This window comes from Micromonospora sp. NPDC051543, from assembly GCF_044454415.1.
Classification (GTDB): Bacteria; Actinomycetota; Actinomycetes; order Mycobacteriales; family Micromonosporaceae; genus Micromonospora.
Window position 1 is genome coordinate 1 of the sequence record NZ_JBITDT010000019.1, and the last position, 112,478, is coordinate 112,478.

Consider the following 112,478-nt stretch of genomic DNA (forward strand, 5'->3'; position numbering starts at 1 on the left):
AACGTGCGGCTCGCCGACGGCAGCCTCGCCGCGGTCTTCGACGTCCTGGACGACTGCACCCGAACCCTCGTCGGCTGTCACGCGGCGTCCGCTGAGACCGCCGACGGTGCCCTCACCGCGCTCAGGCAGGCCTTCGACGAGTACGGCGTCCCCGCGATCGTGTTGTCCGACAACGGCACCGCGTTCACCAGCCGGCGGACCCGACCCGGATCAATCTCCACATTCGTCCAGTGCCTCCTGGAGCACAACGTCCGGCCGATCAACTCCAGCCCCTACCACCCACAAACCTGCGGCAAGGTCGAACGCCACCACCAAACCCTCAAAAAATGGCTGAGCACCCAACCCGCCCCCGGCACCCGCACCGAACTGCAGAACCTACTGAACGTCTACCGCCGCTACTACAACACCCAACGACGCCACAGCGCCCTACCACGACGCGCCACCCCCGCCCAGGCATGGACAAACGCACCCAGCCTCGGCGGACCAACCAGCCCGCCCATACAGACCGACGCCACCCTGCACCACTGCCTCGTGAGCAGCACCGGCAGCATCCGCGTCGCCGGACACCGCACCAGCGTCGGCACCACCCACGCCGGCACCACCGTCACCGTCATCCGCGACCAAACCCAGATCACCGTCTACCACCGCGACGGCCAACCCCTCGGCCACTTCCACCTCACCCCCGACCAGACCTACACCACCCTCACCCGAACAGCTTGATCACCAACCCATGACACATCTATCGGGACTTCCCCTTGACACATGTCTCGGGACACCACAGTTAGCGCAGAACGGAAAGTGTCCAAGATCTGCTCATGTCCTGGGCGGAAACGCCGAAAGGGCCGGGCCCCGTGTTCGGGGTCCGGCCCTTTCGGTGTGGTGGTCAGCTGGTGGCGTAGCCGCGGGTGGCGATCCAGTCGGCGAGGTGCTCGACGGTGATGTCGTAGGCGGCGGTGTTCGCATCGGCGGAGTCGGCGATCCGCACGGTGTTGCCGTCATCGCGGTAGCCCACGACGCTGATGTAGTGCCCGCCCTCGAAGGAGTGGGTGGTGCCGTCGGTGTCGACGCTGGTGCCGGCGATGTTCGCGACCACGGCCCGACCGTCATCAACAGTGCGGACGATGTCGGCGCGCAACCGGTCGGTCTGGGTGGCGTCGGCGTCGGGCTTGCTGATCTCCACGCTGTGGTACGCGTCGGGCTTACCGGTCTCCTTGTTCAACACCGGGGTGATGTCATTGATGCTGTTGGTGCCGGCCTCGGTGGTGCCCATCTCCTTGGCCATCGCGTCCACGCTGATGTCCTTGCCCTGCACACTCAACGCGTTACGGGTAGCGGCCGGACCGCAGTAGTAGAAGTTCGGCTGCGCCTCGTAACGCACACCCAACTGCCGCTCACCATGACCCTTACGATCCGACTGCGACTGGCTGGTCGGCTTGGCGGTGCTCTCAGCGGCGAACGCGGTCGTCACCGGACCGGCGATGGCGCCACCGGTGAACGCGAGACCAGCAACGGTCAGAGCGGTCTTACGAATCAGATCGGTACGCATGATGGCGTGCTCCTCTGCTTCATCGGGGGAAAAAACGCGGCTCGGCACACGGGGGCGTGCCGGGCGGGAGAAAGTCTTGGGGGGACCGGACCCGGCGACCCAGCGGGGCCTGCACGGGGGGTGTCCCGGAGGGTGATGCAACGGTCCGTGCCAGCGGATCATTCCCGCCGGGGACCGGGGGCGGCCGGCTGGTGCTCGGCCATGCGGGGGATGTAACGACCCTGACCCGGCGGGTGTTCCCGGGCCTAGCCAGCATGGTGCTCGGCCGTGCGGGGGTGTAACCACGCCGGCCTAGAGGGTGTTCCCGGCGGCCGCTCGGCGACCCGGGGGTCGCGGCGGCGTGCCAGGTATAACGACCCCGACCGGCCGCGGATTCCGCCGCCCGGGTGCGAGCCGTCACGGGACGCGGCCCGTGAACGTGACGACGTCACCCAGCCGAAACGGACATCGGGGCCGTTCTGGGATGACCAACTCGGATTCCTTGATACCGCGGTATCCGAACGCGCGGGACAGCCCGATATTCAGGAACCCGAGTCGATCAGGTCTGGGGCGATTGAGAGTCCGCTGCCTCATTGGCCTGGGCGTGACGTTCCCGCAGTCGCTCCCGGATCTCCTCCGGGGTGTACGCGCGTCGGCGCCGCTCCGCCCGGGCAATGACCACACCGGACGCTGCCACCCCGGCGAGGCCGGCCAGGCCGAGGACCTTCCACCACCGCACTCGTTGCCGCATCGGCCTAGGCTAGTCCCTCATGAGCATCAGCCTGGATGAGGCCGTCGAGTTGACCCGCACCGGCGACGTGTGGGTGTTCCGGGGTCGTAGCGTGCCGGACCGGGCGATCCAGTTCACCACGAACAGTCCGGTCAACCACGTCGGAATGGCCGTCGTGCTTGACGACATGCCGCCGCTGATGTGGCACGCGGAGTTGGGCAAGTCCCTGCCGGACCTGTGGTCGGGCACGCACCAGCGCGGTGTTCAGTTGCACGACCTGCGGGACGCGGTCTGCGTGTGGGCCAACCGGTACGGTCAGCGGGCCTGGCTGCGGCAGCTCGACCCGCCGGCCGAGGGCGAGATGGAACGCTCGGTGCTGCGGACCGTCGCCCGCCTGGACGGTACGCCGTTCCCGTCGACCGCCCAGTTGGCGTGGCGGTGGGTGCGTGGCCGGGTGCCGTCGTTGCCGGGTCCTGGCCGGGCGGCACTCCGAGCCGTGTCGCGGGCCGCCCAAGCGGCCAACCGGGAAACAACTGCCGCTCCGACCAGCGCGGCCGCGCGGGAGCGGGCGTTGGAGACGGCGTACTGCGCCGAGGTGGTGGCCGTGACGTACGAGGCGATGGGCCTGCTGCCCGCCGGCAGGCGTCCGAACTGGTACGACCCGGGCCGGTTCTGGAGTGGTGACGACCTGGGACTGGCCGGGGGCGCCCGCCTGGGTACGGAGATCGAGGTGCGGGTCCCGCCCCGCTGAGGTTCGACCCGAGGTTTGGTCCACCCGGTACGGGGCAATTGCTGTCGCCGTGAACGCCTCCACGGATCTCGACACGCTGACCGGGTTCTTCGACCGGTACGGCGCCGCGTTGACCTCGGGCGACCTGCCGTCCCTCGGTGGTTGTTACGCCCTGCCCGGGCTGGTGGTGGCGGACACGTACAGCTTCTCGTTCACCTCGCTGGCGGCGGTCGCGCTGTCCTTCGTGGGCGCCGCGCCCGACTATCAGGACCGGGAGCTGATCGCCGCGCACGCCCGGATCGAGGACGTGCAGCCGGTGTCCGCGCTGCTGACCCTGGTGTCGGTCGAGTGGGAGTTCCTGGACAGCCAGGGGCGTGCGGTGCCGGGGGAGCGGTACCGCTACCTGCTGCGAACCTCGGGTGAGGGGCCGCTGATCTGCACGGTCGTCCGGACGGGCTGACCGCCAGCGGAGCGTCGACGCGTCCGAGCCGTTTTCCGGACGGAGGGGGCCGGTCGGTCCGATCCGTACCCGCCGGGTTTCCGGTCCGCCCGGCGCTGGCTACGCTGTCGCGTCGGTGGGACGAGGGGAGACCTGATGGCGGTGGGGCCGGACGGCGCGGGAGGTCCGCGGACGGCGCGAGTGGTGCTGTCGCTGCCGTGGATCGTGGTGCTGGTGGGCATCTGCGCGCTGGCGGTGCTGTTGGTGGTCGCGCTGTTGTCGTTCCGTACCCGGGAGGGCGAAGGCACGCCGCAGGCCGCGCCGCCGGTGTTCCTGCCGACGACGCCGGCTGCCGCGTCCTCGGCGCCGACGCCGGGTGGGCTGGAGCGGCGGTCGGCGTCGCCGCGCGCCTCGCGCAGCAGCCGGACGCCGTCGCCGCGCGCCACCACGAAGTCGCCGTCGCCGGGCGCGACGAGCGCCGCGGCCCTGGCGACGAAGGACCCGGCGGTGTCGGCGCAGTACAAGGTCGGTACGGATGGCTGGAACGCGACCGAGGCCACGCTGTCGGTGACCAACGGGTCGGACCGGTCGGTGGACTGGCGGGTGGAGTTGGCCTTCGCGGACGACACGCGGGGATTGCGCGTCAGCGGCGCGGCGGGGATCTCGGTGGCGGCGCAGGGTGACGGCGCGTTCGTGCTCAGCGGCGGAGAGTCGTTGGGTGCCGGTGACACGCAGACCCTGCGGTTGCGGGTCAGTTGGGATGGATCGGCGCAGCGTCCGGTGCGGTGCGTGATCAACGGGGTGGAGTGCCGGCTCAGCTGACCGGGCTTCGGGCTGCGCGGCGCGCGACGCCGACGCTTTCCGGGGCGGGCCGTCGATCGCTAGGCTGCCCGGACGGCCCGCTGAGGGAGGTACATGTCCGGCATGCGTCGTGCCCCGCGACCGTCGCACGGTCCGGCGGCCATCGCGTCGTCGCCGTGGATCGTGGTGGGCGCCGGTGTCGTCGTGATGGTGGTCCTGCTGTTCGTGGCTCTGGGCGCGTACCGGGGGCGTAGTCCGGCGCGGGACGGCGGGCCGCCACCGGCGGGTCTGCCGCTGCCGCAGGCGCCGGTGTCGCCGTCCGGGCTGTCGCCGACGCCGTTGCCGGAGAACTCGGCGCTGCTGCCCGGGTTGTCGCCGCGGGCCAGCGGGCTGCCGCCGAGCGCGCCGGTCACGCCGGTGACGTCGCGGCCGTCGACGGTCGGCCCGGCGGTGGCGTCGACGTCGGCGCGACCGCCGGTCCGGCCGTCGCAGCAGCCGTCGGCGGTGAGCGGACGCTACCGGGTGGTGCAGAGCTTCGACGGTGGTTTCATCGGCGAGGTGCTGATCGTCAACGCGTCCGGTGTGGACCGTGGGTGGACGGTGCGGTTCGAGTTCGCCGGTGGTCGACTGGTGACCACCTGGGTCGAGGGCGTACCCCAGGGGACGCTGCGGCAGTTCGACGGCGGCTTCACGTACGTCAGCGGGGTGGACGTGCCGGCCGGTGGATCGGTGGCGCTGCGGTTCCACCTGGAGCGGGCGTCCTCGACGCCGCGTGGGTGCACTGTCGACGGGGCCCGTTGTAGCGGGTTCTGAGCGAGCCTTCCGCAAGTTTGCTGCTCTGTTACGACTTTGTTTGCAAGGTATTGCAGATCGTTACGGCAAGGGTTAGCGTGCGGCCAATCACGACCAGAGGAAGGCCGTCGATGAAACCCCCGCCGATACGCCGTACCGCCCTGCTCGCGCTCGTCAGCCTGCTCACCGTCACCCTCGTCGGCACGCCGGTATCCGCCCGTCCCCTCGGCGCCGACGCCGATCCCCGGCCGTCCAGCGCCGATCCCCTGACCGCAACCGGCGCGGTGCAGTGGCGCAACGAGCCCAGCGCCGACGCGTTACTGGCCGCGGGCGCCGACACCGCGCGTGCCGAACAGTTCTACTTCGTCCTGCCGGACCGGTTCGCCAACGGCGACCGCCGCAACGACTCCGGCGGGCTCACCGGTGACCGGCTGCGCACCGGTCTCGACCCGGCCGACAAGGGCTTCTACCACGGCGGTGACCTCAAGGGCGTCATCGACAAGCTGTCCTACATCCAGGGCCTGGGCACCACCGCCATCTGGCTCGCCCCGATCTTCAAGAACCGCCCGGTGCAGGGCGAGGGGAACGACATCTCCGCCGGCTACCACGGCTACTGGATCACCGACTTCACCCAGGTCGACCCGCACTTCGGCACGAACGCCCAGCTCAAGGAGCTGGTCTCGCTGGCACACCGGCGAGGCATCAAGGTCTATCTCGACGTGGTGGTCAACCACACCGCCGACGTCATCAGGTACGCCGAGGACCGCTACGCCTACGTGGACAAGGCGACCTCGCCGTACACGGACGCGCGGGGGCGGGCCTTCGAGGACCGTAACTACGCCGACGGCAGCCGGGACTTCCCGACCGTCGACGCGAACGCCGGGCCGTACACGCCGGTCTTTCCCGAGCCGGCTGACGCGACGGTGAAGGTGCCGGCCTGGCTCAACGACGCCACCATGTACCACAACCGGGGCGACTCCACGTTCGCCGGCGAGAACAGCGAGTACGGCGACTTCTTCGGTCTGGACGACCTGTGGACCGAACGGCCCGAGGTGGTCCAGGGCATGACCAAGGCGTACGGGGACTGGATCGGCGCGACCGGCGTCGACGGGTTCCGGCTGGACACCGTCAAGCACGTCAACATGGACTTCTGGCCGCAGTTCACCCGGGGCGTCGAGCGGGCCGCCGAGAAGGCCGGCAGACGGGACTTCTTCGTCTTCGGCGAGGTGTACAGCGCCGATCCGGAGGTCACGTCGACGTACGTGCGCCGCGGCGGTCTGCCGGCCACCCTCGACTTCGCGTTCCAGGAGGCCGCGCGGGGCTACACGGCGGGCGGCGGCTCGGCGAAGGCCCTCGCCGACGTGTACGCCCGGGACGACCTCTACGCCGCTCGGGACACCGACGCCGGCCGGCTGACGACCTTCCTCGGCAACCACGACATGGGCCGGATCGGGTCGTTCATCGCCGGCGGCGGCACCGACCCGGCCAGTCACCTGCGCCGCGACCAGCTCGCCCACCAGCTCATGTTCCTCACCCGCGGCCAGCCGGTGATCTACTCCGGTGACGAGCAGGGCTTCACCGGCCCCGGTGGGGACAAGGACGCCCGGCAGGACATGTTCGCCTCGAAGGTGCCCGACTACCTCGACGACGACCTGCTCGGCACCGACAGCACCCACGCCAGCGACCAGTTCGACACCGCCCACCCGCTGTACCGGACGATCGCCGAGCTGGGCCGGCTGCGCCAGGCGCACCCCGCGCTGCGCGACGGCATCCAGGTCACCCGGTACGCCGCCGACGGTCCCGGCGTGTTCGCCGCCTCCCGCGTCGCGCCCGCAGACCGGACCGAGTACCTCGTGGCGGTGAACAACGCCGCGACCGCGCAGACTGTCAGCGTGGACACCTGGTCGGCCGGCGCCACCTTCACCGGCATCTACGGCGCTTCCGCCGGCGCGAAGGCCGGTGGCGACGGGAAGGTCACGCTGACCGTGCCGCCGCTGTCGGCGGCCGTGTACCGCGCGGGCAGCCCCATCGCCCGGGCGAGCGGCACGCCGACAATCGCCATCACCAGCCCCGCGCCGGACGCGTCGGTGGCGACCCGCGCGGCGGTCACCGCGCAGGTGACCGGCGACCCGCTGTCGACCGTCACCGTGGCGGCCCGGGTCGGCGGCGGCCGGTGGACGCTGCTGGGCAGCGCCGACCACGCGCCGTACACGGTGCACCACGACCTGGACGGGCTGGCCGGCGGCACCCGCGTCGAGTACCGCGCGGTCGTCCGGGACGGCCGGGGCCGCACCGCCACTGCCCGGTCCGTCGCCGTCGTCGGCACGCCCGAGCTGGGTGGATCCCGGGAGTGGGCGGTGGTGCACTACCAGCGTCCGGCCGGGGGGTACGACGACTGGGGCCTGTACGCCTGGGGCGACATCGACCCGGCGTACGTCACCGAGTGGCCGAAGGGGCAACCGTTCGCCGGGCAGGACTCCTACGGCCGGTTCGCCTGGGTGAAGCTCAAGCCGGGCGCGAAGTCCGTGGGTTTCGTGGTGGTGGACTCCGATGGCACCAAGGACGTCGCCCAGGACCGCACGATGGACGTCAGCCAGACCGGCGAGATCTGGCTCAAGCAGGGCGACGCGACCGTCTATCCGAGCAGGCAGGCGGCCACCGGGCAACCGGACCCGGCGGTCGAGGAGGGCACCGCGGTGATCCACTATCGGCGGGCCGACGGCAACTACGACGGGTGGGGTCTGCACCTGTGGGACGGCGCGGCCAACCCGACGGACTGGGCCAGCCCGCTCGCGCCCACCTCGACCGACGCGTTCGGCGCGGTGTTCCGGGTGCCGCTGGCGGCCGGGGCCACGGGGCTGAACTACATCCTGCACAAGGGTGACACCAAGGACCTGCCCGACGATCAGCGGCTCGACTTCGCCAGCGCCGGCCGGGAGGTGTGGCTGCTCGCCGCCACCCCGGGGCGGCTGCTGCCGTCGACCGCGACCAGCGCCGGCGGGGACACCGACATCGCCAAGCAGAAGGCGCACTGGATCGACCGGTCCACCATCGCCTGGCAGACCCCGCCGACCGACGGCCGAGCGTACGCCCTGGTGACCGCCCCGGCCGGCGGGGTGAGCGTCGTCGACGGGGAGCTGTCCGGGGCGTACACCAGTCTGCCGTTGCGCGCGCAGCGCAACGGGCTCACCGAGGCCCAGCGCGCGGCGTTCGGGCACCTGTGGTCCCACCGGGCCTTCACGCTCGACCGGGGTGACCTGGCGAAGGTGCCGGCGGCGCTGCGCGGGCAGCTGCTGGTCACCGAGCGCGACGCCCAGGGCAAGCTGCTCGCCGCCACCGGCGTGCAGATCCCCGGCGTGCTCGACGACGTGTACTCCCGGGCCACCCAGGTCACGCTCGGCCCGACCTTCGCCGGCCGGACGCCGAGCCTCGCGCTCTGGGCGCCCACCGCCCGGACGGTGGAGCTGGAACTGTTCGACTCGCCCACGGCCGCGCCGAAGACGGTGGCGATGCGCCGCGACGACCGCACCGGCGTCTGGTCGGTACGCGGTAGCCACGCCTGGACGGGCCGGTACTACCGCTACCGGGTGCAGGCGTGGCAGCCGGCCGCGCAGCGGATGGTGACGGCGTCGGTCACCGACCCGTACTCGGTGTCCCTCGCGGCGGACTCCACGCACAGCCAGCTCGTCGATCTCAACGACCCGGCGCTGGCCCCGCCCGGGTGGCGCACACTGCGCAAGCCGGCCGGGGTGCCCTCGTCCAAGGCGCAGATCTCCGAGCTGTCGGTGCGCGACTTCTCCATCGCCGACGAGACCGTGCCGGCGCAGCGGCGGGGGACGTTCCTGGCGTTCACCGACCCGGGGACCGCCGGCATGACGCACCTGCGGGCGCTCGGCGACGCCGGGGTCACCCACCTGCACCTGCTGCCGGCCTTCGACTTCGCCACCATCCCCGAGAAGCGGGCCGACCAGCGCCAGCCGGCCTGTGACCTGGCGGCGCTGCCGCCGGACTCGGACCAGCAGCAGAAATGCGTCGCGGCCGTCGCCGACACCGACGGCTACAACTGGGGGTACGACCCGCTGCACTACACCGTTCCGGAGGGCGGCTACGCCCTCGACCCGAGCGGGGCGGCCCGGACCACCGAGTTCCGTCGCATGGTGGCCGGAGTGAACGACGCCGGCCTGCGGGTGGTCATGGACGTGGTCTACAACCACACGGCGGCGGCCGGCGTCGACCCCAGGTCGGTGCTCGACCAGGTGGTGCCCGGCTACTACCACCGGCTGCTCGACGACGGCACCGTCGCCAACTCCACGTGCTGCGCCAACACCGCGCCCGAGCACGCGATGATGGGCAAGCTGGTGGTCGACTCGCTGGTCACCTGGGCCAAGCAGTACAAGGTGGACGGTTTCCGGTTCGACCTGATGGGCCACCACCCGAAGGCGAACATCCTGGCCGTGCGCACGGCCCTGGACCGGCTGACCGTCGCCCGGGACGGCGTGGACGGCAAGGCGATCATGCTCTATGGCGAGGGCTGGAACTTCGGCGAGGTCGCCAACGACGCCCGGTTCGAGCAGGCCACCCAGGCCAACATGGCCGGCACGGGCATCGGCACGTTCAACGACCGGCTGCGCGACGCCGTGCGCGGCGGCGGACCGTTCGACGCCAACCCGCGCGTGCAGGGCTTCGCCTCCGGGCTCTACACCGACCCCAACGGCGATGAGGTGAACGGGTCGGCGGCCACCCAGAAGGCCCGCCTGCTGCACGCCCACGACCTGATCAAGGTGGGCCTCACCGGCAACCTGCGGGACTACCGGTTCACCGACACCTCCGGGCGTACGGTCACCGGAGCCCAGGTGGACTACAACGGCTCGCCCGCCGGGTACACCGCCGCGCCGGGGGAGGCCGTCACCTACGTCGACGCGCACGACAACGAGATCCTGTACGACGCGTTGGCGTACAAGCTGCCGCAGGGCACGAGCGCGGCGGACCGTTCCCGGATGCAGGTGCTGGCGCTGAGCACGGTGGTGTTGGGGCAGGGCGCCGGGTTCGTCACCGCCGGCACCGAACGGCTGCGGTCGAAGTCGCTGGACCGCAACTCGTTCAACTCCGGTGACTGGTTCAACCAGATCCGCTGGGACTGCGCCAACGGCAACGGGTTCGGCGTCGGCCTGCCACCGGCGCAGGACAACCAGGACAAGTGGCCGTACGCGAAGCCGCTGCTCGCGGACCCGGCCCTGGTGCCCGACTGTTCGGCGATCGACACCACCGACGCCCGGTACGCCGAGCTGCTGCGCGTCCGGGCGTCGTCGCCGGTGTTCGGGCTGGACAGCGCCGAGCAGGTGCAGCGGCGGGTGGCGTTCCCCCTGTCCGGCGAGTCGGAGACCCCGGGCGTGCTGACCATGACGCTTGACGCGCGTGGTCTGGGCGGGGCCTGGACCGCGCTGACCGTCGTCTTCAACGGCACTCCGGAGACGGCGACGCAGACGGTGACCGGTCTGCGGGGCGCGGACGTGTCGCTGCACCCGGTGCTGGTCGACTCGGCCGACCCGACGCTGCGGACGGCGTCGTTCGACCGGGCGGCCGGCACCTTCACGGTGCCGGCGCGCAGCGTGGCGGTGTTCGTTCAGAAGTGAGCGGGGACCGGCCCCCTCCCGCGTCGCGCGGAAGGGGGCCGGCCCGTGTGGTGCGTCGTGCTGCGTGCTCTTGATCAGGCGAAGCAGTTCTCGATGGCGCCGCCCGGGATGGCCAGGCAGTTCGTCGGGCGGTTCGCGGTGATGGCGGACTTGTCGTCCACGTTCACCGCCCCGAAGAAGGTGAACACACCGCCCGGCGCGAAGGTCGAGAAGTTGTTGGCGACCTTCGTCTTCGACAGGTTGACCTCGCCGAAGATGTTGAAGATGCCGCCGCCGACCCCGATCGGGCCGATGGCCCGGTTGCCGACGACCTCGCTGTTGCGCAGCGTGAGGATGCTGCCGGCGTTGAAGACCCCGCCGCCGAAGAAGCCGGCGGTGTTCTCCTTGATCCAGCTGTCCTCGACGGTCACCGCGCTGTCGAAGGCGATGGCGAGACCGCCACCGACCCCGGCGGTGCTGTTCTTCGCGACCGTCACCTTGTGCAGGTTCAGCTGGCTGTCCGCCGCCGCCAGACCACCACCGGCGAGGACCGCCGTGTTCGAGGTGATCTCGGTGTCGTACGCGGTGGTGTTGCCCTCGATGTCGAGGTAGCCGCCGCCGAAGCCCAGCGTCTCGTTGTCGCTGATCACGGCCTTCTTGAGCTCGACCGTGCCGCCGTCGACGTCCTCGGTGAAGATCTCCGCGGCGCCGTTGGAGATGCCGCCACCGCCGATGATCGCGGTGTTGTCCTTGATCTTCGACTCCTCGACCTTGAGCAGGCCGGCGTTGAAGACACCGCCACCGAAGAAGAAGGCGGTGTTGCCCGCGACGGTGCTGTGCCAGATCTTCGTGGTGCCGAAGTTGGCCACACCGCCGCCGTTGCCGCCGGACTGGTTGAGGACGACCTCGGACTCGATGATCTCGGCGGAGCCGCCCGGCTGCACCAGGATGCCCGCGCCGTCGTTGTCGTCCGGGTACTCGACGAGCGGCGTGACGGCGCCCGGCGCCGCCTTCGTGGCGGCCTTCGGGGTCGCCTTGGGCGCGGCCTTCAGGCCCGCCTTCGGGTTGGCCTGCCGGGCGGTGAGGGCCTGGTCCAGCGGAACGCCGGCCTTCACCTGCGCCGCGATCGCCTCGGAGTCCGAGTAGGACGCCCAGACGGCCGCCGGCTCGACGGCGCTCAACAGTTCGAGGGTCTGACCACCCTTGACGGTCAGGCCCTTGATGGTGAGGTGGCCGCCCGGACCGACGTTGAGGATCCGGAAGTAGTCGGCCGTGGCCTCACGGGCGATCGTGGTGTGCTCGCCCTTCAGGGTGATGTTCTCGGTGATGACCGGCAGACCGTTGCCCTGGTAGTCGTTGCGGCTCAGGTTGTAGGTGCAGCCCTTGGCCAGTTCCAGCACACCGCCGTGCTTGTTGTTGGCGAACACGATCGCCTGGATCAGCTTGTCGGTGTCGCAGGGCACCTCCTTCCCACGCTCGTGGTCCTTGTCCCGGTCCTTGCCCTTGTCCTTGTCCCGGTCGATGTCCCAGTCGCGCCCCTCGTCACCGTGCTGGTCGCCGTCCTTGCTCACCTGCGCGGTGTTCCAGTTCAGGCCGACCGCCCCGGCGCTGCCCGCGACGCCTACCGCCGCGAGACTGATCACGCCCGTCAGACCGGCCACGCCGCTGGCGAGCCAGAGCTTGCGGCGGCTCTTGGCCGTCGCCCGCCCGGAGGCTTCGTTGTTCGTTAGGTAGTTGGACATCGGAGCTCTCTGCCCTCTCCTCGTACCAGACAGGGTCGCCGCCCTCAGACGGTCGTCCCCTGCTACAAATCGGTTGTAGCTCCCAAAAACACCGTATGAGAATGTTCCTCGCCTCGCGGCCGTATCCGAAACAACCCCACATTAGGTTCATGTTGCCCCGGGACGGCCTGGTCGGGACGCGCCGGGCCGCAAGCCCCTGACCAGCCCAAATGGGTACGCCCCTCCGTGCCGCAACGGGCTCGGAGGGGCGCTCCCTCTATGTGGATCAGCCATCCGTTCCCGGTCAGAAGCAGCCGGGGACGTTCAGGCAGTTGGTGGGGCGGTTGGCGGACACGGCGGAGTCGTCGTCCAGCCGTACGAAGCTGCCGAGGCCGTTGGAGATCCCGCCGGGCGGCAGGGTGGCCACGTTGTACGTCACCTTCGTCCGCTGGACGCTGATCTCGCCACCTTCCGTGTTGTAGATGCCGCCGCCGCTGCCCAGCGGACCGATGGCCCGGTTGCCCGAGACCTCGCTGTTGCGCAGCGTGACGACGCTGTCCTCGTTGTAGAGTCCGGCGCCGAAGAACCCGGCGGTGTTCTCCTTGATCGCGGTGTCCTCGATCGTCGCGGTGCTGTCGAAGGCGACGGCCACGCCGCCACCCACACCGGCCGTGCTGTTCCTGGCCACCGTGGCCTGCTTCAGGGTGAGCTGGCTGTCGGCCACGGCCACGCCGCCACCCGCCAGGACCGCCGTGTTGTCGGTGACCCTCGTGTCGTGCAGGGTCGTGGTGCCCTCGACGTCCAGGACGCCGCCACCGAAGCCGAGCGTCTCGTTCTCGGTGATCTCGCTCTTGTAGACCCAGACCGCGCCGCCGTCGACGCCCTCGGTGAGGATGTCGGCCGCGCCGTTGGCGATGCCACCGCCGCCGACGATGCCGGTGTTGTCCGTCACCTTCGACTCGTCGACCTGGAGCACTCCGGCGTTGAAGATGCCGCCGCCGTAGAGGAAGGCGGTGTTGTGCGCCACGGTGCTCTTGCTGAGCCGCGCCGAACCGAAGTTCGCCAAGCCGCCGCCGTTGCCGCCGGACTGGTTGTAGAACAGCTCGCTGTCCAGGATCTCGGCCCGACCCCCGGGCTGTACGAGCACCCCGGCGCCGTCGTTGAAGCCGGGCTCCTCCACCAGCGGCACCACCGCCGTGCCAGCCGCCGTCACCGGCGTGGCCGTGGTGGAAGGCTTCGCGGTGGTCGCCGCCTTGGCCGTTGCCGTCTTAACCGCTGCCGTTGCCGTCTTGGCCGTTGCCGTCTTGGCCGTCGCTGCCGATGGCTTCGCTGCCGGCGTGGCTGCCGCGGTCGGCTGGACCGCTGCCGCTGCCGCCGGCTTGGCTACCGCAGTGGCCGGCTTGGCTGCCGGCTTGGCTTTCGCCGTGGCCGGCTTGGCTGCCGTGGTCGCCGGCTTGGCTGCCGCTGTGGCCGACTTGGCTGCCGCTGTGGCCGGCTTGGCGGTGGTCGCTGGCTTTGCCGCAGCCGGTTGGCCGGCGGTGGCCGTCGTGGTCCGGATGGAGGTCGAGTACGAGCCCCAGACCGTCGCCGGCTCCACGCTCGCCGCCTGTTGGATGGTCTGCCCACCCCTGATGCTCAGGCCCTTGAGGGTGAGGTTTCCGCCCGGCCCCACGTTCAGGATGCGGAAGTAGTCGGCGGTGGCCGCGCGGCCGATGACCGTGTGCTCGCCCTTGAGGGTGATGGGCTCGGTGATCACCGGTAGGCCGTTTCCGTCCTGGTTGCGGGTCAGGGTGTAGGTGCAGCCCTTCGCCAGTTCCAGGACACCGCCGTCGTCGCTGTTGGCGAACGTGATCGCCTGGATCAGCTTGTCCGAGTCACAGGGCACCTGCTTGGTGCGGTCCTTGTCGTGGCGCTTGTCGGCGCCGCCGCGATCGTCGAAACCGCTCCAGTCGTCGCCGCTGGACTCCTCGTCGCCGTTGCCCTTGCTCTCGTCGGCGTTCCCGCCGTCGTCGCTGACGTTCTGCCGGTTCGTCGACGGCTGTGCGTCGGACACCCGGTCTGAGGTGGGCTTGTCGTCCCGCGCGGCGATGCCGCCGAGGGCGGCCAGGCCCACCACCCCGGTCAGGCCGGCCACGCCGGCGACCCAGAGTGCCCGTCGTCGTCGTGTTGGCGGCGCCGTGGAGGCCCCGCCCTCGGTACTCGTTATGTCATCGGACATCAGAGCCTTCCGCCCTTCCTACTACCAGACGGGGTCGCACCGCCCGCAGCGCCACGACCAGCTACAAATGGCTTGTAGCCTCTGATGCCCACCGTATGAGAACTATCTTCGCGAGGCGGACGTATCCGAGAAAACCCCACATATAGCGCCCGCTAAGGGATCAGGGTGACAGGAAGGGCGTGATCCACTCGGGTTCTCGGAAAGCGCGGTGTCCGAGCGCCCACGACGCCCCGGCATCACGGAAGTCGAGTCGATCATGCGCGAGCCGGCCGCAAGCGCCGGGCGGGCGGGGCCGGCCGGGCGGAAGGGCGGACGTGAAGGGGCCGGGGGGGGGGGGGGGGGCGGCGCCGGGGGCCGGGCGGCGGGGGGGGGGGGGGGGGGCGCGGGGGTCGGGCCGCCTGGGGGGGGGCCCCCCGCCCCCGGGGCCCCCCCCCCCCCCCCCCCGGGGCCGTACGGGCGGGTCAGCCGGGCAGGCGGGGCCCGGCCTCGCGCTGCTCGGCCAGCCAGGTCTCCACCTCGTCGGAGGTGCGCGGCAGGCCAGCCGACAGGTTCACCGCGCCGGTCGCGGTCACCAGGACGTCGTCCTCGATGCGGATGCCGATGCCGCGCAGCTCGGCGGGGACCAGCTCGTCCTCGGGCTGGAAGTAGAGACCCGGCTCCACGGTGAGCACGTAGCCCTCGCCCAGGGCGCCGTCGCGGTACGTCTCCTTGCGGGCGTTCGAGCAGTCGTGCACGTCGATGCCGAGCATGTGACCGAAGCCGTGCAGCGTCCAGCGCCGGTAGACCGAGGACTTCTCGTCCATGGCCTCGTCCACGCTCACCGGCAGCAGGCCCAGGTCGGACAGGCCCTCGGCGAGCACCCGCATGCAGGTCAGGTGGACGTCCTTGAACTTCACGCCGGGGCGGATGGCGTCCATGCCGGCCTGCTGCGAGGCGTACACGATGTCGTAGACCTGGCGTTGCAGGGCGGTGAACCGACCGTCGACCGGCAGCACCCGGGTCACATCGGCGGTGTAGAGGTTGCGCCCCTCGACCCCCATGTCCATGAGCAGCAGGTCACCCGGGCGGGTAGCGCCGTGGTTGTGCACCCAGTGCAGGATCGTGGCGTGCTCGCCCGCGCCGACGATCGAGCCGTACCCGACGTCGTTGCCGTCGTGCCGCGCACGCAGCGCGAAGATGCCCTCCAGCAGCCGCTCGGAGACGGCCCGGTCGGCCGGCAGGACGCGGGCGACGTCCTCGAAGCCCCGGACGGTGGCGTCGATCGCGTCCTGGAGCTGGCCGATCTCCCACTCGTCCTTGACGAGCTTCAGCTCCGAGATGGCGATGGCCAACTCCCGGTCGCGGGCCGGCTGCCCCTCGGCGCGCGGCCCGTCGTAGGGGCGCACGGCCGCGTCCACCTGGGCGTCGAAACCGCGCAACACCCGGGTACGCCCCGGAGCGAGGTCGGCCAGCGCCGCCTCCAGCCCGGTCAGGTCGGCGGTGGGCAGGTCCAGTTCGGTGGACTTCTCGCCGAGGGTGTGCCGCCGGCCCACCCACAGCTCGCCGTGCCGGCTGCGGAAGAACTCGTCGGTCTCCCGGGACGAGCGGGGCCGCATGTACAGCGTCGCGTCGTGGCCCGAGCCGTTCGGGCGCAGCACCAGCACGCTGTCCGGGTCGTGGTCACCGGTCAGGTAGGCGAAGTCGCTGCCCGGCCGGAACGGGTAGGTGGTGTCGTTGGCGCGGACCTTCTCGCCGCCGGTCGGGATGACCAGCGTCTCGCCCGGGAAGGCCGCGGAGAGCGCGGCCCGCCGCTTGGCGTAGTTGGGGACCTCCGGACGCGGCGTGACCGGGAGTTCGGTGTCGCGCCAGCCCTGCCGCATGAACGACAGGAACGCCTCCGGAAAGTCCGGATCGTGCGATTCCGTGCCGTCTGTCGGCGTACCCTCGGTGCTTTTGCGTTCCTCGGTCATTGCGCCGCTCCCCTCCGCTCGTGGCTGGTCCCGACGGTACCGCGCGCCCGGTTCGCGGTGGTGACGGCCGGGAGCGCCCGGAACGACGGACGGCTGCGACGGGCCGACGGAGCGCGTGGAAAGATGACGACCATGTGCGGACTCCTGGCCTTCTTCAGCGCGAACGGCAACGCCGCCGCGCACCGCGACCACATCGCCGGAGCATTGGAATGCCTGCACCACCGCGGCCCGGACGAGACAGGGGTCGAGGTGGTCGGCGACGCGTCCGGCCGGTACGCGGACGGAGTGTTCGCCCACAAGCGGCTCGCCATCATCGACGTCGCGTCGAGTCACGAGCCGCTGCCCTACGCGAACGGCCGTTACCTGCTGACCTTCAACGGTGAGATCTACAACTACATCGAGCTGCGTGACGAGCTGATCCGGGACTTCGGCGCGCAGTTCGCCACCGCCGGTGACGGCGAGGTGATCGTCGCCGGCTACCACTACTGGGGCGAGCAGGTGCTCACCCGGTTGCGCGGCATGTTCGCCTTCGTCATCTGGGACCGGCAGGAGCGGCGCGCGTTCGGCGCCCGCGACTACTTCGGCATCAAGCCGCTGCACTACCTGGAGACCGCCGACGGCCTCTACCTGGCGTCGGAGAAGAAGGCGCTGCTGCCGTTCGCGCACAGCAACTACCAGGGCGACGCGGGCGTGGACGCGGCGAACCTGAGTCACTACCTGACCCTGCAGTACGTGCCGGAGCCCGGCACGCTGCACAAGGGCATCAGCCGGATCGGCTCGGGGGAGTACCTGACCTGGACCCCGGGCGGGCGGATCGACGTACGGCGGTGGTACCGGCCGGTGTTCCGGCCGGCGCCGGTCGACGACGAGCAGAAGCTGTACCACGAGATCCGCGAGACGCTGCGCGAGAGCGTGCGCATGCACATGCGCTCGGACGTGCCGGTCGGCTCGTTCCTGTCCAGTGGCATCGACTCGACCGCCGTGGTCGCGCTGGCCCGCGAGTTCAACCCGAACATCCTGACCTTCACCGTCGGCTACGACGTCCCGGGTTACTCCGAGATCGACGTCGCCCAGGAGTCGGCGCGGCACCTGGACGTCACCACCATCCCCACCAAGATCGGTCCGCAGGACATGATCGACGCGCTGCCGAAGATCGTCTGGCACCTGGACGACCCGGTGGCGGACCCGGCGCTGGTGCCGCTGTACTTCGTGGCGAAGAAGGCCGCCGAGCACGTCACGGTGGTGCTCTCCGGTGAGGGGGCCGACGAGTTCTTCGGTGGTTACACGATCTACCGGGAGCCGCTGTCGCTGGGCACCGTCAACGGTCTGCCCGGCGGGGTGCAGAAGGGGCTGCGGGCGGTTTCCAAGGCCATCCCGCAGGGTGTCAAGGGCAAGAGCTTCCTGGAGCGGGGCACCACCCCGATCGAGGAGCGCTACTACGGCAACGCGCGGATGTTCACCGAGGAGGAGAAGCAGCACCTGCTGCGCCGCTACGACCCCTCGGTGCGCTACACCGACGTGACCGCCCCGATCTACGCCGAGTGCACCGAGCTGGACGACGTCACCAAGATGCAGTACGTCGACCTCTACACCTGGCTGCGCGGCGACATCCTGGTCAAGGCCGACCGGATCTCGATGTCGCACTCGCTGGAGGTGCGGGTGCCGTTCCTCGACCGCGAGGTGTTCGACGTCGCGGCGAAGATCCCGGTGGACCTGAAGCTGCCGCCGCGCTCCGACGCCACCAAGTACGCGATGCGCCAGGCGTTGCAGGGCGTCGTCCCGCCGGCGATCGTCAACCGCAAGAAGCTGGGCTTCCCGACCCCGACCCGGGTGTGGCTGCGCGGCGAGATGTACGAGTGGGCCCGCCACGTGCTGAGCACCTCGGGCGCGGGCGACCTGCTCGACCTGTCGTACGCGCTGCGGCTGCTCGACGAGCACAAGCGGGAGGAGTTCGACCACTCCCGCAAGGTGTGGACGGTGCTGATCTTCTGCATCTGGCACGCCATCTTCGTGGCCAAGACGCTCGACCCGGGCATCCAGCGCAACCAGTCGGCCCTGCTGACGAAGCCGGTGGTCGGTTCCATGGTCCGCTGACCCGCGACTCGACCCTGTCGATCAAGAGGTTTGCGTCACCGGAAGCGCTCCGGATGACGCAAACCTCTTGATCATTTCAGGGGACCTCAGCGACGGGCGCAGGTGACTGTTGGGAGGGCGTTGGTTCCTGTGCTACTCGCCAGGAAGCCGAACGATGTCGTGCCCTCGGGCGCGACCGTGCCGTTGTACTGGACGTTCGTCGCGGTCACCGAGGCGCCGGACGTCGTCTGGGTGGCATTCCAGACCTGGTTGATCACTTGTCCGCTGGGCCAGGTCCAGCTCGCGGTCCAGCCGGAGAACGGCGTGCTGCCGTGGTTCATGATCGTGACTTGTCCCTGGAATCCGCCCTGCCAGGTGCTGGTCACCGAGTAGACGGCCATGCAGTCACCGGTCGGTGCCGGCGTGGTCGGCGCCGGGGTGGTCGGCGGGGGAGTGGTGGGCGGGGGAGTGGTGGGCGGCGGGGTCGTCGGCGGCGGCGTGGTGGGCGGCGGCGTCGTGGGCGGCGGGGTGGTCGGGTTCGACCCGCCCGGACCCACACCGGTCACCTGCCCGCTACCACCGTCGAACGTCACGTCGGAGCAGCCGAAGAAGTTCTCCTGCGAATCCGAACGCACCCAGCGGGAGTAGATGATGTGCCGACCGCTCTTGCCCGACGGCAGGTTGCCGCTGAAGTAGTAGTGACCGTCGTTGGTGCCGACCGCGCCGCGCTGCGGCGGGTTGGTCACCGTCAGGAACGGCTCCTCCAGGTCGCTCCAGGCCAGCGCGCGGGTGGGGCTCCAGCTGTCCTTCGTCACGTAGAAGTAGAAGGTGCCCGGGTGGTGCGCCCAGTTGCTGTACTTGAAGTCCAGCCGCGCGCCGGACGTCAGGTGGGTCAGCGGCCAGTCGGTGCGGGCCAGGTCGTAGCCCCGGTAGCCGGTGTTGCCACCGCTGCACAGCTGCCCGTCCGGGATGAAGCCGGTGGTACGGCCACCGGCGTCGGAGCGCAGCACGCTGAACCAGTTGTAGAGCGAGTTCGTGCCGCTCTGCGCCACGGCGGCGGCACACGCCGGGTTGTTCGGCCTGATCTCGCCGGTCTGGCTCATGCCGTCCTGCCAGCAGAGGTAGGTGCGGCTGCCCGGCGTCATCGCCGCGCCGTGCGCGGCCGCCGGTTGTGGACTGGACGCCAGGGCGACGGCGCCCAGCGCAAAGGTCAGGGCCGCGGTGAGCACTGCGGCCGTACGGGAACGGTTCACGGGTTCTCCTGACTCGCGAGGCGTGCCGCCCGAGGCCGCCCCGCCGCAAGCGGATACGACGATCACCCTGGCGCGCCCCGGCAGAAGATCGGCCGGCGGACACGCGCCATCGACGGTCCTGTCCTGGACCGGTGCCCTCGCGTCCATCAACCCGGCAACCGGCGGCGCGACAGCCCTCGCACCACCCGGTACGGGCCATCCCAACACGTCGTCCGCCGCCGGCGCAATAGTCGTTCCTCGATGTGTTAAACACGGCGGGCCGGCGTCGGAGCCTCGGACTTCTGTCCGCACCGGCGGGATCCTTCCTATAGTGATGGTCTGCCTTCCTACGGCGACGACTGCCGTCCGGGCGGATCGCCCCGCCTCGGGTCGCCTTACGTCGCCCGTGGCGTCGCGCAGACGAAGGAGGCGGCAGCGCGTGCCCGACGTGTTCGACGAACTGCACCGCCGCTGCCGGGCCGGCGAGCCGGTCGCCCTGGCCACCGTGGTCGCCACCTGGCGGTCCGCGCCGCAACCGCCCGGCGCCGCCATGCTCGTCGCCGCCGACGGCACGGTCACCGGCAGCGTCTCCGGCGGCTGCGTCGAGGCGGACCTGTACGAGCGGGCCCGCCACGTGCTCGACACCGGCGTACCGGAGCTGGTGCACTACGGCGTCAGCGACGACGAGGCGTACGCCGTCGGGCTCACTTGCGGCGGCCTGCTGGACGTGTTCGTCGAGCGGTTCGACGGCGGTGCGCTGGCGCAGCTCGACGTGGTCGCCGCCGCGCGACAGGCCGGCGAACCGGCCGCGGTCGTCACGTGCGTGGCCGCCGATGCCGGTGACACGTCCGACCCGGCGGGGCGGCTGGGTCGCCGGCTGGTGCTGACCGGGCGGCGGGTGGCGGGCTCACTCGGCGACGACCGGCTGGACGACGCCGCGGCCGACGACGCGCTCGGGCTGCTCGCCGCCGGGCACAGCGGCGTCCTGGGGTACGGCTACCAGGGCCAGCGCCGGGGCAGCGGCCTCAGTCTCTTCGTGGCCGCGTACGCCACCGCGCCCCGGATGATCGTCTTCGGGGCGATCGACTTCGCGGCGGCGGTGGCGCACATCGGCGCGTTCCTCGGCTACCGGGTGACCGTCTGCGACGCTCGGCCCGTCTTCGCCACCGGCCGGCGCTTCCCCGACGCGCACGAGGTGGTGGTGCGGTGGCCGCACCGCTACCTGCGGGACGAGATCGACGCCGGCCGGGTCGACCGGCGCACGGTCGTCTGCGTGCTCACCCACGACCCGAGGTTCGACGTGCCGCTGCTGGCGTTGGCCCTGCGCCAACCCCTGGCGTACGTCGGCGCGATGGGGTCGCGACGTACCCACGACGAACGGCACAAACTGCTACGCGAGGCGGGGCTCAGCACCGCACAGCTCGACCGGCTGGCCTCACCGATCGGGCTGGACCTCGGCGGTCGTACCCCCGAGGAGACCGCGGTCAGCGTGGCCGCGCAGATCGTCGCGGCCCGCTGGGGCGGCAGTGGCCGCCCCCTGGCCGCGACCGACGGGCCGATCCACCACGCGGACTGATCCCGCTGTGCCAGCCTGGGGCGAGGCGGCCGTCGCGGCCGCCGACGGCGAGGGGGCTCTGATGGGGTACGCGGTGGTGCTCGGCGAGGCGCTCGTCGACCTGCTCGACGGCGACGTCGACGGGGAGCGGGTCTACCGGCAGGCCATCGGTGGCGGCCCGCTCAACGTCGCCGTCGGGGTGACCAGGCTCGGCGGGGCGGCGGAGTTCGTCGGCTCGCTCGGTGACGACGTGCTGGGTCAGCGGATCCGCGACTTCCTGAGTGGGGTCGGCGTCGGACTGGCCGGTGCGGTCACGGTGTCCGCGCCGACCACGCTGGCGGTGGTGACGTACGCCGGCCCGGAACCGGATTTCCACTTCTACGGCGAGCCGCGCTCGTACGGCCTGCTCGGCCCGGACGACGTGGACCTGGCGCTGACCGAGGGCGCGGACGTGCTCTACTGCGGCTCGATCGTGCTGCTCGAGCCGGGCACGCTGGCCGCCGCCCGCCGGGCCTGGTCGCTCGCCACCGGCCTGCGGGTCCTCGATCCGAACGTCCGCCCGCGACTGCTCGACGGGCCGGTCGCGCTGGACGGGTTGCGGCAGGTGGTGGCGGAGTTCGCCGCGGGCGCGCACCTGGTCAAGTTGAGCAGCGCCGACGCCGGGCTGCTGTACCCGGGTGAGCCGGTCGAGGGGGTCGCCGCGTACCTGCGGGAGCTGGGCGCGTCCACCGTGGTGGTGACGCTCGGCGCGGCCGGCGCGGTGCTCGCCGCCGCCGAGGCCGACCCGGTGCGGGTGCCGGCGCCGAAGGTGGACGCCGTCGACGCCACCGGCGCCGGTGACTCGGTCATGGCCGCGCTCATCGCCGACCTGCTGCGCGACGGCGAGCCGGCCGATCCGACGGGCTGGGTCGATTCGGTGGCGTTCGCGCTGCGGGTCGCCGGTCTGGTCTGTGAGTCGCCGGGCGGGGCCACCGCCATGCCCACCCGCGCCGAGGTCGAACGCCGCTTCGGCGGTTGAGGGCGGGTGACGGTTGGTTGACGTCCCTGTTATGTGAACGTTAACATCGGCGTCTGCCTATTTCCTGCGTGTTATCCGGGAGACTCCGATGAGACTCGTCCTGGTACCACCGTCATTCCGCCGCCTCGCCGCCGTGCTGGTCGTCGCCCTGGTTGCCGTCGGCGGCGTCGCCGTCAGTGCTCCGGAGCCGGCGCGCGCCTGGGACAACGCGGTGGCCAGCACCCCGCCGATGGGGTGGAACAGCTACGACTCGTTCAACTGGAGCGTCACCGAGGCCGACGTACGGGCAAACGCCGACTACATGGCCACCAACCTGCGGCAGTCCGGCTGGCAGTACATCGTCATCGACTGGGGGTGGTACTACCCCGGACGACACAACAACAGCCCCAACCAGGACTCCAACCTGCAACCCCGGCTCCGGATGGATGCCAACGGTCGGCTGCTGCCCGACACCACCCGGTTCCCCTCCGCCGCCGGTGACAACGGGTTCAAACCCCTGGCCGACTACATCCACGCCCAGGGCCTGAAGGTCGGGGTCCACCTGATGCGGGGCATCCCCCGCCAGGCGGTGGCCGACAACGTCCCGATCTCGGGCACCAGTTGCCGCGCCAACCAGATCAACAACAGCACCACCGCGGCCTGGCTCAACCTCATGTGGGGCCTGAACATGTCCAACCCCTGCGCGCAGAGCTACCTGGACTCGGTGTTCCAACTGCTCGCGTCCTGGGGGATCGACTTCGTGAAGGTGGACGACATCGCCGCGCCGACCTACCGGCAGGCGGAGATCGAGGGCTACAAGCTGGCGATCCAGCGCAGTGGCCGTCCGATGGTGCTGAGCCTGTCGCCCGGCGCGACCCCGCTGGCCAGCGGAAGCCACGTCCAGGCCAACGCGCACATGTGGCGGATCGTCAACGACCTCTGGGACAACTGGTCGTCCGTCGACGCCCTCTTCGACCAACTCCGCAACTGGACCCCGTACCGCGCCACCGGCGCCTGGCCCGACCCGGACATGATCCCCATCGGCCGGCTCTCCAAGTACGGGCCCGTCGGCTCACCGCGCTACTCCAACCTCACCTCGGACGAGCAGCGCACCCTGATGACGCTCTGGGCGATCAACCGCGCGCCGCTGATGTGGGGTGGCAACCTGGTCGAGAACCGCGCCTCGGAGCTGGCGTTGATGACCAACACCGCGGTGCTGGCCGTCGACCAGAACAGCGCCAACAACCGTCAGCTCACCGGCGGCACCCGGCAGGCGTGGACCGCCGACGTGCCCGGCAGCGCCGACCGCTACCTCGCCCTGTTCAACCGCGAGAGCGGCGCGGCGGACGTCTCGGTCAACCTGGCCGACCTCGGAATCGGCTCGGCCACCGTGACCGACCTGTGGTCCGGCGCGGCCCTCGGCACCGTGACCGGGACCCTCACCCGTTCGCTCCCGGCCCACGGCGCCGGGCTCTACCGGCTGACCCCGGGAAGCACCGTGCCCGTCCCGACCACCTACACCCTCGCCGCTCAGCACAGCGGGAAGCTGCTGGACGTCTCCAACAACGCCACGACCGACGGCGCCGACATCGTGCAGTGGAGTGCGAACGGGCAGGCCAACCAGCGGTGGCGGTTCCAGGACGCCGGTGGCGGTTACCAGACGGTGGTCAGCGCGCACAGCGGTAAGTGCCTGGACGTGTACGGCGGCGCGAGCGCCACCGGCGACGGCGTCCGGGTCACCCAGTGGACCTGCAACGGAGGCACCAACCAGCAGTGGCGCGTCCAGGACCAAGGCACCGGCGCAGCACAACTGGTAGCGAGGCACAGCAACAAGTGCCTGACCATCCTCAACGCCGCCACCACCGACGGCGCCCGCGCCGTGCAATCCACCTGCACCACTGCCCTGAACCAACAGTGGCGCCGCACGGGGGTCTAACCCGCCCCCCCCTTTTCCGCGCCGATCTTGCACTTTCTGCGCCGACATTGCCCCAGATGAGGGACTTATCGGCAACCCAAAGTGCAAGATCGGCGCGGCAGGGCGGACAGGGCGGGCACGGCGGCGCGGGTTCTCGGGGTCAGGCTTCGCCGTTCAGCTCGCGGTAGCCGCGGCGGGCCGCGAGCAGAGCCGCGCGTGCCCCGAAGGGCGCCTCGGCGGCCACCCGCTCCGGCGGCGCGCCGCCGGTGTGCGCGGCCCGGATCAGCCAGGCCAGCCGTACCAGCTCGGCGTGCTGGGCCCGGACGAAGTCGACGTCCACCACGTCGCCGTGGCCCGGGACCACCACCGTGCCCGGCGTCGTCAGCCGCAGCAGGTCCGCGACGGCGTCCGGCCACTGCAGGGGGTACGAGTCCTCGAAGGCGGGCGGACCGCTCTGCTCCACCAGGTCGCCGGCGACGAGCACGTCCGCGTCGGGCACGTGCGCCACCAGGTCGGCGTCGGTGTGCCCGCGCCCCGGGTGCCGCAGCAGCACCCGCCGGCCGCCCAGGTCGAGCGTCGTCTCCGTGTGCACCGCGTGCGTCGGGGCCAGCAGCGGGGTGTCCGCCAGGTCGACGGCCAGCTCCGGGTGCTCCGCGCGCACCTCCTCGTACGCCTCCCGGCGCAGCCCCTCCGGGTCGTCGCGCAGAGCGGCGGCGGCCCGCTCGTGCGCGTACACCGGTCGAGGTGGTTCGCCGGCCAGGACGGCGTTGCCGAAGCAGTGGTCGTAGTGGTGGTGCGTGTTGACCAGGGTCAGCGGACGGTCGGTGACCCCCCGGACGGCGGCGACCAGCTCGGTCGCCTGCCCCGCCGAGGAGAGCGTGTCCACCAGCAGCGCCCCGTCGTCGCCGACGACGAGGGTGACGTTGACCCGCAGCAGGGGCTCGACCCGCACGTACACCCGGTCGGCGACCTCGACGAACCCGCCGCTCACGACGCCCGCCCGGCCCGGTCGACGAAGCGTTGCCGGTCCACCAGGAGCCGGTCCACCCGGCCCCGGGCCACCGTCTGGTCGCCGTCGGAGACGCTGACCTCGAACGACAACCGCCGACCGTCGACCGTCGTCAGCAGCGCCTGCGCCCGTACCGTACGGCCCACCACCGTCGGCGCGAGGTGCTCCAGCTCGACCCGCGTGCCGACCGTCGTCGAACCGGGCGGCATCGCCGTCGCCGTGGCCGCGACGGTGGCCGCCTCCGCGAGCGCGAGCGCCCGGGGCGTGCCCAGCACCGGTACGTCCCCCGAACCCACCGCCTGGGCGGTGTCCGCGTCGGTGACGGTCAGCTCGACCTGGGCGGTCAGACCCGGCGCGAGGGCCGGCTCGGGCTGCTCCTGCATGGTCGTCAGCCTAGGTGTTCGCAGACCCCGTCGAGCACGCGCCCGGCGATCCCGGCGCCGCCCGCCCTCCCACCTGTGCGCCGCCCCTCCGGGTGGTACCCGTCGGTCGATGCCGTAGCCGTCGTTAACCTTGACCGCGATGGCCGTCGTGACTGACCCCCAGCCCCCCGCCCGGACCGACCCACCCACGTCCCCGGACGCGGGTCGTCGGCGCGTCGTCGCCATGACGATCTGGGCGGTCGCCTTCGTCGCCGCGTGGCTCGGCATCGGGCTGCCCACCGACCCGGCGTACGCCTTCGTGTGGATCTGGCTCGGGACCATCGCCTGGAACAGCGACCGCCCGTGGCGCAGCCACCTGCGCTTCGCCCGGGACTGGGTGCCGGTGGTGCTGCTCCTGGCCGCGTACAACCTCTCGCGCGGGTTCGCCGACAACGGCGCCACCCCGCACGCCATGGAGCTGATCGTCGCCGACCGGTTCATGTTCGGCTGGGCCACCGGTGGGGAGGTGCCCACCGTCTGGTTGCAGGAGCACCTCTACCGCCCACAGGTGCACTGGTGGGACATCGCGGCGAGCTGGGTGTACTTCTCGCACTTCGTGGTGGCGCTGGCCGCCGCCGCCGTGCTCTGGATGCGGGACCGGCACCGCTGGGCCGCCTACATGCGGCGGTGGGGCTTCCTGTGTGCCGCCGGCCTGGTCACGTACTTCGTCTACCCGGCCGCGCCGCCCTGGTGGGCCGCGCAGAACGGCCTGCTCACCGAGGTGGCGCGGATCTCCACCCGGGGCTGGAAGGCGTTCGGCATGCACGGCGCCGGCAACGTGCTCAACGCCGGCCAGATCGCCTCCAACCCGGTCGCCGCCATGCCGTCGCTGCACACCGCGTGGGCGCTGTTCGTGGTGCTGTTCTTCCTGCACACCACCCGCCGCCGCTGGTGGCCGCTGCTGCTCGCGTACCCCCTGGCGATGACCTTCACCCTGGTCTACTCCGGCGAGCACTACGTGATCGACGTGCTGGTGGGCTGGACGTACGTCGGGCTGACCTACCTGGTCGTCGGTCTGGCCGAGCGGGCGTGGCGGGCCTACCGCGCCCGCCACCCGAAGGCCGGAACGCAACCTCCCCCCAACCAGCCCGACCCCCCGCCCCTCCGCGAACCAGACAGCACCACCACCCACCCCTCGGTCCCCGCCGACCACTGACCCCCCCCGGCTCCGGCCCCCGGTCCGTCCCGGTGATCATGAAGTTATTGCCCTGCGCGTCGGCGTGTCGGGGCAATAACTTCATGATCACCGCGCTGGGGCGCTGGGGCGCTGGGGCGCTGGGGCGCTGGGGCGGTGGGGTGGGAGGTGGGAGGTGGGTGGGGTTTGGGGTTTGGGTTTAGGGGGTTTGGTGGCGGGCTTGGTGGGCTCTGCGGGTCAGGTCGGCTGCCAGGGACCAGGCTTCGGCTAGGTCGCGGTCCTGGGCCGCCGCGCCCGAGCCGCCGGCCGTGTCCGCGTACACGGTCGCCAGCCGCAGCCGGCGCTGCACCGGCCCCTGCACGACGCGCACGCTCTGGATCCGGGCGTACGGCACGATCGCCAACTGCCGGGTGAGCAGCCCGGACCGGGTGGCGAAGACCCGGTCGAACAGTCCCGCGCCGAGCGCGCCGCGTCCGAGCGGGTGCAGCCAGCGCGTCCGGGGCGGTGGCGGGCTCAGCGTCAGCGCGTCCAGGCGTACGCCGGGCAGCACCTCGCCGACGATCATCGTGGCGGTCGGCAGGTCACCCACCGGCAGCAGCCGGTCCGGTCGGTTGCGGTCGTCGGCCTCCGCGAGCGAGTAGCCGGCCACCTCCAACCGCAGTCGCAGCCAGTCGTTGACCCGCCACAGCAGCGGCCAGGTGGCCCGTACGGTCTGGACCCGGTCCAGCGGCACGGTCTGCGCGCGGGTCTCCAGTAGGCCGTTGTGCACCCGCAGGGTGCCACCGTCGCGGGCCAGCCGGAAGTTCCAGTCGTCGAGGACCCGGCGGATCGGTTGCAGGAGCACACCGGCCATCGCGGTCAGCGTGCTCGCCACCGCGATGAACGACCACGACCCGGCCGTGACGAACTGCACCACGACGAAGGCGACGCCGAACGGGAGCAGGAACGCCTGCGGGGTGAGCAACTGGCTGACCAGGAGGTTCCGGTTGCGTACCGCGTGCAGTGGCCGAGCCCGCACGGCCGTCGGCGTCTCGACCTGCGTCGCGGGCGCGGTGTCGCCGGGCGGCACCACGCGTCCGGCGAGCGCCAGCAGCCGCTCCCGCAGGCGGATGGCGTCGGCCACCCCGAGGTACGCCAGCGGCGCTTCGGTCTTGCCTCCTCCGACGACCTCCAGGCGCAGCTCGGCCAGGCCGGTGAGCTGGGCGAGCAGGGGCCGGACCACCTCCACGGCCTGCAACCGCTCCAACGGGATCGCCCGGGTACGCCTCCAGAGCAGCCCCTCGTGCACCCGCAGTTCGCGGCCCACCACGTGGTAGCCGGTGTTGTACCAGCTGATCACCGACAGCACGGTCGCGCCGAGCGCCAGCACCACCACCATGGCGGCGAACCAACCGAAACCGACCCGCGACAGTGTCGACCAGGACAGGCCGGCGATCACCACGACCAGTGACTTGGCACCGTGCAGCAGCGGGCTGAGCGGGTGTAGCCGCTGTCGAGGCTCCCCGCCACCATCGCTCACCGGGGCGGGCCACGGCTGGTCCGCCCCGGGCGGCCCGGCCGAATACGGCGGCCCGGCCGAGTACGGTGGCCCGGCGGGATATGACGGCCCGACCGGACGCGGCGCGGCGGCGTGCAGCGGCGCAGCTGGGTACTGCGTCCCGCCAGCATCCGAAAACCCGCCAGGATGCGGCGGGCCGCCGGTGTGCGACGTGCCGGCAGGGGAATCGCCTTCGGGAGATGGCGGCACGGTGCCGGGGTCGACGGGGCTCTCGCTCATCGGGCCAGCGCCCGGTGGTGTCGGCGGTCGCCTGCGCGGGGTGGTCACAGCCCCTCCGCCCGGTCCTCACCGAGCGCGGTGAGCCGGTCGCGCAGTCGGGATGCCTCCGCCGGACGCAGGCCGGGCACCCGCGCGTCACTGGCGGCCGCCGCCGTGTGCAACTGCACGGTGGCCAGGTCGAAGGCGCGTTCCAGCGGCCCGGCGCTGACGTCGACGAACTGCATGCGGGAGTACGGGACGATGGACAACCGTCGGACCAGCAGTCCGTGCCGCACGAGCAGGTCGTCGTCGCGCTCGGCGTAGCCCCAGGCGCGTACCGCCCGGACGATGGCCGTGGCCCGCCACCCGCCGAGCACCAGCACGATGGCGAGGGCGAGTCCGAACAGCCAGTGACCGCTCAGTGCCCAGCCGACCGCCGTCACGGCCAGGCCGATGGCCACCACGATCGCGAGTCGGATCAACTCCACCCAGATCAGGTCGGTCGAGATCGGCTGCCACCGTACGGTGTCGGGCCACGGCTCCAACGGGCCACGGTCCGCCGTCGCGGAGGCGTGCCCCACCGTCGAAACGGGACCGGGAGCCGAAACGGGACCGGGAGCCCCCGAAAGGCCGGGAGCCGCCGAAAGGCCGTGAGCCGGCGCGGGGCCGGGAGGTGGCAGGAGGCCAGGGGCCGGCAGGTCGGGCGGGGGCGAGAGGGCGGGGTGACCGGGCGACGGCGGTACGGCGTTCGGCGGCAGCGGGGCCGGCGACGAGGCGTCCGGCGGGGACGGGTCCGGGCCGAGCGTGCCGGGCGCCGGGAACGCGCCGGGGGGCGGCGCGATGCCGGGCGGTGCCGCCGCCGGGGAGGTCGGTGGGGACGGGGCGGTGGGGCCGGGGGAGGCCGGTGGGTCGGCGCGGTCCTCCGGGCTCATCGACCAGATCCGTTCCACGTGCCCCGCACCGCCGCGCTGCTGTGCCTCATCGCTCGCTCACACGTCGAGGGTAGGCGATCCGGACACCGGAGTGACGGTACGGAGAAAGCCACGGGCGTCCAGGAACGCTCCGAGAGTGTCCCGGTGCTCGGCGCAGGCCAGCCAGGTCTTGCGCCGGTCGGCGGTGTGCAGGCGGGGATTGTTCCACTCCAGCGCCCAGACGGCGGGGGCGCGGCAGCCTCGTGCCGAACAGACCAGGGCGTCGTCGGCGGGGGTGGGGACGTTCATCCCGGCCAGTCTAGGGCGGCCGGGGAGGAAGTTTGAGCGCCGGGCGGCCACGGGGGGAGCCGCCCGGCGACGGGATGAATCGTACACGCGGCGGCCCGGTCCCTGTCCACCCGTGACGCGCGATTCGATGCTCGGGACCGCGTGGCGAAAATCGGCTTCTCCCCACCTCGACACTCAGGAAGGCATGCGAGTCTTGAGACCGCACCAGCCGCGACGACCGACCAACGCTGTGGAGGACCGGTGGCCCAGCCGACCACGCCCGACGCCCCGACGCCCAACGGGGCGGCACCCCAGGCGCCCGCCCCGGTGACCACGCCCGCACAGGACGCCACCCTGTTGGAGAAGGCGTTGTTCGAGATCAAACGGGTGATCGTCGGCCAGGACCGGATGGTCGAGCGGATGTTCGTCGCGCTGCTCGCGCGCGGCCACTGCCTGATCGAGGGTGTGCCCGGCGTGGCCAAGACCCTGGCCGTGGAGACTCTCGCCAAGGTCGTCGGCGGGTCCTTCGCCCGGGTGCAGTTCACCCCTGACCTGGTGCCGGCCGACATCATGGGCACCCGGATCTACCGGCAGTCGAGCGAGAAGTTCGACGTGGAGTTGGGCCCGGTCTTCGTCAACTTTCTGCTCGCCGACGAGATCAACCGTGCTCCCGCCAAGGTGCAGTCGGCGCTGCTGGAGGTGATGAGCGAGCGGCAGGTGTCCATCGGCGGCGAGAGCCACCGGGTGCCCGACCCGTTCCTCGTGATGGCCACCCAGAACCCGATCGAGCAGGAGGGTGTCTACCCGCTGCCCGAGGCCCAGCGGGACCGCTTCCTCATGAAGATCGTCGTGGGCTATCCGACCGATGCCGAGGAGCGCGAGATCGTCTACCGGATGGGCGTGGCCGCGCCGGAACCGACGGCGGTCTTCGACACCCCCGAGTTGATCGCTCTGCAGCGCAAGGCCGACCAGGTCTTCGTGCACAACGCGCTCGTCGACTACGCGGTTCGCCTGGTGCTGGCCACCCGTACGCCCGCCGAGCACGGCATGCCGGACGTCGCCCAACTGATCCAGTACGGGGCCAGCCCGCGCGCCTCGCTCGGTCTGGTCCGGGCCACCCGCGCGTTGGCGCTGCTGCGCGGACGGGACTACGCCCTGCCGCAGGACGTGCAGGACATCGCTCCGGACATCCTGCGGCACCGGCTGGTGCTCAGCTACGACGCGCTCGCCGACGACGTGCCGGCCGATCACATCGTGCAGCGGGTGATGTCGACGATTCCTCTTCCGTCGGTCGCGCCCCGGCAGCAGGCCACCCCGCCGTCGAGCGCCCCACCACCCGGCGCGGGCTGGCCCGGGCAGCGGCCGTGACCTCACCCACCCCTCGTCCCGCCCCTCTGGGTGACCGCAGCGAGGCCGTGCTCTCCCGACTCCAGTTGCTGGTCACTCGCAAGCTCGACGGTCTGCTCCAGGGCGACTACGCCGGTCTGCTCCCCGGGCCGGGCAGCGAGGCGGGGGAGTCGCGGGAGTACCGCCCCGGTGACGACGTACGCCGGATGGACTGGCCGGTGACCGCGCGGACCACGACCGCGCACGTGCGGCGTACGGTCGCGGACCGGGAGTTGGAGACCTGGTTGGCGCTGGACCTCTCGGCCAGCCTGGACTTCGGCACCGGGCAGTGGCTCAAGCGGGAGGTGGTGGTGGCCGCGGCCGCCGCCATCACCCATCTGACCGTGCGCGGCGGCAACCGGATCGGCGCGGTGATCGGTACCGGTGGCGGCACGTCCACACCCGCGCGGCGCTGGCGGGGCGGCCCACCTCCGGCCGGTCCGGGCGTGCTGACCCGCCTGCCGGCCCGCTCCGGCCGCAAGGAGGCGCAGGGTCTGCTGCGCGCCGTCGCCGGCACGGCGATCCAGCCGGGCCGGGGTGACCTGGGCGCGCTGATCGACATGCTCAACCGCCCACCCCGGCGGCGCGGGGTGGCCGTGGTGGTCTCGGACTTCCTGGCGCCGGCCGAGCAGTGGGCCCGGCCGATGCGCAAGCTCCGCGTCCGGCACGACGTGCTGGCCATCGAGGTGGTCGACCCACGCGAACTGGAGCTGCCCGACGTGGGGGTGCTTCCGGTGGTCGACCCGGAGAGCGGTGAGTTGCACGAGGTGCAGACCGCCGACCCCCGGCTGCGGCAGCGCTATGCGGAGGTCGCCGCCGCTCAACGGGCCACGATCGCCGCCGCGCTGCGCGGCGCCGGCGCGGCCCACCTGCGTCTGCGTACGGACCGAGACTGGCTGCTGGACATGGTGCGTTTCGTGGCCGCGCAGCGGCACGCGCGTACCCGGGGGACGACACGATGATCCGTTTTCTGCAACCGTGGTGGTTGCTGGCCGTGCTGCCGGTGCTCGCGCTCGCCGCGTTCTACGTCTGGCGGCAACTGCACCGCCGGGCGTACGCTGTGCGGTTCACCAACGTGGACCTGCTGCGTACGGTCGCGCCCAAGGGCCTGGGTTGGCGGCGGCACGTGCCGGCGACCGCGTTCCTGCTCTGTCTGCTGGTGCTCGCCACGGCCCTGGCCCGCCCCGCGATCGACACGAAGGAGCCGTTGGAGCGGGCCACCGTGATGCTCGCCATCGACGTGTCGCTGTCGATGCAGGCCGACGACGTGGCGCCGAACCGGTTGGAGGCCGCGCAGGAGGCGGCCAAGCAGTTCGTGGCCGAGTTGCCGGCGAGCTACAACCTGGGCCTCGTCTCGTTCGCCAAGGCGGCGAACGTGCTGGTGCCGCCGGGCAAGGACCGGGACGCGGTGACCGCCGGGATCGACGGACTGGTGCTGGCCGAGGCGACCGCCACGGGTGAGGCGGTGTTCACCTGCCTGGAGGCGATCCGGTCGGTGCCGGCCGATGGCGCGGCGGGTATCCCGCCGGCGCGCATCGTGCTGCTGTCGGACGGGTTCCGCACCTCGGGTCGGTCGGTGGAGGAGGCGGCGGCCGCCGCGCAGGCGGCCAACGTGCCGGTGTCCACCATCGCGTTCGGCACCGACACGGGTCAGGTCGACATCGGCGGGCAGCTCCAACGGGTGCCGGTGGACCGGCTGGCCCTCGCCGAGCTGGCCGAGACGACCGAGGGTTACTTCTACGAGGCGGCCTCGGTGAGCGAGCTGAAGCAGGTCTACCAGGACATGGGCAGTTCGATCGGTTTCCGGACCGAGCCGCGCGAGGTGACCCAGTGGTACGCCGGGCTGGCGCTGCTGCTGGCGCTCTGCGCCGGCGCGCTCAGCCTGCTCTGGTCGTCACGGATGATCTGACCGCCGGCCGGGACAGCGAGGCGAACGGCCGGTGGTGGTCAGTGACCGCCGCCGGCCAGGACGAAGACGACGGCCACCCAGACGGCGGCGAGGGTGAAGCCCAGCGGGGCGACGTAGCGGCTCATGGACGGCTCCGAGTGGCGGCTGGACGGTCCGCGAGCGGGGGCGGACCGCAGGGGGTTGGGACGCGCACACGAAGTCGTGACCGGGCGGCTCCCGGCGACCGTCCGGAGACCGGACGGCGCGGCACGCACAACGGCGTTGACCGAGGTGGTGCGGGAGCGGAGCGGGGTCAGCTCGCCAGACTGAGTCGTGGCTCAGCGGGGCTGACCATCGGCCCGGCCACGACTAGGAGGATCGCTATCTCGCACAGCGATCACCTCCTGGAGGTCGGCCCGGTCCGAACGTCGATGATCGTACACCTGAGCCGCTCTCGGCACGCACTCGGCCGACCGGTCCGCGAGCGCTCCACCGCGCGGCCGGCCCGGCCCGGCCGGACGCGGCGTCGAGCCGCTCCCGCGCCCGCCGCGTACCACCGTGACCAGCACCGTGGCGAGCAGCGGCAACCAGCAGAACCGGGCCAGCACCCAGCCCGGGCCGTCCGGCGTCGTGTGCAGTCCGGGCAGCGTCAGGCCACCCCGGGCGGTGAGCGCGGTCACCGCGACCAGCACCGGCTGGTGCCACAGGTAGATCCGCACGGCGTCGCTGTTCACCGCGGCCACCGCGCGGCCCGCAAGAGGCCGGTCCACCAGCCGTTCCCAGCCGGCGCGGGCCAGCAGACCCAGCCCGACCTGGGTGCGCGCCAGCGCCACGGCCAGCAGCGACGGAGGGTTCAGGTTGGACACGCCGGCACCCGGCACGCCGACCGCGCTGAGCGGATAGCCCACCGCCACCAGCACGGCCAGCGCCACGGCCCCGCCAACGGCCAGCAGTCCCGCCGCCCGCCGGCCGGCCAGCCGTCCGTCGGCGTACGCGACGCCGAGCAGGTACGGCACCGACCAGGCCGCCAGCACGCTGACCGGCGGCACGGTGACGCCGTCGGGCAGCAGGCGGACCGCGAGGTCGCTCGCCGCCACCACGGCCACCGCCGGCAGCGCGCAGCGCAAGACTCCCCATCGGCGTACGGCCGCGCGCAGCGGGCCACTCAAGGCGACCAGGAGCAGCAGCGGCGCCAGGAACCAGAGCGGACTGGTCGCGAGGTGGAGCCCGACGGCGAGCGTGTCGTCCGGCGCGCCCGCCACGGTGGCGGCCAGCAGCACGGCGGCCCCGGTGCCCAGCAGCGCCACCGTGGGCAGCAGCAACCGACGTGAACGGCGGGCCAGCCAGCCGGCTGAGGTGCCCCGGTGACGGGCCAACGACCGGGCCGAACCGAAGCCGGCGGCGAAGAAGAACAGGCCGAGCGTCTGCAACACCCAGGTGACCGGCGCCAGGGCGGGCAGCGCGGTCAGCGGACTGGCCTGACGCAGCCCGCCGTCGCCGGTCAGCACCAGCCCGGTGACCAGCCAGTGCCCGAGCACCACCCCGCCGATCGCGTACGCCCGCAGCGCGTCGACCGTGCGGTCGCGGCTCATCGGGCGTCCTCGACCGGACCGGCGCCCCGCACGACCGCCGCGACCGCGATCAGGGTGGTGGTGCCCGTGGCCAGGTAGTCGTCGTGCCCGGAGACCCCATCCACCGGCAGCGGGCGGGCTCCGAACGCCGGGTCGCCGGGGCGACGCCCGTGCCCGAGGCCGGCGAGCCGCACGGGCGGCACCCGGCGGATCCAGTCGGACGGCGCCTCGGCCGCCCAGAACCGCAGTCCGGCGCGCAGATCGTCGGCGCGCCGCACACCTGCGCCGACGCCACCCAGGCTGACCAGGTCGGTGACCTGCGCCGGGGCGTGCGCCACCGCCAGCGCCGCCACCAGGGCCCCGTAGCTGTGTCCGATCACCGTGATCGTCGCGGCCGGACGGCGCGCGACCAGCTCCCGTAGCAGCCGTACCAGTCCGGTCGCCCCACGTCGGGCGTCGGCGTCGCTGGCCGCGCCCACCAACCCGTCGGGCGGGTCGTAGCCGAGCCAGGCCAGCACGGCCACCCGCGCCGTCGGGTCGCTCGACCGGACCTGCCCGTACAGCTGCCCGGCCTGCACCGACGGCGCGCGTCGCGGCACCCCGCCCAGTCCGCGGTCGAAGTCGGCGAGCGTGCTGCCCACCCCCGGCACGAGCACCGCGATCCGGTCCGCGTCCGCCAGGTCGCCGAGGACCTCCACCGCCCGCCCGTCGCCGCGCGGGTCGAAGGCCAGGAAACGGCGTCCGTCCGCCGCCCAGTCCGCGTACGGGGGGCCGGCCGCGCGCATCGCCGCCGCGGTGCCGGGGTACGCCTCGACGAACCCCACCTCCGTGACCGGCTCCGGTGTGCCGGGCAGGACCAGGCTCGCCCCGAGCACCGCGCTCACAGCGACACGTGTGACACCTCGTCGTCGCACCACGTTCTCCCCTTTCGAATGACGTCCGGAAGGGGAGAGTGCGGGGGCGAACGGGTCGCGGTCGTCGTACCGGGGAGCTGTCTCCCGGGTGGTCCCGAGGCGTTACTCGCCGGCGGCGACCAGACCCGTCTCGTACGCCAGCACCACGGCCTGGGCCCGGTCGCGCAGGCCGAGCTTGGCCAGGATGCGTCCGACGTGCGTCTTGACGGTCTGCTCCGCCACCACCAGGTCAGCGGCGATCTCCGCGTTGTTGCGGCCCCGGGCGATCAACCGCAGCACCTCGGTCTCGCGCGGGGTCAGCCCGGTCAGGTCGGTGGGGCGGGGCCGGCGACGGTCCGGGCGGGCCGCGAACTCGGCGATCAGTCGACGGGTCACCGCCGGGGCGAGCAGCGCGTCCCCGGCGGCCACCACCCGCACCGCCTGCACGAGGTCGGCCGCGGGCGCGTCCTTGAGCAGGAAGCCGCTCGCGCCGGCGCGCAGCGCCTCGTACACGTAGTCGTCCAGGTCGAACGTCGTGAGGATGAGCACCCGGGGGCGCTGCGCCGAGCGGTCGCCCAACAGTTGACGGGTGGCGGCCAGCCCGTCCAGGACCGGCATCCGCACGTCCATCAGCACCACGTCCGGGTCGAGCCGACGGGCCGCGGCGACGCCCTGTGCGCCATCGGCGGCGTCGCCCACCACCAGCAGGTCGGGCTGGGCGGCGAGCAGCGCGCCGAAGCCCTGCCGGACCATCGCCTGGTCATCGACGACCAGCACCTTGATCATGTGTCCAGGCTCCCCACCTCGTACGGCAGTTCGGCCGCCACCGCGTACCCGCCGTCGGGTAGCGGCCCGGCGGTGAACGTACCGCCGAGCGAGGTGGCGCGCTCCCGCATGCCGGTCAACCCGTGCCCCGCCCCGCCGTCGGCGGTCGGTGGGGCACCGCGCCAGAAGGCGGTCGGCGGGGCGTCGGGCGGGGAGTTGTCGACGCGTACTCCCAGAGCGGACGGACCGGAGCGGACGGTGACGCGCACCGCGGCGCCGGGCGCGTGCCGGGCCGCGTTCGCCAGGCCCTCCTGGACGATGCGGTACGCGGCCAGCCCGACCGGGGCGGGCACCGGACCCGCCGGGTCGGCGTCCAGGGTCACGGCCAGCCCGGCGCGACGGGCCGCGTCCACCATCGCGCCCAGGTCGGCAAGGTCGGGCTGCGGAGCGGTCTGCGGCCCGCTGGCCTCGCTGCGCAGCACCCCCAACAGCCGCCGCATGTCGGTCAGCGCGTCGCGGGCCGAGCCGGCGATGGCGACGAACTCGGCGGCGGCCGGGGAGGGCACGTCGTCGAGGCGGTACGGCGCGGTCTCGGCCTGCACGGCGATCAGTGACATGTGGTGGGCGACCACGTCGTGCAGCTCACGGGCGATCCGGGTGCGTTCCTCCAGCACCGCGCGGCGCTCCTGCTCCCGCTCGCTCAGTTCGGTCTGCGCCGCCAGGGCGCGCCGCGACAGCCGGTTGTGGCGGAACAGGTCGCCGGCGATCGCCAGCGCACCGAGCAGCAGCAGGACAGGCACCCGGTTGTTGGGGTGGACCAGAGTGAACACCGGCACCGTGCTGATCGTCACCACCCAGGCCAGCACCGGTCGGTCGACCCGCGCGACGACCACCGCCAGCACCGCGATCGACCCGAGCGCCAGCGGTGGGGTCCACGGCCAGGACTGGTCGGCCGGGGCGTTGAACGTGCAGATCAGCAGGGCCAACACCGTCAGCCGCCACGCCAGCAGCGGACGCCGAGGCAGCACCAGCAGCGGCGTCACGGTCATCGCCGCGAACAGCAGCGCGACCGGCAGCGGCAGGCCCCACTCGCTCTCCACGGTCAGCGTGATCAGGAAGAGGCCGAGCGCGGCGAGCAGCCCCACCGGGGTGACGTAGCGGGCCAGCCGGGGCCAACGGGCCAGCAACGACCGTTCGGGCGGGGCGTCCAGGCCCCACAGCGCCTGCCGCAGGGCGCCGAGGGCCACGGCGATCGGTTGCCGGTTCACCACCCGGAGGCTACGGGCCGGGAGTGCCACCAGGCGTGCCCCCGCAGGTTGATCCCCACGTCGTACCTGGGTGGGACGCCACACCCGTTAGCGCTTACTTGCGGGTAACGCCTAGGCTCCGACGCGTCCATGCTGAGCAGTCCCAAGGAGGAACCGTGGCCCGTACCGTGCTGGTGACCGGCGGCAACCGGGGAATCGGCCTGGCCATCGCGCAGGCCTTCGCCAAGCAGGGTGACCGGGTGGCGGTCACCCACCGCAGTGGCGAGGCTCCCGAGGGGCTGTTCGGCGTACGCGCCGACGTCACCGACGCGGCCTCGATCGACGCCGCGTTCACCGCTGTCGAGGCCGAGCTGGGCCCGGTCGAGGTGGTGGTCGCCAACGCTGGCATGACCGACGACACGCTGCTGCTGCGGATGTCCGAGGAGCAGTTCACCAATGTGGTGGACACCAACCTCACCGGCGCTTTCCGGGTCGCCAAGCGCGCCTCGGGCAAGATGCTGCGGGCCAAGTGGGGCCGCATGATCTTCATCTCCTCGGTGGTGGGCCTCTCCGGTGGCGCCGGGCAGGTCAACTACGCCGCCAGCAAGGCCGGCCTGGTCGGCGTCGCCCGCTCGGTCACCCGCGAGTTGGGCAGCCGCAACATCACCGCGAACGTGGTGGCGCCCGGCTTCATCGACACCGACATGACCGCCGGCCTGTCCGACGACCGCAAGGCGGAGATCCGCAAGTCCATCCCGGCCGGCCGGATGGCCAGCCCGGACGAGGTGGCCGCCGTGGTCACCTGGCTGGCCTCGGACGGTGCCGGGTACGTCTCCGGGGCCGTGATCCCGGTCGACGGCGGCCTCGGCATGGGCCACTGACCTTCTCTGACTACGGAGGAAACCCTGCATGTCCGGACTGCTCGCCGGTAAGCGGCTGCTCGTCACCGGTGTCATCACCGACGCCTCGATCGCCTTCTCGGTGGCGAAGCTCGCCCAGGAGAACGGCGCTCAGGTCGTGCTCACCGGCTTCGGCCGGCTCTCCCTGGTCGAGCGGATCGCCAAGCGGCTGCCCGAGCCCGCGCCGGTGATCGAGGTCGACGTGACCAACGCCGAGCACCTGGCCAGCCTCGCCGACCGCGTGCGCGAGCACGTCGACGGGCTCGACGGCGTGGTGCACTCGATCGGCTTCGCCCCGCAGAGCTGCCTCGGCGGTGGCTTCCTCGACGCGCCGTGGGAGGACGTGGCGACCGCCCTGCACGTGTCGACCTACTCGTACAAGTCCCTCGCGATGGCGGCGCTGCCGCTGATGTCGTCCGGCGGCGCGGTGGTCGGTCTGACCTTCGACGCCACCAAGGCGTGGCCGGTCTACGACTGGATGGGCGTCGCCAAGGCCGGCCTGGAGTCCGCCTCCCGCTACCTGGCCCTGCACCTGGGCAAGCAGGGCATCCGCAGCAACCTGGTCGCCGCCGGGCCGCTGCGCACCATCGCTGCCAAGTCGATCCCCGGCTTCGACCAGTTCGAGACCGCCTGGAGCGAGCGCGCCCCGCTCGGCTGGAACCTCACCGACCAGGAGCCCGCCGCGCGGGCCTGCCTGGCGCTGCTGTCCGACTGGTTCCCGGCCACCACCGGCGAGATCGTGCACGTCGACGGCGGCTACCACGCCATCGGCGCCTGACGCTCTCATCGGCGACGCCCCCGAGGGGCCGCGCGCGTGATCTGCGCGTCCGGACCAGGGGGCGTCGCCGGGCCGTCGTGGGCGAGGTACCAGAATGACCCCCATGGCGTACGACGCGGTGGTGCTGGTGTCCTTCGGCGGGCCCGAACGGCCCGAGGACGTGATGCCGTTCCTGCAGAACGTGACCCGTGGCCGGGGGGTGCCACCCGAGCGGCTCGCCGAGGTCGCCGAGCACTACCAGCACTTCGGCGGGGTGTCCCCGATCAACCAGCAGTGCCGTGACCTGCTCGCCGCCGTGCGCGCCGACTTCGCCGCGCACGGTGTCGACCTGCCCGTCTACTGGGGCAACCGCAACTGGGACCCGATGCTCGCCGACACCGTCAGTCAGATGCGCGACGACGGCGTGACCCGCGCGCTGGCCTTCGTCACCAGCGCGTACGGCGGCTACTCGTCCTGCCGGCAGTACCAGGAGGACATCGCCGCTGCCCGCGCCGCCGTCGGGCCCGACGCGCCGGTGATCGAGAAGCTGCGGCAGTTCTGGGACCACCCCGGGTTCGTCGAGCCCCACGTCGACGCGGTCCGGGCCGCCCTCGCCCAGCTCGACCCCGCGAAGCGGGCCACCACCCGACTGGTGTTCACCGCCCACTCCATCCCCACCTCGATGGCGGCCAACGCCGGCCCGCACGGCGGCCGCTACGAGGCGCAGCTACGCGAGACCGCCCGCCTGGTGGCCGAGGCCGCCGCCCCCGACCTGGCGTACGACCTGGTGTGGCAGAGCCGGTCCGGCCCGCCGCACGTGCCGTGGCTGGAACCCGACATCAACGACCACCTCAACGCGCTCGCCGAGGACGGCGTCACCGGCGTGGTGGTCAGCCCGATCGGGTTCGTCTCGGACCACCTGGAAGTCGTGTGGGACCTGGACACCGAGGCCCTGGAGACCGCCAAGCAGCTCGGCCTCGACTTCGTCCGGGCCGGCACCCCGGGCACCGACCCGCGCTTCGTGACCATGGTCCGGGAGTTGGTCACCGAGCGCACCGATCCGGACGGCGCGCAGCTGCGCCGGCACCTCGGGGACCTGCCCAGGTGGGACACCTGTCCCACCGTCTGCTGTGTACCGACCCGCCGACCGACGCCTGCTGGGGGCACCGATGCATGACCGCAAGCCCGTGCAGAGCTGGCTCACCGACATGGACGGCGTACTGGTGCACGAGGGCCAGCCGGTGCCTGGAGCGCCGGAGTTCGTCAACCGGCTGCGCGCCTCCGGCAAGCCGTTCCTGGTGCTGACCAACAACTCGATCTACACGCCGCGCGACCTGACGGCCCGGTTGAGCCGCATGGGGCTGGACGTGCCGGAGGAGTCGATCTGGTCCTCGGCGCTGGCCACCGGTCAGTTCCTCGCCGACCAGCGGCCGGGCGGCACCGCGTACGTCATCGGCGAGGCCGGGTTGACCACCGCGCTGCATGCCGTCGGGTACGTGCTCACCGACTTCGCCCCGGACTACGTGGTGCTTGGCGAGACCCGCACCTACAGCTTCGAGGCGATCACCAAGGCGATCCGGCTGATCAACGACGGGGCCCGGTTCATCTGCACCAACCCGGACGTCACCGGCCCGTCCGTCGAGGGGGCGTTGCCGGCCGCCGGCTCGGTCGCCGCCATGATCTCCAAGGCGACCGGGGTGGAGCCGTACTTCGTCGGCAAGCCCAACCCGATGATGATGCGGTCGGCGCTGAACACGATCAACGCGCACTCGGAGACCACCGCGATGATCGGCGACCGGATGGACACCGACGTCCTGTGCGGTCTGGAGGCGGGGCTGGAGACCATCCTGGTGCTCACCGGCATCAGCAGCCGTACCGAGGCCGAGCGCTACCCGTACCGCCCGTCCCGCATCGTCAACTCCGTCGCCGACCTGATCGACGAGGTGTAACCCCGCCCGCCCGGCCTGCTCTCGTCGATCTTGCACTTACTGTCGCCGTTCTGGGGCGTTACGCCCTTTAGGTCGCAGCAGAAAGTGCAAGATCGGCGCGGTGTCGGGGGTGTGGCGTCCCGGCGCGGGGGTGTGGGGTTTTTAGGGGCGTAGGGGGGCGTTGCAGGCGGCTACCAGGGCCTGGCGGCAGGCTGCGGTGAGCGGGCGGAGCGCGGCGTCGCGCTGCTGGGCCTCGTAGTTGTTGATGGCGCCGCCCGGGGCGGCGTGCCCGGCCAATGCCAGCACCCGGTCGAGCACCGCAGCCCGGGCGAACAGCCGGCGGGCCCGCGGGTCGAATCCCGGTGGCAGGTCGGTGGTGCCGTCGGGGCGGCGCAGCGCGGCCAGCGCACCGGCCAGCTCGGGCCGCCACTGGGCCACGTCGAGCCGGGTCAGCACGGCGGTCGTCTCGGCCAGCGCGGCGGCCAACTCGGCCTCCGCCTCGGCGGCCCCGGGCAGCGACAGCGAGGCAGTCGGCGCGTCCGCCGGCAGCGGGTAGACCCGCCACAACACCGTCTCGAAACAGTCCCCGGAGCCGGAGGTGTGGCTGCGTACCTGCGGGATCAGGCCCAGCCCACCGGCCACCACCGCCTCGCCCGCCACCAGCGCCGCTCCGGCGAAGTCCCCGGGACCGGGCAGACCCCGTGGGTCACCCGGCGCGGGCAGCACCAGCCGGATCTCGTCGGGCGACAGCTTGGCCAGGGTGGGCAGCGCGGCGCCCAGCGGGACGTCGGTCCAGGTGCCCGGGGCGTCCGCGACGAGATGTTCCTCGTCGCCGGCGATGGCGTCGGCGACCTCGTCGTACGGCACCAACCCGGCGCGCCACGCGCGCACCCAGGCAACGAACCGGCTCGACCGGCGCGGCGCAAGCGTGGCCGCGCCCGTTGCGGGGGTGGACATGCCGAAAGGGTACGTGGTGATCGGTGGCCCTGTCTCGGCTGCCGCTCCGGCCGCCCTCCCTGCCCCGAACTGCCCCCTTCGCCCCGTCCCATCCCGCCCTGCCCCACCCCACCCCCGGTCCCGCCCCCGGTCCCGCGCCCGCCCCGCGCCCGCCCGCCCCCGATCGCCTCGATCATGGAGTTGCGGTGCCTGATTGCTGACGGTTGGCAGTGCTTCGTGCACCACCACAACTCCATGATCGACGCGGCGGGCCGGGGCGTGGCGCGGCGGGTGGGAGCGGGGGTGGCGGTGTGTCGGGGGATGGGGTTGGGGCGGGCGGGTTAGCGTGATCTACATGGCGGGGCGATACGGCGAGGACGTGCTGGCGGGGGACTGGCGGCGGCGGAAGGTCACCCCCGAGGTGGACGCCGAACCGGATCTCGTGGTGGAGGACGCCGACTCCGGCTTCTGCGGAGCGGTGGTGGGTTTCGAGGCCGGCGCGGTGGTGTTGGAGGACCGGCACGGTAAACGGCGCAACTTCCCGCTGCTGCCGGCGGCGTTCCTGCTCGACGGTCGCCCGGTGACGTTGCGCCGCCCGACCCGCGCCCCGGTGCCGGCGGCCCGTCGGCGGACCGCGTCCGGTTCGGTGGCGGTGGACAACGTCCGCGCCCAGGTCGCCAAGGCCAGCCGGATCTGGGTCGAGGGCATCCACGACGCCGCGCTGGTCGAGCGCATCTGGGGTGACGACCTGCGGATCGAGGGTGTGGTCGTGGAGCCACTGGACGGCATCGACGACCTGGACGCGGCGGTGCGGAACTTCGCCCCCGGTCCGACCCGACGACTGGGCGTGCTCGTCGACCACCTGGTGCCGGGCAGCAAGGAGAGCCGCATCGTGGCCCGGGTGAACTCGCCGTACGTGCTGGTGACCGGGCATCCGTACGTCGATGTGTGGCAGGCGGTGAAGCCGGCGGCGCTGGGCATCGCGGCCTGGCCGGTGGTGCCCCCGGGGCGGCCGTGGAAGGAGGGCGTCTGCGCGGCTCTCGGGGTGGCGGAGCCGGCCGACATGTGGCGGCACATCCTGTCCCGGGTGAACAGCTTCGCCGACGTCGAGACTCCGTTGATCAACGCGATGGAGCGTCTGATCGACTTCGTCACCGAGCCGGCCTGACCGCCTGGTCCGCCGTGACCGCCGACCGGGCGCCCAGGGCCGGGCGCCCAAGGCCGGGCGGCGGGTCAGGGAGCCTCGTCCGGGCTGCGTGTGAAGACGAACGTGGCGATGTCGATCGCCGTCACCCGTCCGTCGTCGTCGCGCAGCACCGACAGGATCTCGCCGTCCTCCGGACCGGAGCGGCCCCGCCAACGGTCCGTCCCCTCGGGGGTGAACCGGCTCACCCGCTCACCGCGTACGTGAGCCACCAGCTCGCCCGCGTCCCAGCTCAGGTCCAGCGAGGTGCCCATCCACCACCAGCGACCGGTCAGCTCGGCCACGTCGGCGGCGGGCGCGGCGGTGGTCGGCCGCCACGGCTGGCCGAACGCCGGCTCGGCGTCCAGCACGCTGGTCAACAGCCGGCGGCCGAGTGCGGTGATCGGGAAGCCGTACGAGTTGGCGAAGCCGACCACGGCGGTACGGCTGGGCCGGTGCACCACGAGGGCGGCCACGTACCCGGGCATCGAGCCGCCGTGCCCGACGTACACGCGTTCGCCGTCGCGGTAGAGCTCCAGCCCCAGGCCGTGCCCGCCGGTCCACGAGTCGAGGTCGCTGATCACCACGGGGGCGCACATCTCGGTCAGCGTCTCGGCGACCAGCACCGATGGGTCGGGGTCGGCCAGGAACGCGGCCCAGCGGCCCAGGTCCTCGATCGTCGACCAGAGCTGCCCGGCCGGGGCCATCGCGCCGGTGTCGGTGCGCGGCTCCTCGCGCAACGTGTGGTGCCAGGGGTGGACGACGTAGCCCCGGGCGTACGGCTCGGTGGCCGCGTAGGTGGTGCGGCGCAGGCCCAGCGGCGTGAGGATGCGTTGCTGGAGCAGGTCTGCCCACGGCGTCCCGGTGAGTCGTTCGAGCACCCCGCCGAGCAGCCCGTACGCCAGGTTGGAGTAGTGGTACGTGGTGTGCGGGGAGTAAGCGATCTTGTGGGCGGTGACCCCGGCGAGCAGGGTCGGCAGGTCGACGCCGTCGTTCCGCTCCCACCAGTCGCCCTCGGGTTCGCGCTGGATCCCGCTGGCGTGCCCGAGGAGTTGGCGCAGGGTGAGCGCGCCGAGGTCGGTGCCCGGCAGGTGCTGCTCCAGCCGGTCGTCGAGGGCCAGTCGGCCGGCGTCGCGCAACTGCATGATCAGGGTGGCGGTCATCGTCTTGCTGATCGAGCCCACCCGGTACTGCAGGTCGACGTCCGGGGGCGGTTGTTCGCCGGCGACGGCCAGGTGCGCCAGCGCGCCGTCGCGGACCACGCCCAGCACCAGCGACGGGACGTGGCCGTCGGCCTGTGCCTGGGCGACCCGCGCGTCGATCTGTCGGGCGGTCTCGGGTAGCAGGGTCAACGGGTCTCCTCGGGTCGGGCCGCCGCCGGATGGGCCTCGCCGAGCCTACTGATCTTCGCGGGGAAGCCGCGCGAGCATTTGCGTGTCACGATCGTGGTGTGGACGCGGTGGTGTGGATCGTTCTGGGTGTGGTGCTGGCGGTCGCCGAGATCTTCACGACGACCCTGTTTCTGATCATGTTCGGGGCCGGCGCGTTCGCCGCCGCGGGTGCTGCGGCCCTGGGTGCGCCGGTCGCCGTGCAGGCGCTGGTCTTCGCGGTGGTGTCCGCGCTGAGCCTGGTCGTGGTTCGACCGGTGATCAAGCGGCACGGCCGGTCCGCGCTGGAGAGCGGCGAGCAGCCGTTCGGCGTGGAGGCCATCGAGGGCTCCGCGGCGCTGGTGCTGGAGCGGGTGGACGCCGACCACGGGCTCGTCAAGATCGACGGTGAGTTGTGGACGGCCCGGCCGTACGACGCGACGCAGACTTTCGAGCCCGGTCAACGGGTTCGGGTGATAAAGGTCCGGGGCGCGACCGCCCTGGTGTGGCAGGACGACGTTTCTTCCGCCGGCGAGCTGCCGGAAGCGAGAGGGTGAACGGGATGACGATACTCGGGGTGCTGGTGATCGCGGTGGCGCTGATCGCCGTGATAACGCTGGCCAAGGCGGTACGGATCGTGCCGCAGCAGCGCCATGACGTGGTGGAACGGCTCGGCAAGTACAAGCGCACCCTCAGCCCCGGTCTCAACCTGTTGGTGCCGTTCATCGACGCGGTCCGGACCAAGGTCGACATGCGCGAGCAGGTGGTCAGCTTCCCGCCGCAGCCGGTGATCACCTCGGACAACCTGGTGGTCTCGATCGACACGGTCCTCTACTTCAAGGTGGTCGACCCGGTCCGGGCGACGTACGAGATCTCCAGCTTCCTCCAGGCGATCGAGCAGTTGACGGTGACCACGCTGCGCAACGTGATCGGCTCGCTCGACCTGGAGCGGGCGCTGACCAGCCGCGACGAGATCAACCGGCACCTCTCCGGGGTCCTGGACGAGACGACCGGCCGCTGGGGCATCAAGGTGACCCGGGTCGAGATCAAGGCGATCGAGCCGCCGGCCAGCATCCGCGACTCGATGGAGAAGCAGATGCGCGCCGAGCGGGACCGTCGTGCCGCGATCCTCACGGCCGAGGGGCACAAGCAGTCGCAGATCCTCACCGCCGAGGGCGAGAAGCAGTCCGCGGTGCTGCGGGCCGACGGTGACCGGCAGGCCCGGATCCTGCAGGCCGAGGGCCAGGCGAAGGCGATCCGGACGGTGTTCGACGCGATCCACCAGGCGAACCCGAGCCAGAAGGTCCTCGCCTACCAGTACCTGCAGGCGCTGCCGCAGATCGCACAGGGCAGCGCCAACAAGGTCTGGATCGTTCCGGCCGAGCTGACCAAGGCGCTGGAGGGCATGGGTGGCGCGCTCGGTGGGCTGAGCCAGATGGTGGGGGACGTGCCCGCGCCGGAGGCCGCCGACCACGCGAGCCAGGTCGAGCGCGAGGCCGCGGCGGCGGCGCAGGCTGCTGCCGCCGCCGCCCAGCAGATCCACGACGAGGTACGCGTCGCCGAGGCGCAGGCCACCGGCGGCAACAAGCCGCAGGGCCTGCCCGCGCCGGAGCCGGTCACCCCGGACAGTCTGGTCAACGACCCGACGGACCAGCGCGAGCGCGGCTGACCCGTCGCACGGGCCGCGCGGCTGACCCTCGCACGGGCCGCGCGGCGTGGCCGGCCGCGCGGTACCGAGCGCCGGGTCAGCGCGTTCGGCGGCACCGAGCGCCGGGTCAGCGCGTCCGGCGGTGTCGAGTGAGCGCGGCTGGCCGGGCGCGTGCCGGGCCGGGTTCCGGACGCCGGAGTTAAATGCGAGAAAGGCTCATGGGGCGCTCCGACGCCTGCCACGATCGGTCCTAGGACGGGTGGTGACCAGGCAATCGGGGCGCCCCGGCGCGTCTCGCACCGCTCGTGGACGAGCGAGGTGACGCATGAAGGATCCGGCGAATCGGATGTGGTCCTCGGCCCCCGTGCCCGGCGCGCACGATCCGGTCGCGCCGCTGGGCTCTCGGCGCAGCGGAGGCGGCTTCGGCGTACTGCCATTCATCGGCGAGCCCACTCCACTCGCCCCCGCCACGAACGCCAGTTGGGCCTGGTCGGTACGTCGGTTCGCCCGGGCCGCGGTGTGGCTGCTGCCCGCGTACGCCATCCTCTACGGCGCGGTGGCGATGGCCAGCGACGGCGGGGTGGGCAACGACCCGTATCCGGCGGACGGCCAGGCGGTGTACCTGATCGGCTGGGTGGCGGCGGTCTGGCTCGGCCTGCTCGCGCTGCTGGCCCTCACCGGTCTGCTGGCCGCGACCCGCAGCCGACGGGTGGCCGCCGCCGGGCTGCTGGTCAGCATCGCCGGCACGGTGCTGATGCTGCCGTTCGCCGGATTCGAGGAGCAGACGCCGGTCTTCGGCACCACGGCGCGGTCGCTGGTCCTACTCGGCGCGACGTTCTACAGCGTGGGGTGGTTCCTCACCGGGTGGGCGGTGGCCCGCTCGGGCACCTTCAGCCTCGGCGACGGGGTCATGCTGATCATCGCCGCACCGCTGCTCGGCCTCGGCGGCGCCCTGATCGGGTCGCTCCAGACGTTCGGCGCGATCTTCGTGCTGATCGCCGGCATCGGCATCGGCTACCGCAGCGGCCGCCTGATGCCCCGCCAAACCGCCGACGACGCGGCCAACGCCAGCCTCTCCACCCCCCCAACCCCCTGACCCACCCCACCGCACGCCGCCCCGGGCCTCCGCCCCTCAGCCCCGGTGATCAAGAGGTTTGCGTCAAGAATCGGCCTGAATCTGACGCAAACCTCTTGATCACCGCTGTGGAGGGGCTGGTGGGGGGCCGTGAAGTTGCTGACAATTGGGCTTCGGGGGTGGTCGGTTGGCGTTATTTGTGGCAATCCTGGGTTGCATGGCCGCCCCCCGCTCGCCGCTGTCGCGGCTGTTCACCGTGCTGCTCACCGGCCTGCTGGCCGGGTTGGTCCTGGCCGCCGCGGCGCTGCCGGGCAACCTGCTGGTCGGGTTCACCGCGCGCGCCGCGCTCAGTTCGTACGCCGCGCTGCCCGACGCGCTGCGCACCCCGGCGACCCCGCAGCGCTCCTACCTCTACGCCAACGACGGCAAGACGCTGCTCACCACGTTCTACGACGTGAACCGGACGGACGTCGCGTTGGCGGACGTCGCCCCGGTGATGCGGCAGGCGATCGTGGCGGCCGAGGACCGGCGGTTCTACGACCACGGTGGCGCGGACCTGCGCGGCCTGGCCCGGGCGCTGGTCGCCAACGTCAAGGGCGGCGGCACCGAGCAGGGCGGCTCCACGCTGACCATGCAGTACGTCCGTAACGTCCTCAAGACCGACCCCACCCGCACCGCCGAGGAGCGGGCCGCCGCGACCGACCCCACCGTCGGTCGGAAGATCCAGGAGATCCGGTACGCGGGCGCGCTGGACAAGAGCCTCGGCAAGGACGAGATCCTCGGCCGGTACCTGAACATCGCCTACTTCGGCTCCGGCGCGTACGGGATCGCGGCGGCCAGCCAGCGCTACTTCGGCAAGGCGCCGGCGCAGTTGACCCTCGCCGAGTCGGCGCTGCTCGCCGGTCTGGTGCAGTCCCCGGACGCGTACAGCCCGATCAGCGGCGACAAGGACCAGGCCCTGGCCCGCCGGTCGTACGTGCTGGACTCGATGGTCGCCACCGGGGCGATCACCGCCGGGCAGGCCGCGCAGGCCAAGGCCGAGCCGCTGGCGCTGCACCCCACCGCGCAGCCCAACGGCTGCACCGCCGTCGCCCAGGGCCACGACGACTGGGGCTACTTCTGTGACTACCTGCGCCAGTGGTGGCTGACCCAGCCGGCCTTCGGCGCCACCCCCGCCGAGCGCGAGCAGGCCCTGCGCTCGGGCGGCTACACCGTCGTCTCGTCGCTGGACCCGAAGATCCAGGCCGCCGCGCAGCAGCAGGCCACCAAGGTCTACGGGTACGACAACAAGCGCGCCCTGCCGATCGCGGCCGTTCAGCCCGGCACGGGTCGGGTGCTCGCCATGGCGGTCAATCGGCACTACAGCCTCGCCGACAATCCGGCCGGGCAGGCCAACTACCCCAACACGGTCAACCCGCTGATCTCCGGTGGGGCCAGCGTCGACGGGTACCAGGCGGGCTCGACGTTCAAGCTGTTCACCATGCTCGCGGCGCTGGAGTCGGGCCGTACGCTCTCGACCGGGTTCGACGCCCCGGCCAAGCTGCCCACCCGGTACCCGGCTGAGGGGCCGGGCAGTTGTGACGGCCACTGGTGCCCGGCCAACGCCAACCCGGCGTGGATGGACGGGTACCGGATGATGTGGGACGGCTTCGGTCGTTCGGTGAACACCTACTTCGTGTGGCTGGCCGAGCAGGTGGGCCAGGACAAGGTGGTGGAGATGGCGCAGCGGCTCGGCATCACGTTCCGCGCCGACACCGACGCCGCCTTCGCCAAGAACAACGCCGCGAACTGGGGGTCGTTCACCCTCGGCGTGGCCGCCACCACCCCCCTCGACCTGGCCAACGCGTACGCCACGGTGGCCGCCGAGGGCACCTACTGCACGCCGGTGCCGGTGGTCTCGGTGACCGACGCGAAGGGCACGAAGGTGCCGGTCGGCGAGCCGTCCTGCAAGAAGGTCCTCGACCCCGACGTGGCGCGCGCCGCAACCGACGCGGCCCGCTGCCCGGTGGGCCAGCAGTCGCCGTACGGGCAGTGCAACGGCGGCACCGCCACCGGTGTGAACGACATCCTCGACGGCCGGCCGGCGGCCGGTAAGACGGGCAGCTCGGAGGAGAACGCCACCGAGACGTTCGTCGGCTTCACCCCGCAGGTGGCCGTCGCGGGCATCGCGGCCAACCCCGACGACCCGACCGACTCGGTGGGTTCGGCGGTGCAGAGCAAGGTGATCGACGCGGTCGCGCGGGTCATCGCCACCGCCGTGAAGGGCCAGCCGGAGAAGGCGTTCACCGCCCCCAGCAAGGAGTTGGCCGGCGAGCCCCGCCGCCCGGTGGAGCGCCCGGCCGTCCCCGAGCGCCAGCAGCAGCCCACCCCGGAGCAGGACCCGCTCTCGGCCCTGCAACGCTGGCTCGCCCGTCGGGGCTGACCCCGGATCCAGTGGCGGCCCGGCTCGCTTCGCGCCGGGCCGTCGTGCTCTCTCCACACGTCCGCTGGCTGGCGTCGGTCACTCCGACAGGTCACGCTCGGCGGTGACCTCGGGAGTGGACGTGACCGCAGGCAGCCTCAGCTGTTGGTAGAGGCTGCCGAGATCGCGGCGCGCACCTGCTGGGCGAAACCGGCGACGGTGAAGTCCGGGGCCACAGGCCGCCGACAGCCCGCTCCGGACGTCGTACGCGGTGGGTGTTCAGGAGACCATCAGGCGATTGGCGGACATCGAGGACGGGCCCGAGGCCCGCCGAATGGCGCTCGTCGATCTCGCGACCATGGTCGGTGCGCTCACGCTGGCCCGCGCGACGGGTCAGACACCCCTGTCGGAGGAGATCCTCCAGGCCGCGCGGGAAGCCCTGTCCGGCCCGCCCAGCGCTCGCCGCGCCGGGAGCGGCAACTAGCGACGCCCTGCCCCCACCCACCCCGGCGATCTTGCACTTTCGGTTGCCGGTTCGCCGCTCCTGTAGTGCTTTGTCACCACCGAAAGTGCAAGATCGCGGGGGAGTGGGGCGCGGGTTCAGCGTTCCCGGCGGCGGGGGCGGTAGCTGGCGATCGTTGCCGGGAGGCCGCGGCGGATGATGCCGGCCCAGTCGGTGTCGCCGCGTAGGACCGCCGCCGCGGTCTTGCGGGCCTGCTCGGCGGTGAAGTGTGGCGGCAGCATCAGCTCGGCCGGGTCGACCAGCGCGTTGATGACCACCGGACGGTCGGCGGCGAGCGCCCGGTCCCAGACGCCCGGGATCTGATCCGGCGAGTCGACCAGCTCACCGCGCAACCCGAGCACCTCGGCCCACTGGTGGTAGCCGATGTCCGGGAGCTGTTGGCTGTCCGGGAACATCGGCGTCCCCTCCGAGGAGCGCTGCTCCCAGCTGACGAACGCCAGGTCCCGATTGTTGAGCACCAGCACCACGAACCGCGGGTCGGCCCAGCCGCGCCAGTACTTCGCCACCGTGATCAGCTCGTTGACGCCGTTCATCTGCATGGCCCCGTCGCCGATCATCGCGATCAGCGGCCGGTCGGGGTGGGCGAACTTGGCGCTCAGCGCGTACGGCATCGCGCCGCCCATGGACAGCAGCGTGCCGGAGAGGCTGGCCAGCATCCCGGGCCGGACCTGCACGTGCCGGGCGTACCAGGCGGTCGCCGTGCCGCAGTCCACGGCGAGCATCGCGTCGTCCGGGAGCCGGTCGCTGAGGGTGCTGAACAGCAGTTGCGGGTTGACCGGGTCGGCGCTCTGCCCGGCCAGGTCGCGCTGGGCGCGTCGCCACGCCGAGGTGGCCTCGGCGATCTCCGCCCGCCAGGCGGTCGGCCCGGGGCCGGGGCCCAGCTCGTCCAGCAGCGCCCGCAGGGTGGGGCGGGCGTCACCGGTCAGGTTCACCTCGGTCGGGTAGCGCAGTCCGAGCTGCGTGCCGTCCAGGTCGATCTGCACCGCTCGGGCCTGGCCGGGCGGCGGGTAGAACTCCGAGTACGGCATGTTGCTGCCCACGATCAGCAGGCGGTCGCAGCCGGTCATGAGCTGCCAACTCGGCCGGGTCCCGAGCAGCCCGATCGCGCCGGTCACCCACGGCTCGCGATGGTCGACGGCGGCGAAGCCGAGCAGCGCGGTGGCCACCCCGGCGCCGAGCCGGTGGGCGATCTCGTGCACCTCGGCCTCGGCCCCGAGCGCGCCCTGCCCGACCAGCATGGCCACCCGCTCGCCGCCGCGCAGCACCTCGGCGGCGCGGCGCAGGTCGGCCGTCGGCGGGACGGTCGGCGTGCTGCTCGGCACGTTGCTGGTGTGGTAGTAACCGTGCGCGTGCGGGGGATCCACGACGGCCGGCTCGTCCTGGATGTCCGAGGGGAGCACCAGCGCGGTGACGGTACGCCGGGCCAGCGCCGTGCGGCATGCCCGGTCGACCAGGTGGCGTACCTGCGCGGGGTGGTCGAGCTGGGCCAGGAAGGCCGCCGCCACGTCCTTGTAGAGGGCCAGCAGGTCGACCTCCTGGTAGTAGCCGCCGCCCTCGGCGGTGACCGCCGTGTGCCCGAGCAGGGCGACCACGGGTTGGTGGTCGAGCTTGGCGTCGTACAGGCCGTTGAGCAGGTGGATGGCGCCGGGGCCGCTGGTCACCAGCGCGCAGCCCAACGGCCCGCCGCCGTACTTGACGTGCGCGGACGCGGCGAACCCGGCGGTCTCCTCGTGCCGCACCTGGACGAACTGGGCGCGTTCGTTGGTGCGTTGCAGGGCGGAGGTGATGCCGTTGATGCCGTCGCCCGGATAGCCGAAGTACCGGCGTACGCCCCAACTGAACAGGCGGGAGACGATGTGGTCCGCGACGGTCGGACGCCGGGGAAGAGTGCCCCCTTCGGCCGGTGCCGTGTGCTCTGCGCTCACCTGGCTGGTCCTTCCCGTCGCGTCCGGTATCCCACCGGTCGTTCCCCTTCTCGACCGGACAAAACACCCCGGCCGGGCGGACGTCGGGGCGGCTGCCGGCCGTCCGGCAGAATCGTCGGGTGCCCGTCCACCAGATCACCGACCCCGACGACGACCGGATCGCCGACTACCGCGCGCTCACCGACGTCGAGCTGCGCACCCGCTGGGAGCCTCCGCACGGCCTCTTCATCGCCGAAGGCGAGCTGGTGCTGCGCCGGGCGCTGCGCGCCGGCTATCCGGCCCGGTCGTACCTGGTCGACGCCAAGCGCGTCGACCAGCTCGCCGACCTGGACACCGGCGACGCGCCCGTCTACGCCGCCACCCAGGACGTGCTGGAGAAGGCCACCGGTTTCCACGTACATCGGGGGGTGCTGGCGTCGTTCCACCGCCGCTCGCTGCCGACGGCGGCCGAGGTGCTCGCCGGCGCGCGCCGGGTGGTGATCCTCGAGGACGTCAACAACCACACGAACCTGGGCGCGATCTTCCGGGGGGCCGCCGCGTTGGGCGTCGACGCGGTGCTGCTGTCGCCGTCCTGCGCCGACCCGCTCTACCGGCGCAGCGTGCGGGTGAGCATGGGGGAGGTCTTCGCGCTGCCGTACGCCAAGCTCGACCGCTGGCCGGCGGGTCTCGACGAGGTACGCCAGGCGGGGTTCACCGTTCTGGCCATGACGCCCGCGCCGGACGCCGTACCCATGCAGCTCCTGGCCCCGGCGCAGCGCGAGCGGGCGGCGCTGCTGCTGGGCGCCGAGGGGCCCGGCCTGACGGCGGCGGCGCAGGCGGCCAGCGACGTGCGGGTGGTCCTGCCGATGCGGCGCGGAGTGGACTCGTTGAACGTCGCCGCGGCGGCGGCCGTGGCGTTCTGGGAACTGGGACGCGGCGATCCGCTTGCATGACCATGCGTCTTGTTGAATAATCTTCCCCGTGTCCAAGGTTCTCACCTCCCTGCCCATCGGCGAACGTGTCGGCATCGCCTTCTCCGGCGGCCTCGACACCTCGGTCGCGGTCGCGTGGATGCGCGACAAGGGCGCCGTCCCCTGCGCGTACACCGCTGACATCGGCCAGTACGACGAGCCCGACATCGGCTCGGTCCCCGGCCGTGCGCTCAGCTACGGCGCCGAGGTCGCCCGACTCGTCGACTGCCGCGCCGCCCTGGTCGAGGAGGGCCTCGCCGCGCTGACCTGCGGCGCCTTCCACATCCGCTCGGGCGGACGCTCGTACTTCAACACCACCCCGCTGGGTCGGGCGGTGACCGGCACCCTGCTGGTCCGCGCGATGATCGCCGACGACGTCCAGATCTGGGGCGACGGCTCGACCTTCAAGGGCAACGACATCGAGCGGTTCTACCGCTACGGCCTGCTGGCCAACCCGATGCTGCGCATCTACAAGCCGTGGCTCGACACCGACTTCGTCACCGAGCTGGGTGGGCGCAAGGAGATGTCCGAGTGGCTGCTCGAGCGCGGCCTGCCCTACCGGGACAGCACCGAGAAGGCGTACTCCACCGACGCCAACATCTGGGGCGCCACGCACGAGGCGAAGACCCTGGAGCACCTCGACACCGGCATCGAGACGGTCAGCCCGATCATGGGCGTGAAGTTCTGGGACCCGTCGGTGGAGATCCCCACCGAGGACGTCACGATCGGCTTCGACCAGGGCCGTCCGGTGACGATCAACGGCAAGGAGTTCGGCAGCGCCGTCGACCTGGTGCTGGAGGCCAACGCCGTCGGCGGTCGGCACGGCCTGGGCATGTCCGACCAGATCGAGAACCGGATCATCGAGGCCAAGAGCCGGGGCATCTACGAGGCGCCCGGGATGGCGCTGCTGCACATCGCGTACGAGCGGCTGGTCAACGCCATCCACAACGAGGACACCCTGGCCAACTACCACAGCGAGGGTCGTCGCCTCGGCCGCCTCATGTACGAGGGCCGCTGGCTGGACCCGCAGGCGCTGATGCTGCGCGAGTCGTTGCAGCGCTGGGTCGGTACGGCGGTCACCGGTGAGGTGACCCTGCGGCTGCGCCGGGGCGAGGACTACTCGATCCTCGACACCACCGGCCCCGCGTTCAGCTACCACCCGGACAAGCTGTCGATGGAGCGCACCGAGGACTCGGCGTTCGGCCCGTCGGACCGGATCGGCCAGCTCACCATGCGCAACCTCGACATCGCCGACTCCCGGGCCAAGCTGGAGCAGTACGCCTCCCTCGGCATGGTCGGTGGCGCTGGAAGCGAGCGGATGATCGGGGCCGCGCAGGCAGCCTCCACCGGACTGATCGGCGCGATGCCGGAGGGCGGCGCGGAAGCCATCGCCTCCCGAGGCGTCGCCACCGCCGCGGACGAGGCGCTCGACCGCGCCGCAATGGAGTTCGGCGTCGACTGACCGGCACCGGCAGGCCGAGGTCCGGGGTCACGCACGGTAGCGTGTCGGCCGTGTTCCCTACCGTGCGTGAGGTCCTGGCCCTGGACCCGGTCCGCCACGGCGCCCCGCGCGTGGTCGCCGGGGACGCCGGGCTGGACCGGCCGGTCCGCTGGGTGCACGTCGCCGAGGTCCCCGACATCGCCACCCTCCTCGGCGGCGGCGAGCTGGTGCTCACCACCGGCATCGGCCTGCCGGCCGACGACGCGGGACTGCGCGCGTTCATCGGCGACCTCGCCGACGTGGGCGTCTCCGGACTCGTCGTCGAACTGGGCCGCCGCTACGTCACCGGCGTACCCCGGGTGATGACCGCCGCCGCCGAACGGCGCGGCCTGCCCCTGGTCGAGCTGCGCCGGGCCACCCCGTTCGTGCGGATCACCGAGGCGGTGCACGCGCTGATCGTCGACGCTCAGCTCACCGAGCTGCGGGCCGCCGAGGAGATCCACCAGCGGTTCACCGACCTCTCCGTCGAGGGCGCCGACGCCGCCGAGGTGATCCGACAGGCCGCCGAGTTGTCCGGCTGCCCGGTCGTGCTGGAGAACCTGTCCCGGCAGGTCCTCGGATACGACCCGGCGGGGGAGAGCGCGGAGCTGCTGCTGGACGGCTGGGAGCAGCACTCCCGGCGTATCCGGCCCGCCGGCCGGACCGCGTACGACCCGGACAGCGGCTGGCTGGTGACCGTCGTCGGCGCGCGGGGCCAGGACTGGGGGCGGCTGCTGCTGCGCTGGCCGGCGAGCGGCGACGCGCCCACCGACGCTCCCCCCAACCGGCTGAACATCCTCGTCGAGCGGGCCGCCTCCACCCTCGCGCTGGGCCGGTTGATCCGCCGCGACGCCGAAGGGCTGGAACGACAGCTCCACCGCACCCTGCTCACCGCCCTGCTCGACCACTCCCGACCGGTCGACGAGGTCGCGCTGCGCGCCAAGGCGCTCGGTGTGACGCTGGACCGTCGGCACCTCGTCGGCGTGATGGTCCGCCACCGAACCGACGATTCCGCTGCCGACGGCGGCCCCGAAGCCGGCCAGGCCCGGCTACGCGACCTCTCCGAGGCCGTCGGCCAGGCGCTGCGGGAGACCAAACTGACGGCGCTGACCAGCGCCGTCGACGACAACTCGGTGGGCGCGCTGCTGGCCCTGACCGACCCGGCCGCCGAGGATCGCGCGCTGTCCGCGTTCGCCGAGGCCCTTCGTCGGGTACGCCTCGACGCCGCCACGAGCCGGGCCGCGTCCAACGCCTCCGCCGGGGTCTTCGTGGCCGCCGGGTCCGGGGTGAGCAGCCTGCGCGAGGCCCGGCGGTCGCTCGTCGAGGCGCGGCAGATCGCCGAGGCAGCCCGCCGGGACCGGCGTGACCTGCCCGTCTTCCGGCTGCCGCACGTGGGCCTGGCCGGCCTGCTGCACCTGCTGCGCGACGAGCCCCGGCTCCAGACGTTCGTCGAGCGCGAACTCGGCCCGCTGTTGGAGTACGACGCCCAGCACCCCCGGGAGCGGCTCCTCGACACCCTGCGCGCGTACCTGGAGCAGGGCCGCAACAAGTCGGCTGGCGCTGCCGCGGCCCACCTGTCCCGGCCGGCCTTCTACGAACGCCTGGCCCGGATAGCCCGCATCCTCGACGTGGACCTCGACTCGGTAGAGGCCAGCCTCTCCCTCCACGTGGCCCTGCTGGCCCTGGAAGCAGTCCGCACCCCCTGACGAACCCTTCTTGATCAGCCGGACGGATTCGCCGTCCGATGGATTTCTTGTTGGGGCACGGCTTGAACCCAAGGCCACGTCGGGCCGTAGGACGACCGAAGCGCCATCAGGGTGTAGGGGCGGGGGGACGCTCCAGATGACTTGGGAAGGCGAGTGTCACGCCGGAAGTTGGATCACTCCACGTCATCTGGGTCAGCGCATCCACGTCACAACGAGTCCCAACCGCTGAAAGATCAGAGAGGATGTCTCATGCCGCCGAGGAAGAAGACTGAAGAAGAGTGGGCGGCGTTCGAGGAGATAGCAAGCAAATACTACGGAGATGGCCAGAAAAATCTGCTGACAGTCCCCCCGCAAAATTACGAGAGGCAGGCCACCAACGGAATTTGGGTGAAACTCGGACAAGAACTTTATAGTTGGCGGCGGCAGGGCAGGCGGCCTCCCAGTGACATGCCCCCGCGCCTGAAGGAATTTTTGGAGGGTTGCGGAGCGATCGGCGACGTGGCGAAGGCGGTCGCGCCCACTGGTCTTAAGTATAGTAGTGACGCTAGGTGGGAGGCGTTCGAGGAGATAGCACGGGCCTACTACGGAGATGGCCAGAAAAATCTGCTGACACTCCCCCCGGTATCGTACAGTAGGTGGGCCTCCAACGGAATTAAGGTAAACCTCGGACAAGACCTTTTCAAGTGGCGGCAGGATGGCGCGGATGTTCCGAAGAGCATGCCCCCGCGCCTGAAGGAATTTTTGGAGTATTGCGGAGCGATCGGCGCCCTGGCGAGAGTGATCGCGCCCGGAGTTGGGCGAAAGAAAAATGATAATAGGCGGGAGGTGGCGGCCTCCTTCTCTGAGGGTGCGGGTGTGGTGTCGGGGGATCATGGGGAGCGGGCTCATGGTGCGGTGGGATATTCGTCTGGTTATGGGAGGCAGCATGGGGGTGCTGGGCCGGAGTCGTTTCCGCAGGGGGTGATGGGGTCTGTGCAGCAGCCGGCCGGTGGGGAGTATTCCTACGGCGGTGATGCCGCAGCGACGGCACGGGGTTACCAGGACGGTGGGTATTCGGGTGGGTATGGGGGGCAGGTTCCTGACCGGGTCGGTACACCGCCTGGTTATGAGCGGCAGTACGCGGGCACGGAGTGGGAGTCGTTCAGGCCGATTGACGGGAGCGCCGCCCACCTGACCACCGGCGCCGGTGGCGCGGGTTCTGTTGGCGGCTACGTGGTGCCTGCGGGTCCTGCTCAGCAAGCGGCCGTCGGGGCGTATTCCTACGGTGGTCATGCCGTGACGGAGGATTACCGGAGCGCTGTGTATTCGGGCGATGGCGCGTATTTGTCCGGTTATGGGGGGCAGTACGCGGGCACCGGGGGGGAGTCGTACCAGCAATTCGACCCGAACGCCGCCCGCCTGACCACGGCCGCCGGCCCGGCCCCTACTGACCCCTACTACGACAACAGCGGCAACCCGCCACCCGCGGACTACTCCCGGTGGGCACCCGGCAACCCCACACCGCCGCGACGGTAACCCAGCCCATGGTGGTTGTGGGCGGCGACGTCTCGTACACCGGCCACACCTTTGAGTCACCGAGTCCCAACCGCTGAAAGAGCAGAGAGGGCGCCTCATGCCGCCGAGGAAGAAGACTGAAGAAGAGTGGGTGGCGTTCGAGGAGATAGCACGAAAATACTACGGGAACGGCGAAAAAAATCTGCTGACAGTGCCCCCGACGACGTACAGTAAGCGGGCCACTAACGGAGTTATGGTAGATCTCGGACTGGACCTTTATAATTGGCGGCGGGAGGGCAGGCATTTACCAGAGGGCATGCCCGAGAGCCTGAGGGAGTTCTTGGAGTATTGCGGAGCGATCGGGGACTTGGCGAAATCGGTGGCCCCCAGCAAGGTTAAGTCGAGTACTGACGCTAGATGGGTGGCGTTCGAAGAAATAGCACGAGACTACTACGGGAATGGCGAAAAAAATCTGCTGACAGTCCCGCCGAAGCTTTACCAGAAGCGGGCCAGCAACGGGATTATGGTACACCTAGGACAGAATCTTGCTGATTGGCGGCGGGAGGGCAAGAATGTTCCGAAGAGCATGCCCGAGGATCTGAAGGATTTTTTGGAGTACTGCGGAGCGATCGGCCCCCTGGCGAGAGCGATCACGCCCAAGCGGGGGCGAAAGAAGGGTGAGAAGAGGTCGAGGGCGTCGGCGCGGTTTTCTGAGGGTGCGGGTGTGGTGTCGGGGGATCGTGGGGAGCAGGCCTCCAGTGCGGTGGGGTATTCGGGTGGGTATGGGGGGCAGGTTCCTGACCGGGTCGGTACCCCGCCTGGTTATGAGCGGCAGTACGCGGGCACGGAGTGGGAGTCGTTCAGGCCGATTGACGGGAGCGCCGCTCACCTCACCATCGGTGCCGGTGGCGCGGGTTCTGTTGGCGGCTACGTGGTGCCTGCGGGTCCTGCTCAGCAAGCGGCCGTCGGGGCGTATTCCTACGGTGGTTATGCCGCGACGGAGGATTACCGGAGCGCTGTGTATTCGGGCGATGGCGCGTATTTGTCCGGTTATGGGGGGCAGTACGCGGGCACCGAGGGGGAGTCGTCGTACCAGCAATTCGACCCGAACGCCGCCCACATCACTACCAGCGTTGCTGGCCCGGCCCCTACTGGTCCCTACTACGACAACAGCGGCAACCCGCCACCCGCCGACTACTCCCAGCGGACACCCGGCAACCGCAGATCGCCGCGACCGTAGCCACGTCGGCTGCCGCGTCACCGTCCGGGGAAATCGCCTCCGGTGGCGCAGACTACCCGTGGCGGTCAGGCGAGGGAGGTCAGGGCTTTGGCGTAGGTGGGGGGGATGTGGTTGGGGCCGCCGGGGGTGAAGACGTCCGTGTGTGCCACGGCGGACCAGGCTGTTTCCGGGACGGCGTCGACCAGGGCCTTGATCGCCGGGGCGTCGCGCCACTGGTCCTGCTCGGCGAGCAGGCCGAGGGCCACGACCGACTCCTCGACCTCGCCCACGCACTCGAACGGCTTGTGCCCGTCCACGCCCAGCAGCTCCCGGTAGCCGGGAATCTGCTCCGGGTCGGCGAGCATGTCGCCGCCGAAGATGTGCGTGACCCGCTCCCGGGGCATGAACGGCGCCATGGCCAGGAAGACGAACCGGCACTTCGGGCAGTTCCGGCACCAGCGCTCGGACGCGTCCCGCAGCTTGAACGCCTGGTTGCAGCTCGTCACCACGTCGTCGTACCGGGTGAACTCGGCGAACAGTCGGGCGATGTGCAGCTCGGACAGCGACCGCAGCAGGGAGAAGTACGGCTCGGTGAGACCGGCGTGCTCCGCCAGCGCCCCCCGCAGCAGCCCCTCGGCCTCCACGCCCTTGGACCACTGGTGGTTGATCTCGTGACCGTTCCAGCTCAGGTTCGGGTCGGACGCCGAGCGCTCGTTGGACATCACCACCGGGCCCAGCCCGTGCAGGACGGCCGTCGCCACCGCGATCAGGGAGTTGATGGCGGTGACCGGGATGTGGCCGTTCAACGCCCCGCTGGCGTTGAGGTCGAACAGCACCGGGTCGATCCGCCGGCGGGCGGCGAGCGGCGTCAGCCCGGACGCCTCGTTCACCGCGACGATCACGTGGTTCGGGTTCACCGAGAACGGCACCGGGTCCAACTCGGCGCGGCGCAGCGCCTCCAAGCTCACGATCGAGTCCTTGCCGCCGCCGACCGCCGAGAGCGGGCGACGGTCCGAGTTGTCGTACACCCGGGCCGGCGTCACGTCACCGGCCGGCACCTCCGGACGCAGTTCCAGCACGTACGGCAGCTCGTTGCGGTACGCGTACTCGGCGAGGCCCTTGGTGTAGACGGCCGTGACGTAGTCGACGGTGGCCGCGCCCAGCGGCGCCGGCAGCACCAGTCGGGGCGGCGCGGCGGCCTTGTAGTAGCTGACCCCGGCGACGAGGTGCAGCACCTCCAGCACCCGGTTGAGGGTGGCCACCGTCTCGTCCGACGGCGGCTCCGCCGGCAGCGGGAGGGTGATCACCTCGGTGAACCGCTGCTCACCGGCCGGGCCGGTCAACGCGTAGTCGAACAAGACCTCGCCGGTGGCGAAGTCGATCGAGTAGGACGGGAAGGTGAAGGCGTCCATCCGCCGGAGCTGCTCGTTGGGCACACGCCATACTAGGCCCTGGTTCGTCCGGCCGTGTCCGGACCGGGCCCCGCAAGCTGCCGCCGTGACCCCCGAGGAGAGCCCCGTGCGCCTGTCTGACCTGCGCGGACGTACCGTCGCCGTCTGGGGCGCCGGTCGGGAGGGCCGGGCCGCTGTGACCGCCATCGCGGCGCACGGCCCCGCCGATCTGGTCGCCGTCGACGACAGCGCCAACTTCCTGTCGCTGCCGTGGGAAGGTCCGCTGGCCGAGGCGGCCCCCCTGGTGACCGGCGAGGCGGGCTTCGCCCGGCTGACCGCCGCCGACGTGGTGGTCCGCTCGCCCGGGGTGCCGCAGACCCACCCGTGGCTGGTCGAGCTGCGGCGACGTGGCGTCCCGGTGACCCAGGGCACCGCCCTGTGGATGGCCGACCACGCCGCCCGCACCGTCGGCGTCACCGGCAGCAAGGGCAAGAGCACCACCTCCAGCCTGATCAGCCACCTGCTCACCGCGATGGGCCGACCCAACGTCTTCGGCGGCAACATCGGGGTGCCCACGCTCGACCTGCCCGACGCCGAGCTGTACGTGTTGGAGCTGTCCAGCTACCAGTGCAGCGACCTCACCGACTCGCCCCGGGTCGCCGTGGTCACCGCGTTGTTCCCCGAGCACCTGGACGCGCACGGCGGCGAGCGGGAGTACTACCGCGACAAGCTCAACCTGCTCGCCCACGACCCGCAGACGATCGTGGTCAACGGCGGCGACCCGCGGCTCGCCGCCGAGCTGGGTGACCTGCCCGCGACCCGGGCCGGCCGGCCCGACACCACCCACGTCGCCACCGGCGCGGACGGTACGCCCTGGTTCCACCTCGGCGACCACCCGCTCTTCCCGCGTGCCGTGCTGCCTCTGGTGGGCCGGCACAACGAGGGCAACCTCTGCGTGGCGCTCGCCGTGCTCGACGCGCTCGGTGTCGACGTGGTGGCCGCCAAGGACCACCTCGCCGTCGCCGTCGCCGAGTTCCAGGGGCTGGCCCACCGGCTCACCGAGATCAGCGACCCGTCCGGGTTGACCTTCGTCGACGACACGCTGGCCACCAGCCCGTACGCGGCCATGCACGCCATCGACGCGTACGACGGGCGCCCCTTGACGGTGATCGTCGGCGGCAACGACCGGGGGCTGGACTACACCCCGTTGGCCGAGCACCTGGCCGAGCGCGAGCTGACCGTCATCGGCATCCCGGACAGCGGCGCGCGGATCGTCGAGGTGCTGGCGAACCTGCCGAAGGTGCGCACGGAACTGGTCGACGACCTGGTGGACGCGGTACGGCTGTCCCGGGAGGTCACCCCGGCCGGCGGGGTGGTGCTGCTGTCGCCGGCCGCCCCGAGCTACGGCCGGTTCCGCAACTTCGAGCACCGCTCCGAGGTCTTCGCCCAGGCCGTCCGCGACACCGCCGGCTGAGCACAGCGTGCCGCGACACCGCCGGCTGAGCAGCGCCCCCCGCAAACACCGCCGGCTCAGCCCAGGTTTTCGTGCAGGGCGCGCATCGAGCGGATCGCCGAGCGGATCTCCTGGAGGTAGCGGCCCGGCGTGAGGGTCTGCTCGGGCAGCGTCGCCGGGTCGGCCACCGCCGGATCCACCCCGATCGTCTCCAGGTGGCAGCCGTAGGGCAGGGCCAGGGTGCGCAGCGCGTCGCAGTGCTGGAACGGCACGTAGATGGGCGCGGTGACCGTCAACACCTCGTCGCCCGGTGCGAGCCGGACGTGTCCGGCCCAGAACCGCTGCGTGTCGGCGGTGTGCGCCCGCCGCCGGTCCGGTTCGCCCGACGGCGCGGCCAGCACCCGTACCGGTGGCAGTCCCGCCGGTCGGTAGGTCCGCGACGACCAGGAGTGGTGCGGGTGGCCGGCGTCCACGCCGGCCTGCTCCGCCGGCGCGGCCACCTCGAACACCCGCCGCACGGCGGTGTCCAGCACGTCCACCTCGGTCTCGTCGGCCGGAAGACCGGCGTCGGCGAGGGTGGCCCGTTCCCATTCGGACAGCGGTCGGAAGCTGCCCAGCACGGCCACCTCGCCGCGCACCGTCAGACCGGCGCGTAGCAGGTGCGCCGCGTACCCGACGCGCCGCACGCACGCGTGCGCCAGCCCGCCCAGCACGACCAGATGGGCGTACGCCGACCGGGCCGGCAATACCGGGTGGACGAGCCCGAGCGCGGCGGCCGCGTCGAGGACGAGCGTCGCGGTGGCCGGATCGAGGTCCGGCTCGCGCGCGTCGGGTCGTTCCCGCCCGCCCCGGAAGTCCCAGTGGCGGGCGGAGAAGTCGTCCAGGAACCGCAGCACCTCGGTGAGGTCGCCGACGGGCCAGTCACCGTCGAAGTGGCGTACCAGGCCGCGCAGCGCGGTGGAACACAACCAGGCCTCGATCCGCTCGGCCACCGTACCTGCCCGCGTCTCCTGCACCTGCCGGATGCTACCGGCCGGCTGTTGTGGCTGCTGTTTACGCTGGCCGCAGCGGCTGATGGGGGGACTTCGATGACCCGTGACGGTGCGCGCCCACGGCGCGGGGGCGGCGTCTCCGCGAGCGGCTTCCTCCGGCTGGTGGCGCACACCGACCCGGTGGCGCTGGTCGGCATCACGTTGTCGATCACCCTCAGCGTCCTGCTCGACCTCACCGGCGCGGCCTCGGGCGTGGAGTCGCTGCTGGCCGGCCTGATGGGCATCACCATCTCGCTGCTGGTGGACTCGCTGGCCCGCGCGGAGCGCCGGTTCCACCTGCGGACGCTGCTGGAGGGTCCACCGTGGCTCGCGCACACCGCCACGGAGGTGGTCGTCGCGATGCGGGAGGCGACGGAGCAGCACACCGGTACGCGGGTCGCGGTGGAGGCGCGGCGACGCTACGAGCAGTTCCGGCTGGAGGCCGAGCAGTTCGCGCAGGGGCGCATCATCCGGCGGGGCGACGAGGACGAGGACCTGCTCGGCGCGACCCGCGCCTGCGCACACCGGCTGGACGCGTTGACAAACGTGATGCCTCGGGCGAGCGGGGAGCTGAGCTGGTGGCGTAGCGAGATCGGCCGCCGCTACTGGGAGGCGAACGTCGAGGCTCTGCGGCGCGGCGTACGGATCACCCGGGTCTTCGTCTACGCCACGTTGACCGACGAACTGTCCGACCTGGTCGGTCGGCAACGTGCGGCCGGGGCCCGGGTGGGTCTGCTGCCCTTCGGCGCGGTGGGCCCGCACCTGCTCGTCAACCTGACGCTCTGGGACTCGTCGAGCTGCTGGGAGGCCCGGATGACCGCCCACGGCGAGATCGGCGAGAACCAGTTCTCCGTCAACCGCGCCGACGTCGAGCGACTGACCCGGGTGTTCGACGCCTGCGCGAGCGTGGCGACGTTCGAGGACCCGACGCCGACGCCATGACGTGGAGCGCCGTCCTGCTGGTGACGGCCGTGGTCGGGGCGGTGAGCGTGATCCGCTCGGTACGGCTCCGGGCGCTTGTCTACAGCCTTCCGTTGCCGATGACGCTGGCGCTGGTGACCACCGGGTACGACGTCGACGGCGCGCAGGTGCTCGGCGTGCTCGGGCTCAACTTTTTCTTCGTCACCGTGGCGGTCACCCACCGGAGGCTGCGCTGGCCCATCCTGCTCGCCGACGGCGCGGGGATCGGTGTCTACGTGGCGCTGAGCGCCGGCCTGGTGGCCGTCGACGTCCCGTTCGAGGCGGCCCTCGCCGGCACGCTCGTGCTCTGGGCGACGGCCATGCTGCTGCGACGTCGTCACGCCCGACCGGTCACCGCCGACGCTGACGGGCCAGCCGCAACAGGGCTTCCCGTACCGCTCAAGCTGGTGGTGATCTTCGTGGGGGCGGTCCTCACCGCGCTGCTCGGGGCCGTGTTGCGTCAAATGGTGGTGACGTTCCCGTACTCGGGGGTGCTGGTGGCCGTCGAGGCGCGACACCAGTTGTCCGAGTTCACCGGGCACTTCGCCCGCAACAGTCTCGCGCTTGTCGCTTTCCTCACCGCGTACCACTACGTCCAGCACGTCTCGACGGCCGCCGCGCTGGGGGCCGGCTGGGCGGCCTTCGCGGTGGTCGCCGCCGTCCTGCACCTGCCGCGGCGTCCACGCTCGGCGTGAGTGTCAGGTCGTACCCGCTCTGCGCTACACCCTGACAGTTGTCCGCGCCGGCCGCCGGTGGGAGCGTGCGGTATCCACGAACGCCGCTGAAGGGTGCCACGATGACCGACGACCTGCTGGCCCGGCACCGGGCCGTTCTCCCACCCTGGATGCCGCTGTACTACGCCGAGCCGATCGAGCTGGTCTCCGGCTCCGGCCGCCGGGTCACCGACGCACAGGGCCGCAGCTACCTGGACTTCTTCGGCGGCGTGCTGACCAACATGCTCGGGTACGACATCCCGGAGATCCGGGAGGCCGTCGAGCGGCAGCTCGCCACCGGCATCGTGCACACCTCGACGCTCTATCTGATCCGCCAGCAGGTCGAGCTGGCCGAGAAGATCGCCAAGCGCTCCGGTATCCCGGACGCCCGGGTGTTCTTCACCAACTCGGGCACCGAGGCGAACGAGGCGGCGCTGCTGGTCGCCACCAACTACCGCCGTTCGCACCAGGTCCTGGCCGTGCGCAACAGCTACCACGGCCGGTCGTACGCGGCGATGGGCGTCACCGGCAACCGCACCTGGTCGGCCAGCGCGCTCAACCCGTTGCAGGTGGCCTGGCTGCACTCCGGTGACCGGGTACGCGGCCTGCTGGCCCGGTTGAGCGCCGACGAGCGCATCGACGCGGCCGTGGAGGACCTGCGCGAGGTGCTGGCCACCCAGACGTCCGGCGACGTGGCCGCGTTGATCGCCGAGCCGATTCAGGGCGTGGGCGGGTTCGTGCACCCACCGGACGGGCTCTTCGCGGCCTGGAAGAAGGTCCTCGACGAGCACGGCATCCTGTTCATCGCCGACGAGGTGCAGACCGGCTGGGGGCGTACCGGGGAGCACTTCTGGGGTTACCAGGCCCACGGCGTGACCCCGGACCTGCTCACCTTCGCCAAGGGCATCGGCAACGGTTTCGCCCTGGCCGGGGTGGTCGGCCGGGCCGAGGTGCTCCAGGCGGTGCCGGGGATCAGCTTCTCCACCTTCGGCGGCAACCCGATCTCGACGGCGGCCGGCAACGCGGTGCTCGACTACCTGATCGCGCACGACCTCCAGGCGAACGCGGCCCGCGTCGGCGCGATCCTCGCCGACGGCCTGCGGTCCGCCGTGGGCGGCCTCGACTGCGTCGCCGAGGTACGAGGAAAGGGGCTCATGCTCGGCGTCGAGTTCGTCCGGCCGGGCAGCGGCGAGCCGGATCCGGCGTTGACCAACCGGGTCTTCGAGGCGTGCCGCGACGGCGGTCTGCTCACCGGAAAGGGCGGGCTCTACGGCAACGTGCTGCGGATGGGTCCACCGTTGACGCTCACCGAGGACGAGGCCCGCGAGGGCCTGGCGATCCTGGTCGACGCGATCCGCTCGTCGGCGGAGGTGACGGCATGAGCGCCGGCGGTTCGGGCGGCGTGAGCACCGGCGGCCTGGGCGGCGTGAGCACCGGCGGTTCGGGCGGCGTGAGCATCGGCCACTTCGTCGACGGCAAGCGGGTCGGCGGCACGTCCGAGCGGCGCGGCGACGTGTTCGATCCGGCCACGGGTCGTCGTACCGCCGAGGTCGAGCTGGCCTCGACCGCGGACGTGGACGTCGCGGTGCGGGCCGCCGCCCAGGCGGCCCGGAGCTGGCGCGACGCGTCGCTGGCCCGGCGGTCCGCCGTGCTGTTCGCGTTCCGGGAACTGGTGCACGCCCGCCGGGACCGGCTCGCCGAGGTGATCACCGCCGAGCACGGCAAGGTGCTCGCCGACGCCGCCGGCGAGGTGCAGCGCGGCCTGGAGGTCATCGAGTACGCGTGCGGAATGCCCTCGGCGCTGCGCGGCGCGTTCAGCGAGAACGTCTCCACCGAGGTCGACTCGTACACGATCCGGCAGCCGCTCGGCGTGGTGGCGGTGATCTCGCCGTTCAACTTCCCGGTGATGGTGCCGCTGTGGTTCGTGCCGGTAGCGGTGGCCTGCGGGAACGCGGTGGTGCTCAAGCCGAGCGAGAAGGACCCGAGCGCGGCGCTGCTACTCGCCGAGTGGTTCGCCGAAGCCGGCCTGCCCGACGGGGTGTTCAACGTGGTGAACGGCGACGCCGAGGCGGTCGACGCGCTGCTGGACCACCCCGAGGTGCGCGCGGTGTCGTTCGTCGGCTCCACCCCGATCGCCCGGCACGTCTACCAACGCGGCACCGCCGCCGGTAAGCGGGTGCAGGCGCTCGGTGGGGCGAAGAACCACATGGTGGTGCTCCCCGACGCCGACCTGGACCTGGCGGCGGACGCGGCGGTCAACGCCGGGTTCGGCTCGGCGGGGGAGCGGTGCATGGCCATCTCCGTGCTGGTGGCGGTGGAGCCGGTCGCGGACGCCCTCGTGGAGCGGATCGCCGCCCGGATGGCCGGGCTGCGCACCGGTGACGGCCGGCGGGGCTGCGACATGGGGCCGCTGGTCACCGCCGCGCACGCCGAGCGGGTGCGGTCCTACGTGGACGCGGGCGTGGCCGCCGGGGCGGTACCGGTCGTCGACGGGCGGAAGGTCACGCCGGACGGCGACCCGGACGGCTTCTGGCTCGGCCCGACCCTTTTTGATCGGGTGACCCCGGACCTGTCGATCTACACCGACGAGATCTTCGGGCCGGTGCTCAGCGTCGTGCGGGTGGGCTCGTACGACGAGGCCGTGGCACTTGTCAACGCCAGCCCGTACGGCAACGGCACGGCGATCTTCACCAACGACGGCGGGGCGGCCCGCCGCTACCAGCACGAGGTGGAGGTGGGCATGGTCGGCATCAACGTGCCCATCCCGGTGCCCATGGCGTACCACTCGTTCGGCGGCTGGAAGTCGTCCCTCTTCGGCGACCTGCACGCCCACGGCGAGGACGGGGTGCGGTTCTTCACCCGGAGCAAGGTGGTCACCAGCCGCTGGCTGGACCCGCGCCACGGTGGCGTCAACCTCGGCTTCCCCACCCAAACCTGACCGACAACGATCACCCGTCGCCCTGTCGCCCGCGTGCTCGTCAAGATCTGCACAACTTCCGGCCCCACGCCTTGATCGTGCTCGATCCTGGATGTAGTCCCCTCGCCGCGGCGGTAGGCCACTACATCCTGGTTCGAGCACGATCATGACGGCGGGGGCCCGGTGTTGGCGGGCCCGGGTGGCAGGGGTGCCGGGTGGCGGGGCGCCACACGGCGGGGGCCTGTCCCGCGTGGCGGGCTCGGTGGGCGCGCCAGGGGTCAGGGGGCGGGGAAGAGGAGGGTGTGCAGGGCTGCCGGGTCGGTGACCTCGGGGAGGTCGCGGGCGGCGAGCCAGGCGGCTGCGGCCGCGCCGTCGCCGGCGGTCCGCGGGGGGGCGGTCGGCCAGCGTCGACCGATCTCGGCGCGGACGGCGCTGGCGAGCGGGGTGTCCGCGATGAGCAGTCCACCGCCGAGCACGACCGGCGTCGTCGACTCCGCCGGGCGGATGCGGGTGACGCTCTCGGCCAGGTGGGCGGCGGCCTCGGCGATCAGGGCGGTGGCGACCGGTTCGCCGTCGGTTGCCGCGGTGACGACGAGTGGTGCCAGCCGGGCGAGGTCGATCGGCGGTCGCCGGGTGACCGCCTGGATCGTGGCGTCCACCGTGTCGCGGGGGCGGGGGGCCACGTCGGCGCTGCCCACGAGTTCGGTGAGGACGGCCGCGCCCAGCCTGCCCGGGGCGTTGCCGGTGTCGAGGTCGGCGAGGAGTCGGCGGACCGCTTCGCGGCCGAGCCAGAAGCCCGATCCGGCGTCGCCGAGCAGCCAGCCGTGCCCGTCGGCGACCCGGTCGAGCCGCAGGTCGACGACCTGGGCGGTGATCGCGCCGGTGCCGGCGATGAGGATCGTTCCGTCGGGCTCGGCGGTGCCGGAGGCGTAGGCGACGAGGGCGTCGCCGTGTACGGCGTACGGGCAGCGCAGCCCGGCGTCGTGCCAGGCGGAGTCGAAGGCGGCGCGTCCGGCGGGGTCGGCGAGCAGGCGGGGTGCGCCGGCCAGCCCGATGGTGCCGGCCGCCACCCGGGTCGGGTCGACGTCGGCGAGCGCGGCGCGCAGCGCGGTCAGCACCTCGGCGGCGGCCCGTTCGGCGCCGTGGCTGGTGGGGTTGCCACCGCCGGCCTTGCCGGTGCCGAGGCGTTCGCCGGCGAGGGTCAGGGCGGTCGCCCGGGTGGACGTACCCCCGACGTCGAGACCGACCACGACGGTGTCGGACATCGGCACGGGCCTCCTTGCGCTGCGCGGTCACGGGCCTGTTCATGCTGGTCGGCACGGCCGCGTGGGGCAACTCCGGAGGGACCGCGAGGCTTGTGCGCCAGGTAACAGTTTGAAAACTTCGCCCACAGTCTTGACACAGAGGGCCGTTCAGTAAGAACTTTTACCACTAACAGTTAACAGTCTTTTCGGAAAGGTGAGGCGTCCCATGGTTGATCACGAGGTGGACACCGCCGCGGGGACCGCGGTGGTCGACGCCCACGCGATCGACCGAAGGAGCGCGGCCTCCGACGGGGTGCTGGCCCGGGTGCGCAACGGGCTCGGCGAGCTGACCGGCGCGCTACGCCGGGTCGCGGAGCACGTGCTCAGCGACCCCGAGGCCGCGGCGCGCTCGACCATCGTGGAGCTGGCCGAGCGCAGCGGCACCTCGCCGGCCACCATCACCCGTTTCTGCCGGGCCATGGGCTTCGAGGGGTACGCCGACCTGCGCCTCGGCATCGCCGCCGAGACCGGCCGGGCCCGCTCGGCCGGCTGGACCGTCGACATCGGCCGCGAGATCCAGCCGAACGACCCTCTCGGTCGGGTCCTCGACCAGATCATGGCCGCCGACACCCGGGCCATGCACGACACCGCCGCTCTGCTCGACCTCGGCGAGGTGGAACGCGCCGCCGTGGCGATCGCCGGCGCCACCCGGGTGAACATCTTCGGGGCCAGCGGCAGCGCCCTGGTGGGCGAGGAGATGCAGTTCAGCCTGCACCGCATCGGGGTGGCCGCCTGGGCGTGGAGCGACGTGCACGAGGGGCTGGCCAGCGCCGCGCTGCTCGGCGTCGGCGACGTGGCGCTCGGCATCTCCCACACCGGCCAGACCCGGGAGACCATCGAGATGCTCGCCGAGGCGGGCAGCCGGGGCGCCACGACCCTGGCCCTGACCGGCTTCCCCCGCTCGCCGTTGGCCGAGCTGGCCGACATCGTGCTGCTCACGGCCAGCCAGGCGACCACCTTCCGGCCGGACGCGCTCTCCGCCCGCCACCCGCAACTGGTGGTGCTCGACCTGCTCTACATCGCCGTCGCACAGCGCACCCACGACCGCGCCCACGCGGCCTTCCGGCGTACCGCGCAGGCCGTCGACGGGCACAAGGCCGCCAAGGGGGTCCTCTCATGATCAGTGCACAGGGGTACGCGGACGCGGTCCGCCCGGTGCTCGACCGCCTGCTCGACTCGGAGGCCGACGGGATCACCCGGGCCGCCGACCTGATCACCGACAGCCTGCGCGCCGGCGGCGTGCTCCAGGCGTTCGGGGCCGGGCACTCCGAGGCGTTCGCCGCCGAGCTGGTCGCGCGTGCCGGCGGGCTGGTCCCCACGAACCGGCTCTCGGTACGGGACCTGGTGGTGCACGGCGACGCCCCACGCGACGTGCTCGCCGACCCGAAGCTGGAACGTGATCCCTCCATCGCCCACCAGATCTACGCGCTCGCGGCGCCCCAGCCGCGCGACGTGTTCGTGGTGGCGTCCCAGTCCGGCATCAACGGCTCGGTGGTCGAGCTGGCGGCGCTGGTCACCGAGCGCGGTCACCCGTTGATCGCGGTCACCTCGGTCGAGCACACCGCGCGGGTGGCGCCACGGCACCCGTCCGGTCAACGGCTCGCCGACCTCGCCGACGTCGTGCTGGACAACGGCGCGCCGTACGGTGACGCACTGCTGCCGCTCGAGGGCGGCGGCGCGGTCTGTGCGGTCTCCTCGGTCACCACGGCGCTGCTGGCGCAGTTGCTGACCGCTGAGGTCGTACGACGGTTCCACCAGGCCGGGGAGGTACCCCCTATCTACCTCTCCGCCAACGTCCCCGGTGGGGACGAGCACAACATCGCCCTCGAGTCGCGGTACGCCGGACGTCTCCGGCGTACGGCCTGACCCGAATTCCACAAGGAGAGACGACGATGTCGATTACCCCCGAGCACCCGGCCGCGCTCGACCGCCGCACGGTGCTGCGTCGCGCCGCCGCCGTGGGCATGCTCGCCACCCCGGCCATCGGCCTGCTCAGCGCCTGCGCGACGAGCAGCGGCGGTGACAAGGACAATGAGAAGGCCGCCGAAGGCACCAAGAGCGAGAAGAACCCGCTGGGCGTCAAGGAGGACGCTCCCATCGAGGTGATCATCTTCAACGGCGGTTACGGCGAGAAGTACGCGACCGACGTGCACGAGCCGCTGTACAAGAAGGCGTTCCCGAAGGCGGAGATCAAGCACCAGTCCACGCAGGCCGTCTCCACGGTGCTCCAGCCGCGGTTCGCGTCCGGCAACCCGCCGGAGTTCGTCAACAACTCGGGCGAGAAGCTGATCGACTTCGGCTCGCTGGTCGCCGACGGTCAGCTCCAGGACCTCACCGAGCTGTGGGACGCCCCGTCGGTCGACGACCCGGCCAAGAAGGTCCGCGACACCGTCGTGCCGGGCACCGTCGAGGCGGGCTCGTTCAACGGCAAGCCGTACGTCCTGTACTACGTCTCCACCGTCTTCGGCATCTGGTACTCGGCCAAGCTGTTCAAGGACAACGGCTGGGCCCCGGCGAAGACCTGGGACGACTTCATCAAGCTGCTCACCGCCATCAAGGCCAAGGGCATCACGCCGTACGGGTACGCGGGCGCGAACGCGGCCTACTACCAGTGGAACGTGATCCTCACCCAGGCCGCCAAGATCGGTGGCACGGACGTGCTGAAGAACATCGACAACCTGGAGGACGGCGCCTGGAAGCAGGACGCGGTCAAGCAGGCCGCCGCGGCGTGGGCCGAGGTTGGGGCGAAGTTCAGCGACAAGAGCTTCGAGGGACTCAAGCACACCGACGTGCAGCTGCGGCAGAACCAGTACAAGGTGGCCCTGTACCCCAGTGGTGACTGGCTGGAGGGCGAGCAGAAGCAGGACACCCCGGCCGGCTTCGACTACCAGCTCATGCCGGTGCCGAGCCTCACCGCGTCGGACAAGCTGCCGGCCACCGCGCTGCGGGCCACCGCGGGCGAGGGCTACTTCGTCTCGGCCAAGAGCAAGAACCCCAAGGGCGGTCTGGAGTACATGCGCCAGATGCTGTCCAAGGAGGGCGCGAAGGGCTTCACCGAGGTGGTCAAGGCCCCGACCGTGGTCACCGCCGGTTCGGAGGGCTTCGCCTTCCCGCCCGGTGTGGCCAGCTCGCAGGCCGCGCTCAAGGCGGCCGGCCAGGACGTGTTCAACCTGTACTTCGACGGCTGGTACAAGGAGCTCGACACGGAGGCGCGCAGCGCCACCAACGAGCTGATGTTCGGCCGGATCAACGCGGACGCCTTCGTGGAGCGGATCCAGAAGCGCGCCGACGCGATCAAGAAGGACAGCTCGGTCGCCAAGTTCAAGCGCTGATCGATCGGAGCTAGGGTCATGCGGCACGGCAAGTATCCCTTCGTGGTCGGGTTCCTGTTCCTCCCGGTCACGCTGTACGTGACATTCGTGATCTGGCCGTACGCGCAGGCGTTCCAGATCTCGATGACCAACTGGCGGGGGCTCTCCGCCCCGCAGTGGGTGGGCTTCGACAACTACCGGAGGCTGCTCGACGACGGGGCCTTCTGGAAGGCGGTCCAGCACCACGGCGTACTGCTGCTTGCCCTGCCGCTGATCACGATCGCCATCGCGCTGTTCTTCGCCTTCCTGCTCAACGTGGGTGGCAAGAGCAGCGGCGGTCAACGCCAGGGGGTCTGGGGGGCGAAGTTCTACCGGGTGGTGTTCTTCTTCCCCCAGGTCCTGGCGGTGGCGATCATCGCGGTGCTGTTCCAGATGGTCTACCGGCCGAACGAGTCGGGTCTGATCAACGGTGTGCTGATGAAGTTCGGCCTGGACCCGATCCTGTTCCTCGTCAAGCCGGGCCTGGCGCTCTGGTCGATCATCGGGGTGCTGGTCTGGCAGGCCGTCGGCTTCTACGTGGTGCTCTTCTCGGCCGGGATGGCCTCCATCCCGGGTGAGATCTACGAGGCCGCGGAGATGGACGGGGCGACGAAGGTGACGCTGTTCTTCCGGGTCACCCTGCCGCTGCTCTGGGACACGCTCCAGGTCGCGTGGGTCTACCTGGGCATCGCGGCGTTCGACGCGTTCGCCATCGTGGCCGTGCTCTCGGTGGACGGTGGTGGCCCGGACGGCGCCACCACCGTCCTGGCGATGGAGATCTACCGCAACGCGTTCGTCTACTCGAAGTACGGCTACGCCTCGGCGATGGGCGTGGCGCTGTTCTTCCTCACCCTCACGTTCGCGGCGCTGACGCTGCGGCTCACCAAGCGGGAAAGCGTGGAGTACTGATGAACCCGCAGTCGACGCTGCCGCCGACGCCGGCGGCGCTACCGCCGAAGACCGGCGATCCGTCCGCGACCGGCGGCCGGCGGGGCAAGAGCCCTCGTTCGGAGGTACGGCTCTTCGCCAGCCTCGGGCACATCGCGCTCGCCGTGTGGGCGGTGATCGTGATCGTCCCGATCCTGTGGACGTTCCTCGCCGCGTTCAAGAACACCAGCGAGATCTTCAGCAGCCCGTGGACCCTGCCGGCCGAGCTGCGCTGGGAGAACTTCGGCCGGGCGTGGACCAAGGCGAACGTCGGCCGGTACTTCCTCAACAGCGTCTTCGTGGTCGCGTGCAGCACCTTCGGCACCATGCTGCTCGGCTCGATGGCCGCGTACGTGCTGGCGCGCTACAAGTTCTGGGGCAACCGGGCGATCTACTACCTGTTCGTCTCGGGGCTGGCGTTCCCGGTGTTCCTGGCCCTGGTGCCGCTCTTCTTCGTGGTGAAGCAGCTCGGCATGCTGGACACCTATCAGGGCGTCATCCTGGTCTACATCGCCTACTCGCTGCCGTTCACGATCTTCTTCCTGGCCGCGTTCTTCAAGACGCTGCCGTCCTCGGTCGCCGAGGCGGGGATGATCGACGGCGCTGGGCACACCCGGCTGTTCTTCCAGGTCATGATGCCGATGGCGAAGCCGGGCCTGATCAGCGTGGCGATCTTCAACATCATCGGGCAGTGGGCGCAGTACCAGCTTCCGTTGGTGCTGCTCTCCAACGCCAAGGACAAGTGGGTGCTCACCCAGGGCATCGCCGACATCTCGGTCAACGCCGGCTACGAGGCCGACTGGTCCGGGCTGTTCGCCGCGCTGACCATCGCCATCCTCCCGATGATCATCGTGTACGCGGTGTTCCAGCGGCAGATCCAGGCGGGCCTCACCTCCGGCGCGGTCAAGTAACTCCGGTCACCGCGCGTCGGCGCGGGCGTGCCACGAGCGCCAGAGCGCCGCGTACGCCCCGCCGGCCGCCACGAGTTCGTCGTGGCTACCGATCTCGGTGATCCGGCCGTCCGCCAGGACGGCCACCCGGTCGGCGTCGTGCGCGGTGTTCAGCCGGTGCGCGATGGCGATGACCGTCCGCCCGACGAGCACCGCCGCGAGGGCCCGCTCGGTCCGCCGGGCGGTGCTCGGGTCGAGGGCCGCGGTCGCTTCGTCCAGGATCAGCGTGTGCGGGTCGGCGAGCACCAACCGGGCCAGCGCCACCTGCTGGGCCTCGGCCGCGCCGAGCTGCCGGGCGCCGTCGCCGAGCGCCGTGTCCAGACCGTCGGGCAGCGCGTCGAACCAGTCGGCGCCCACCGCGGCGAGCGCGGCGCGCATCTGGTCGTCGGTGGCGTCCGGGGCGGCGAACGCGAGGTTGTCGCGGACCGAGCCGATGAAGACGTGGTGCTCCTGGGTGACCAGGGCGATCCGCCGTCGTCGTTCGGCCGGGTCCAGGTCGGTGACCGGGCAACCGCCGATGCTGACCACACCCTGCCGGGGCGCGTCGATCCCGGCGAGCAGCCGGGCCAGCGTCGACTTGCCCGCGCCCGACGGGCCGACGATCGCCAACCGTTCGCCGGGCCGTACCTCCAGGTCGATGCCGTGCAGCACGTCGTGGCCGTCGGCGTACGAGAACCGTGCCTCGGCCACCACGAGCCGCTCGCCCCGCGACGTGGCCGTGCCGCCGGGTGACTCGGGCGGGACCAGCCCGACCCCGAGCACCCGGGCGTACGACGCGAACCCCCGTTGCGCCTGCTCGGTCCACTGCAACAACCGGTCCATCGGGTCGATGGCCTGTTGCAGGTAGAGCGCGGCGGCGACCACCGACCCGAGGGACACCAGGTCGGCGGAGAGCAGATAGCCGCCGACCAGCAGCACCAGGGCGATCGGCAGGGGATAGCTGGCCTCGACCACCGAGAAGAACACGGTACGCAGCGCGAGCGTCGCCCGGCGGGCCTGCCACACCCGGGCGACGCGGGCGGTGCCGTACCGGACGCGTTCGTCGGCCAGCCGCAGCGCCTCGACCGTGCGGGCGCCCTCGGCGGTCGTGGTCAACGCCTCGGTCAGCTCGGCCGCCTCCGCGCCCTCGGTGAGGTACGCGGAGCTGGCCCGCCGCAGGTACCACCGGGTCGCCGCCACGATCGACGGCAGACCGGCCAGCGCCGCGAGCCCGAGCAGGGGGTGCAGCAGGAACACCGCGCCGAACAGCAACGTCAACTGCACCGAGGCGATGACGATGGTGGGCGCCACGTCCCGGACCGTGGTGCCGACGGTCGCCACGTCCACCGAGCTGCGGGTCGCCAGGTCCCCGGCGCCGGCCCGCTCCACGACCGACACGGGCAGGGCGAGCGTCCGGTCGACGAACTGTTCGCGCAGCTCGGCGACGGCGCGTTCGCCGAAGCGGTGACCGGCGTACTGGGCGTACCGGGCGAGCAGCGCGCTCACCACGACGCAGCCGGCGATCGCCAGGGCCAGCCGGTCCACCGTCGCCACGCCCGCGCCGGCCGTGACCCGGTCGACGATGGTGCCCAGCAGCCACGGCGGGGCCAGCCCGGCGAGCGCGGCGGCGCTGTGCAGGGCCAGCACGACGCCGACCGCCCGACGATGTCTGCTGATCATGTCCCGCAGGGCGCGGCGTACGGTGCCGCGATCCGCGACCGGCAGGCGGCTCACTGGTACGCCTCCTCGGCATCGGAGCGCTGCTCGTCCTCGCTGCCCCGGGCCACCAGGTGCCGGTAACCGGGGACGTAGTCGAGCAGGCCGTCGTGGGTGCCGGTGGCGGTGATCCGGCCTTCGCTCAGGTACGCGACATCGTCGGCGCGGCCGAGCAGCAGCGGCGACGTGGCGAACACGACTGTGGTCAGCCCGGCCCGCGCGGTCCGTAGCCGCTCGGCGATCCGGGCCTCGGTGTGCGCGTCCACGGCCGAGGTGGGGTCGACGAGGATCAGCACCTCCGGCTCGGCGAGCAGCGCCCGGGCCAGCCGTACCCGCTGGCGTTGACCGCCGGACAGCGTCCGGGCCCGGGCGTCCAGCGGGGTGTCCAGCCCGGCCGGCAGGGCGTCGACGATGTCGTCGGCCGAGGCGGTCCGCAGGGCGGCGCGGATCTCCTCGTCGTCGGCCCCCGAACTCAGCACGTCGCGCAGGGTGCCGGCGAAGAGGTACGAGTCGTGGTCGGCGACCAGGATCCGGGCCCGGACCTCGTCCAGGGCGACCGCGGTCAGCGGCACGCCACCCCAGGTGACGTCGCTGGTGACGTACCGGCCGAGCCGGTCCGCCAGCGCCACGGCCTCCGCCGGGTCGTCGGCGGCCACCGCGGTCAGCCGGCCGGCGCGTACGGTGAGCCCGGTCGACGGGTCGTGCAGCTTGGCGGGGCCGGTCGGCGCGGGGACGGCGTGCGGGTCGCGGGCGCCGGGGACACCGGCCGGCCACCGGCGGCCCGGCCCACCGACGTCGTCCGGGGCGAGCCGGAGCAGACCGGCGATCCGTCGGGCGGCGACCCGACCCCGGATGAGCTGGTGGCTGCCCTCCAACAGGAACCAGACCGGCACGATGAGCGTCGCCACGTAGCCGTAGACGGCGACCAGCTCGCCGACCGTGACGTCACCGGTGACGGCCATCCGCGCGGTCAGCCACACCACCGCCGCCAGGAAGAGGCCGGGGATGGCGACCGTCGCCGCGTCGATCCAACTGATCACCGCTCCGACGCGGTAGCCCTCGGCGCGCAGGGCCTGCGATCGGGCCGCGTACCGGCGGGCGAAGAGGTCCCGCCCACCCACCCCGGCGAGCACCCGGAGCCCGGCCACGATGTCGCCGGACCGGGCGGTCAGCGCGCCCTGCTGCCCGCGGTAGACAGACTCGGCCCGTTCGAGCCGGCGCAGCAGCGGCCCGACGACGAGCCCGACCGCCGGCATGCCCACCAGCACACAGAGCGCCAGCACCGGGGAGATCGACCAGAGCACCACGGCGATGACCCCGTACGCGACGACCGCCCCGACCCCCGGCCCGGTCAGCGTCAGCACCTGCGCCGTCCACTCGATGTCGGACCCGCCGACGGTGGCCACCTCACCGGCGGCGGAGCGGCGTGGCAGCGCCGCGCCGACCCGGGACAGGTGACGCAGCAGCACCTCGGCGGAGCGGGCCTTGGCGTCCTCCCGGATGAAGGTCATCGTGCGGTGCCGCATGATGCCCAGGTACGACAGACCCACTCCCGCCACGACGATCGCCGCGACCCAGAGGATCAGGGCCCGGGAGTCGCGGCCACGCAGCCCGTCGTCGACGGCCCGGGCGATCAGGTAGGGCCGGACCGACAGCCCGACCATCCAGGCCGTGCCGATCAGGCTGCCACGCAGCACCCGCGCGGGCTGGCGACGGGCCAGCCACCACAGGTACCGCATCGGACCACGGGTGTCGGGGGTGCCAGGGTCGGGGTGCGGGATCTGGACGGGCACTCGGTAACGCTACCGAGCCGCAGGCCGACCCACCGACCCGTTTTCCTGTCGGAGGGGGAAGGCAGAATCACATTCGTGCTGGTGGCGGTGGTGGCAGATGAGCAGGGCGGGGGAGAGCTGCGACCGCTCGACGCCGCAGGCCGCCCCGCCGGCCCGACCGAGACCGTCACCGACCTCGCGTCCGCGGTGGCCGCCCGGGAGGCGGTCGCGCGTCCGCGCTGGGTCTGGGCGAGCGCGGGCACGATCTACCCGGCGCTGTTGCGGGCCGGGGTGCGGGTCGAGCGGTGCCACGACGTGGAGCTGACCGAGGCGTTGTTGCTCGGGCACGCCGGCCGGTGGGGCGAGCCCCGGGCGCTGGCCGCCGCCTGGGCCCGCCTGACCGGCGGGCCGGTGCCGGCCGACCCACCGCCGCGTGCCGCCGCGCCGCCCGGGCACGGCCAGGGCGCGCTCTTCGACGCGCTGCCGGGCCCGCCGGGCCCGGGCATCGAGGCACTGACCCAGGTGTACGCCGATCAGCTCGCCCGGGTCTTGAGGACCGAACACCCCGGCCGGTTCCGGCTGCTGGTGGCCGCCGAGTCGGCTGGCGCCCTGATCGCCGCCGAGATGGGTGCCGCCGGGCTGCCCTGGCGCGCCGACGTGCACGACGAGATCCTCGCCGAGCTGCTGGGGGAGCCGTCCCCGGTCGGCGGGCCGCCGCGCCGGTTGGCCGAGTTGGCGGCCCGGATCGCCGACGCGTTCGGCGTCCGGCGGCTGCACGCCGACTCTCCGGCCGAGTTGCTCCGGGCGTTCGCCCGGGCCGGCGTGGAGCTGCCCAACACCCGGGCCTGGGTGCTGCGCGGCGTGGACCATCCGGCGGTGCCGTTGGTCCTGGAATACAAGGAGCTGTACCGGATCTGGACGGCGCACGGCTGGTCCTGGCGTGAGCAGTGGGTGCGCGACGGTCGGTTCCAGCCGGAGTACGTGCCGGGCGGGGTCGTCTCCGGCCGCTGGGCGACCCGTGGCGGTGGCGCGTTGCAGATCCCCAAGGTGATCCGGCGGGCGGTGGTGGCCGACCCGGGCTGGCGGCTGGTGGTGGCCGACGCCGGCCAGTTGGAGCCCCGCGTCCTGGCCGCGGTCTCCGGGGACGCGCGGTTGGCGGCGGCGGGTGGGGCCGGTGACCTCTATGCCGCGCTGGCGCGGGAGTCGTTCGGCGGTGACCGTCCCAAGGCCAAGGTGGCGTTGCTGGGCGCCATGTACGGGCAGACCGGCGGGGCGGCGGTGCCCGCGTTGGCGGTGCTGAGACACAGCTATCCGACGGCGTTCGGCTACGTGGAGGCGGCGGCGCGTACCGGCGAGGCGGGCGGCCTCGTCCGGTCCTGGTTGGGTCGGACATGCCCGCCGGGTGGGGTGGGGCCCGCCGACCCGGACGAGGGGCCGATCGACCCGGACGCCGCCGCTGACCGGCAGAGCCCGCACGCGCGTGCCGCGCGGTCCCGGGGACGGTTCACCCGCAACTTCGTCATTCAGGCCACCGCCGCGGAGTGGGCCTCCACGCTGCTGGCCACCCTGCGCGCCGAGTTGGCCGGCACCGACGCCGAGATGGTCTTCTTCCAGCACGACGAGGTGGTGGCGCACTGTCCCGCCGAGCAGGCCGAGACGGTGGCGGCGGCGGTGAGCCGGGCGGGCGAGCGGGCCACCGCGCTGCTGTTCGGCGAGACTCCGGTGCGATTCCCGCTCGACCTGTCCATAGTCGACTGCTACGCCGACGCCACCTGACCGGCCTGGCCGCCGGGTTCGCTAGCAGTCCGTTGCGTAACGGTTGCACTATTTTCCCTTTTCGCCCCGCCACCCGTGCGCGGCTCTCCTCGTTGCAGTGTCCGTAGGAGGGGCCGGCCGGTCACGGTCGGTCCCGTGTTTGAGGGGGCCCAGCTGAACCGGATCGCAGGAATGATCATCGCCGCAGGTGGTGGACGCCGTATCGGCGGTCCCGAGGCGCTGCTGCACCAGGGCGAGAAGCCACTGGTCAACCAGATGATCGACACGATGACCGAGGCGGGCTGCGAGCAGATCGTGATCGTGCTGGGCGCCGCAGCCGACCAGGTCCGGGAGACCGCCGACCTGGCCAGGGCCACCGTCGTGGTCAACAAGGCGTGGGGCACCGGCGTCGGCTCGTCCATCCGCGCCGGCCTGGCCGCGATGGACGACGCGGGCATCGAGGCGGTGGTGGTGGTGCCGGTCGACATGCCGGGCCTGACCGCGGTGGCCGTACGCCGGGTGGCCGCGCTGCCGTACCCGGACGTGCTGGTCTGCGCCACCTACGACGGGCTGCGCGGCTACCCGATGCTGTTCGGCCGCCGACACTGGTCCGGCATCGCCACCCTGGCCAGCGCCGACGTGGGCGCGCGGCCGTACCTGCTGGCGCACAAGGACCAGATCGTCGACATCGCCTGCGACTCGGTGGCCGACGGCAGCCGGGTCGACAGCCCGGAGTTGATGGAGCTCTACGGCCTCACCGTCCCGCCGCAGCGGGTCGGGGTGTAGGTGACCGGGCATCACACCTGGTAGTGCTGCACGACGCAGAACTCGTTGTCCTCCGGGTCGGTCATGACGAGGACAGCGCCCTCCTGGTAGTCATGCCGTTCACCCGTCCACCGCCCGCCCAACGTGCCGATCCGATCGACCGCTTCCGCAACGTCGGTAACGGCGATGTCGAGGTGTAGTCGCGTCTTGCCGGCCTTGGGCTCCGGGACCGGCTGGAAGGTCAGCACCGGGCCGCCCCCGGCGACGGTGACGCGCCGCCAGCCGGGGAGAGACTCCGTCACTCGTCCTCCAAGCACCTCGGACCAGAAGTCGGCCAGTCGCTGCGGATCCCGGCAGTCGACCGTGACGCCGGCAAGTCGGCCCAGTGTCTCCACGACACCGACCATAGCGACGATGTGCACCCCGCTCCCACCGGGCGCGGGCGGGAACGTCAACGTGTGGTGGCGCGAGTAACGATGTGCCACTGATGCTGCGGCGAAGCATCGGTGGGACGCCCGAGTGCCACGCGTGCGCAGTGGGCCCCCTGGTCGCGCAGGGACTGGGCCAGGGTGGTCAGTCCGGCCCCCTCGGCCGCGTCCGAATCGTCCCAGCCGGTCAGGGTCAGGTCGTCGGGTAGGCGTAGGCCGGCTCGTGCGGCCGCGCGCAGGGCCCCGAGGGCCAGCTCGTCACTCATCGCGGCGATGGCGTCCGGTGGCTCGGCGCCCTGTAGCAGCTCAAGCGCGAAGGTCTCCCCTTCGGTGCTGTGATTGACCGGGCAGCTGGCCAGCCTCAGTCGCTCGGCCGGGTGACCCGCCTGTGTCCAGGCGTCAAGGAATCCCTCCCAGCGGTGGCGGGTGACCGGGTACTTCATCTCGACGAGGTCGCCGCCGCTGAGTAGGTGGCGGGTGCGCCTGCGGTCCAACGGGAAGCCGAGCACGAGCGGGCGGCGGGCTTCGGCGAAGGCGGTCTGCCCGATCCCGGCGGCGGCGGCCCGGTCGTCGATGCCGATCACCGGCATTCCCCGTCCACGCGGGCCGGCGTGCACCACCGCGGGCAGTCCGGTGTGGGCGACGGCGTCCAGGACCGGATCGTCGTCGCTGGTGGTCCAGACGACGAAGCCGTCCACGGCTGCCTGCGTGACGCGCTCGGCGTCGGTGGATGCCCCGGTGATCGGGACAAGGGTGAGCCCGACGCCTTCGGCCGCGCACACGTCGGAGACCCCCGCGAGGAAGCGTGCTGCCTGCGGATCGTCGAACGCGTAGCTCAACCGTTCGCCGAGTACGACGCCGAGCGTGCCGACCCGCCCACGACGCAGACCGCGGGCGGCCGGGTGTGGACCGGGGTAGCCCAGCTCCTGCGCCGCTGCGCGTACCTTCGCCGCAGCCTCGGCGGAAACCCTTGCCGGCTGGGAGTAGGTGTAGGAGACCGTCATCGGCGAGACGCCGGCGGCGCTCGCCACCTGCCGCAGTGTCGGCCGTTTGGGCTTGTCCGCTGGGCGGCTCATGGCACACACTCTATCTGTGTATCGATACACAAACGGGCAGTTGACCACGACCGACGTGTTCGTACGCGACTCGCCGACCCTGCTCTCGTACGCACTCCTGGGTTGCTGGACGTTCTGGCTGTACGCCTTCGGGCCGGCGCTGACCCTCCTACGCGAAGAATGGGGACTCTCCTACACACTGCTCGGCGTCTACGAACTGTTCCTGGCGGCGGGCGCGGCCCTCGCCGCAGTCGGGTTCGTGTGGGCGGCCCGCCGGCTCGCGAGGGTTGTGCTGTTGTGGTGCTCGGCCCTCGCCACGGCTGTCGGCGCGGGTCTGTTCACACTCCGCGCGGGCGTACCGGTCACCCTGCTCGGCGCCGTGCTGCTCGGTCTGGCCGGAACCACGATGCTCACCGTCGTGCAGGCGGTTCTGTCCGACCGACACGGTGATCGACGGGACCGGGCATTGACTGAGGCCAACGTCGGGGCGGGCGCGTCGGCCGTGTTCGCTCCAGTGGTCCTCGGCCTGCTGGCAGCCAGCGTGCTGGGCTGGCGGGCCACGTTCGCGTTGCCCGCCGTCGTCCTCCTGGTGCTGTACCTGCGCTACCGCAGCCACCCGCTCCCGGCGGTGCCACGGCCCGCCGCCCCGACGGGAGCCGGAGGCCTGCCGCTGGCCTGCTGGCTGTTCGCCGTACTGACCGCGACCAGTTCGGCGATCGAGTTCTGTCTGGTGTACTTCGGCCCCCAGATGCTCATCCGCGCCGGCCTGTCCGCTGCCGCCGCCAGCACCGCGCTGAGCAGCAACTATTTCGGCATCCTGATCGGGCGTCTGCTGGGCGCGCGGCTCACCCGCCGGCCCGGCCGCAGCGTCACGCTGCTGTACGCCTCATTGGCGGTCACCGGCCCCAGCTTCGTGCTGTTCTGGTTGACCGAACAGCCGGTTCTTGCCATCTTCGGGCTGTTCGTGTGCGGGGTGGGCATCGCGAACCTCTATCCGCTCTCGCTCGCGCTCACCCTCGGCGCGGCCGGCGGACACGAGGACCGGGCCAACGCCCGCTCGCAACTGCTCCTCGGCGTGGTCGGCGGCATCGCCCCGTTCCTGCTCGGCAGCCTGGCGGACCAGTACGGGCTGGTCACCGCCTTCGCCATCGAGCCGGTCCTGATCGGCGTCTGCCTTCTCATGCTGTGCGGCGGGCTTCGTGCCCGCCGCACCAACGCCTGAGCCGAACGCCGTACCCGGTGGCCAGCCGGGGCAACGGTGCGGCTGCCGGAACAGCGCCGTCGCGGTCAGTCCTTCGCCTGGTCCAGATTGCCGGTGGCGGCGAGGCGTCGGTACCAGTGCGCGCTGTCCTTCCAGGTGCGCTCCTGGGTGTCGTAGTCGACCCGGATGATCCCGAAGCGGCGGTCGTAGCCGTAACCCCACTCGAAGTTGTCCAGCAACGACCAGACGAAGTAGCCGCGCACGTCGGCGCCCTGGGCGCGGGCATCGGCCATCGCGCCGATGTGCCGACGCAGGTAGTCGATCCGCAGGTCGTCGTGGATCCGGCCGTCGGCCGCCACCACGTCGTCGAACGCCGCGCCGTTCTCGGTGATCATCATGGGCTGGCCGGGATGTTCGCGCTGGAGCCGAAGCAGCAGCTCGGTCAGCGCCGGCGGGTCGATGTTCCACCCCATCGCCGTGTACGGACCGGGCTGCGGCAGGAAGTCGACGTCGTCGGCGCCCACCCACGGCGAGTGCGCCGATGCGCCGTGACCGTCGGCGTCCGAGCGGGCCGAGTGCCCGTCCCAGGCGCGGACCAGGGTGCTGGAGTAGTAGTTGACACCCAGCACGTCCAGCGGCACGGCGGCCACCTTCTCGTCGCCGTGGCGCACGAACGACCAGTCCGTGACGCCGGCCGTGTCGGCCAGCAGGTCGGCCGGGTACGCCCCGTCCAGCATCGGCCCGAGGAACGCCCGGTTGGCCAGCGCGTCGATGCGGCGGGCCGCGTCGACGTCCGCCGCCGCGTCCGAGGCCGGGCGGATGACGTGCAGGTTCAGCGTCACCGACAGCTCGGCGGTCGGCGCCGTCTCCCGGACCACGCGACCGGCCAGGCCGTGCGCGAGGTTCAGGTGGTGTACGGCGGCCAGCGCCGCCGCCGGCTCGGTCCGACCCGGCGCGTGCACGCCGGAGCCGTACCCCAGGTACGCCGAGCACCACGGCTCGTTGAGCGTCGTCCAGGTGTGCACCCGATCGCCGAGCGCGGCGACGATCCCCGCCGCGTACTCCTCGAAGCGCAGCGCCGTGTCCCGTACCGGCCACCCGCCGGCGTCCTCCAGCTCCTGCGGCAGATCCCAGTGGTACATGGTGGCCACCGGGCGGATGCCACGCTCCAACAGGCCGTCGACGAGCCGGGAGTAGAAGTCCACGCCGGCCTGGTTGAGCCGGCCGGAGCCGCCCGGCTGCACCCGGGGCCAGGAGATCGAGAAGCGGTACGCCCCCAGGCCCAGCTCGGCGACGTGGTCGAGGTCCTGCGCCCAGCGGTGGTAGTGGTCGGCGGCCACGTCACCGGTGTCGCCGTTCAGCGTCCGCCCCGGGGTGTGGCTGTAGGTGTCCCAGATGGACGGGCCCCTGCCGTCCTCGCTGGCCGCGCCCTCGATCTGGTAGGCCGCCGTCGCCGAACCCCACAGGAAACTCTCCGGAAAGGCATGTGCCGTCACTGTCCTGCCACCTCCGTCCCGGCCACCACACAGTGGTAGGCCGACGATTCACCCGCCACCAGTTCCGCCCTGGCCACGCCGTCGCGGAAACCTACCTCGAACTCCGCGTCGGCCCCCCGGCCGGGCGACGGAATTCGTACCCGCCGCCGCTGCCCCTCGGCCGGAGCGTAGAGGCACAGGCGGACACCGTCCGCCCAGTCGTAGTCGGGCCGGTCGGAGCGCGCGCCGAACGCGATGACCGCGCCCGGCCGGGCGAGCACCGGCAGGCTGTCGAACTCGTGCTTCTCGGTCACCCAGGCCGGACCGGTGAGCTGGGCGCCGGTCAGCACGTGCGTCCAGGTCCCGGCCGGGACGTAGAAGGTGACCTGACCATCGGCGCTGAGCACCGGCGCGACCAGCAGGTCGGAGCCGAGCATGTACTGCCGGTCCAGGTGCGCGGCGGCCGGATCGTCCGGGAACTCCACGATCATCGGCCGCATCATGGGGATTCCGTCGCGGTGCGCCTCCTCGGCCGCCGCCGCCAGGTACGGCATCAGGCTGATCTTGAGCCGGGTGAAGTGCCGCAGCACGTCGACGGCCTCCTCGTCGTACGCCCACGGGACGCGGTACGAGCCGGAACCGTGCAGCCGGGAGTGCGACGAGAGCAGACCGAAGGCGATCCACCGCTTGAACACGGCCGGGTCGGGGGTGCCCTCGAAGCCGCCGATGTCGTGGCTCCAGTAGCCGAAGCCGGACGCCGCCAGGGACAGCCCGCCGCGCAGCGACTCCGCCATCGCGACGAACGTCGCCTCGCAGTCCCCACCCCAGTGCACCGGGAACTGCTGCCCGCCGGTCGTGGCGGAGCGGGCGAACACCACCGCCTCGCCCTCGCCGCGCTCGGTCTCCAGCAGCTCGAAGACGGCCTTGTTGTAGAGGTAGGAGTAGTAGTTGTGCATCCGCTGCGGGTCGGAGCCGTCGTGCCACACCACGTCGGTGGGGATGCGCTCACCGAAGTCGGTCTTGAAGCAGTCGACGCCCATGTCCAGCAGGACCTTGAGCTTGCCGGTGAACCAGGCGACCGCGTCCGGGTTGGTGAAGTCGACGAGCGCCATCCCGGCCTGCCACTTGTCCCACTGCCAGACCGAGCCGTCCGGGTTGCGGACCAGGTAGCCGGCCCGGCGGCCCTCCTCGAAGAGGTACGAGCGTTGCGCGATGTACGGGTTGATCCAGACGCACACCTTCAGGTCGCGTTCGTGCAGGCGGCGCAGCATCCCCTCCGGATCGGGGAAGGTCGCCGGGTCCCACACGAAGTCGACCCAGTGGAACTGGCGCATCCAGAAGCAGTCGAAGTGGAACACCGACAGTGGCAGGTTCCGCTCGACCATCCCGTCGACGAACTCGGTCACGGTCTTCTCGTCGTACGACGTGGTGAACGAGGTGGACAGCCACAGCCCGTACGACCAGGCGGGCACCCGGGCCGGTCGGCCGGTCAGCGCCGTGTACCGGCGCAGCACGTCCTTCGGGGTGGGCCCGTCGATGACGTAGTAGGTCAGCGACTGGCCCTCGACGCTGAACTGGTTCTGCGCCACGACCTCGGAGCCGACCTCGAACGACACGTGCTCCGGGTGGTCCACGAAGACCCCGTAGCCGGCGCTGCTCAGATAGAACGGCACGTTCTTGTACGCCAGCTCGCTGGCGGTGCCGCCGTCGGCGTTCCAGATGTCGACGGTCTGGCCGTTCTTGACGAACGGACCGAAGCGCTCGCCCAACCCGTACACCGTCTCGCCGACGCCGAGGGCGAGCCGCTCGTGCACGTGCCGCCGGCCCTGGCCGTCGGTGACGATCCCGACGCTGCGCGCGGTGGACGCGGTGAGCAACCGGTCGCCGTGGCGGAACTGGACCCGCCAGCCGTCGACGAGCGCGACCCGCGCGGTCAGTTCGCCGGTGGTCAGCGACGCGGTGATGCCGGTGATGTCGACGGTGACCGGCTGGTCGCTGTCGGCGGTCAACTCGAAGTGCGGCTCGCGGGGGAGTCCGCCGCTGTGGTGACCGATGGTCACCCCGATGACGCCCGGCGCGGGGGAGAAGAACCGGACGGTGACGACGGGCCGGTTCAGGGTGTCGCCCCGACCGGTGATCTGACCGGCCGGCGCGAAGACGGTGAAGCCGCTCTGGTCCGGCTCGACCGATTCCACCGCGCCGGGGCGCAGCACGCTGACCCCCGGGCGCAGTTGCCAGTACCCGTCGGTGAACTTCACTTCTCGGCTCCTGCCGTGATGCCGCGCGCCAGAGTGCGCTGGAAGATGAGGAAGAAGAGGATGGCCGGCACCAGGCTGATCAGCGCGCCGGCGTTCGTCGTCGGGGCGTCCATCAGACGGTCGCCCTGCAATGAGGCGAGCGCGACCGGGATGGTCTGCGTCTGGTTGTCGATCAGCATGACCAGCGGGATGAGGAACTCGTTCCAGGTCCAGATGAAGAAGAAGATGAGGAGTACGGCCAGGGTGGGTCGCAGGTTGGGGAAGACCACCCGCCACAGCACCGTCCACTTGCCCGCGCCGTCCAGGGCGGCGGCCTCCAACAGCGAGCGCGGGAAGGTGCCCAGGACCGAGGCCAGCAGGTACGTGCCGAAGGCGCTCTGGATCACGGTGAAGATGATGATCACCGCGAGCCGGGTGTTGTAGAGGCCGACCTCCTTCGCCACGTAGTACAGCGGGTAGATCAGCGCCTCCTGCGGCAGCATGTTGGCCAACAGGAACAACCCGACGATCCACAGCCGGCCGCGGACCCGACCGATGCCGAGGGCGTACGCGTTGAGCAGGGACACGAGGACGCCGAGCACCGCCACGGAACCGGCGATGAGCGCAGAGTTCCACAACTTGAGCGGGAAGTCGACCTCGTTCCAGTACGTCCGCAGGCCCTTCGTGTAGAACTCGCCGGGCCAGCTCAGCGGCCCGGCCGACGAATAGTCACCGGGCGACTTGAACGCGTTGAGCAGCATGAACGCGAACGGCACCAGCATGACGAGCGCGCCGACGGTGACCAGGGCGAGCACGACCCAGCGGCCGACGCCGCGGTGGTGCCGGTCGCGGGCGTGCCGGCGGATCGGCGTCGGGGCCGGGGTGAGAGTCACGGCCATGTCAGAACCCCCGGTCCCGGCGCTCGGTGCGCGCCTGCCACCAGATGAAGACCCCGGCCACCACGACGATGATCAGTGTGAGCACTGTGGAGATTGCCGAGCCGTAGCCGACCTGGAGCTTCTTGAAGAAGGTGTAGTAGGCGAAGTAGGACGGCACGTTCGTGGCGTTCTCCGGGCCGCCCCGGGTGAGCGCGAAGATCGGCCCGAACACCTTCAACGCCGCGATGGTGCAGGTCAGGGCGACCACGAAGGTCTCCGGCCGGATCTGCGGCAGGGTGATCGCCCGGAACCGGTGCAGCCAGTTCGCGCCGTCGACCTCGGCCGCCTCGTACAGCTCCGGGTCCACTCGCTGCAACGCGGCCATGAACACGACCACCGGGTAGCCGATCTGCACCCAGATCATCACCGCCATCACGGCCGGCAGCGCCGTGTCCGGGTCGCCGAGCCAGTCGTGGCGCAGCGCGCCGAGGCCGACCGCGTCGAGCAGGCTGTTGAACGCGCCGTCGGGGCGCAGGATCCAGCCCCACACGATGCCGGCGACCACCACCGGCAGCACCTGCGGGAGGTAGAAGGCGGCCCGCAGGCCGGCGGCGGTACGCGGCTGGAACCGGCGGCCGATGACGTCGAAGAGCACCGAGGCGAGCAGCAGCCCCAGCAGGGTGGGCAGCACCACCATCGCGACGATCATCGCCACGGTGTTGCGGAACGAGGCCCAGAACACCTCGTCGTCCAGCAGCCGCTGGTAGTTGTCGAACCCCACGAAGGTGGGGTCGCCGATGCCCGACCACTTGGTGAGCGACAGGTAACCGGTGCCGACCAGCGGCGCGCCGATCACCAGGACGAACAGCGCCGCCCCGGGGATCAGATAGAGCCAGTACGCCGCATCACGGCCGCGAGGTCGGCGGCGGGGCGTCGGCGGGGTGGGTGTCGCCGTCGGTGTGGTGGCGGCGACGGTCTCGGAGACTGCCATGGGAGATCCTTCCCGGCGGTGCGGGCGGGCGCTCCGGTCGTGCCGGTCGCGCCCGCCGCTCGCCGTGTCACTTGCCGGTGATCTCCTTGACGCCATCGGCGTACGGCTTGGCGATCGTGTCGAGCACCTGATCCGGGGACTTCGACCCGTTGATCAGGCCCTGGAAGCCGCCGACCAGTACGTCGTAGTAGCCGGGCACCGGCCAGTCCGGGTAGAAGGCCAGGCCGTCCTGCTTGCTGACCGTGTTGAAGTCCTCGATCAGCTTGCGGTCCTTCGGGTCGCTGATCTTCGAGGCGTCGGCGGCGATCGGAACGCCACCGTTGTTGCCGATCAGGTCCTGGATCTCCGGGCGCAGGGTGATGTCGATGAAGTCGTACGCCAGGCTCTTGGCCTTGCTGTTCGACGGAACCACCCAGATGTTGCCCGACGACCCGGCGTTGAGGGTGTTGCCGGGGAAGAGGAACGTGTCCCAGTTGGCCTTCATCTCGGTCTTGAACCGGCCGTACCACCAACTACCGGAGACGATCATGGGGGTCTTGCCGGCGATGAACGCGGTGCCCATGTCCTCGGCCTTGAGGCTCGCCGAGTTCTTGGCGACGTAGCCCTTGCGCACCCACTCGGCGAACGTGTCCGCGCCGTACTTGAGCGGGTCGGCCTTGAAGTCGACCGGGTTCTTGTAGAGCTGGTAGTTGTCGACGAACTGCCGGTCGGCCTTGGAGAGCGCCAACTGGTAGAAGAGCTGCCCGGCCGGGTACTCCGCGCCGGCCATGCCCAGCGGGGTGATCTTCTTACTGACGAAGGTGTCCATCGCGGCGGTCATCTCGGCCAGCGTGGTCGGCACCTTGACGCCGTTGCGGTCGAACAGGTCCTTGTTGTAGTAGACCGTGACGTACTCGCCGTAGTTCGGCACGCCGAACCAGTTGCCCGACCCCATCACGCCCTTGTCGCTGTACCGCGCGGTGGTCTGGAGGCTGGGGCTGAGCTTGCCGGCCCAGCCACGCTTGTCGGCCTCGGCGCTCAGATCGGTGAGCAGACCCTGCGACGACAGCAGGCCGGCCGTGGCGTTGCCCTTGTTGTACTCCATGATGTCCGGGCCCTCGGACGAGTTGATGATCATGCCAGCGTTCTGCTGGATCTGCTCGAACGCCTTGCGCTCGAAACGCACCTCGACGCCCGGGTGCTCGGCCTTGAAGATCTCGATCGCCTTGTTCCAGCCGACCCCCATCGCGCTGTTCTCGCTCTCGTAGTGCCAGAGCTTGAGGGTCTTGGCCCCGCTGTCGTCCTCGCTCTCGCCGCCGCCGCAGGCGGCCACGGTGGTCGTCGCGGTCGCCGCCAGGGCGATCGCCGCGACGATCCGGCGGAATCGCTGCATTGCTATCCTCCTCGTTGAGTATCGAGCCCGGTATCTCACTGGGCCCGTCGTCGCGTTGCCGCGCGGCGGCGGGCCGTTCTTACTGGTCAGCCCCCATGGGGTCGCTTTGCTCGTGGTGCCGCGGTCGATCCCCGCACCTCCAGCGAGCACGGCAGCAGTTGCTGGTGGCGCTCGTCACCGGGCCCGTCCAGGTGGCGTACCAGCGCCTCGATCGCGATCCGGCCCAGAGCCGACCCGGGCGAGGTCATCGCGGTCAACGCCGGGGTGGCCAACTCGGCGACCTGCGGCGAGGTGACCATCGAGACCACCGACACGTCGTCCGGCACCGAAAGTCCGCGCCCGGTCAGCTCACCGAGGATGCCGAAGAGCGCCGTCTCGTTCATCGCCAGCAGGGCGGTCAGCTCCGGGGCCCGGGCGAGCGCGGCGGCCAGAGCCGCCCGCCCGCCGGCGGCGCTGTCCTCGGCCGGGATCATGATCGGCTCCAGGCCGTGGCCGGTCATGGCCGTGACAAAGGCGTCCCGGGTACGCAACGCCGGGCCGTAACCGCTGGCCAGCGTCGCCGCCGAGTGGTTGACGTAGACGATCCGACGGTGCCCCAGGCCGACCAGGTGCGCGACGGCCTCCCGCACGGTCTGGTCGAAGTCGATGTCGACGAAGGACAGCCCGGTGGCGTCGCCGGTACGCCCGATCAGCACCAGCGGCACCCCCGCCTCCTGGAGCACCGTGACCCGTTCGTCGGCGAGCTGCACCTCCATCAGCACCACGCCGTCGAGCATCCGCTGACTGGCCAACCGTCGAAGGTCGTCGAGGTCGCCGCCGCCGACCGGCGAGAGCACGAGGTGGTAGCCGACCGCGCTGGCCGCAGCGGCGGCACCGGTGACGAACGCGGTCTCGGTGGCGCCCAGACCACGCTCGTCCATGGGCATCAGCAGACCCAGGATGCGGCTGCGCCGGCTGGCCAACCCCCGGGCCATCGCGTTGGGCTGGTAATCCAGCTCGGCCATCGCCGCGAGCACCTTGGCGCGGGTGGCCTGGGAGATCGGGCGGGCGCCGGTGAGCACGTACGACACGGTGCTCACGGAGACCTGCGCAAGGCGGGCGACGTCGTGCATCGTGGCCACCAAGCACCTCCTCCGGCCCGGAGTGGAACCGCTTCCAGATGATCGTCGAAGCGTTTCGACGAAACGTTTCGACAGACGCTAGGTCACGTGTTACGGCACCGTCAATAGCCGATGTCGAAAAGAAGTCAGGCGAGCTGGCGTTCGTGATTCCCGGATGCCGCCAGGGTGTGCCCGCGCTGTCCTGAGCGCCTGCCTGGGCGTGCCTCGGCGTGCTCGCGGCAGCAAGTTCACCGATGTTGCTGCCTCCGGCGCGGCTGAGGCAGCAACTTCGGGGATGTTGTGAGGATCTTGGCGCGGGGCGCGGGGCGCGGGGCGCGGGGCGCGGGGCGCGGGGCGCGGGGCGCGGGGCGCGGGGCGCGGGTCGCCGGTCGCCGGTCGCCGGTCGCCGGTCGCCGGTCGCCGGTCGCCGGTCGCGGGTCGCGGCGATCTTGCACTTTCTGTGCCGACAAAGCGCGCAAACCTCAACACTTCGTCAACCGTAACTGCAAGATCGGCGCGAAGGGTTGGGTCCTGCCTGGTCCTCGCCCGGACGGTCGCGGCAAGATCGCACTCGATCCAGGATCTAGTGGTGTCGGCGCGACGAAAAGGCACTACATCCTGGATCGAGCGCGATCTTGACAGCGGCGACGTCCCTGATCGCGTCGATCTTGCACTTTCTGCGGCGACATAGGGCGCGAAGCGGGACGGATCGACATCCGCAAGTGCAAGATCGACGCGGCGGGCGCGGCGGGCGCGGCGGGCGCGGCGGGCGCGGTGAACGCATGGGCGCAGCTGGAGCGGGGCTGGGGTGGGGTGTTTATACGTCTATGTTGAGGCGTTGTAGGACTGAGGGTGCGATCAGGCCGGCGGTGGCGAGGACCACGACCACGGTCAGCACGGCGCGCAGGACGACGACCTCGGTCTTGCTGCCGGTGCGCAGTGCGATGCTGTTCGGGAGACCGATCATCGTCCACATGCGGCGGCGGATCGGTATTGGCCAGAGGATCGGCACCCCGGCCCTGGTGATCATGTCGCCGAGGATGTGCACGAGGCAGCCCACGCCGACGGCTGTGCCGATCAGCGGATAACCCCGTCCGCCCGGCAGGTTGGCGAAGGTGAACCAGGCGGCACCGGCCGAGGCGAGCGTCACGATCACCCAGCCGGCCCGTTCGGCCCACTCGTCGAAGAGCCCGCGCAGGGCCAGGCCGAACATGAAGAACAGGATCGTGATCACTGCCCACTTGCCGTACGCGGCGCAGAGCGCGGTGGTGCCCCAGCCGACCAGCAGCGTGAACGGGAGCGTGTGGGTGAGCGTCCGGTGCCCGTTGTTGCGACGCGGGTCCTTGCTGAGCTTCGTCGCGTAGTAGACGCCGAGTGAGATCTTCTCCATCACCTCGGCCACGAAGAGCGAGAAGACCCCGAACGTGCGGGCGACGGTAGCGCCACCCTGGTTGCGGGTCACCTTGCCGGACAGGTCGAGGTCGGGAAAGAGCGCCCCACCCGCGCACACTGCCGTGCCCACCGCCAGCGCCAGAGGCGACTGGTGGTAGTCGGCGAACTGGTCCAGCGCCCAGGACCCGGCCAGCCATACCGCCGCGCCGGACAGCGCGTGCGACGGTCCCATCATCTTCGGCTCACCCTCCCCAGGGATCTTGAGCGCCAAAACTACGCCACTGTAACCAGCGCCGGTGTCGCAGGGGCGTCAGTTGCGGTGTCCACAGCGGACAGTGTCAGAGGGTGGGCGTGAAGCTCTGCCGGATCATCACGAAGTATGCCGCGTTGACCTGCCAGTCGAACTCCTTTGTCAACCAGGAGACGGTGTAGGCGTGTGCGGCCGAGGTGTTGGCGAGCAGCCGGATGCTGTGCACCCGTTCGCCCGCGGCGTTCTCCCAACTGCACTCCCAGAGGGCGCCGCCGTCGAACACGTCCAGCGCGGAGATGTCCACCTTGCGGTAGCCGGGGAGCGCGTCGGCGGCGACGAGCCGCTCCTCCTGGGCCCTCAGGTGCGCCAGCGGATCGGTCCGTGCCGGTCCCGCCTCGACGCTGAGCACCCGCGCCCCGCTGGGCTCCCGGAAGCAGGTCACCGCCCCTTCGGTCCAGCGTGCCCAGCCCACCGGCGCGGCGATGCGGAAGCCGGTCGGGTCGTCGTGCCAGGTCCAGCCGTCCCGTAGCCCGTACCGCGCGTCCTTCGGTGGTGGCGTCGACGGCACCGGCGTGGCCGTCGGTGGCGGGGGCGTGGCGCAGGCGAACGCGGCCGGTCGGGTGGCGGTCGCGCCGCCGCCGGAGCCGGAGGGTGGCGTGCGGTCGTCCGGGCGGTGCAGCAGCGCCGCCGTGACGCCACCGGTGACGAGCAGGGCCACCGCGGTCGCCGCGCCGCCCCACGCGATGACCCGTCCGCGTCGGCCCACGGCGCGGTCCGCCGGGCGGTGCACCGACGTCGCCGCGTCCGGCGCGGGATCGGGAGCGTGGACCGGGGCGGACGAGACGGCCCGGGCCGCGCCGCGAACCGCCGCCACCGCGGTGGACCGTGCCGGCGAGGGCTCGTCGTGGTCGGCCGCCGTTGCCGCCGCGCGTAGCAGCGGCTCGGCCTCGGCGGCGGTCAAGCGCCGCCAGGGATCGCGCTGCAACAGGCCGCTGATCACCGGGCGCAGGGGGCCGGCCCGGCGCATCGGATCCGGCGGCTCGGTGGCCAGCGCGCTGAGCGTCGCCATCGCGCTGGACCGGGCGTACGGGGACTGCCCCTCGACCGTCGCGTAGAGCGTCGCGCCCAGCGACCACAGGTCGGTACGCGGGTCCGACACGCCGTCGCGCGCCCGCTCCGGTGCGACGAACTGTGGGGAGCCGAGGACCAGGCCCGGGCCGGTCATCGCCCCGTCGCCACCGTCGAAGGTGGCGAGGCCGAAGTCGGTGAGCACCACCCGCCCGTCGTCGGCGACCAGCACGTTGTGCGGCTTCACGTCGCGGTGCAGGACACCTGCGGTGTGCGCGGCCCGCAGCGCGGCGAGCACCGCAAGCCCGATCTGGGCGGTGCGGGTGGGGTTGAGCGCACCCTCGGCGTTGATGATCTGCTGCACCGACCGGGAGGCCACGTACTCCATCACGATCCACGGGTTCTCGCCGTCGTGCACCACGTCGTACAGCCGGACGACGTTGGGGTGGTTGAGCCGTGCGGCGGTGCGCGCCTCGCGTAGCGTGCGCAGCCGTAGCTCCGCGCGCTCGGCCTCGGCCAGCCAGGCCGGCGGCACGACCTCCTTCACCGCCACGTCCCGGTGCAGCATCTCGTCGCGGGCCAGCCACACCCGGCCCATCCCGCCGGTGCCGACCAGGTCGAGCAGCCGGTACCGACCCGCGATCAGCAACTGCTGCACGGTCGCTCCCCCTCGGTCACCCTGAGTTACACGATAGCCACCGTCGCCGTTTTTCTCATCCGCTGAGCGGCCTCGATCCACGCCGGACGGGGGGCCGGGCAGGGCCATACGGCGCAGGTCAGCGGGGTGGTCGGAAACTCTTTCGCAGCGTGGCCCAGTCCCCGTCCGCAGCGTTCCAGTCGCGGTCGTCGGTGATCCAACCCAACGTCCAGCGTGACTCACCCACAATCTGCTGCCGGGCGTGGATCCGCGGGCCGTCCGGGGCGTCCCACCGACACTCCCACTCCGCGCCGGTGTCGCCGGGGGAGAGCCGGATCTCGTCGTAGCCGGGCAGCGCGCCGGCCCGAGCGGCCTCGTCGCGGGCCGCGCGTAGTCGGGTCATCGGGTCGGCCGCGCCACCCTCGGCGACGCTCAACGCCCGGCCGGTTGCCGGGTCCTGGAAGCAGGCCACCGTGCCCTCCCGGGAGTAGTACCAGGTCGCCGGGACGGAGACCCGGAAGCCGGTGGTGTCGGCATGCCACACCCATCCCGGTGGCGGCTGGAACCGCTCGCCCGCGGCGGGTGACCCGACCGTGACCGGCGCGCCGACGACGTCCGGCCGGACGCAGGGGAACGGCGGCGGGGGCACGTCGCGGCCGGGCGGCGGCCGACCCGGGCCGCCGCGGTGTGGGCCGCCCCGGTCGTCGCCGTACTCCCCGTCCGGCCCTCGACCGTCGTCCACCTGTCTGGTGGTCGGGGTGGTGGTCGGCCCGGCGGTGTCGTTCGGGGCGTCGCCGGCCACGGCCAGCGCGGTGCCCACCCCGGCGGCCGCCGCCACGAGCAGTGCCGTGACGACCAGCGCGGCCCGCCGGGCCGCTGGCCGCCGGGCCGCTCGCCCCGTCGTGCTGGTGGCGGCGTCCTGCGGGTACCGGACGTCCGGGTCGACGCTCGGGCGATCATCGGGAGGAGCGTCGTCGGGCGGGTCGACGCCGGTACCGATCGGGTCGGGCACGGGCTGCGGGGTGGTGGAGTGGGCGGCTTCCCCGGACGTGGACGAGCTGCCGGTCGGGCCCGCGGCGGCAATGAGCAGCCGGCGGGCCTCGTCGTGGTCGAGACGGTCGTGGGGGTCGCGGCGCAGCAGCCCGTCGAGCACCGGCGCGAGCGGACCGGCGTGCGGGGCCGGGTCCGGTGGACCGGCCGCCAGCGCGCTGAGGGTGGCCATCGCGTTGCTGCGGGCGTACGGGGAGCGGCCCTCCACGGCGGCGTGCAGGGTGGCGCCCAGCGACCACAGGTCGGCGGCCACCGTGGAGACTCCCTCGGCGGCCCGCTCCGGCGCGACGTACTGGGGGGAGCCGAGCACCATCCCGGGGCGGGTCATCGCGCCGTCCCCGCCGTCGAAGGTGGCCAGTCCGAAGTCGGTGAGCATCACCCGGCCGTCGTGGGCGACCAGCACGTTCTGGGGCTTGATGTCGCGGTGCAGCACCCCGGCCGTGTGCGCGGCCTCCAAAGCGTCGAGCAGGGCCAGGCCGATCCGGGCGGCACGGGCCGGCTCCAGGGGCCCTTCGGCGTCGAGGACGTCCTGCAGGGTGCGCGACGGGACGTACTCCATCACGATCCACGGACTGCCCTCGACCTGGACGACGTCGTAGAGCCGGACCACGGCGGGGTGGTTGAGCCGGGCCGCGGTGCGCGCCTCGCGCAGGGTGCGCGAGCGCAGCTCGGCCCGCTCGTGGTCGGCCAGCCAGTTCGGCGGTACGACCTCCTTGACCGCGACGTCGCGGTGCAGCATCTCGTCGCGGGCTCGCCAGACCCGACCCATGCCCCCGCGGCCCACCAGGTCGAGCAGCCGGTACCGACCGGCGATCAGCACCTGCGCACGCTCCTCCTCGGCCGCTGTCGGTGTACACCCTAACCAGCGGATCGGAAGGTACCTATAGGTCGTCCGACGATTCTCAGCAGGCGGCGTGGTCGGCGGCGGCGAGCAGATTGCCGTCCGGAATGGCGATCCGGTTCCGTCCGCCGGCCAGTTGGGCGGCGGCCCGGCGAGCCTGGAGCGGGCCGTGTTCGCGGCGGGCGGCGGCGTAGCTGGCGGCGGTGCGGGCCGCGATGGTGGCCCATCCGTAGCGCTCGCCGACCATGGTCCGGGCCCGTCGGGCGACCCGTCGGGCGAAGACCTCGTCGCCGAGCAGTCGGTCGACCGCGCCCGCGAGGGCGACCGGGTCGCTGTGCGGGAACGTCACGCCGGTGACGCCGGGCTCGACGATCTCGGCGAGGCCGCCGGTACGGGCCACCGCGAGGGGCGCTCCGGCCGCCGCGGCCTCCAGGGCCACCATGCCGAACGGCTCGTAGAGGCTGGGGACCACCGTCGCGTCGGTGGCGCCGAGCACCGCCGGCAGTTGGGTGGCGTCGAGGAAGCCGGTGAAGCGGACGGTCGACCCGAGCGCCAGGCGACGGGCCTCGGCCTCCAACTCGGGGCGGTACGGGCCGTCGCCGGCGATCACCACGCGCAGCCCGGGGTGCCGCTCGCGCAGTCGGGGCACCGCGTGCACGAGGTGCTGGACGCCCTTCTCGTAGACCAGCCGGCCGGCGTACCCGACCAGGGGGCCGTCCGCGGCGAACCGGGCGCGGGCCGACGCGACCGCGCGTGGTCGGGCCCGCCAGGCCCGGTCGTCGACCCCGTTGGGGACCACGTCGACCAGCCCGCCCGGTACGTCGAACAGCGCGCTGACCTGGTCGCGCATGTAACCCGAACAGGTGATCACGCGGGTGGAGGCCCCGCTGAGCCAGTGTTCGACGCCGTGGATGGTGCGGTTCATCTCCTCGGGCAGCCAGCCCTGGTGCCGGCCCGCCTCGGTGGCGTGCATGGTCGTCACCAGCGGCAGGTCCAGGTGCTCGGACAGGGTCACGGCGGTGTGCGCGACGAGCCAGTCGTGGGCGTGGATGACGTCGTAGGCGCCGGCCTGGGTGGCGCGCAGGGCGGTGCGGGTGAGGGTGTGGTTGAACGCCATGGTCCAGGCGAGCAGGGAGCCGGTGGCCAGGGGGAAGGCGACGGGGTCTTCGGGGGCGCGCAGGATGCGCACGCCGTCGGCGTACTCCTCAAGGGGTGCGCCCTCGGCGTGGCGGGTGACGACGGTGACCTCGTGCCCGGCGGCGGCCAGGGCCACGGACAGGGCGTGGACGTGGCGGCCGAGGCCGCCGACGAGCACCGGCGGGTACTCCCACGACAGCATCAGCACCCGTAGCTGGCGGGCGGGGTTGATGTCGATCACGTGGGCATCGGGTGACATGCGGCCCCCTTTGAGTTGTCCCCGGGCGCGCGCCGACCGACACCGGAGTTCGATGTCGCCGTCGCGTCTGGATCGGGGCCAATCCTGCCGGCGCCGAGATAACCAGCGGAGACACCGCCGTTGCGGTCATGTAAAGCGCTACTGGCCTCTTCGGCGCACCCGCAGCAGCTCGGCCACCGACCACGCCTGGAACGGGCAGCCGGTCGCGGAGTGCGGCGCGACACCGTCGGCCGTCTCACTTACCGATCCTAGCCCATATTCGGTCAGATGGGACTCAATGCCAATCAATGCGTCATCGACTGGCATCTTGCCCCGACGGGTGGCGTCCACGTACGGGCCGAGCAGCCACGGCCACACCGTGCCCTGGTGGTAGCCGCCATCCCGCTCGGCCGGGCCGCCCCGGTGGCGACCCACGAACTCGGCCGCATCCTCCGCGAGGCTGCGCGGCCCGAGCGGGGTGAGCAGCCCGTTCGCGACCCGCCGCAGCGTCGCCTCGTCCGGCTCCAGCGGCGCGAACGGCAACGACCAGGCCAGCAACTGGTTGGGGCGCAGCGCGTCGTCGTCGTGCAGGGCGGCCCCACCCAGCGGGTACGCCGGCGCGGGCGCGTCCAGCACGTCGTGCAGCCACCCGGTCGGGGCGGGGAACCGCTCCCGGAACGAGGTGGTGGCCCGCCCGTGCAGTCGCCACAGCTCGCCCGCGTCCTGCCCGGCCAGCTCGGTCAACTCGGCGAGCCCGGCCAGCCCGTTGATCCACAACGCGTTGACCTCGACCGGCTTGCCCGTACGCGGGGTGACCGGCACGCCGTAGACCCGGGCGTCCATCCAGGTCAGGGCGGTGCCCGGGGCGCCCTGCGTGAGCAGCCCGTCGGCCGGGTCGACGGCGATCCCGTACCGGGTGCCGGCGACGTGCGCGTCGACGACCCCGCGCAGCGCGGGCAGCAGCTCGTCGCCGAGATCGGTGTCGCCGGTGACCGTCACGTGCCGGCTCACCGCGTGCAGGAACCACAGGGTGCCGTCGACGGTGTTGTACTCCACCCGACCGGTGTCGGCGGTGTTGGCGAGCATCCCCTCGGAGAGCGTCGCCGCGTACGCCCGCAGCAGCTCCCGCCCCTCGGCCGCCCGGCCCGTGCAGAGGAACAGCCCCTCGTACGAGATCATCGTGTCCCGCGACCAGGCCCCGAACCAGGGATAGCCGGCCACCACGTCGACCGCCGCCTGCCGGGTACGGACCACGAACGCGTCAGCGGCCAGCGCCAGAGTCGCGTCCACGTCGTCGGCCGGCTTCGCCGTCGCCACCACCTGCCGGTTGCGTCGCCGGGCCGTCGCCACGATCTCGACGGCCGGCGGCGGCTCCTCGTCCAGCGGAGCGGCCCAGGCCCGCACCGACACCGTGTCACCGGGGCGTTCCAGCTCGCCGGCGAAGCGGCCCGCGTACCAGACGTCCTCGTCCGGGTGCAGGCCCCGGTTGGCCTCCTCGCGGTGGTGCACGCCCAGCCACCACTGCCCCTCGGGCGTCCACCCGGGGCCGGCGAGCCGGTACGCGCCCTCGACCACCGCGCCGTCGGCCACCGACTCGACCTGCGGCGTCGGCCCGTCGGCCCGCCGCTCGCCGTGCGCGTCGCGCCAGGTGCAGGCGGCGGACAGCTCCAGCCGGACCGGACCGCCGGCGACCAGCCGGTGCACCACGGCCACGCAGGAGCGGCCGGGCAGCATGGCCAGCTCGCGTTCGATGACGACCGCGCCGATCCGCCACCGCCAGCGCGGGAGCCCGTCGACCAGCTCGAAGCGCTCCAGCAACTCGAATCCGCGCGGGTCGACGTCGCCGGAGGACCACTCGTGCGCGCCGAGGCGTACCCGCGCCCCGGACGGCAGGGTGACGGCCGGGTCGAGGCTGACCAGTCCCACCTGGCGGGACGCCGGTGTATCGCCCGGCACCACCAGAAGGCCGTGGTAGCGACGGGTCCGCAACCCGCCGACGGTGCCCATGGCGTACCCGCCGAGGCCGTCGGGCACCAGCCACTCCCGGCTGGACGCGCTGGTCAGGTCGCCGCAGACCTGCGGTCCGAAAATAATGTCGATCAACTTTCCTCCACCGCCGTCGAGGTGTAACACGCCACGGCGAGAATGGCCGCTGTGGTGAAGTACCGCGGCGGCGTCAAAGATGTGCACGTGATCACTGACGGATCGTCCTCCGACGCCTCGCCACCCGACGCTGAGCGGCTTCGGCTCGCCCAGGCCGACTCGGGGGAGCAGGACTGGCGTGCATGGGGTCCCTATCTGTCCGAACGGGCGTGGGGGACGGTGCGGGAGGACTACAGCGAGCACGGTACGGCGTGGGACTACTTCCCACACGACCATGCGCGGTCCAGAGCCTACCGGTGGAATGAAGACGGCATGGCCGGCGTGTGCGACGACCGACAGACGTTCGCGTTCGCCCTGGCGCTGTGGAACGGCAAGGACCCGATCCTCAAGGAGCGGATGTTCGGCCTCGGTGGTGACAGCGGTAACCACGGGGAGGACGCCAAGGAGTACTGGTGGTACCTCGACAGCACCCCGACGCACTCCTGGATGCGCTGGCGCTACCACTACCCGCAGGCCGCCTTCCCGTACGACGAACTCGTCGCGGTGAACGCGCTGCGCGGCCGGGACGACACCGAGTACGAGCTCGTTGACACCGGCATCTTCGACGACGACCGGTACTGGGCGGTAACCGTCGACTACGCCAAGGCGTCCCCGACCGACCTGTGCATGGTGATCACCGTCGCCAACCGGGGCGACGAGGCGGCGACCCTGCACGTGCTGCCCACCCTGTGGTTCCGCAACACCTGGGCCTGGGGGCTGCCCGGCGGCGACCGGATTCCCCGGCTGACCGGGGAGGGCACCCGGCTGGTCGGCGAGCACCGGGTGCTCGGGCAACTGCTGCTCGAAGGCGACGGCGGCCCGGTGCCGCTGCTCTGCGACAACGACACAAACGCCGAACGGCTCTGGGGCCTGGCGGGCCGCTCGCCGTACCCGAAGGACGGCATCAACGACCACGTCGTCAACGGCGCGCCCACCGTCAACCCGGCCCGCGAGGGCACCAAGGGCGCGCTGCACTACGTGCTCGACGTGCCGGCCGGTGGGCAGCGCCAGATCCGGCTGCGGCTGACCCGTACCGCGTCGCCCCCGGCAGCCGGCCCACCGCCCCCGGCCGACCTGCGCGACGGCTTCGAGTCGGTGGTGTGGGCCCGGCGGGCCGAGGCGAACCGCTTCTTCGCCAATGTGATCCCCGAGGCCGCCACCGCCGACGAGGCGCTGGTCGCCCGGCAGGCCATCGCCGGGTTGATGTGGGGCAAGCAGTTCTACCACTTCGACGTCAAACGCTGGCTGGACGGCGACCCCGGGTCGACGCCACCGGCCGGACGTCGACACGGGCGCAACAGCGCCTGGTGGCACATGACCAGCTTCGACGTCATCTCCATGCCCGACCCCTGGGAGTACCCCTGGTACGCGGCCTGGGACCTGGCCTTCCACTGCGTGAGCATCGCCCGGGTCGACCCCGGCTTCGCCAAGGAGCAGATCCTGCTCCTGCTACGCGAGTGGTACCTGCACCCCAACGGGCAGATCCCGGCGTACGAGTGGGCGTTCGGCGACGTGAACCCGCCGGTGCACGCCTGGGCGGCGCTCAAGGTGTTCGAGATCGACGGCGGCAAGGACTTCGAGTTCCTGGGCCGGGTGATGCACAAGCTGCTGCTCAACTTCACCTGGTGGGTCAACCGCAAGGACACCGGCGGCAACAACGTCTTCGAGGGCGGCTTCCTCGGGCTGGACAATGTCGGACCGTTCGACCGCTCGGCGGCGCTGCCGGTGGCCGGCGTGCTGGAGCAGTCCGACGGCACCGGCTGGATGGCCATGTACGCGCTCAACCTGCTCGACATGGCCATCGTGCTGGCCGAACACGACCGGACCTGGGTGGACACGGCCACCAAGTTCTTCGAGCACTTCCTCTACATCGCCGCCGCCGCGTACGAGCAGGGGCTGTGGGACGACGAGGACGCCTTCTTCTACGACGTGCTGCGGCTCGCCGACGGCACGAAGGTGCCGCTGAAGGTCCGCTCGGTGGTCGGGCTGCTGCCGCTGGCCGCCACCACCCGCATCACCGCCAAGACCCTGCACCACCTGCCGGAGTTGGGCGCGCGGCTGCGCTGGTTCCTCACCAACCGCCCGGAGTACGCCGAGGTCATCGGCACCCGACGGATCGGCCCGGACGGCCGCCAGCAGCGGCTGCTGTCCATGGTCGGCCAGGAGCAGGTGGTCCGGTTGCTCGCCCGGATGCTCGACACCGACGAGTTCCTCTCCGACTTCGGCCTCCGTACGTTGTCCCGCGCACATCTGGACAAGCCGTTCTCGGTCAACCTGGGCGGGCAGGAGTTCTCGGTGGGCTACGAGCCGGCCGAGTCGACGAGCGGCCTGTTCGGGGGCAACTCGAACTGGCGTGGGCCGATCTGGATGCCGACGAACTTCCTGCTGATCAGCGCGTTGCGCGACTACGCCGCGTTCTTCGGGGACTACCTCCAGGTGGAGTATCCGACGCGCTCGGGGGTGAAGCTCTCGTTGGACGAGATCGCTGACGACCTGTCGACCCGGCTGATCTCGCTCTTCACCCAGGACGACTGGGGTCGCCGACCGATCTACGGCGCGGCGCGGTTGTTCCAGACCCACCCCGACTGGCGGGACCTGATCGCCTTCCCGGAGTACTTCCACGGTGACAACGGCGCCGGCCTGGGCGCCTGGCACCAGACCGGGTGGACGGCGCTGGTCGCCGACCTGATCCTCACCCTGCGCCGTTGATCCGTGCGGGTGTGCGGGCGTGGGTGCGGGATGACGCGGATTCCAAGCCGGGCCCGCCGGGAGGTCACGCAGTGCGGGGCGGGCTTGACCAACGAGCCCGAAGCGGGTGGGCGTGGTGTCAGTACCCGCGCCGGTGTTCAATGGCGCGTTATGGAGTGGACAGTGCCCATCGCCGTCGTGTTGTCGCTCGTGCTCGTGTTCCTGGTCGCCGGGGGTGGCCGTCGTTCCGACGCGGATCAGCTGGCTCGACGGCTCGCTGTGGTCGAGCGCAAGCTGGATCTGATCATGGCCCACCTCGACATCCGCGAGCCGGAGCTTGAGGCCCCCGGGGCGGTCCTGCAAGAGCTGCTCGCCGGCCGCAAGATCCAGGCCATCAAGGCATACCGGGAGGCGACCGGTGTCGGTTTGCGGGAGGCCAAGGACGCCGTCGAGTTGCTCGCCCGGCAGCGCGGCCTGGGCTGATTGTCAGCGCTCGTAGGCCGTCGCCGCTGACCCCGACCCTTGCCTCGCTGCGCCGGGAGCGCCGCTGCGCCGGGAGCGCCGCTGCGCCGGGAGCGCCGCTGCGCCGGGAGCGCCGCTGCGCCGTGAGCGCCGCTGCGCCGGGAGCGCCGCTGCGCCGTGAGCGCCGCTGCGCCGGGAGCGCCGCTGCGCCGTGAGCGCCGCTGCGCCGTGAGCGCCGCTGCGCCGGGAGCGCCGCTGCGCCGCAAGATCCGCGCAACTTCAGTGCTGTTGCTGCATCACGACGGCCTGAGCCAGCAACATCACCGAAAGTGTGCGGATCTTGCGGGCGCGGGCGCGGGCGCGGGCGCGGGCGGGCGCGGCATGATCGTGCTCGATCCTTGTTGTAGTGGTGTCCCTGGCGCGGGAGGCCACTACATCCGGGATCGAGCGCGATCACTCCGAGGCGGGGCGCGACCGTGTGGATTACTCGTAGCCGACGTGGATGACCAACTGGCCGTTGCGGGGTTCCGCCACCACGTAGACCGACCCGGGGTCGAGCAGCTTCGGCGGCAGGTCCTGCTGCTCGGAGAGGCCCATCCGCTCGGCCAGTTCCTCCGGTGACTGTCCGGCCGGGGGCGCGACCGTAATTTGCCACGAGCACCCGCCGGAGGCGCACGTCTCGCTCTCGTCGACGACTGTCGCCCCGGCGGGTACGTCCGGGATTCGCCACTTTGGCGGCAACGATCCCTCGTCGCCGAACGCCCACAGCGACAGGAACCACAGGCCCCAACCGCAGGCCAGCAGGCCCACGACGCCGAGCCCGGCCAGGAGAAGGCGTCGAGGCGATGTCATCGGGCCAGGCTAGCGAGGCGGTGTGGAGATCCAGTGGACGTCAGTCCGTGAAGGGGCCGAGCCGCCCCCAGGCGACGAAGGCGGCCAGGGCGAGGTACACCGCGTTCAGCGCGACGAACCTCGCCTCGTCGCAGCGCAGGTGGGTGATCATCGCGCCGACCATCAGCAGGATCCAGCAGATGGCGGTGACCGGCACCAGGACCGGTGCGATGTCGAGCACGGCGGGCAGGATCAGGCCGACGGCGGCCAGGAGTTCGAGCACCCCCAGGGTCTTGACGAAGCCGTCGCTGGCGTCTCCGGTCCACCTACCGCCGCGGTGCGAGGCCAGCTTCTTGCGGGGTACGAACGTCTTGGTGATGCCGCCGGCCAACGCCACCGTGGCCAGCAGTCCGGCCGCGATCCACAGCGCGATGTTCATTGACGTTCCCTTCCGTCGGGGTCGACCAGGAGACACCGCCGGCCCGGTGGCTGTGACTCAGCCCGGTGGGTGATGTGCTGCACAGGCCCGTGGTGTCACAGGAGACCGTCGGCCGGTGTCGGGTGGTGGTGAACCGACGTCGGGGACAGGAGTCGCGGATGGATCCCGCCGTGGACGCGTTCGTCACGCACCGGAACCTGCTCTTCACCGTGGCGTACGAGATGCTCGGCTCGGCGGCCGACGCCGAGGACGTACTCCAGGAGACCTGGCTGCGGTGGGCGGACGCCGACCACGCGGCGGTCCGGGACGAGCGCGCCTACCTGGTCCGGATCACCACCCGCCAGTCCCTCAACCGGCTGCGGACGATCGGCCGGCGCAGGGAGTCCTATGTCGGCTCCTGGCTGCCAGAGCCGCTGCTGACCACGCCCGATGTTGCCGACGACGTCGAGCTGGCGGAGCACGTGTCGATGGCGATGCTGCTGGTGCTGGAGACGCTCGGCCCGACGGAACGGGCGGTGTTCGTGCTGCGGGAGGTGTTCGAACTGGACTACGACGAGATCGCCGCGACGCTGGAGAAGAGCCCCGCGGCGGTCCGCCAGATCGCCCACCGGGCACGGGCGCACGTCGCCGCGCGTCGACCGCGCGGCCGGGTCTCGGCGACCGAGGCGCGGCGTGCGTTGGAGGCGTTCCAGCGGGCGGTCGACCTGGGCGATGTGCAGGGTCTGCTCGACATCCTGGCGCCCGACGTCGTCCTGCTGGGCGACGGCGGCGGCATCAGGCAGGCCGTGCTGCGGCCCGTCGTCGGGGCGGACAAGGTGGCCCGTCTGTTGGCTTCCCGGCACGTGGTGGTCGCCGTCCTGTCGCTACACCCGGCCGAGGTCAACGGCTGCCCGGCGTTGATCGTCCGGTTCGATGGCGAACTCGACACCGTCCTGACGGTGCGCGTCGACGACGGTCTCGTCACCGGGTTGTACGCCGTCCGCAATCCCGAGAAGCTGTCGCACATGCGCCAGGCCACGGCGCTGCGCCGGTGAACGACCGCGCGGTCAGAACGGTGGCATGGAAGCCTCGCGGGGCCGGTCACGGGATCGTCGGGTGTCCACTGCGGCGACGCCGAGCAGCACCAGTGCGGCGGCCGCGCCGGCGGGGAGCGGCGGCAGGGCGAGTGTCACCGGTACCAGCAGGGCGAGGGCCAGCAGGCCGGCTGTCCGGGACCGGGAGATCCGGTCGAACACCTGGTACTCCAGGGCCGCCCGTCCGGCCAGGAAGAGCGCCGGGCCGCCGAGGATGGCGATCAGCCAGGCCGCCGGAAGGTGCCCGAACGGCTCGCTGATGTAGAGCTCCATCCCCACCCCGGTCAGCACGATTCCCGTGATCATCGCCAGGTGCGCGAACGCCATCTGCGTGGCGAGCCGGGCGGGGTCACGGGAGTTGCCGATGGCGGTGTCCAGCGTCCCGCCGGCCAGGTGGAAGTAGATCCGCCACAGCAGGACCGTCGTCGCCAACGCGAGCACGAAGGCGGCCGTCTGCGCGGCGTGGAAGCTGCTGCCGCTGAAGGCGAGCCCGATGACGAAGATGGCCTCACCGAGCGCGATGAGCAGGAACTGTTGGTACCGCTCGGCCAGGTGCTCGGCGGCGATTCCCTGGACGCCGAGCCGTTGCGCGCCGAGTCGGGGAGTGGGCCACCCGAGGTACGACCCGGTGTGGTCGACCAGTACGGCGAGGGCCCAGAGCCAACCACGGACCGTGCCGTCGTTCACCAGCCCACCGACGAGCCAGAACGGGGCGCTCAGGCCGAGCCAGAACATGATGCGGATGGACTGCTGCGGATCGGGCCGGCCGTGCCCGGCGACGTTGAAGTACACCACCCGGCCGACCTGGAGGGTCACGAGCGTGATGGCGAAGAGGGAGGCCCGCGCGCCGAATCCGTCCGGCACCGCGACCGCCATCGTCATCGCGCCCGCCAGCGTGATGACGATGACGGCCTGGACGATCATCGCCTCGGGATCGAGCCAACTGGTGGACCAGACCGTCAACGTCCAGACCGCCCACAGGGCCAGCAGCAGCACCAACGCCTGACCGAGGCCCGCGAACTCGCCACGCTCGCCCCCGGTGAAGTCGTCGATCAGTCGGAGGGAGATGCGGGTGAGGGCGAAGACGAAGACGAGATCGAGGAACAGCTCCAGGAAGGTGGCCCGCTCGCGGGCGCCCGCTCCCCGCACCAACCCTGCGCCGGGGATCTGCCTCACCCGTCGACCGCCTCGGCGGGCGGACGCCGTCGAACGACCACGTGCCCTCCCGTCGCGGTGACCTGATCACCTAACGAACGACCATCGGGCACGGCAGCGAGCAGCGTCACGACCTGCGTAACGAGCGATCAGTCACCAATCCGTCACGAGGCGGATGCGAACAGTGCTGGTCGCTACGCTCGGCCGGTGTCCGTACCCGCCGACGAGGCCACCGAGCAGGACCGGCGACTCCTCATCGTCACCGCTGCCCGCGAGTTGGCCGAGGCCGAGGGCTGGCTGGGCCTGAGCGCCCGTCGGGTCGCCGAACGGGCCAACACGGACGTCGGCGACCTCTACCGGCACTTCGCGGACCAGGAGGCGGTGCTGGCCGCTGTCGCGGTGCACGGCTTCGCCGACCTGGCCGCCGCGCTGACCGCGGCGCACGCGGACAACCCGTACCCCGAACGGGCGTGGGCGGTGATGGCGGGCGCGTACCTCGACTTCGCGTACGCCAATCCTGCTGTCTACGACGCGATGCTCGCGCTGACGCCGGACCTCGCCCTCGGCGCGGCCGGGGTGCCGGCGGCGCCACGGGCCGTCTTCTCCGCGCTGCGGGCGGCCCTGCTTCCGCTGGCCCAGGGTCGTGACCCGGACACCCTCGCCGAGCTGGGCTGGAGCCTGCTACACGGCGTCGTCATGCTCACCCGTGGGGGTCGCCTGCGCCCCGAGGCGCAGGAGGAACGGGAAGCGATGATCGCGGAAGGCCTGCTGAGATGGCCCTGATCGCCTGCCGTACCGCCTCAGTTGAGGGGCTCGCGTTTGAAGGGGCCCTTGTCGACGAGCCGGAACGTGGTGGGTGGTGGGGCGTCGCCGCGCTCCTTGAGGACCAGTCCGTTGCCGGGCATGTGTTGCAGGGTCCGGGATTCGCTGCCGATCACGTACGTCCCGTCGCCCTGCGCAATGATGGTGAACCGCTGGATGGGGTCGTCAGCGTCGCAGGTGGAGGCCTGGATGGTCAGCTCCGGCTCGATGTCCAGGCCGTTGACCTGCCAACACGACGGGTCGTCGTTGGCGGGATGACCGTCGGCGGTGCCGTACGCCCTGATCACGTACCGGTCGTCTCCGATCGGGACCGGAACGAACAGGACCCGACCGCCGGTGTCGCCGCCCTCCACGAGGCTGCCGCTGAGTTCCAGTTCGCTCCCGGACCCCCGCACTCGCACCATGCTGATCTCCCGCTCGCCGGACAGGAGCGGATCGGCCGGGGCGGCCGGGCGCGTCGGTGCCGGACTCGACAGTGCCGGACTCGACGGTGCCGCGGCGGACGGGGTCGGCGTCCCCGCTGTGGCACCTGGCACCAGGTCGTCTCCGTCACCGCACCCCAGCAGGGTCCCGACGCAGGCCAGCATCGCGGCGCCCGCCCACCATCTCACCGTGATCATGCCGTGCTCCTGAAGCTTCTGGCCCGAGCCGATCGGCCGGGGACTGCCCGATGGGACGCCGCGTCGCACGATCACGTCGACATCCCTCACGACTGTCCGCGGTGCGCGAATTCCACCGGCGGACGCACCCCGGTGCGGGACCACGCCGTCGTGATCACGCGCCTATCCTGATCGCTCAGTTCGGCCGTGAGGAACATGAGGAGGGTACGGGATGGCTGCCAGCGAAACGTCTCGACGGCAGGCGCAGGTGCTGATCTTCGACGCGGACGACACATTGTGGGAGAACAACGTCGTCTTCGAGCGGGTGATCGACGACTTCCTGGGCTGGCTCGATCACCCCACCCTGGACCGCGTGGAGATCCGGACGATCCTCGACGACATCGAACGCGCCAACACGGTGGCCCACGGGTACGGCAGCAAGGTCTTCCTGCGCAGCCTGGGCGACTGTCTGGAGCGGCTGCGCGAGCGGCCGGCCACCGACGCCGAGCGCAAGGAGATCGACCGGCTCGCGTTGGCGCTGGTGGAGCACCGGGTGGAGCTGATGCCCGGCGTGGCCGACGCGCTCGACGAGTTGGCCGGTCGGCACGAGCTGCTGGTGTTGACCAAGGGGGAGCAGGCCGAGCAGCAGCGCAAACTGGATGCCTGCGGCCTGCTGCACCACTTCTCGGCGGCGCACATCGTGGCCGAGAAGGACGTCGACACGTACCGGTGGCTGGTCGGCGAGCACGGGTTCGAGCCGGCGCGGGCGTGGATGATCGGCAACTCCCCGAAGTCGGACATCCTGCCGGCGCGGGCGGCCGGGCTGAACGCGGTGTTCATCCCGAACGAGAACACCTGGGTGTTGGAGAACGACGAGTTGGACCCGACCGACACCGGCGTGCTGCGGCTCGCGGCCTTCCGGGACCTGCTGCACCACTTCTGACCGTCGAATCCGAACAGCGTCGGCGATCATGGTCGCGTTACGCGTACCTGCCGCTTTTCGCCCTTGAGATCAGTCACGTCGCGGCGGGCCCGGCAGCGCTTGTCCGGCCCGGCGCGATCCGCCTAGCCTGAGCCGGCGTTCGCGGCCTTTCGGGGTGTGCCGGGGGCGCGCCGGCGTCCGACAGGTGGGCACCGTGGAGCTGAGTGCAGTGCAGGGCGGCCGGGCCTCCCCACCGAGCCGCGTGGCGTCGTGCCACGCCCACGCGCGTGGTGAATGCCGGAGCCGTCCGCTCCCCCGTCGGACGGCCGGGGGTCAGGGCCGGGTAGTTGCGGACCCGGTCCTGACCCGGCAAGTCCTTGGCTAGGCGCGGTGCCGGCCGTCGCCGGCGTGGCGGGCGTCCGCCTCGTCCGAGCCGCCGCGGACGATCGAGATCGCCACGCGGCAGAACTCGTCCATATCCGGGTTGAAGCCAGCCGCGATGTCGGGGTGCAACCCGGAGCGGGTCTCGTCCAACAGCCGCTGGCACACCTGCTCGACCGGCTCACCCGCGTAGCTGGCGCGGATCCGGTCGGTGGCCGCCTGGAGAGCCGAGGTCAGCTGGTCCTCCAACGGGCCACGCAGCTTCTGCTGCACCGGATCGAGCCCGCGTGGGTCGAGCGTGACATGTGGCTCCGACATCGGTGCTCCCTTCGTCGGCGTCCGCGATACCCCACCGCGGCCGTCGGTCAAACTCCGGTCGGCACGGCGGCGACCCGCACCTGGTAGGAGAAGTCTTCCGCCGGTTCCTCCTGGTACGACAACCGGCGGATCTGCCGGTCGTCGTCGTAGAGGGCGACGTCCACCAGGACGCCCAGATGCGCCAGGCCGATGGTGGCGACCCGCTTCTTGTCCTGAAGCACGGCGCAGACGCCGCCGAGCAGGGTGCTGGCGTCGGACGTACGGTGCCCGGGCGGGCACCGCAGAACCACGTCCACCTCGATCGGCCCGGGCAACGGCGTCCAGCCGGTGCGCTGGGCCGCGCCCAGGGCGGCCTGGAGCAGGGTGCGGACCCTCGTCGCCTGCCGGTGCCCGGCGGCGAAGATGGACAACGCTTCGGTCTTGACCGGTGGCAGGCCGCTCACCTCGAACGTCAGGGCGAGAGCGCGGGTGTCCTGCACGGCGGCACCTCCCTCGTTGGGGACGATCCTGCCGAACCGGTGCAGTGGCGGAAGGGCGTTCCCGCGATAACCAACCGATCGGGCAGGCTGGGTCGGCCGGAGGCGTGTCGACGGCGGCGGCGAACGCGCTGGCTGCGGCGCTGGGAAAGACGCTAGTGCACCGCGCCCGCGCTCGGTAGTCGGTCGTTCACCCGGTGGTCGACGGCGAAAAGGCGCAGAACTCGTTGCCCTCCGGGTCGGCCAGCACCCACCAGCGCGCCCCGTCGACCGGCTCACGCAGCAGCGCCGCACCCGCGTCGAGCAACGCGGTCGGCTCCGGGGCCGTCATCTCCACGTCCCAGTGCATCCGGTTCTTCCCGGTCTTGGGCTCGTCGATCCCGTCGAACACCCACGCCTGCCAGGGGAAACCGGCGGCGTCGTGCAGCGACGCGGTGTTCGGCCCGGCCCCGGTCGTACCGCCCAGCAGGCCGGCCCACCACGCCGCCTGCGCCGCCGGGTCGACGGCGGCCACCACCAGTTCGACCGGGCCCGGCCGGGCCTCGTCGCCGGCCGGGAGCACGCAGAACTGGTTGCCCTCCGGGTCGGCCAGCACCCACCGTTCGACGTCGCCGTCCGGCTCGCGCACCGACCGCGCGCCGGCCGCGAGCAGCGCCGGCGGGTCCGCGTCGGCCAAACGCAGATCCAGGTGTACGCGGGTACGGCCGACCCGGGGCTCGGAAACCCGGTTCACCCAGATCGACTCCGCGTCCGAGCGCGCCGAACGAGGGTCGATCCTGGTGTCGCCGTCACCGGCGTCGGCCAGGTCGGCGTCGAGCACCCGCGCCCAGAAGCCGCCCAGGGCGAGCGGGTCGGCGGCGTCCAGGCAGAGGTCCTTGAAGCGAGCGATCATCGCCCCAGCATGCCCGCTCCGGGGGTTGACCGTGGGGCAAGCGTCGCGTGACGGAGTCAGTGCCGGACCAAGCCTCGTCGATCATGGAGTTGTGGTGGATGACGCCGCGATCTTGCACTTTCTGTGGCGGCATAGGCGGCATTCCAGGCTTTTCGACAACCGAAACTGCAAGATCGACGCAGGCGGCCGGGCGGGGCGGGGTGGGGGTGGTTAGCGCTGCTTGGCGTAACCGACGAAGGCCTTCCAGGCCTTCGGGGTGACGTGCAGGGTGCCGCCGTCGCGGTCCTTGGTGTCGCGCACCAGCACGACGTGCGGCAGGTTGTCGGCGACCTCGACGCAGGAGCCGCCGTTGCCGCCGGACCGGGTCGACTTGCGCCACCGTGGGGTCAGGGTGTCCATGACTTCGCCACTTCCTTGATCAGCTCGATTGACGGCCGGCGGGGGAGCGCCTCGTTGCGGACGATCTCCCACGTCTTCGCCAGCTTAGCGACGTCTGTCGACGCGTCGACGAACTGCGCGATGAGCTGGTTGTCGGCATGGGCCACCCGTTCGCCGTCCGGCATCTCGGCGATGATGAACTGACCGGCCAACCCCAGGTACATGCCAGCATCCACCGGCACGACGTGCACCTGGATGTGCTCGGCCGCCGCCAGCTCCACCAGGTGCTCGCACTGCTCGGCCATCAGGCCCGGCTGGTCGAGCACCGGCCGGCGGAGCACCGCCTCGTCCAGCACGGCGATGAGCTGCGGCGGGCGCGGGCGGCGCAGGATCGCCTGTCGCTCCAGCCGGGACGCGACGATCCGGTCGACGTCCTCGGCGTCGAACCGGCCGCCGGCCAGCGTGGCGCGGGCGTACCGCTCGGTCTGCAACAGGCCCGGCACGTACGCCAGCTCGAACCAGCGCAACGTGGTCGCCTCCCGCTCGAACTCGATCCATTCGCGCAGCCAGGCCGGCTCGGCGTCGAGCCGACCCAACCGTTCCAGCATCCGCTGGAAGCGCTCGCCCGTCCGGTGGTGGTTGTCGACGGCCCGCATGTACTCCTTCGTGGGCGGTCGCCCGCCCGTCTCCACGGAGCTGACGTGCGAGCCCGAGTAGCCGATGCCCCGGCCGAAGTCGTCCTGGCTGAGCCCCGTCTCCGCCCGCAGCAGGCGCAGTTCCTCCAGCACGTAGTCGGTCACTGTCCCCATCGACTCCCCAATCTCTCCCCGACCTGAAGCCGCGTGTTCCCCGTGGCTGCTCGACCGGACCGCTGAGCTGCGCGGATGCCGCGAGCACGGATCGACCGTAGTTGACTCCTCGCAGACTGTCATCAATGGCGGGTTCGCTGGTGGCCGCGATGGCGGTGGCGGGCTCTGCCCGGGGTCGCTCCCGTTCCCCCTTGCGGGAGCGACCCCCTTCCCCCTGCGCGAGGAGACCGATGTGCTGAGCCCGAGAGACCACGACGAAGCGCGGTGGTGGTGATGGTGGTACGTCCGCCCGTTCCACACGTCGCCATGCGTCCGCTCTGGCGATGCCGCAACTGCGGCCGGCAGTGGCCCTGCCAGCCAGCCAAGCTCGCCCTGCTCACGGAGTACCGGGCCAACCGGACCGGACTGCTGATCTATCTCGGCACCCTGATGAACGAGGCTACCCAGCAGCTCACCCAGCTCCACCCGGACCACCCGCCCGCCCGGATGACCGAGCGCTTCCTCTCCTGGGCGCGGCCCCGCGGCTGACGACTGCCCCACCCCGCCCACCCCACCCACCCCACCCCACCCCGCCCGCTCCCGGTGATCAAGAGGTTTGCGTCAGGAAAGACGGGCGGGTTCGACCGGTCCGTGCAAGTGATCGTTGATCACGGTACGGACCGGTCGAAGGAGTTTGGGTGGCGCGAGCGCATGTGTTGACTGCGGGT

Annotated in this window: 92 protein-coding genes; 47 read left to right on the forward strand and 45 right to left on the reverse strand. The window is 71.7% G+C overall.

The window, feature by feature from the left end:
- Positions 1 to 720: transposase (locus tag ACIA3K_RS27225; protein WP_396804503.1), on the forward strand; the 720-nt coding region annotated here is incomplete at its 5' end.
- A 163-nt stretch (positions 721 to 883) separates the two neighbouring features.
- Here ACIA3K_RS27225 and ACIA3K_RS27230 read toward each other — a convergent pair.
- Complete coding sequence (locus ACIA3K_RS27230) at positions 884 to 1,546, reverse strand: C39 family peptidase (protein WP_396804504.1); 663 nt, start codon at positions 1,544 to 1,546, stop codon at positions 884 to 886.
- Between the two features lie 538 nt (positions 1,547 to 2,084).
- A complete protein-coding gene (locus ACIA3K_RS27235; RefSeq protein ID WP_396804505.1) occupies positions 2,085 to 2,276 on the reverse strand; it encodes a hypothetical protein in 192 nt (63 codons plus the stop codon).
- 19 nt (positions 2,277 to 2,295) lie between these two features.
- Here ACIA3K_RS27235 and ACIA3K_RS27240 point away from each other — a divergent pair, with 19 nt between their 5' ends.
- The 5 genes from ACIA3K_RS27240 (at position 2,296) to pulA (ending at position 10,650) form a co-directional block, all read left to right on the forward strand.
- Positions 2,296 to 3,006 carry a hypothetical protein gene (locus ACIA3K_RS27240; RefSeq protein ID WP_396804506.1) on the forward strand — a complete coding sequence of 237 codons (711 nt, stop codon included), beginning with the start codon at positions 2,296 to 2,298 and terminating at the stop codon, positions 3,004 to 3,006.
- 49 nt (positions 3,007 to 3,055) lie between these two features.
- Positions 3,056 to 3,445, forward strand: coding sequence for a hypothetical protein (locus tag ACIA3K_RS27245; protein ID WP_396804507.1), 390 nt, complete (start codon positions 3,056 to 3,058; stop codon positions 3,443 to 3,445).
- A 135-nt stretch (positions 3,446 to 3,580) separates the two neighbouring features.
- Positions 3,581 to 4,246 carry a hypothetical protein gene (locus ACIA3K_RS27250; protein WP_396804508.1) on the forward strand — a complete coding sequence of 222 codons (666 nt, stop codon included), beginning with the start codon at positions 3,581 to 3,583 and terminating at the stop codon, positions 4,244 to 4,246.
- 93 nt (positions 4,247 to 4,339) lie between these two features.
- Positions 4,340 to 5,038 carry a cellulose binding domain-containing protein gene (locus ACIA3K_RS27255; protein ID WP_396804509.1) on the forward strand — a complete coding sequence of 233 codons (699 nt, stop codon included), beginning with the start codon at positions 4,340 to 4,342 and terminating at the stop codon, positions 5,036 to 5,038.
- 110 nt (positions 5,039 to 5,148) lie between these two features.
- Positions 5,149 to 10,650, forward strand: a complete 5,502-nt coding sequence (gene pulA / locus ACIA3K_RS27260) for a pullulanase-type alpha-1,6-glucosidase (RefSeq protein WP_396804510.1) — start codon at positions 5,149 to 5,151, stop codon at positions 10,648 to 10,650.
- Positions 10,651 to 10,724: 74 nt separating this feature from the next.
- Here the strand turns inward: pulA and ACIA3K_RS27265 are convergent, their stop codons facing one another.
- The 3 genes from ACIA3K_RS27265 to ACIA3K_RS27275 form a co-directional block, all read right to left on the reverse strand.
- The gene (locus tag ACIA3K_RS27265; protein WP_396804511.1) at positions 10,725 to 12,371 is read right to left on the reverse strand and encodes a hypothetical protein; all 1,647 of its coding nucleotides are present in this window, start codon (positions 12,369 to 12,371) and stop codon (positions 10,725 to 10,727) included.
- A 283-nt stretch (positions 12,372 to 12,654) separates the two neighbouring features.
- Positions 12,655 to 14,484 (reverse strand): hypothetical protein, encoded by a 1,830-nt coding sequence (locus tag ACIA3K_RS27270; protein WP_396804512.1) that lies wholly within the window; start codon positions 14,482 to 14,484, stop codon positions 12,655 to 12,657.
- A 545-nt stretch (positions 14,485 to 15,029) separates the two neighbouring features.
- A complete protein-coding gene (locus tag ACIA3K_RS27275) occupies positions 15,030 to 16,517 on the reverse strand; it encodes an aminopeptidase P family protein (RefSeq protein WP_355052709.1) in 1,488 nt (495 codons plus the stop codon).
- Positions 16,518 to 16,649: 132 nt separating this feature from the next.
- Between ACIA3K_RS27275 and asnB the strand changes: the two genes are divergently transcribed.
- Positions 16,650 to 18,611 (forward strand): asparagine synthase (glutamine-hydrolyzing), encoded by a 1,962-nt coding sequence (gene asnB, locus ACIA3K_RS27280; RefSeq protein ID WP_396804513.1) that lies wholly within the window; start codon positions 16,650 to 16,652, stop codon positions 18,609 to 18,611.
- 86 nt (positions 18,612 to 18,697) lie between these two features.
- On the opposite strand, the gene ACIA3K_RS27285 is transcribed toward asnB, so the two are convergent.
- Complete coding sequence (locus tag ACIA3K_RS27285) at positions 18,698 to 19,843, reverse strand: lytic polysaccharide monooxygenase (RefSeq protein ID WP_396804514.1); 1,146 nt, start codon at positions 19,841 to 19,843, stop codon at positions 18,698 to 18,700.
- 418 nt (positions 19,844 to 20,261) lie between these two features.
- On the opposite strand from ACIA3K_RS27285, the gene ACIA3K_RS27290 reads away from it, so the two are divergent.
- The 3 genes from ACIA3K_RS27290 to ACIA3K_RS27300 all read left to right on the forward strand — a co-directional run bounded on the left by ACIA3K_RS27290 (position 20,262) and on the right by ACIA3K_RS27300 (position 24,310).
- On the forward strand, positions 20,262 to 21,398 hold the full coding sequence (locus tag ACIA3K_RS27290) for an XdhC family protein (protein ID WP_396804515.1): 1,137 nt from the start codon (positions 20,262 to 20,264) through the stop codon (positions 21,396 to 21,398).
- 61 nt (positions 21,399 to 21,459) lie between these two features.
- The gene (locus ACIA3K_RS27295; RefSeq protein ID WP_396804574.1) at positions 21,460 to 22,395 is read left to right on the forward strand and encodes a PfkB family carbohydrate kinase; all 936 of its coding nucleotides are present in this window, start codon (positions 21,460 to 21,462) and stop codon (positions 22,393 to 22,395) included.
- A gap of 88 nt (positions 22,396 to 22,483) precedes the next feature.
- Positions 22,484 to 24,310: an alpha-galactosidase gene (locus ACIA3K_RS27300; RefSeq protein WP_396804516.1), complete on the forward strand. Its 1,827-nt coding sequence runs from the start codon at positions 22,484 to 22,486 to the stop codon at positions 24,308 to 24,310.
- 139 nt (positions 24,311 to 24,449) lie between these two features.
- On the opposite strand, the gene ACIA3K_RS27305 is transcribed toward ACIA3K_RS27300, so the two are convergent.
- Both ACIA3K_RS27305 and ACIA3K_RS27310 read right to left on the reverse strand, forming a co-directional pair.
- Positions 24,450 to 25,280, reverse strand: a complete 831-nt coding sequence (locus tag ACIA3K_RS27305; protein ID WP_396804517.1) for an MBL fold metallo-hydrolase — start codon at positions 25,278 to 25,280, stop codon at positions 24,450 to 24,452.
- On the reverse strand, positions 25,277 to 25,681 hold the full coding sequence (locus ACIA3K_RS27310; RefSeq protein WP_355052715.1) for a hotdog domain-containing protein: 405 nt from the start codon (positions 25,679 to 25,681) through the stop codon (positions 25,277 to 25,279). The genes ACIA3K_RS27305 and ACIA3K_RS27310 overlap by 4 nt, the downstream gene beginning before the upstream one ends.
- 139 nt (positions 25,682 to 25,820) lie before the next feature.
- Here ACIA3K_RS27310 and ACIA3K_RS27315 point away from each other — a divergent pair, with 139 nt between their 5' ends.
- Positions 25,821 to 26,876, forward strand: coding sequence for a phosphatase PAP2 family protein (locus tag ACIA3K_RS27315; RefSeq protein ID WP_396804518.1), 1,056 nt, complete (start codon positions 25,821 to 25,823; stop codon positions 26,874 to 26,876).
- A 178-nt stretch (positions 26,877 to 27,054) separates the two neighbouring features.
- On the opposite strand, the gene ACIA3K_RS27320 is transcribed toward ACIA3K_RS27315, so the two are convergent.
- The 3 genes from ACIA3K_RS27320 to ACIA3K_RS27330 form a co-directional block, all read right to left on the reverse strand.
- Positions 27,055 to 28,632, reverse strand: coding sequence for a PH domain-containing protein (locus tag ACIA3K_RS27320; protein ID WP_396804519.1), 1,578 nt, complete (start codon positions 28,630 to 28,632; stop codon positions 27,055 to 27,057).
- A 44-nt stretch (positions 28,633 to 28,676) separates the two neighbouring features.
- Positions 28,677 to 29,192 (reverse strand): PH domain-containing protein, encoded by a 516-nt coding sequence (locus ACIA3K_RS27325; RefSeq protein WP_396804520.1) that lies wholly within the window; start codon positions 29,190 to 29,192, stop codon positions 28,677 to 28,679.
- A 408-nt stretch (positions 29,193 to 29,600) separates the two neighbouring features.
- A complete protein-coding gene (locus tag ACIA3K_RS27330; RefSeq protein ID WP_396804521.1) occupies positions 29,601 to 29,831 on the reverse strand; it encodes a hypothetical protein in 231 nt (76 codons plus the stop codon).
- Positions 29,832 to 30,071: 240 nt separating this feature from the next.
- Here ACIA3K_RS27330 and ACIA3K_RS27335 point away from each other — a divergent pair, with 240 nt between their 5' ends.
- From ACIA3K_RS27335 to ACIA3K_RS27345, 3 genes are read left to right on the forward strand one after another with little or no spacing between them, the layout of a single operon-like run.
- A complete protein-coding gene (locus tag ACIA3K_RS27335; RefSeq protein WP_396804522.1) occupies positions 30,072 to 31,178 on the forward strand; it encodes an AAA family ATPase in 1,107 nt (368 codons plus the stop codon).
- A complete protein-coding gene (locus tag ACIA3K_RS27340) occupies positions 31,157 to 32,158 on the forward strand; it encodes a DUF58 domain-containing protein (RefSeq protein ID WP_396804575.1) in 1,002 nt (333 codons plus the stop codon). Before ACIA3K_RS27335 ends, ACIA3K_RS27340 begins: the two co-directional genes overlap by 22 nt.
- Positions 32,155 to 33,105: a VWA domain-containing protein gene (locus ACIA3K_RS27345; protein WP_396804523.1), complete on the forward strand. Its 951-nt coding sequence runs from the start codon at positions 32,155 to 32,157 to the stop codon at positions 33,103 to 33,105. Before ACIA3K_RS27340 ends, ACIA3K_RS27345 begins: the two co-directional genes overlap by 4 nt.
- 317 nt (positions 33,106 to 33,422) lie before the next feature.
- On the opposite strand, the gene ACIA3K_RS27350 is transcribed toward ACIA3K_RS27345, so the two are convergent.
- From ACIA3K_RS27350 to ACIA3K_RS27365, 4 genes are all read right to left on the reverse strand, one after another.
- Positions 33,423 to 34,676 (reverse strand): acyltransferase family protein, encoded by a 1,254-nt coding sequence (locus tag ACIA3K_RS27350; RefSeq protein WP_396804524.1) that lies wholly within the window; start codon positions 34,674 to 34,676, stop codon positions 33,423 to 33,425.
- On the reverse strand, positions 34,673 to 35,539 hold the full coding sequence (locus tag ACIA3K_RS27355; protein ID WP_396804525.1) for an alpha/beta hydrolase: 867 nt from the start codon (positions 35,537 to 35,539) through the stop codon (positions 34,673 to 34,675). The genes ACIA3K_RS27350 and ACIA3K_RS27355 overlap by 4 nt, the downstream gene beginning before the upstream one ends.
- Before the next feature lie 132 nt (positions 35,540 to 35,671).
- On the reverse strand, positions 35,672 to 36,334 hold the full coding sequence (locus ACIA3K_RS27360; RefSeq protein WP_396804526.1) for a response regulator: 663 nt from the start codon (positions 36,332 to 36,334) through the stop codon (positions 35,672 to 35,674).
- Positions 36,331 to 37,581, reverse strand: coding sequence for a sensor histidine kinase (locus ACIA3K_RS27365; protein WP_396804527.1), 1,251 nt, complete (start codon positions 37,579 to 37,581; stop codon positions 36,331 to 36,333). The genes ACIA3K_RS27360 and ACIA3K_RS27365 overlap by 4 nt, the downstream gene beginning before the upstream one ends.
- Positions 37,582 to 37,736: 155 nt before the next feature.
- On the opposite strand from ACIA3K_RS27365, the gene fabG reads away from it, so the two are divergent.
- The 4 genes from fabG (at position 37,737) to ACIA3K_RS27385 (ending at position 41,165) form a co-directional block, all read left to right on the forward strand.
- Positions 37,737 to 38,441, forward strand: coding sequence for a 3-oxoacyl-ACP reductase FabG (gene fabG / locus ACIA3K_RS27370; RefSeq protein WP_355052725.1), 705 nt, complete (start codon positions 37,737 to 37,739; stop codon positions 38,439 to 38,441).
- A gap of 28 nt (positions 38,442 to 38,469) precedes the next feature.
- The gene (fabI, locus tag ACIA3K_RS27375) at positions 38,470 to 39,237 is read left to right on the forward strand and encodes an enoyl-ACP reductase FabI (RefSeq protein ID WP_355052726.1); all 768 of its coding nucleotides are present in this window, start codon (positions 38,470 to 38,472) and stop codon (positions 39,235 to 39,237) included.
- A gap of 103 nt (positions 39,238 to 39,340) precedes the next feature.
- On the forward strand, positions 39,341 to 40,393 hold the full coding sequence (locus tag ACIA3K_RS27380) for a ferrochelatase (protein ID WP_396804528.1): 1,053 nt from the start codon (positions 39,341 to 39,343) through the stop codon (positions 40,391 to 40,393).
- Positions 40,386 to 41,165: an HAD-IIA family hydrolase gene (locus ACIA3K_RS27385; protein ID WP_355052728.1), complete on the forward strand. Its 780-nt coding sequence runs from the start codon at positions 40,386 to 40,388 to the stop codon at positions 41,163 to 41,165. The genes ACIA3K_RS27380 and ACIA3K_RS27385 overlap by 8 nt, the downstream gene beginning before the upstream one ends.
- A gap of 141 nt (positions 41,166 to 41,306) precedes the next feature.
- Here ACIA3K_RS27385 and ACIA3K_RS27390 read toward each other — a convergent pair whose 3' ends face one another.
- Positions 41,307 to 42,101: a hypothetical protein gene (locus ACIA3K_RS27390; protein WP_396804529.1), complete on the reverse strand. Its 795-nt coding sequence runs from the start codon at positions 42,099 to 42,101 to the stop codon at positions 41,307 to 41,309.
- Between the two features lie 334 nt (positions 42,102 to 42,435).
- Here ACIA3K_RS27390 and ACIA3K_RS27395 point away from each other — a divergent pair, with 334 nt between their 5' ends.
- Positions 42,436 to 43,248, forward strand: coding sequence for a DUF3097 domain-containing protein (locus ACIA3K_RS27395; RefSeq protein ID WP_396804530.1), 813 nt, complete (start codon positions 42,436 to 42,438; stop codon positions 43,246 to 43,248).
- Between the two features lie 65 nt (positions 43,249 to 43,313).
- Here the strand turns inward: ACIA3K_RS27395 and ACIA3K_RS27400 are convergent, their stop codons facing one another.
- On the reverse strand, positions 43,314 to 44,615 hold the full coding sequence (locus ACIA3K_RS27400; protein WP_396804531.1) for a serine hydrolase domain-containing protein: 1,302 nt from the start codon (positions 44,613 to 44,615) through the stop codon (positions 43,314 to 43,316).
- A 98-nt stretch (positions 44,616 to 44,713) separates the two neighbouring features.
- Here ACIA3K_RS27400 and ACIA3K_RS27405 point away from each other — a divergent pair, with 98 nt between their 5' ends.
- The 5 genes from ACIA3K_RS27405 (at position 44,714) to ACIA3K_RS27425 (ending at position 50,238) form a co-directional block, all read left to right on the forward strand.
- A complete protein-coding gene (locus ACIA3K_RS27405) occupies positions 44,714 to 45,187 on the forward strand; it encodes an NfeD family protein (protein ID WP_396804532.1) in 474 nt (157 codons plus the stop codon).
- A gap of 5 nt (positions 45,188 to 45,192) precedes the next feature.
- Complete coding sequence (locus ACIA3K_RS27410) at positions 45,193 to 46,299, forward strand: SPFH domain-containing protein (RefSeq protein WP_396804533.1); 1,107 nt, start codon at positions 45,193 to 45,195, stop codon at positions 46,297 to 46,299.
- 304 nt (positions 46,300 to 46,603) lie between these two features.
- A complete protein-coding gene (locus ACIA3K_RS27415) occupies positions 46,604 to 47,374 on the forward strand; it encodes a hypothetical protein (RefSeq protein ID WP_396804534.1) in 771 nt (256 codons plus the stop codon).
- Between the two features lie 196 nt (positions 47,375 to 47,570).
- Complete coding sequence (locus ACIA3K_RS27420; RefSeq protein ID WP_396804535.1) at positions 47,571 to 49,775, forward strand: transglycosylase domain-containing protein; 2,205 nt, start codon at positions 47,571 to 47,573, stop codon at positions 49,773 to 49,775.
- Positions 49,776 to 50,052: 277 nt separating this feature from the next.
- Positions 50,053 to 50,238: a hypothetical protein gene (locus tag ACIA3K_RS27425; protein WP_396804536.1), complete on the forward strand. Its 186-nt coding sequence runs from the start codon at positions 50,053 to 50,055 to the stop codon at positions 50,236 to 50,238.
- 116 nt (positions 50,239 to 50,354) lie between these two features.
- On the opposite strand, the gene ACIA3K_RS27430 is transcribed toward ACIA3K_RS27425, so the two are convergent.
- Entirely contained in the window at positions 50,355 to 52,202 is a 1,848-nt protein-coding gene (locus tag ACIA3K_RS27430) for a thiamine pyrophosphate-requiring protein (RefSeq protein WP_396804537.1), read from the reverse strand.
- A gap of 92 nt (positions 52,203 to 52,294) precedes the next feature.
- Between ACIA3K_RS27430 and ACIA3K_RS27435 the strand changes: the two genes are divergently transcribed.
- The 4 genes from ACIA3K_RS27435 to ACIA3K_RS27450 all read left to right on the forward strand — a co-directional run bounded on the left by ACIA3K_RS27435 (position 52,295) and on the right by ACIA3K_RS27450 (position 59,072).
- Positions 52,295 to 53,134: a TrmH family RNA methyltransferase gene (locus ACIA3K_RS27435; RefSeq protein WP_396804576.1), complete on the forward strand. Its 840-nt coding sequence runs from the start codon at positions 52,295 to 52,297 to the stop codon at positions 53,132 to 53,134.
- Positions 53,135 to 53,162: 28 nt separating this feature from the next.
- Complete coding sequence (argG, locus tag ACIA3K_RS27440) at positions 53,163 to 54,614, forward strand: argininosuccinate synthase (RefSeq protein WP_396804538.1); 1,452 nt, start codon at positions 53,163 to 53,165, stop codon at positions 54,612 to 54,614.
- Positions 54,615 to 54,655: 41 nt separating this feature from the next.
- Positions 54,656 to 56,338 carry a PucR family transcriptional regulator gene (locus ACIA3K_RS27445; RefSeq protein WP_396804539.1) on the forward strand — a complete coding sequence of 561 codons (1,683 nt, stop codon included), beginning with the start codon at positions 54,656 to 54,658 and terminating at the stop codon, positions 56,336 to 56,338.
- A 1,645-nt stretch (positions 56,339 to 57,983) separates the two neighbouring features.
- Positions 57,984 to 59,072 carry a hypothetical protein gene (locus ACIA3K_RS27450; protein WP_396804540.1) on the forward strand — a complete coding sequence of 363 codons (1,089 nt, stop codon included), beginning with the start codon at positions 57,984 to 57,986 and terminating at the stop codon, positions 59,070 to 59,072.
- 65 nt (positions 59,073 to 59,137) lie between these two features.
- Here ACIA3K_RS27450 and ACIA3K_RS27455 read toward each other — a convergent pair whose 3' ends face one another.
- Positions 59,138 to 60,487 (reverse strand): hypothetical protein, encoded by a 1,350-nt coding sequence (locus tag ACIA3K_RS27455; protein WP_396804541.1) that lies wholly within the window; start codon positions 60,485 to 60,487, stop codon positions 59,138 to 59,140.
- Positions 60,488 to 60,569: 82 nt separating this feature from the next.
- Between ACIA3K_RS27455 and murD the strand changes: the two genes are divergently transcribed.
- Positions 60,570 to 61,916 carry a UDP-N-acetylmuramoyl-L-alanine--D-glutamate ligase gene (murD, locus tag ACIA3K_RS27460; protein WP_396804542.1) on the forward strand — a complete coding sequence of 449 codons (1,347 nt, stop codon included), beginning with the start codon at positions 60,570 to 60,572 and terminating at the stop codon, positions 61,914 to 61,916.
- Positions 61,917 to 61,972: 56 nt separating this feature from the next.
- Here murD and ACIA3K_RS27465 read toward each other — a convergent pair whose 3' ends face one another.
- Entirely contained in the window at positions 61,973 to 62,911 is a 939-nt protein-coding gene (locus ACIA3K_RS27465) for a hypothetical protein (RefSeq protein ID WP_396804543.1), read from the reverse strand.
- A 72-nt stretch (positions 62,912 to 62,983) separates the two neighbouring features.
- Between ACIA3K_RS27465 and ACIA3K_RS27470 the strand changes: the two genes are divergently transcribed.
- The 4 genes from ACIA3K_RS27470 to ACIA3K_RS27485 all read left to right on the forward strand — a co-directional run bounded on the left by ACIA3K_RS27470 (position 62,984) and on the right by ACIA3K_RS27485 (position 67,537).
- The gene (locus tag ACIA3K_RS27470) at positions 62,984 to 63,868 is read left to right on the forward strand and encodes a hypothetical protein (RefSeq protein WP_396804544.1); all 885 of its coding nucleotides are present in this window, start codon (positions 62,984 to 62,986) and stop codon (positions 63,866 to 63,868) included.
- Positions 63,865 to 64,581 carry a hypothetical protein gene (locus tag ACIA3K_RS27475; protein WP_396804545.1) on the forward strand — a complete coding sequence of 239 codons (717 nt, stop codon included), beginning with the start codon at positions 63,865 to 63,867 and terminating at the stop codon, positions 64,579 to 64,581. Before ACIA3K_RS27470 ends, ACIA3K_RS27475 begins: the two co-directional genes overlap by 4 nt.
- Before the next feature lie 101 nt (positions 64,582 to 64,682).
- Positions 64,683 to 65,981, forward strand: a complete 1,299-nt coding sequence (locus ACIA3K_RS27480) for an aspartate aminotransferase family protein (protein ID WP_396804546.1) — start codon at positions 64,683 to 64,685, stop codon at positions 65,979 to 65,981.
- On the forward strand, positions 65,978 to 67,537 hold the full coding sequence (locus tag ACIA3K_RS27485) for a CoA-acylating methylmalonate-semialdehyde dehydrogenase (RefSeq protein ID WP_396804547.1): 1,560 nt from the start codon (positions 65,978 to 65,980) through the stop codon (positions 67,535 to 67,537). Before ACIA3K_RS27480 ends, ACIA3K_RS27485 begins: the two co-directional genes overlap by 4 nt.
- A gap of 257 nt (positions 67,538 to 67,794) precedes the next feature.
- On the opposite strand, the gene ACIA3K_RS27490 is transcribed toward ACIA3K_RS27485, so the two are convergent.
- Positions 67,795 to 68,781, reverse strand: a complete 987-nt coding sequence (locus tag ACIA3K_RS27490; protein WP_396804548.1) for an N-acetylglucosamine kinase — start codon at positions 68,779 to 68,781, stop codon at positions 67,795 to 67,797.
- A 205-nt stretch (positions 68,782 to 68,986) separates the two neighbouring features.
- Here ACIA3K_RS27490 and ACIA3K_RS27495 point away from each other — a divergent pair, with 205 nt between their 5' ends.
- Genes ACIA3K_RS27495 through ACIA3K_RS27515 form a run of 5 tightly spaced genes read left to right on the forward strand, consistent with a single transcriptional unit; the run spans position 68,987 to position 74,008 of the window.
- Complete coding sequence (locus tag ACIA3K_RS27495) at positions 68,987 to 69,940, forward strand: MurR/RpiR family transcriptional regulator (protein WP_357128182.1); 954 nt, start codon at positions 68,987 to 68,989, stop codon at positions 69,938 to 69,940.
- The gene (locus ACIA3K_RS27500; protein WP_355052754.1) at positions 69,937 to 70,686 is read left to right on the forward strand and encodes an SIS domain-containing protein; all 750 of its coding nucleotides are present in this window, start codon (positions 69,937 to 69,939) and stop codon (positions 70,684 to 70,686) included. The genes ACIA3K_RS27495 and ACIA3K_RS27500 overlap by 4 nt, the downstream gene beginning before the upstream one ends.
- Before the next feature lie 26 nt (positions 70,687 to 70,712).
- Positions 70,713 to 72,152 carry an N-acetylglucosamine/diacetylchitobiose ABC transporter substrate-binding protein gene (ngcE, locus tag ACIA3K_RS27505; RefSeq protein ID WP_355052755.1) on the forward strand — a complete coding sequence of 480 codons (1,440 nt, stop codon included), beginning with the start codon at positions 70,713 to 70,715 and terminating at the stop codon, positions 72,150 to 72,152.
- Positions 72,153 to 72,170: 18 nt separating this feature from the next.
- Positions 72,171 to 73,079, forward strand: coding sequence for a carbohydrate ABC transporter permease (locus tag ACIA3K_RS27510; protein ID WP_396804549.1), 909 nt, complete (start codon positions 72,171 to 72,173; stop codon positions 73,077 to 73,079).
- Positions 73,079 to 74,008 (forward strand): carbohydrate ABC transporter permease, encoded by a 930-nt coding sequence (locus ACIA3K_RS27515; protein WP_396804550.1) that lies wholly within the window; start codon positions 73,079 to 73,081, stop codon positions 74,006 to 74,008. Before ACIA3K_RS27510 ends, ACIA3K_RS27515 begins: the two co-directional genes overlap by 1 nt.
- A 6-nt stretch (positions 74,009 to 74,014) precedes the next feature.
- Here ACIA3K_RS27515 and ACIA3K_RS27520 read toward each other — a convergent pair whose 3' ends face one another.
- Together ACIA3K_RS27520 and ACIA3K_RS27525 are read right to left on the reverse strand one after the other, a co-directional pair.
- Positions 74,015 to 75,706 carry an ABC transporter ATP-binding protein gene (locus tag ACIA3K_RS27520; protein WP_396804577.1) on the reverse strand — a complete coding sequence of 564 codons (1,692 nt, stop codon included), beginning with the start codon at positions 75,704 to 75,706 and terminating at the stop codon, positions 74,015 to 74,017.
- Positions 75,707 to 75,756: 50 nt separating this feature from the next.
- On the reverse strand, positions 75,757 to 77,481 hold the full coding sequence (locus ACIA3K_RS27525) for an ABC transporter ATP-binding protein (RefSeq protein ID WP_396804578.1): 1,725 nt from the start codon (positions 77,479 to 77,481) through the stop codon (positions 75,757 to 75,759).
- A gap of 99 nt (positions 77,482 to 77,580) precedes the next feature.
- Between ACIA3K_RS27525 and ACIA3K_RS27530 the strand changes: the two genes are divergently transcribed.
- Together ACIA3K_RS27530 and ACIA3K_RS27535 are read left to right on the forward strand one after the other, a co-directional pair.
- Positions 77,581 to 79,290 (forward strand): bifunctional 3'-5' exonuclease/DNA polymerase, encoded by a 1,710-nt coding sequence (locus ACIA3K_RS27530; protein WP_396804579.1) that lies wholly within the window; start codon positions 77,581 to 77,583, stop codon positions 79,288 to 79,290.
- Positions 79,291 to 79,461: 171 nt separating this feature from the next.
- Positions 79,462 to 80,055 (forward strand): NTP transferase domain-containing protein, encoded by a 594-nt coding sequence (locus tag ACIA3K_RS27535; protein ID WP_396804580.1) that lies wholly within the window; start codon positions 79,462 to 79,464, stop codon positions 80,053 to 80,055.
- A gap of 11 nt (positions 80,056 to 80,066) precedes the next feature.
- Here the strand turns inward: ACIA3K_RS27535 and ACIA3K_RS27540 are convergent, their stop codons facing one another.
- Together ACIA3K_RS27540 and ACIA3K_RS27545 are read right to left on the reverse strand one after the other, a co-directional pair.
- Positions 80,067 to 80,429 carry a VOC family protein gene (locus ACIA3K_RS27540; RefSeq protein WP_396804551.1) on the reverse strand — a complete coding sequence of 121 codons (363 nt, stop codon included), beginning with the start codon at positions 80,427 to 80,429 and terminating at the stop codon, positions 80,067 to 80,069.
- Between the two features lie 56 nt (positions 80,430 to 80,485).
- On the reverse strand, positions 80,486 to 81,538 hold the full coding sequence (locus ACIA3K_RS27545; RefSeq protein WP_396804552.1) for a LacI family DNA-binding transcriptional regulator: 1,053 nt from the start codon (positions 81,536 to 81,538) through the stop codon (positions 80,486 to 80,488).
- Positions 81,539 to 81,554: 16 nt separating this feature from the next.
- On the opposite strand from ACIA3K_RS27545, the gene ACIA3K_RS27550 reads away from it, so the two are divergent.
- Positions 81,555 to 82,739 (forward strand): MFS transporter, encoded by a 1,185-nt coding sequence (locus ACIA3K_RS27550; protein WP_396804553.1) that lies wholly within the window; start codon positions 81,555 to 81,557, stop codon positions 82,737 to 82,739.
- A 65-nt stretch (positions 82,740 to 82,804) separates the two neighbouring features.
- Here ACIA3K_RS27550 and ACIA3K_RS27555 read toward each other — a convergent pair whose 3' ends face one another.
- The 11 genes from ACIA3K_RS27555 to ACIA3K_RS27605 form a co-directional block, all read right to left on the reverse strand.
- The gene (locus ACIA3K_RS27555; protein ID WP_396804554.1) at positions 82,805 to 84,214 is read right to left on the reverse strand and encodes a GH1 family beta-glucosidase; all 1,410 of its coding nucleotides are present in this window, start codon (positions 84,212 to 84,214) and stop codon (positions 82,805 to 82,807) included.
- Positions 84,211 to 86,451 carry an alpha-xylosidase gene (gene yicI, locus ACIA3K_RS27560; RefSeq protein ID WP_396804555.1) on the reverse strand — a complete coding sequence of 747 codons (2,241 nt, stop codon included), beginning with the start codon at positions 86,449 to 86,451 and terminating at the stop codon, positions 84,211 to 84,213. The genes ACIA3K_RS27555 and yicI overlap by 4 nt, the downstream gene beginning before the upstream one ends.
- Positions 86,448 to 87,329 (reverse strand): carbohydrate ABC transporter permease, encoded by an 882-nt coding sequence (locus ACIA3K_RS27565; RefSeq protein WP_396804556.1) that lies wholly within the window; start codon positions 87,327 to 87,329, stop codon positions 86,448 to 86,450. Before ACIA3K_RS27565 ends, yicI begins: the two co-directional genes overlap by 4 nt.
- Position 87,330: 1 nt before the next feature.
- The gene (locus tag ACIA3K_RS27570) at positions 87,331 to 88,299 is read right to left on the reverse strand and encodes a carbohydrate ABC transporter permease (protein ID WP_396804557.1); all 969 of its coding nucleotides are present in this window, start codon (positions 88,297 to 88,299) and stop codon (positions 87,331 to 87,333) included.
- Positions 88,300 to 88,366: 67 nt separating this feature from the next.
- Positions 88,367 to 89,671: an extracellular solute-binding protein gene (locus tag ACIA3K_RS27575; protein WP_357128207.1), complete on the reverse strand. Its 1,305-nt coding sequence runs from the start codon at positions 89,669 to 89,671 to the stop codon at positions 88,367 to 88,369.
- Positions 89,672 to 89,757: 86 nt separating this feature from the next.
- Positions 89,758 to 90,783, reverse strand: coding sequence for a LacI family DNA-binding transcriptional regulator (locus ACIA3K_RS27580; RefSeq protein ID WP_396804581.1), 1,026 nt, complete (start codon positions 90,781 to 90,783; stop codon positions 89,758 to 89,760).
- 805 nt (positions 90,784 to 91,588) lie between these two features.
- Positions 91,589 to 92,398: a metal-dependent hydrolase gene (locus ACIA3K_RS27585; RefSeq protein ID WP_355052763.1), complete on the reverse strand. Its 810-nt coding sequence runs from the start codon at positions 92,396 to 92,398 to the stop codon at positions 91,589 to 91,591.
- Positions 92,399 to 92,501: 103 nt separating this feature from the next.
- Positions 92,502 to 94,139, reverse strand: a complete 1,638-nt coding sequence (locus ACIA3K_RS27590) for a serine/threonine-protein kinase (protein WP_396804558.1) — start codon at positions 94,137 to 94,139, stop codon at positions 92,502 to 92,504.
- Positions 94,140 to 94,257: 118 nt separating this feature from the next.
- Positions 94,258 to 95,988, reverse strand: coding sequence for a serine/threonine-protein kinase (locus ACIA3K_RS27595; RefSeq protein WP_396804559.1), 1,731 nt, complete (start codon positions 95,986 to 95,988; stop codon positions 94,258 to 94,260).
- 82 nt (positions 95,989 to 96,070) lie between these two features.
- On the reverse strand, positions 96,071 to 97,405 hold the full coding sequence (locus ACIA3K_RS27600) for a glycosyltransferase family 4 protein (protein ID WP_396804560.1): 1,335 nt from the start codon (positions 97,403 to 97,405) through the stop codon (positions 96,071 to 96,073).
- Positions 97,406 to 97,543: 138 nt separating this feature from the next.
- On the reverse strand, positions 97,544 to 99,487 hold the full coding sequence (locus tag ACIA3K_RS27605; RefSeq protein ID WP_396804561.1) for an amylo-alpha-1,6-glucosidase: 1,944 nt from the start codon (positions 99,485 to 99,487) through the stop codon (positions 97,544 to 97,546).
- A gap of 42 nt (positions 99,488 to 99,529) precedes the next feature.
- On the opposite strand from ACIA3K_RS27605, the gene ACIA3K_RS27610 reads away from it, so the two are divergent.
- Positions 99,530 to 102,235, forward strand: coding sequence for an MGH1-like glycoside hydrolase domain-containing protein (locus ACIA3K_RS27610; protein ID WP_396804562.1), 2,706 nt, complete (start codon positions 99,530 to 99,532; stop codon positions 102,233 to 102,235).
- Positions 102,236 to 102,397: 162 nt separating this feature from the next.
- Complete coding sequence (locus ACIA3K_RS27615) at positions 102,398 to 102,697, forward strand: ribosomal protein L7/L12 (RefSeq protein WP_355246792.1); 300 nt, start codon at positions 102,398 to 102,400, stop codon at positions 102,695 to 102,697.
- Positions 102,698 to 103,159: 462 nt separating this feature from the next.
- Here ACIA3K_RS27615 and ACIA3K_RS27620 read toward each other — a convergent pair whose 3' ends face one another.
- Positions 103,160 to 103,528 (reverse strand): hypothetical protein, encoded by a 369-nt coding sequence (locus tag ACIA3K_RS27620; RefSeq protein ID WP_396804563.1) that lies wholly within the window; start codon positions 103,526 to 103,528, stop codon positions 103,160 to 103,162.
- Between the two features lie 40 nt (positions 103,529 to 103,568).
- Positions 103,569 to 103,946, reverse strand: a complete 378-nt coding sequence (locus ACIA3K_RS27625) for a DoxX family protein (RefSeq protein WP_396804564.1) — start codon at positions 103,944 to 103,946, stop codon at positions 103,569 to 103,571.
- Positions 103,947 to 104,104: 158 nt separating this feature from the next.
- Here ACIA3K_RS27625 and ACIA3K_RS27630 point away from each other — a divergent pair, with 158 nt between their 5' ends.
- Positions 104,105 to 104,980, forward strand: a complete 876-nt coding sequence (locus tag ACIA3K_RS27630) for an RNA polymerase sigma-70 factor (RefSeq protein WP_396804565.1) — start codon at positions 104,105 to 104,107, stop codon at positions 104,978 to 104,980.
- A gap of 12 nt (positions 104,981 to 104,992) precedes the next feature.
- Here the strand turns inward: ACIA3K_RS27630 and ACIA3K_RS27635 are convergent, their stop codons facing one another.
- Positions 104,993 to 106,195, reverse strand: coding sequence for a low temperature requirement protein A (locus ACIA3K_RS27635; RefSeq protein WP_396804566.1), 1,203 nt, complete (start codon positions 106,193 to 106,195; stop codon positions 104,993 to 104,995).
- A 186-nt stretch (positions 106,196 to 106,381) separates the two neighbouring features.
- On the opposite strand from ACIA3K_RS27635, the gene ACIA3K_RS27640 reads away from it, so the two are divergent.
- Positions 106,382 to 106,957: a TetR/AcrR family transcriptional regulator gene (locus ACIA3K_RS27640; protein ID WP_396804567.1), complete on the forward strand. Its 576-nt coding sequence runs from the start codon at positions 106,382 to 106,384 to the stop codon at positions 106,955 to 106,957.
- A gap of 17 nt (positions 106,958 to 106,974) precedes the next feature.
- Here the strand turns inward: ACIA3K_RS27640 and ACIA3K_RS27645 are convergent, their stop codons facing one another.
- Positions 106,975 to 107,616 (reverse strand): hypothetical protein, encoded by a 642-nt coding sequence (locus ACIA3K_RS27645; protein WP_396804568.1) that lies wholly within the window; start codon positions 107,614 to 107,616, stop codon positions 106,975 to 106,977.
- Positions 107,617 to 107,827: 211 nt separating this feature from the next.
- Here ACIA3K_RS27645 and ACIA3K_RS27650 point away from each other — a divergent pair, with 211 nt between their 5' ends.
- The gene (locus ACIA3K_RS27650) at positions 107,828 to 108,538 is read left to right on the forward strand and encodes an HAD family hydrolase (protein WP_396804569.1); all 711 of its coding nucleotides are present in this window, start codon (positions 107,828 to 107,830) and stop codon (positions 108,536 to 108,538) included.
- Positions 108,539 to 108,898: 360 nt separating this feature from the next.
- Here ACIA3K_RS27650 and ACIA3K_RS27655 read toward each other — a convergent pair whose 3' ends face one another.
- The 5 genes from ACIA3K_RS27655 to ACIA3K_RS27675 form a co-directional block, all read right to left on the reverse strand.
- Positions 108,899 to 109,216, reverse strand: a complete 318-nt coding sequence (locus ACIA3K_RS27655; protein ID WP_355052778.1) for a hypothetical protein — start codon at positions 109,214 to 109,216, stop codon at positions 108,899 to 108,901.
- Between the two features lie 47 nt (positions 109,217 to 109,263).
- Positions 109,264 to 109,695 (reverse strand): hypothetical protein, encoded by a 432-nt coding sequence (locus ACIA3K_RS27660; RefSeq protein WP_355052779.1) that lies wholly within the window; start codon positions 109,693 to 109,695, stop codon positions 109,264 to 109,266.
- 187 nt (positions 109,696 to 109,882) lie between these two features.
- Positions 109,883 to 110,584: a VOC family protein gene (locus ACIA3K_RS27665; RefSeq protein WP_396804570.1), complete on the reverse strand. Its 702-nt coding sequence runs from the start codon at positions 110,582 to 110,584 to the stop codon at positions 109,883 to 109,885.
- A gap of 210 nt (positions 110,585 to 110,794) precedes the next feature.
- Complete coding sequence (locus ACIA3K_RS27670; protein ID WP_396804571.1) at positions 110,795 to 110,983, reverse strand: DUF397 domain-containing protein; 189 nt, start codon at positions 110,981 to 110,983, stop codon at positions 110,795 to 110,797.
- Positions 110,971 to 111,771 (reverse strand): helix-turn-helix domain-containing protein, encoded by an 801-nt coding sequence (locus tag ACIA3K_RS27675; RefSeq protein WP_396804572.1) that lies wholly within the window; start codon positions 111,769 to 111,771, stop codon positions 110,971 to 110,973. Before ACIA3K_RS27675 ends, ACIA3K_RS27670 begins: the two co-directional genes overlap by 13 nt.
- 273 nt (positions 111,772 to 112,044) lie before the next feature.
- Between ACIA3K_RS27675 and ACIA3K_RS27680 the strand changes: the two genes are divergently transcribed.
- The gene (locus ACIA3K_RS27680) at positions 112,045 to 112,299 is read left to right on the forward strand and encodes a flavin reductase (RefSeq protein WP_396804573.1); all 255 of its coding nucleotides are present in this window, start codon (positions 112,045 to 112,047) and stop codon (positions 112,297 to 112,299) included.
- Positions 112,300 to 112,478: the final 179 nt, after the last annotated feature.

What these genes read in the sequence shown, in the direction of transcription:
- ACIA3K_RS27680 (WP_396804573.1), top strand. Translation starts at nt 112,045, where the DNA reads ATGGTGGTACGTCCGCCCGTTCCACACGTCGCCATGCGTCCGCTCTGG.
- ACIA3K_RS27480 (WP_396804546.1), top strand. Translation starts at nt 64,683, where the DNA reads ATGACCGACGACCTGCTGGCCCGGCACCGGGCCGTTCTCCCACCCTGG.
- ACIA3K_RS27390 (WP_396804529.1), bottom strand. Translation starts at nt 42,101, where the DNA reads ATGTCCACCCCCGCAACGGGCGCGGCCACGCTTGCGCCGCGCCGGTCG.
- ACIA3K_RS27630 (WP_396804565.1), top strand. Translation starts at nt 104,105, where the DNA reads ATGGATCCCGCCGTGGACGCGTTCGTCACGCACCGGAACCTGCTCTTC.
- ACIA3K_RS27655 (WP_355052778.1), bottom strand. Translation starts at nt 109,216, where the DNA reads ATGTCGGAGCCACATGTCACGCTCGACCCACGCGGGCTCGATCCGGTG.
- ACIA3K_RS27420 (WP_396804535.1), top strand. Translation starts at nt 47,571, where the DNA reads ATGGCCGCCCCCCGCTCGCCGCTGTCGCGGCTGTTCACCGTGCTGCTC.
- ACIA3K_RS27565 (WP_396804556.1), bottom strand. Translation starts at nt 87,329, where the DNA reads ATGGCCGTGACTCTCACCCCGGCCCCGACGCCGATCCGCCGGCACGCC.
- ACIA3K_RS27230 (WP_396804504.1), bottom strand. Translation starts at nt 1,546, where the DNA reads ATGCGTACCGATCTGATTCGTAAGACCGCTCTGACCGTTGCTGGTCTC.
- ACIA3K_RS27235 (WP_396804505.1), bottom strand. Translation starts at nt 2,276, where the DNA reads ATGCGGCAACGAGTGCGGTGGTGGAAGGTCCTCGGCCTGGCCGGCCTC.
- ACIA3K_RS27645 (WP_396804568.1), bottom strand. Translation starts at nt 107,616, where the DNA reads ATGATCACGGTGAGATGGTGGGCGGGCGCCGCGATGCTGGCCTGCGTC.
- ACIA3K_RS27295 (WP_396804574.1), top strand. Translation starts at nt 21,460, where the DNA reads ATGGGGTACGCGGTGGTGCTCGGCGAGGCGCTCGTCGACCTGCTCGAC.
- ACIA3K_RS27240 (WP_396804506.1), top strand. Translation starts at nt 2,296, where the DNA reads ATGAGCATCAGCCTGGATGAGGCCGTCGAGTTGACCCGCACCGGCGAC.
- ACIA3K_RS27610 (WP_396804562.1), top strand. Translation starts at nt 99,530, where the DNA reads ATGGCCGCTGTGGTGAAGTACCGCGGCGGCGTCAAAGATGTGCACGTG.
- ACIA3K_RS27500 (WP_355052754.1), top strand. Translation starts at nt 69,937, where the DNA reads ATGATCAGTGCACAGGGGTACGCGGACGCGGTCCGCCCGGTGCTCGAC.
- ACIA3K_RS27320 (WP_396804519.1), bottom strand. Translation starts at nt 28,632, where the DNA reads ATGAGCGAGAGCCCCGTCGACCCCGGCACCGTGCCGCCATCTCCCGAA.
- ACIA3K_RS27300 (WP_396804516.1), top strand. Translation starts at nt 22,484, where the DNA reads ATGAGACTCGTCCTGGTACCACCGTCATTCCGCCGCCTCGCCGCCGTG.
- ACIA3K_RS27515 (WP_396804550.1), top strand. Translation starts at nt 73,079, where the DNA reads ATGAACCCGCAGTCGACGCTGCCGCCGACGCCGGCGGCGCTACCGCCG.
- ACIA3K_RS27415 (WP_396804534.1), top strand. Translation starts at nt 46,604, where the DNA reads ATGAAGGATCCGGCGAATCGGATGTGGTCCTCGGCCCCCGTGCCCGGC.
- ACIA3K_RS27360 (WP_396804526.1), bottom strand. Translation starts at nt 36,334, where the DNA reads ATGATCAAGGTGCTGGTCGTCGATGACCAGGCGATGGTCCGGCAGGGC.
- ACIA3K_RS27255 (WP_396804509.1), top strand. Translation starts at nt 4,340, where the DNA reads ATGTCCGGCATGCGTCGTGCCCCGCGACCGTCGCACGGTCCGGCGGCC.
- ACIA3K_RS27345 (WP_396804523.1), top strand. Translation starts at nt 32,155, where the DNA reads ATGATCCGTTTTCTGCAACCGTGGTGGTTGCTGGCCGTGCTGCCGGTG.
- ACIA3K_RS27395 (WP_396804530.1), top strand. Translation starts at nt 42,436, where the DNA reads ATGGCGGGGCGATACGGCGAGGACGTGCTGGCGGGGGACTGGCGGCGG.
- ACIA3K_RS27525 (WP_396804578.1), bottom strand. Translation starts at nt 77,481, where the DNA reads ATGCGGTACCTGTGGTGGCTGGCCCGTCGCCAGCCCGCGCGGGTGCTG.
- pulA (WP_396804510.1), top strand. Translation starts at nt 5,149, where the DNA reads ATGAAACCCCCGCCGATACGCCGTACCGCCCTGCTCGCGCTCGTCAGC.
- ACIA3K_RS27570 (WP_396804557.1), bottom strand. Translation starts at nt 88,299, where the DNA reads ATGGCAGTCTCCGAGACCGTCGCCGCCACCACACCGACGGCGACACCC.
- asnB (WP_396804513.1), top strand. Translation starts at nt 16,650, where the DNA reads ATGTGCGGACTCCTGGCCTTCTTCAGCGCGAACGGCAACGCCGCCGCG.
- ACIA3K_RS27510 (WP_396804549.1), top strand. Translation starts at nt 72,171, where the DNA reads ATGCGGCACGGCAAGTATCCCTTCGTGGTCGGGTTCCTGTTCCTCCCG.
- ACIA3K_RS27670 (WP_396804571.1), bottom strand. Translation starts at nt 110,983, where the DNA reads ATGGACACCCTGACCCCACGGTGGCGCAAGTCGACCCGGTCCGGCGGC.
- ACIA3K_RS27250 (WP_396804508.1), top strand. Translation starts at nt 3,581, where the DNA reads ATGGCGGTGGGGCCGGACGGCGCGGGAGGTCCGCGGACGGCGCGAGTG.
- ACIA3K_RS27330 (WP_396804521.1), bottom strand. Translation starts at nt 29,831, where the DNA reads ATGAACGTCCCCACCCCCGCCGACGACGCCCTGGTCTGTTCGGCACGA.
- ACIA3K_RS27675 (WP_396804572.1), bottom strand. Translation starts at nt 111,771, where the DNA reads ATGGGGACAGTGACCGACTACGTGCTGGAGGAACTGCGCCTGCTGCGG.
- ACIA3K_RS27350 (WP_396804524.1), bottom strand. Translation starts at nt 34,676, where the DNA reads ATGAGCCGCGACCGCACGGTCGACGCGCTGCGGGCGTACGCGATCGGC.
- ACIA3K_RS27665 (WP_396804570.1), bottom strand. Translation starts at nt 110,584, where the DNA reads ATGATCGCTCGCTTCAAGGACCTCTGCCTGGACGCCGCCGACCCGCTC.
- ACIA3K_RS27470 (WP_396804544.1), top strand. Translation starts at nt 62,984, where the DNA reads ATGACCCGTGACGGTGCGCGCCCACGGCGCGGGGGCGGCGTCTCCGCG.
- ACIA3K_RS27495 (WP_357128182.1), top strand. Translation starts at nt 68,987, where the DNA reads ATGGTTGATCACGAGGTGGACACCGCCGCGGGGACCGCGGTGGTCGAC.
- ACIA3K_RS27575 (WP_357128207.1), bottom strand. Translation starts at nt 89,671, where the DNA reads ATGCAGCGATTCCGCCGGATCGTCGCGGCGATCGCCCTGGCGGCGACC.
- ACIA3K_RS27600 (WP_396804560.1), bottom strand. Translation starts at nt 97,405, where the DNA reads ATGTCACCCGATGCCCACGTGATCGACATCAACCCCGCCCGCCAGCTA.
- ACIA3K_RS27385 (WP_355052728.1), top strand. Translation starts at nt 40,386, where the DNA reads ATGCATGACCGCAAGCCCGTGCAGAGCTGGCTCACCGACATGGACGGC.
- ACIA3K_RS27490 (WP_396804548.1), bottom strand. Translation starts at nt 68,781, where the DNA reads ATGTCCGACACCGTCGTGGTCGGTCTCGACGTCGGGGGTACGTCCACC.
- ACIA3K_RS27520 (WP_396804577.1), bottom strand. Translation starts at nt 75,706, where the DNA reads ATGATCAGCAGACATCGTCGGGCGGTCGGCGTCGTGCTGGCCCTGCAC.
- ACIA3K_RS27535 (WP_396804580.1), top strand. Translation starts at nt 79,462, where the DNA reads ATGATCATCGCCGCAGGTGGTGGACGCCGTATCGGCGGTCCCGAGGCG.
- ACIA3K_RS27625 (WP_396804564.1), bottom strand. Translation starts at nt 103,946, where the DNA reads ATGAACATCGCGCTGTGGATCGCGGCCGGACTGCTGGCCACGGTGGCG.
- ACIA3K_RS27410 (WP_396804533.1), top strand. Translation starts at nt 45,193, where the DNA reads ATGACGATACTCGGGGTGCTGGTGATCGCGGTGGCGCTGATCGCCGTG.
- ACIA3K_RS27620 (WP_396804563.1), bottom strand. Translation starts at nt 103,528, where the DNA reads ATGACATCGCCTCGACGCCTTCTCCTGGCCGGGCTCGGCGTCGTGGGC.
- ACIA3K_RS27275 (WP_355052709.1), bottom strand. Translation starts at nt 16,517, where the DNA reads ATGACCGAGGAACGCAAAAGCACCGAGGGTACGCCGACAGACGGCACG.
- ACIA3K_RS27475 (WP_396804545.1), top strand. Translation starts at nt 63,865, where the DNA reads ATGACGTGGAGCGCCGTCCTGCTGGTGACGGCCGTGGTCGGGGCGGTG.
- ngcE (WP_355052755.1), top strand. Translation starts at nt 70,713, where the DNA reads ATGTCGATTACCCCCGAGCACCCGGCCGCGCTCGACCGCCGCACGGTG.
- ACIA3K_RS27585 (WP_355052763.1), bottom strand. Translation starts at nt 92,398, where the DNA reads ATGATGGGACCGTCGCACGCGCTGTCCGGCGCGGCGGTATGGCTGGCC.
- ACIA3K_RS27485 (WP_396804547.1), top strand. Translation starts at nt 65,978, where the DNA reads ATGAGCGCCGGCGGTTCGGGCGGCGTGAGCACCGGCGGCCTGGGCGGC.
- ACIA3K_RS27545 (WP_396804552.1), bottom strand. Translation starts at nt 81,538, where the DNA reads ATGAGCCGCCCAGCGGACAAGCCCAAACGGCCGACACTGCGGCAGGTG.
- ACIA3K_RS27650 (WP_396804569.1), top strand. Translation starts at nt 107,828, where the DNA reads ATGGCTGCCAGCGAAACGTCTCGACGGCAGGCGCAGGTGCTGATCTTC.
- ACIA3K_RS27310 (WP_355052715.1), bottom strand. Translation starts at nt 25,681, where the DNA reads ATGCAGGAGCAGCCCGAGCCGGCCCTCGCGCCGGGTCTGACCGCCCAG.
- ACIA3K_RS27580 (WP_396804581.1), bottom strand. Translation starts at nt 90,783, where the DNA reads ATGCACGACGTCGCCCGCCTTGCGCAGGTCTCCGTGAGCACCGTGTCG.
- ACIA3K_RS27265 (WP_396804511.1), bottom strand. Translation starts at nt 12,371, where the DNA reads ATGTCCAACTACCTAACGAACAACGAAGCCTCCGGGCGGGCGACGGCC.
- fabI (WP_355052726.1), top strand. Translation starts at nt 38,470, where the DNA reads ATGTCCGGACTGCTCGCCGGTAAGCGGCTGCTCGTCACCGGTGTCATC.
- ACIA3K_RS27380 (WP_396804528.1), top strand. Translation starts at nt 39,341, where the DNA reads ATGGCGTACGACGCGGTGGTGCTGGTGTCCTTCGGCGGGCCCGAACGG.
- ACIA3K_RS27315 (WP_396804518.1), top strand. Translation starts at nt 25,821, where the DNA reads ATGGCCGTCGTGACTGACCCCCAGCCCCCCGCCCGGACCGACCCACCC.